General features: G+C 72.6%; 85 protein-coding genes and 1 pseudogene. 41 read left to right on the forward strand and 45 right to left on the reverse strand.

The genetic code is table 11. The features are described 5' to 3' along the window. Nucleotides 1–91: 91 nt before the first annotated feature. Genes ACFVXH_RS36965 through ACFVXH_RS36975 form a run of 3 tightly spaced genes read right to left on the reverse strand, consistent with a single transcriptional unit; the run spans nucleotide 92 to nucleotide 3,003 of the window. Nucleotides 92–1,306, reverse strand: coding sequence for a dipeptidase (locus tag ACFVXH_RS36965; protein WP_387830517.1), 1,215 nt, complete (start codon nucleotides 1,304–1,306; stop codon nucleotides 92–94). Nucleotides 1,307–1,342: 36 nt separating this feature from the next. Beyond that, complete coding sequence (gene purE / locus ACFVXH_RS36970; protein WP_049650019.1) at nucleotides 1,343–1,867, reverse strand: 5-(carboxyamino)imidazole ribonucleotide mutase; 525 nt, start codon at nucleotides 1,865–1,867, stop codon at nucleotides 1,343–1,345. After that, complete coding sequence (locus tag ACFVXH_RS36975) at nucleotides 1,864–3,003, reverse strand: 5-(carboxyamino)imidazole ribonucleotide synthase (protein ID WP_049650020.1); 1,140 nt, start codon at nucleotides 3,001–3,003, stop codon at nucleotides 1,864–1,866. The genes purE and ACFVXH_RS36975 overlap by 4 nt, the downstream gene beginning before the upstream one ends. A 259-nt stretch (nucleotides 3,004–3,262) precedes the next feature. Here ACFVXH_RS36975 and ACFVXH_RS36980 point away from each other — a divergent pair, with 259 nt between their 5' ends. Then, on the forward strand, nucleotides 3,263–3,823 hold the full coding sequence (locus tag ACFVXH_RS36980; protein WP_049650021.1) for a GtrA family protein: 561 nt from the start codon (nucleotides 3,263–3,265) through the stop codon (nucleotides 3,821–3,823). 144 nt (nucleotides 3,824–3,967) lie between these two features. On the opposite strand, the gene ACFVXH_RS36985 is transcribed toward ACFVXH_RS36980, so the two are convergent. Both ACFVXH_RS36985 and ACFVXH_RS36990 read right to left on the reverse strand, forming a co-directional pair. After that, nucleotides 3,968–5,212 (reverse strand): ATP-binding protein, encoded by a 1,245-nt coding sequence (locus ACFVXH_RS36985; protein ID WP_049650022.1) that lies wholly within the window; start codon nucleotides 5,210–5,212, stop codon nucleotides 3,968–3,970. A gap of 58 nt (nucleotides 5,213–5,270) precedes the next feature. Then, entirely contained in the window at nucleotides 5,271–5,945 is a 675-nt protein-coding gene (locus tag ACFVXH_RS36990; protein WP_030058577.1) for a response regulator transcription factor, read from the reverse strand. A 330-nt stretch (nucleotides 5,946–6,275) separates the two neighbouring features. Here ACFVXH_RS36990 and ACFVXH_RS36995 point away from each other — a divergent pair, with 330 nt between their 5' ends. The 3 genes from ACFVXH_RS36995 to ACFVXH_RS37005 all read left to right on the forward strand — a co-directional run bounded on the left by ACFVXH_RS36995 (nucleotide 6,276) and on the right by ACFVXH_RS37005 (nucleotide 10,518). Continuing rightward, a complete protein-coding gene (locus ACFVXH_RS36995) occupies nucleotides 6,276–7,799 on the forward strand; it encodes a peptide MFS transporter (RefSeq protein WP_074003878.1) in 1,524 nt (507 codons plus the stop codon). Nucleotides 7,800–7,908: 109 nt separating this feature from the next. After that, nucleotides 7,909–9,936, forward strand: coding sequence for a prolyl oligopeptidase family serine peptidase (locus ACFVXH_RS37000; RefSeq protein WP_387830520.1), 2,028 nt, complete (start codon nucleotides 7,909–7,911; stop codon nucleotides 9,934–9,936). Between the two features lie 66 nt (nucleotides 9,937–10,002). Beyond that, nucleotides 10,003–10,518, forward strand: a complete 516-nt coding sequence (locus ACFVXH_RS37005) for a DUF6879 family protein (RefSeq protein WP_387830522.1) — start codon at nucleotides 10,003–10,005, stop codon at nucleotides 10,516–10,518. 150 nt (nucleotides 10,519–10,668) lie between these two features. Here ACFVXH_RS37005 and ACFVXH_RS37010 read toward each other — a convergent pair whose 3' ends face one another. Together ACFVXH_RS37010 and ACFVXH_RS37015 are read right to left on the reverse strand one after the other, a co-directional pair. Beyond that, nucleotides 10,669–10,887 (reverse strand): hypothetical protein, encoded by a 219-nt coding sequence (locus tag ACFVXH_RS37010; RefSeq protein WP_387830524.1) that lies wholly within the window; start codon nucleotides 10,885–10,887, stop codon nucleotides 10,669–10,671. Between the two features lie 32 nt (nucleotides 10,888–10,919). Beyond that, nucleotides 10,920–11,285, reverse strand: coding sequence for an ATP-binding protein (locus ACFVXH_RS37015; protein ID WP_074003885.1), 366 nt, complete (start codon nucleotides 11,283–11,285; stop codon nucleotides 10,920–10,922). Nucleotides 11,286–11,578: 293 nt separating this feature from the next. Here ACFVXH_RS37015 and ACFVXH_RS37020 point away from each other — a divergent pair, with 293 nt between their 5' ends. Together ACFVXH_RS37020 and ACFVXH_RS37025 are read left to right on the forward strand one after the other, a co-directional pair. Then, entirely contained in the window at nucleotides 11,579–12,439 is an 861-nt protein-coding gene (locus ACFVXH_RS37020; RefSeq protein WP_387830526.1) for a helix-turn-helix domain-containing protein, read from the forward strand. Then, complete coding sequence (locus tag ACFVXH_RS37025) at nucleotides 12,432–12,632, forward strand: DUF397 domain-containing protein (protein WP_049650029.1); 201 nt, start codon at nucleotides 12,432–12,434, stop codon at nucleotides 12,630–12,632. Before ACFVXH_RS37020 ends, ACFVXH_RS37025 begins: the two co-directional genes overlap by 8 nt. Before the next feature lie 302 nt (nucleotides 12,633–12,934). Here ACFVXH_RS37025 and ACFVXH_RS37030 read toward each other — a convergent pair whose 3' ends face one another. The 5 genes from ACFVXH_RS37030 to ACFVXH_RS37050 form a co-directional block, all read right to left on the reverse strand. After that, complete coding sequence (locus tag ACFVXH_RS37030; RefSeq protein WP_387830528.1) at nucleotides 12,935–13,888, reverse strand: hypothetical protein; 954 nt, start codon at nucleotides 13,886–13,888, stop codon at nucleotides 12,935–12,937. A 77-nt stretch (nucleotides 13,889–13,965) separates the two neighbouring features. Beyond that, nucleotides 13,966–14,418 (reverse strand): NUDIX domain-containing protein, encoded by a 453-nt coding sequence (locus tag ACFVXH_RS37035; protein ID WP_117488127.1) that lies wholly within the window; start codon nucleotides 14,416–14,418, stop codon nucleotides 13,966–13,968. A 211-nt stretch (nucleotides 14,419–14,629) separates the two neighbouring features. After that, entirely contained in the window at nucleotides 14,630–15,469 is an 840-nt protein-coding gene (locus ACFVXH_RS37040) for a helix-turn-helix domain-containing protein (RefSeq protein ID WP_387830530.1), read from the reverse strand. Beyond that, nucleotides 15,460–15,984 carry a DUF6879 family protein gene (locus ACFVXH_RS37045; RefSeq protein WP_387830532.1) on the reverse strand — a complete coding sequence of 175 codons (525 nt, stop codon included), beginning with the start codon at nucleotides 15,982–15,984 and terminating at the stop codon, nucleotides 15,460–15,462. Before ACFVXH_RS37045 ends, ACFVXH_RS37040 begins: the two co-directional genes overlap by 10 nt. Next, a complete protein-coding gene (locus tag ACFVXH_RS37050; RefSeq protein WP_117488133.1) occupies nucleotides 15,968–16,165 on the reverse strand; it encodes a hypothetical protein in 198 nt (65 codons plus the stop codon). The genes ACFVXH_RS37045 and ACFVXH_RS37050 overlap by 17 nt, the downstream gene beginning before the upstream one ends. A 136-nt stretch (nucleotides 16,166–16,301) precedes the next feature. Between ACFVXH_RS37050 and ACFVXH_RS37055 the strand changes: the two genes are divergently transcribed. Further along, nucleotides 16,302–16,457, forward strand: a complete 156-nt coding sequence (locus tag ACFVXH_RS37055) for a hypothetical protein (RefSeq protein ID WP_387830534.1) — start codon at nucleotides 16,302–16,304, stop codon at nucleotides 16,455–16,457. A 54-nt stretch (nucleotides 16,458–16,511) separates the two neighbouring features. On the opposite strand, the gene hutI is transcribed toward ACFVXH_RS37055, so the two are convergent. Genes hutI through hutU form a run of 4 tightly spaced genes read right to left on the reverse strand, consistent with a single transcriptional unit; the run spans nucleotide 16,512 to nucleotide 21,950 of the window. Next, the gene (gene hutI, locus ACFVXH_RS37060; RefSeq protein WP_387830535.1) at nucleotides 16,512–17,687 is read right to left on the reverse strand and encodes an imidazolonepropionase; all 1,176 of its coding nucleotides are present in this window, start codon (nucleotides 17,685–17,687) and stop codon (nucleotides 16,512–16,514) included. A gap of 32 nt (nucleotides 17,688–17,719) precedes the next feature. After that, nucleotides 17,720–19,087: a formimidoylglutamate deiminase gene (locus tag ACFVXH_RS37065; RefSeq protein ID WP_387830536.1), complete on the reverse strand. Its 1,368-nt coding sequence runs from the start codon at nucleotides 19,085–19,087 to the stop codon at nucleotides 17,720–17,722. Then, a complete protein-coding gene (locus ACFVXH_RS37070) occupies nucleotides 19,078–20,259 on the reverse strand; it encodes an allantoate amidohydrolase (protein WP_079272389.1) in 1,182 nt (393 codons plus the stop codon). Before ACFVXH_RS37070 ends, ACFVXH_RS37065 begins: the two co-directional genes overlap by 10 nt. A gap of 20 nt (nucleotides 20,260–20,279) precedes the next feature. After that, the gene (hutU, locus tag ACFVXH_RS37075; protein ID WP_387830538.1) at nucleotides 20,280–21,950 is read right to left on the reverse strand and encodes a urocanate hydratase; all 1,671 of its coding nucleotides are present in this window, start codon (nucleotides 21,948–21,950) and stop codon (nucleotides 20,280–20,282) included. A 182-nt stretch (nucleotides 21,951–22,132) separates the two neighbouring features. On the opposite strand from hutU, the gene ACFVXH_RS37080 reads away from it, so the two are divergent. Continuing rightward, entirely contained in the window at nucleotides 22,133–22,705 is a 573-nt protein-coding gene (locus tag ACFVXH_RS37080) for a Uma2 family endonuclease (protein ID WP_074003891.1), read from the forward strand. A gap of 1 nt (nucleotide 22,706) precedes the next feature. On the opposite strand, the gene ACFVXH_RS37085 is transcribed toward ACFVXH_RS37080, so the two are convergent. Further along, nucleotides 22,707–23,024: a hypothetical protein gene (locus ACFVXH_RS37085; protein WP_380740736.1), complete on the reverse strand. Its 318-nt coding sequence runs from the start codon at nucleotides 23,022–23,024 to the stop codon at nucleotides 22,707–22,709. A gap of 69 nt (nucleotides 23,025–23,093) precedes the next feature. Then, a complete protein-coding gene (locus tag ACFVXH_RS37090) occupies nucleotides 23,094–23,963 on the reverse strand; it encodes a MurR/RpiR family transcriptional regulator (RefSeq protein ID WP_074003893.1) in 870 nt (289 codons plus the stop codon). A gap of 278 nt (nucleotides 23,964–24,241) precedes the next feature. On the opposite strand from ACFVXH_RS37090, the gene ACFVXH_RS37095 reads away from it, so the two are divergent. Beyond that, a complete protein-coding gene (locus tag ACFVXH_RS37095; RefSeq protein WP_387830541.1) occupies nucleotides 24,242–24,667 on the forward strand; it encodes a hypothetical protein in 426 nt (141 codons plus the stop codon). Between the two features lie 46 nt (nucleotides 24,668–24,713). Here the strand turns inward: ACFVXH_RS37095 and hutH are convergent, their stop codons facing one another. Both hutH and ACFVXH_RS37105 read right to left on the reverse strand, forming a co-directional pair. Beyond that, on the reverse strand, nucleotides 24,714–26,291 hold the full coding sequence (gene hutH / locus ACFVXH_RS37100; protein ID WP_387830543.1) for a histidine ammonia-lyase: 1,578 nt from the start codon (nucleotides 26,289–26,291) through the stop codon (nucleotides 24,714–24,716). Between the two features lie 132 nt (nucleotides 26,292–26,423). Further along, on the reverse strand, nucleotides 26,424–27,593 hold the full coding sequence (locus tag ACFVXH_RS37105) for a macrolide family glycosyltransferase (protein ID WP_387830584.1): 1,170 nt from the start codon (nucleotides 27,591–27,593) through the stop codon (nucleotides 26,424–26,426). Between the two features lie 128 nt (nucleotides 27,594–27,721). On the opposite strand from ACFVXH_RS37105, the gene ACFVXH_RS37110 reads away from it, so the two are divergent. Beyond that, a complete protein-coding gene (locus ACFVXH_RS37110; RefSeq protein ID WP_380740740.1) occupies nucleotides 27,722–28,342 on the forward strand; it encodes a TetR/AcrR family transcriptional regulator in 621 nt (206 codons plus the stop codon). Nucleotides 28,343–28,965: 623 nt separating this feature from the next. Here ACFVXH_RS37110 and ACFVXH_RS37115 read toward each other — a convergent pair. The 3 genes and pseudogenes from ACFVXH_RS37115 to ACFVXH_RS37125 all read right to left on the reverse strand — a co-directional run. Next, nucleotides 28,966–30,192: pseudogene (locus ACFVXH_RS37115) on the reverse strand (diguanylate cyclase domain-containing protein); the annotation flags it as partial. Nucleotides 30,193–30,551: 359 nt separating this feature from the next. Further along, nucleotides 30,552–31,676 carry an adenylate/guanylate cyclase domain-containing protein gene (locus tag ACFVXH_RS37120; RefSeq protein WP_049655773.1) on the reverse strand — a complete coding sequence of 375 codons (1,125 nt, stop codon included), beginning with the start codon at nucleotides 31,674–31,676 and terminating at the stop codon, nucleotides 30,552–30,554. Nucleotides 31,677–31,849: 173 nt separating this feature from the next. After that, a complete protein-coding gene (locus ACFVXH_RS37125) occupies nucleotides 31,850–32,743 on the reverse strand; it encodes a biotin--[acetyl-CoA-carboxylase] ligase (RefSeq protein ID WP_074003897.1) in 894 nt (297 codons plus the stop codon). A gap of 233 nt (nucleotides 32,744–32,976) precedes the next feature. On the opposite strand from ACFVXH_RS37125, the gene ACFVXH_RS37130 reads away from it, so the two are divergent. From ACFVXH_RS37130 to ACFVXH_RS37155, 6 genes are all read left to right on the forward strand, one after another. Next, nucleotides 32,977–34,566, forward strand: a complete 1,590-nt coding sequence (locus tag ACFVXH_RS37130; protein ID WP_387830546.1) for an acyl-CoA carboxylase subunit beta — start codon at nucleotides 32,977–32,979, stop codon at nucleotides 34,564–34,566. 29 nt (nucleotides 34,567–34,595) lie between these two features. After that, nucleotides 34,596–34,814 carry an acyl-CoA carboxylase epsilon subunit gene (locus ACFVXH_RS37135; RefSeq protein WP_049655770.1) on the forward strand — a complete coding sequence of 73 codons (219 nt, stop codon included), beginning with the start codon at nucleotides 34,596–34,598 and terminating at the stop codon, nucleotides 34,812–34,814. A gap of 138 nt (nucleotides 34,815–34,952) precedes the next feature. Continuing rightward, on the forward strand, nucleotides 34,953–35,093 hold the full coding sequence (mmpB, locus tag ACFVXH_RS37140; RefSeq protein WP_181970605.1) for a morphogenic membrane protein MmpB: 141 nt from the start codon (nucleotides 34,953–34,955) through the stop codon (nucleotides 35,091–35,093). 47 nt (nucleotides 35,094–35,140) lie between these two features. Continuing rightward, nucleotides 35,141–35,743, forward strand: coding sequence for a nucleoside triphosphate pyrophosphatase (locus ACFVXH_RS37145; RefSeq protein ID WP_074003898.1), 603 nt, complete (start codon nucleotides 35,141–35,143; stop codon nucleotides 35,741–35,743). Nucleotides 35,744–35,810: 67 nt separating this feature from the next. Next, a complete protein-coding gene (locus ACFVXH_RS37150) occupies nucleotides 35,811–36,545 on the forward strand; it encodes a hypothetical protein (protein WP_049655766.1) in 735 nt (244 codons plus the stop codon). 236 nt (nucleotides 36,546–36,781) lie between these two features. Further along, entirely contained in the window at nucleotides 36,782–38,557 is a 1,776-nt protein-coding gene (locus ACFVXH_RS37155; RefSeq protein WP_049655764.1) for a biotin carboxylase N-terminal domain-containing protein, read from the forward strand. Nucleotides 38,558–38,636: 79 nt separating this feature from the next. On the opposite strand, the gene ACFVXH_RS37160 is transcribed toward ACFVXH_RS37155, so the two are convergent. After that, nucleotides 38,637–39,593 (reverse strand): DeoR/GlpR family DNA-binding transcription regulator, encoded by a 957-nt coding sequence (locus ACFVXH_RS37160; protein ID WP_241853005.1) that lies wholly within the window; start codon nucleotides 39,591–39,593, stop codon nucleotides 38,637–38,639. Between the two features lie 236 nt (nucleotides 39,594–39,829). Continuing rightward, entirely contained in the window at nucleotides 39,830–41,284 is a 1,455-nt protein-coding gene (locus ACFVXH_RS37165; protein ID WP_049660024.1) for an NAD(P)H-quinone dehydrogenase, read from the reverse strand. 99 nt (nucleotides 41,285–41,383) lie between these two features. On the opposite strand from ACFVXH_RS37165, the gene ACFVXH_RS37170 reads away from it, so the two are divergent. Beyond that, on the forward strand, nucleotides 41,384–41,821 hold the full coding sequence (locus ACFVXH_RS37170; protein ID WP_049660023.1) for a gamma-glutamylcyclotransferase: 438 nt from the start codon (nucleotides 41,384–41,386) through the stop codon (nucleotides 41,819–41,821). Here ACFVXH_RS37170 and ACFVXH_RS37175 read toward each other — a convergent pair. Next, nucleotides 41,788–42,705: a hypothetical protein gene (locus ACFVXH_RS37175; protein ID WP_387830549.1), complete on the reverse strand. Its 918-nt coding sequence runs from the start codon at nucleotides 42,703–42,705 to the stop codon at nucleotides 41,788–41,790. The genes ACFVXH_RS37170 and ACFVXH_RS37175 overlap by 34 nt on opposite strands. Before the next feature lie 328 nt (nucleotides 42,706–43,033). On the opposite strand from ACFVXH_RS37175, the gene ACFVXH_RS37180 reads away from it, so the two are divergent. Next, the gene (locus tag ACFVXH_RS37180; RefSeq protein ID WP_049654087.1) at nucleotides 43,034–43,855 is read left to right on the forward strand and encodes a purine-nucleoside phosphorylase; all 822 of its coding nucleotides are present in this window, start codon (nucleotides 43,034–43,036) and stop codon (nucleotides 43,853–43,855) included. A 190-nt stretch (nucleotides 43,856–44,045) separates the two neighbouring features. Continuing rightward, nucleotides 44,046–45,770 (forward strand): phospho-sugar mutase, encoded by a 1,725-nt coding sequence (locus ACFVXH_RS37185; protein ID WP_049654088.1) that lies wholly within the window; start codon nucleotides 44,046–44,048, stop codon nucleotides 45,768–45,770. Between the two features lie 68 nt (nucleotides 45,771–45,838). Here ACFVXH_RS37185 and ACFVXH_RS37190 read toward each other — a convergent pair whose 3' ends face one another. Next, nucleotides 45,839–46,519: a PH domain-containing protein gene (locus tag ACFVXH_RS37190; RefSeq protein ID WP_375876650.1), complete on the reverse strand. Its 681-nt coding sequence runs from the start codon at nucleotides 46,517–46,519 to the stop codon at nucleotides 45,839–45,841. A gap of 106 nt (nucleotides 46,520–46,625) precedes the next feature. Between ACFVXH_RS37190 and deoC the strand changes: the two genes are divergently transcribed. From deoC to ACFVXH_RS37215, 5 genes are all read left to right on the forward strand, one after another. Further along, on the forward strand, nucleotides 46,626–47,612 hold the full coding sequence (gene deoC, locus ACFVXH_RS37195) for a deoxyribose-phosphate aldolase (RefSeq protein ID WP_079272367.1): 987 nt from the start codon (nucleotides 46,626–46,628) through the stop codon (nucleotides 47,610–47,612). Between the two features lie 5 nt (nucleotides 47,613–47,617). Next, the gene (locus ACFVXH_RS37200; RefSeq protein WP_074003903.1) at nucleotides 47,618–49,114 is read left to right on the forward strand and encodes an aldehyde dehydrogenase family protein; all 1,497 of its coding nucleotides are present in this window, start codon (nucleotides 47,618–47,620) and stop codon (nucleotides 49,112–49,114) included. Further along, nucleotides 49,107–50,009 carry an aldehyde dehydrogenase family protein gene (locus tag ACFVXH_RS37205; RefSeq protein ID WP_074003904.1) on the forward strand — a complete coding sequence of 301 codons (903 nt, stop codon included), beginning with the start codon at nucleotides 49,107–49,109 and terminating at the stop codon, nucleotides 50,007–50,009. The genes ACFVXH_RS37200 and ACFVXH_RS37205 overlap by 8 nt, the downstream gene beginning before the upstream one ends. Before the next feature lie 261 nt (nucleotides 50,010–50,270). Further along, nucleotides 50,271–50,681, forward strand: coding sequence for a hypothetical protein (locus ACFVXH_RS37210; protein ID WP_117488159.1), 411 nt, complete (start codon nucleotides 50,271–50,273; stop codon nucleotides 50,679–50,681). 56 nt (nucleotides 50,682–50,737) lie between these two features. After that, the gene (locus ACFVXH_RS37215) at nucleotides 50,738–51,376 is read left to right on the forward strand and encodes an ATP-binding protein (protein ID WP_375876652.1); all 639 of its coding nucleotides are present in this window, start codon (nucleotides 50,738–50,740) and stop codon (nucleotides 51,374–51,376) included. Nucleotides 51,377–51,561: 185 nt separating this feature from the next. Here ACFVXH_RS37215 and ACFVXH_RS37220 read toward each other — a convergent pair whose 3' ends face one another. Then, nucleotides 51,562–52,545 (reverse strand): SigE family RNA polymerase sigma factor, encoded by a 984-nt coding sequence (locus ACFVXH_RS37220; protein WP_369808315.1) that lies wholly within the window; start codon nucleotides 52,543–52,545, stop codon nucleotides 51,562–51,564. 269 nt (nucleotides 52,546–52,814) lie between these two features. Between ACFVXH_RS37220 and ACFVXH_RS37225 the strand changes: the two genes are divergently transcribed. The 4 genes from ACFVXH_RS37225 to ACFVXH_RS37240 all read left to right on the forward strand — a co-directional run bounded on the left by ACFVXH_RS37225 (nucleotide 52,815) and on the right by ACFVXH_RS37240 (nucleotide 56,241). Beyond that, nucleotides 52,815–53,492: a response regulator transcription factor gene (locus tag ACFVXH_RS37225; RefSeq protein ID WP_049654100.1), complete on the forward strand. Its 678-nt coding sequence runs from the start codon at nucleotides 52,815–52,817 to the stop codon at nucleotides 53,490–53,492. 63 nt (nucleotides 53,493–53,555) lie between these two features. Continuing rightward, a complete protein-coding gene (locus tag ACFVXH_RS37230; protein ID WP_049654103.1) occupies nucleotides 53,556–55,100 on the forward strand; it encodes a HAMP domain-containing sensor histidine kinase in 1,545 nt (514 codons plus the stop codon). Then, nucleotides 55,097–55,429: a hypothetical protein gene (locus ACFVXH_RS37235; protein WP_074003907.1), complete on the forward strand. Its 333-nt coding sequence runs from the start codon at nucleotides 55,097–55,099 to the stop codon at nucleotides 55,427–55,429. The genes ACFVXH_RS37230 and ACFVXH_RS37235 overlap by 4 nt, the downstream gene beginning before the upstream one ends. A gap of 173 nt (nucleotides 55,430–55,602) precedes the next feature. Beyond that, nucleotides 55,603–56,241, forward strand: a complete 639-nt coding sequence (locus ACFVXH_RS37240) for a VanZ family protein (RefSeq protein WP_158077740.1) — start codon at nucleotides 55,603–55,605, stop codon at nucleotides 56,239–56,241. Here ACFVXH_RS37240 and ACFVXH_RS37245 read toward each other — a convergent pair. Beyond that, entirely contained in the window at nucleotides 56,211–56,891 is a 681-nt protein-coding gene (locus tag ACFVXH_RS37245; protein ID WP_380740756.1) for a PhzF family phenazine biosynthesis protein, read from the reverse strand. The genes ACFVXH_RS37240 and ACFVXH_RS37245 overlap by 31 nt on opposite strands. A 149-nt stretch (nucleotides 56,892–57,040) precedes the next feature. Between ACFVXH_RS37245 and ACFVXH_RS37250 the strand changes: the two genes are divergently transcribed. Continuing rightward, nucleotides 57,041–57,652, forward strand: a complete 612-nt coding sequence (locus ACFVXH_RS37250; protein ID WP_387830555.1) for a hypothetical protein — start codon at nucleotides 57,041–57,043, stop codon at nucleotides 57,650–57,652. Nucleotides 57,653–57,749: 97 nt separating this feature from the next. Here ACFVXH_RS37250 and ACFVXH_RS37255 read toward each other — a convergent pair whose 3' ends face one another. Continuing rightward, complete coding sequence (locus tag ACFVXH_RS37255; RefSeq protein WP_387830557.1) at nucleotides 57,750–59,147, reverse strand: hypothetical protein; 1,398 nt, start codon at nucleotides 59,145–59,147, stop codon at nucleotides 57,750–57,752. A 335-nt stretch (nucleotides 59,148–59,482) separates the two neighbouring features. Here ACFVXH_RS37255 and ACFVXH_RS37260 point away from each other — a divergent pair, with 335 nt between their 5' ends. After that, nucleotides 59,483–59,668 (forward strand): PspC domain-containing protein, encoded by a 186-nt coding sequence (locus ACFVXH_RS37260; RefSeq protein WP_049649198.1) that lies wholly within the window; start codon nucleotides 59,483–59,485, stop codon nucleotides 59,666–59,668. 127 nt (nucleotides 59,669–59,795) lie between these two features. On the opposite strand, the gene ACFVXH_RS37265 is transcribed toward ACFVXH_RS37260, so the two are convergent. The 3 genes from ACFVXH_RS37265 to ACFVXH_RS37275 form a co-directional block, all read right to left on the reverse strand. Next, nucleotides 59,796–60,182, reverse strand: a complete 387-nt coding sequence (locus tag ACFVXH_RS37265; protein ID WP_049649197.1) for a hypothetical protein — start codon at nucleotides 60,180–60,182, stop codon at nucleotides 59,796–59,798. Between the two features lie 230 nt (nucleotides 60,183–60,412). Further along, nucleotides 60,413–61,570 (reverse strand): adenosine deaminase, encoded by a 1,158-nt coding sequence (locus ACFVXH_RS37270; protein WP_380782244.1) that lies wholly within the window; start codon nucleotides 61,568–61,570, stop codon nucleotides 60,413–60,415. A 202-nt stretch (nucleotides 61,571–61,772) separates the two neighbouring features. Then, nucleotides 61,773–62,741 carry a LysR family transcriptional regulator gene (locus tag ACFVXH_RS37275; protein WP_082345153.1) on the reverse strand — a complete coding sequence of 323 codons (969 nt, stop codon included), beginning with the start codon at nucleotides 62,739–62,741 and terminating at the stop codon, nucleotides 61,773–61,775. Between the two features lie 92 nt (nucleotides 62,742–62,833). Here ACFVXH_RS37275 and ACFVXH_RS37280 point away from each other — a divergent pair, with 92 nt between their 5' ends. The 3 genes from ACFVXH_RS37280 to ACFVXH_RS37290 are packed head-to-tail and all read left to right on the forward strand — an operon-like array spanning nucleotide 62,834 to nucleotide 64,778. Beyond that, nucleotides 62,834–64,135 carry an MFS transporter gene (locus tag ACFVXH_RS37280; RefSeq protein WP_387830560.1) on the forward strand — a complete coding sequence of 434 codons (1,302 nt, stop codon included), beginning with the start codon at nucleotides 62,834–62,836 and terminating at the stop codon, nucleotides 64,133–64,135. 9 nt (nucleotides 64,136–64,144) lie between these two features. Next, a complete protein-coding gene (locus tag ACFVXH_RS37285; protein WP_380745525.1) occupies nucleotides 64,145–64,498 on the forward strand; it encodes an AbrB/MazE/SpoVT family DNA-binding domain-containing protein in 354 nt (117 codons plus the stop codon). Continuing rightward, nucleotides 64,485–64,778, forward strand: coding sequence for a hypothetical protein (locus ACFVXH_RS37290; protein ID WP_387830562.1), 294 nt, complete (start codon nucleotides 64,485–64,487; stop codon nucleotides 64,776–64,778). The genes ACFVXH_RS37285 and ACFVXH_RS37290 overlap by 14 nt, the downstream gene beginning before the upstream one ends. A 61-nt stretch (nucleotides 64,779–64,839) precedes the next feature. Here the strand turns inward: ACFVXH_RS37290 and ACFVXH_RS37295 are convergent, their stop codons facing one another. The 8 genes from ACFVXH_RS37295 to ACFVXH_RS37330 all read right to left on the reverse strand — a co-directional run bounded on the left by ACFVXH_RS37295 (nucleotide 64,840) and on the right by ACFVXH_RS37330 (nucleotide 75,321). Then, nucleotides 64,840–66,117, reverse strand: a complete 1,278-nt coding sequence (locus tag ACFVXH_RS37295; protein ID WP_387830564.1) for a thymidine phosphorylase — start codon at nucleotides 66,115–66,117, stop codon at nucleotides 64,840–64,842. Between the two features lie 96 nt (nucleotides 66,118–66,213). After that, nucleotides 66,214–66,624, reverse strand: coding sequence for a cytidine deaminase (locus ACFVXH_RS37300; RefSeq protein WP_049649192.1), 411 nt, complete (start codon nucleotides 66,622–66,624; stop codon nucleotides 66,214–66,216). After that, a complete protein-coding gene (locus ACFVXH_RS37305) occupies nucleotides 66,621–67,886 on the reverse strand; it encodes an ABC transporter permease (RefSeq protein WP_074003914.1) in 1,266 nt (421 codons plus the stop codon). The genes ACFVXH_RS37300 and ACFVXH_RS37305 overlap by 4 nt, the downstream gene beginning before the upstream one ends. Beyond that, nucleotides 67,883–69,043 carry an ABC transporter permease gene (locus ACFVXH_RS37310; protein ID WP_387830567.1) on the reverse strand — a complete coding sequence of 387 codons (1,161 nt, stop codon included), beginning with the start codon at nucleotides 69,041–69,043 and terminating at the stop codon, nucleotides 67,883–67,885. The genes ACFVXH_RS37305 and ACFVXH_RS37310 overlap by 4 nt, the downstream gene beginning before the upstream one ends. Before the next feature lie 3 nt (nucleotides 69,044–69,046). After that, on the reverse strand, nucleotides 69,047–70,573 hold the full coding sequence (locus ACFVXH_RS37315) for an ABC transporter ATP-binding protein (protein ID WP_117491764.1): 1,527 nt from the start codon (nucleotides 70,571–70,573) through the stop codon (nucleotides 69,047–69,049). A gap of 350 nt (nucleotides 70,574–70,923) precedes the next feature. Further along, nucleotides 70,924–71,988 carry a BMP family protein gene (locus tag ACFVXH_RS37320; protein ID WP_074003916.1) on the reverse strand — a complete coding sequence of 355 codons (1,065 nt, stop codon included), beginning with the start codon at nucleotides 71,986–71,988 and terminating at the stop codon, nucleotides 70,924–70,926. Nucleotides 71,989–72,264: 276 nt separating this feature from the next. Next, nucleotides 72,265–73,518, reverse strand: a complete 1,254-nt coding sequence (locus ACFVXH_RS37325) for an amidohydrolase (protein ID WP_079272373.1) — start codon at nucleotides 73,516–73,518, stop codon at nucleotides 72,265–72,267. Between the two features lie 213 nt (nucleotides 73,519–73,731). Further along, the gene (locus tag ACFVXH_RS37330) at nucleotides 73,732–75,321 is read right to left on the reverse strand and encodes a methylmalonyl-CoA mutase (RefSeq protein WP_387830569.1); all 1,590 of its coding nucleotides are present in this window, start codon (nucleotides 75,319–75,321) and stop codon (nucleotides 73,732–73,734) included. A gap of 136 nt (nucleotides 75,322–75,457) precedes the next feature. Between ACFVXH_RS37330 and ACFVXH_RS37335 the strand changes: the two genes are divergently transcribed. From ACFVXH_RS37335 to ACFVXH_RS37360, 6 genes are all read left to right on the forward strand, one after another. Continuing rightward, nucleotides 75,458–76,213, forward strand: a complete 756-nt coding sequence (locus tag ACFVXH_RS37335) for an SDR family oxidoreductase (RefSeq protein WP_387830571.1) — start codon at nucleotides 75,458–75,460, stop codon at nucleotides 76,211–76,213. A 328-nt stretch (nucleotides 76,214–76,541) separates the two neighbouring features. Beyond that, nucleotides 76,542–76,979 (forward strand): 2-oxo-4-hydroxy-4-carboxy-5-ureidoimidazoline decarboxylase, encoded by a 438-nt coding sequence (locus tag ACFVXH_RS37340; RefSeq protein ID WP_369808249.1) that lies wholly within the window; start codon nucleotides 76,542–76,544, stop codon nucleotides 76,977–76,979. 327 nt (nucleotides 76,980–77,306) lie between these two features. Further along, nucleotides 77,307–77,687: a succinate dehydrogenase, cytochrome b556 subunit gene (sdhC, locus tag ACFVXH_RS37345; RefSeq protein WP_074003919.1), complete on the forward strand. Its 381-nt coding sequence runs from the start codon at nucleotides 77,307–77,309 to the stop codon at nucleotides 77,685–77,687. A gap of 8 nt (nucleotides 77,688–77,695) precedes the next feature. Further along, nucleotides 77,696–78,187 carry a succinate dehydrogenase, hydrophobic membrane anchor protein gene (sdhD, locus tag ACFVXH_RS37350; protein ID WP_049649183.1) on the forward strand — a complete coding sequence of 164 codons (492 nt, stop codon included), beginning with the start codon at nucleotides 77,696–77,698 and terminating at the stop codon, nucleotides 78,185–78,187. 51 nt (nucleotides 78,188–78,238) lie between these two features. Beyond that, nucleotides 78,239–79,981, forward strand: a complete 1,743-nt coding sequence (gene sdhA / locus ACFVXH_RS37355) for a succinate dehydrogenase flavoprotein subunit (RefSeq protein WP_049649182.1) — start codon at nucleotides 78,239–78,241, stop codon at nucleotides 79,979–79,981. Next, the gene (locus ACFVXH_RS37360) at nucleotides 79,981–80,754 is read left to right on the forward strand and encodes a succinate dehydrogenase iron-sulfur subunit (RefSeq protein WP_049649181.1); all 774 of its coding nucleotides are present in this window, start codon (nucleotides 79,981–79,983) and stop codon (nucleotides 80,752–80,754) included. Before sdhA ends, ACFVXH_RS37360 begins: the two co-directional genes overlap by 1 nt. Nucleotides 80,755–80,829: 75 nt before the next feature. On the opposite strand, the gene ACFVXH_RS37365 is transcribed toward ACFVXH_RS37360, so the two are convergent. Together ACFVXH_RS37365 and ACFVXH_RS37370 are read right to left on the reverse strand one after the other, a co-directional pair. Beyond that, nucleotides 80,830–82,440: a hypothetical protein gene (locus ACFVXH_RS37365; protein WP_143204608.1), complete on the reverse strand. Its 1,611-nt coding sequence runs from the start codon at nucleotides 82,438–82,440 to the stop codon at nucleotides 80,830–80,832. A 90-nt stretch (nucleotides 82,441–82,530) separates the two neighbouring features. Continuing rightward, nucleotides 82,531–82,788 carry an SCO4848 family membrane protein gene (locus tag ACFVXH_RS37370; protein WP_049649180.1) on the reverse strand — a complete coding sequence of 86 codons (258 nt, stop codon included), beginning with the start codon at nucleotides 82,786–82,788 and terminating at the stop codon, nucleotides 82,531–82,533. Between the two features lie 136 nt (nucleotides 82,789–82,924). Here ACFVXH_RS37370 and ACFVXH_RS37375 point away from each other — a divergent pair, with 136 nt between their 5' ends. Continuing rightward, the gene (locus ACFVXH_RS37375; RefSeq protein ID WP_387830575.1) at nucleotides 82,925–84,112 is read left to right on the forward strand and encodes a D-alanyl-D-alanine carboxypeptidase family protein; all 1,188 of its coding nucleotides are present in this window, start codon (nucleotides 82,925–82,927) and stop codon (nucleotides 84,110–84,112) included. A 27-nt stretch (nucleotides 84,113–84,139) separates the two neighbouring features. On the opposite strand, the gene ACFVXH_RS37380 is transcribed toward ACFVXH_RS37375, so the two are convergent. Both ACFVXH_RS37380 and ACFVXH_RS37385 read right to left on the reverse strand, forming a co-directional pair. Further along, nucleotides 84,140–85,165: a YihY/virulence factor BrkB family protein gene (locus ACFVXH_RS37380; protein WP_387830577.1), complete on the reverse strand. Its 1,026-nt coding sequence runs from the start codon at nucleotides 85,163–85,165 to the stop codon at nucleotides 84,140–84,142. A 47-nt stretch (nucleotides 85,166–85,212) separates the two neighbouring features. Beyond that, nucleotides 85,213–86,211 carry a glycosyltransferase family 2 protein gene (locus tag ACFVXH_RS37385; protein ID WP_117488177.1) on the reverse strand — a complete coding sequence of 333 codons (999 nt, stop codon included), beginning with the start codon at nucleotides 86,209–86,211 and terminating at the stop codon, nucleotides 85,213–85,215. A 134-nt stretch (nucleotides 86,212–86,345) separates the two neighbouring features. Here ACFVXH_RS37385 and ACFVXH_RS37390 point away from each other — a divergent pair, with 134 nt between their 5' ends. Next, the gene (locus ACFVXH_RS37390; protein ID WP_387830579.1) at nucleotides 86,346–89,918 is read left to right on the forward strand and encodes a CDP-glycerol glycerophosphotransferase family protein; all 3,573 of its coding nucleotides are present in this window, start codon (nucleotides 86,346–86,348) and stop codon (nucleotides 89,916–89,918) included. Nucleotides 89,919–90,018 lie beyond the last annotated feature (100 nt).

The following is a 90,018-nucleotide window of genomic DNA, read 5'->3' on the forward strand; positions in this document are numbered from 1 at the left end:
AGCTACCTCGCAGGCCTCCACCTCCGCGCCTCAATGATCTGGATAGACGACCTCGTGCGACCACCCAACTGATCACAACATCACACAGGCCCTAGGCCGAGGGGCCGTCCAGCTGCGCGATGGTGGCGATGGAGGGGCGGCGGCCCGCCCGCAGCCCGGCGGCCGCCGACTCGGCGTCGCGCAGGACGCGGACGGCGTTGTGCCAGGTGAGCTTGGCCAGGTCGGCCTCCGACCAGTGGCGGTCGAGGAGTTCGGCGACCAGGTTGGGGTAGCCGGCCACCGAGTCCAGGCCGTCCGGCAGGAAGGCGGTGCCGTCGAAGTCGCCGCCGATGCCGATGTGGTCGATGCCGGCCACCTCGCGCATGTGGTCGAGGTGGTCGGCGACGGTGGCCGGGGTGGCGATCGGGCGCGGGTTGGCGGCCTCGAAGGCGCGCTGGCGCTCCATGGCCGGCGGGGTGGTGTCCAGCGGGTGGAAGCCGTGGGCGCGCATGTTCCCGTCGGCGGCGACGGTCCACTCGATGGCGGCGGGCAGGATGAACTTCGGCACGAAGGTCGCCATCGCCACGCCGCCGTTGGCGGGCAGCTGGGCGAGCACGTCGTCCGGGATGTTGCGCGGGTGGTCGCAGACCGCGCGCGAGGAGGAGTGGGAGAAGACCACCGGCGCCTCGCTCACCCGCAGCGCGTCGCGCATGGTGTCGGCGGAGACGTGCGAGAGGTCGACCAGCATGCCGAGCCGGTTCATCTCCCGGACGACCTCCTCGCCGAACCGGGTCAGCCCGCCGGCCGCCGGCTTGTCGGTCGCGGAGTCCGCCCACGGCACGTTGTCGTTGTGGGTGAGCGTCAGGTACCGGACGCCCAGCTCGTACAGGGCGCGCAGGGTGGCCAGCGAGCAGTCGATGGAGTGGCCGCCCTCGGCGCCCATCAGGGAGGCGATCCGGCCCTCGGCGCGGGCGGCCTCCATGTCGGCGGCGGTACGGGCCAGGCGCAGCCGGTCCGGGTAGCGCTCCACCAGGGCGTGGACGAAGTCGATCTGCTCCAGGGTGGCGCTCACGGCGTGGTCGCCGGCCAGCGAGGAGGGGACGTAGACGGACCAGAACTGGGCGCCGACGCCGCCCTCCGCGAGGCGGGCGAGGTCGGTGTGCAGCCGGTCGCTCTGGTCGGCGGCGAGGTCGAGCGCGCCGAGGTCGTACCCGGCCTGCTCGCGCATCGCCCAGGGGAGGTCGTTGTGGCCGTCCACCACGGGGGCGGTGCGCAGCAGGGCGCGGGCGCGGTCCAGCGGGGTGGGGGAGTCCAGGTCAGCGGTCATGCGTGCTGTTCTACCCCACGCCCGCGGGTGGCCGAACTACTTGCCGAAGCCGAAGGACGCGGAACCGGCCACCTTGGCGCGCAGCTTCCTGCCCTTCTCGGTGGCCTGGTTGTTCAGCTCGGCCTGGAAGTCGGTCATCTTCTCGGTGAGCTCGGGGTCGAAGGCGGCGAGCATCCGCACCGCGAGCAGGCCGGCGTTGCGCGCGCCGGCCACCGAGACGGTCGCCACCGGCACGCCGGCCGGCATCTGGACGATCGACAGCAGGCTGTCCATGCCGTCCAGGTACCGCAGCGGCACCGGCACGCCGATGACGGGCAGCGGGGTGACCGAGGCGAGCATGCCCGGCAGGTGGGCCGCGCCACCGGCGCCCGCGATGATCGCCTTCAGGCCGCGCCCGTGGGCCTGCTCGCCGTACGCGACCATCTCGCGGGGCATCCGGTGGGCGGAGACGACGTCCACCTCGTACGGGACCTCGAACTCGTCCAGGGCCTGGGCGGCGGCCTCCATGACCGGCCAGTCGGAGTCCGAGCCCATCACGATGCCGATGAGGGGGTTGGTCATTCGGTGATCGTTCCTCGCAGGTAGGCGGCCGCGTGGCGGGCGCGCTCGCGGACGTCTTCGAGGTCGTCCCCGAAGACGTTGACGTGGCCGACCTTGCGGCCGGGCTTCACGTCCTTCCCGTACATGTGGATCCGCAGCCCGGGGTCGCGGGCCATGCAGTGCAGGAAGGGGTGGTACATGTCCGGGTAGTCGCCGCCGAGGACGTTGACCATGACGGTCCACCTGGCGCGCGGGCGGGGGTCGCCCAGCGGGAGGTCGAGGACGGCCCGCAGGTGGTTCTCGAACTGCGAGGTGACGGCGCCGTCCTGGGTCCAGTGCCCGGAGTTGTGCGGGCGCATGGCCAGCTCGTTGACGAGGATGCGGCCGTCACGGGTCTGGAACAGCTCGACGGCGAGGTGGCCGACGATGCCGAGGTCCCCGGCGATCCGCAGGGCGAGCTGCTGGGCCTCGTCGGACAGGGCCGGGTCGAGGTCCGGCGCGGGGGCGGTGACCTCGGCGCAGACGCCGTTCTCCTGGACGCTCTCCACCACCGGGTAGGCGACGGCCTGGCCGCTGGGCGAGCGGACGACGTTGGCGGCCAGCTCGCGGACGAAGTCGACCTTCTCCTCGGCCAGCACCGCGACGCCGGCCAGGAACGGGGCGTGCGCCTGCTCCTCGTCGTCGACGACCCAGACGCCCTTGCCGTCGTAGCCGCCGCGGACGGTCTTCAGGACGACCGGGTAGCCGGTGCCCTCGTTCGCGAAGGCGGTCACGTCGGCCGGGTCGGCGACGAGCCGGTGCCGGGGGCAGGGCACGTCGATGGAGTCCAGCTTGGCCCGCATCACGCCCTTGTCCTGGGCGTTGACCAGCGCCTCCGGGCCGGGGCGGACGGCGATGCCGTCGGCCTCCAGGGCCCGCAGGTGCTCGGTGGGGACGTGTTCGTGGTCGAAGGTGATCACGTCGCAGCCGGCGGCGAAGGCGCGCAGGGTGTCGAGGTCGCGGTAGTCACCGAGGACGACGTCGGAGACCACCTGTGCGGCGGAGTCCTGGGGCGTGTCGGCGAGGAGTTTGAACCTGACCCCGAGCGGGATGCCCGCCTGGTGTGCCATGCGGGCCAGCTGCCCGCCACCGATCATGCCCACCACTGGAAAATTCACATTGCCCGGGGAAGTCACGCGGCCCAGGATATCCGGGCCGGTCGGGGGCGGTGGAGCCGCAGGTGGGGCCGCTGGAGCGGACGCGCGTAGATGTCAACCTGGCGCCCTGGGGGCTGAGCCGTTCGATGGAAGCGGGTAGCCTGGACGGCTAGGTCCTGGTCTGCGCGGTCCGATCATGTGCGTGCACGCAGGGCTCAAGGGGCGGCCGCGCGACCGCGACCGGCCCTTTCGACCAGCAGGCACATGGAGGCACTCCGGTATGGCGACGAACGCGGCTTCGGAACCCTCACTCGCGCAGAAGCTGCGTGGGCTCAAGGGCGAAGTGGTGAAGTTCGGCATCGTCGGCCTGAGCGGCGTGGTGGTCAACTTCGCCGTGTTCTGGGTCTGCCTCAACGGCATGGGCCTGGCCTCGGTGCGGTCGAACATCGTCGCGACGGTGATCGCGATCGCGACCAACTACCTGGGCTACCGCTACTGGCTCTACCGGGACCGCGACGCCGCCTCCCGCAAGCGCGAGATCACGCTCTTCCTGGTCTACAGCGGCATCGGCATGCTGATCGAGACCGGCGTCCTCGGCTTCTCGGTGTACGTGCTCGACCTGCGCTCGCACTACGAGCAGATCGGCGCCAAGGTGATCGGCCTCGCCGTGGCCACCGTGTTCCGCTTCGTCTCGTACCGCACCTGGGTGTTCAAGGCCGTGCCGGAGACCGTCGAGCTGCCCGCCCAGCAGTCGGTGGGCGCCGCCGCCGGCCAGGAGCTGGCCGCGCAGGCCGAGCTGATGCTGGCCACCGAGCGGATCCGGCTCGCCAAGGCCGAGTAGGCCCCGCGGTCCTCGCACCGCCCTCGTACCCCGCGCAGCCCCGGCTCGCCGAACCCGGCCGCCGGGGCTCGCCGCATCCCCGGCCGTGTCCCCCCACCGGATCCCCCTGCCGGATCCTGCCGTGTCCCGGCCGGCCCCAGGCCCTCAGTCCTGGTGGCTGCGCCCGAGGAAGAGCGCGAACACCGCCGGCTTCAGCGAGAGCAGTTCGAGCCGCCCGCCGTCCGCCTCCGCGAGGTCGCGGGCGACGGCCAGCCCGATGCCGGTGGAGTTGCGCCCGCTGACCGCGCGCTCGAACACCCGGTTGCCGAGGTCCGGCGGCACGCCGGCGCCCTGGTCCTGGACCTCGACCACCACCGAGGTGCCGGAGGGCCGGATCCGCAGGGTGATCGTCCCGGCGCCGTGCATCAGCGAGTTCTCGATCAGGGTGGCCAGCACCTGGGCGACCGTCCCCGGGGTGCCGACCGCGGTGACCCCGTGCAGCCCCTCCAGGGAGAGCACCCGGCCCTGCTCCCGCAGCGTCGGGCCCCACTCCTCCACCTGCTGCTTGATCACCTCGTCCAGGTCGAAGGCGACGGCGGTGGGGCTGCGCGGGTCGCGCTGGGTGGTGAGCAGCCGCTGGACCACGTCGGTGAGCCGCTCGACCTGCTGGAGGGCGATGGTCGCCTCCTCCTTGACCGTCTCCGGCTCCTCGGCGAGGGCGGTGATCTCCTCCAGCCGCATGGAGAGCGCGGTGAGCGGGGTGCGCAGCTGGTGCGAGGCGTCGGCGGCGAGCCGGCGCTCGGCGGTGAGCATCCGGGCGATCCGCTCGGCGCTGGTGTCCAGCACCTCGGCGACCCGGTCGAGCTCGGGCACCCCGTAGCGGCGGTCGCGCGGGCGCGGGTCGCCGGAGCCGAGCCGCTCGGCGGTCTCGGCGAGGTCGGTGAGCGGCCGGGCGAGCCGCTTGGCCTGCCAGACGGCGAGCGCCACCGCGGCCTGGACGGCCAGCAGGGCGACCACGCCGAGCAGCAGCAGGTTGTTGGCGATCTCGTGGTCGACGTCCTCGCGGGACTGCTCGACGGTGACGGTCTCGCCGCTGTTGCCGCGCTCGACGGCCTTCAGCAGGTGGTTCCCGGCCGGGCGCTCGCCGGCGGAGACCACCGGCTGGCCGGGCACCTGCACCTCGACGTAGCTGCCCTCGGTGACCTGGCTCTCGAAGGCCCGCCCGGTGACCGGCTCGCCCGCGGCGAGCCGGCTCTCGACCAGGGCGAGCACCCGGACGGCGGCGGCGTCCACCCGGTCCTGGGCCGAGTTGACGATGGTCCGCTTCTCGACCAGGGCGAGCGGCACGCAGAACACCACGACGACCACCAGGACGACGCCCAGCAGCGAGTTGATCATCCTGCGCTTCACGCTGCCGCTCCCCGGGGTGTTCCGCCGCCGCGGGCCGAGGGCCCGGTCTCCGTCAGGGTCAATTCTTCTCGAACCGGAACCCCACGCCGCGCACGGTGGCGATGTAGCGCGGGTTGGCCGCGTCGTCGCCGAGCTTCTTGCGGAGCCAGGAGATGTGCATGTCCAGGGTCTTGGTGGAGGTCCACCACGTGGTGTCCCAGACCTGCCGCATGATCTCCTCGCGGGTGACCACCCGGCCGGCGTCCCGGACCAGGACGCGCAGCAGCTCGAACTCCTTGGCGGAGAGGGTGAGCTCCTCGTCGCCGAGCCAGGCGCGGTGGGACTCGATGTCGATCTTCACCCCGTGCGCGCCGGTGGTGAGCTGGTCGACGTTGCCGCGCCGAAGCAGGGCCCGGACGCGGGCGAGCAGTTCGGCCAGGCGGAAGGGCTTGGTGACGTAGTCGTCGGCACCGGCGTCCAGGCCGACCACGGTGTCCACCTCGTCCGCGCGGGCGGTGAGCACCAGGACGGGGCAGCTCTTGCCGTCGGCACGCAGGCGGCGGCAGACCTCCAGGCCGTCCATCTCGGGCAGGCCGAGGTCCAGGACGACGAGGTCGACCTCCTCGGTGAGGCCGGCGGCGAGTGCGGTCGGACCGTCCTCGCGGACGAGCACCTCATAGCCCTCGCGTCGCAGGGCCCGGGCGAGCGGTTCGGAGATCGCCGGATCGTCCTCGGCGAGCAGCACACAGGTCATGTGGTGATGGTAGTCCGCCGGGGTATCCCCGTACGCCCTGTGAGGTAGTTCACAGAGCGTGATCGTTATACAAGGCCGCAATCGGGCTCAACAGGGCGCAACAGACCGGCCCTTCGGTGAAGAATCGCCTGTTGGATCTTGAAACCGAAGGAAGACACGCCCATCTACCATCGATAGATCGGGCAGATTTGTCGCCAACTTTGCCATTCACATACCTGATTCAAGACTTTTGTCATCTGATAGAGCCAAATGTCGCCACGTAGAGTGGTTTGGTCCACGTCCGCCGCCCACCCCCCTACGCGGACGCTGTCAGGCAAGGAACCACTACTCATGGCGTCTAAGACCCTGGACACCGACGCGACGTCGGCATCTCCCAGCGGCAAGACCTTCCTCGGGCATCCCCGAGGTCTCGCCACGCTGTTCATGACCGAGATGTGGGAGCGCTTCTCCTACTACGGCATGCGCGCCCTGCTCATCTACTACCTGGTCTCCGGTGGCGCCGACGCCGCCGTCGGCAGCCAGGGCGGCGGCCTCGCCATGAAGGCGACGACGGCGACGGCCATCTACTCCGTCTACGTCTCGATGGTCTACCTCATGGCCTACCCGGGCGGCTGGTTCGGCGACCGGGTCTGGGGCGCCCGCAAGACCGTCGCCATCGCCGGGTTCGTGATCATGTCCGGCCACATCGCGCTGGCCGTCCCGGGCCAGGCGGCGTTCTTCCTCGGCCTGCTCCTGGTCGCGCTCGGTTCCGGGCTGCTGAAGGCCAACATCTCCACGATGGTCGGCCAGCTCTACAACGGCCCCGAGGACCCGCGCCGCGACGGTGGGTTCACCGTCTTCTACATGAGCATCAACCTCGGTGCCTTCGTCGCCCCGTTCGTCATCGGGACGATCGGCAAGGAGTACAACTGGCACCTGGGCTTCGGTCTGGCCGCGATCGGCATGGCCCTCGGCCTGACCCAGTTCCTGCTCGGCAGCCGCCACCTGAACCCGGTGAGCAGCGAGGTCCCCAACCCGCTGCTGCCCGAGGAGCGCAAGCGCCTGCTGAAGAAGGCCGGCCTGACGGTGCTCGGCGTCGCCGCCTTCTACGGCGTCGTGGCCGGCCTGGGCGTCTACACGCTGAACTGGGCCCTCGTCCCGCTGACCATCGCCGGTCTGCTGATCCCGATCACCGTGCTGACCCGGATCAAGCGCGACAAGGACCTGACCTCCGACGAACAGTCCAAGATGTCCGCGTACATCTGGTTCTTCGCCGCGGCCGCGATCTTCTGGATGATCTACGACCAGGGCGGGTCGACGCTCTCCCTGTTCGCGGACAAGAAGACCGCGGACTCCCTGTTCGGCCTCGGCTTCTCGGCCACCTGGTACCAGTCGCTGAACCCGCTGTTCGTGATGGCGTTCGCGCCGGTCTTCGCCTGGCTGTGGCTCTGGCTGTCCCGCCGGGACAAGGAGCCGAACACCATCGTGAAGTTCTCGATCGGCCTGCTCCTGGTCGGCGTCTCGTTCTTCGTCTTCATCATCCCGATGACCATGGCGGACAACGGCACCCTGGTCTCCCCGCTCTGGCTCGTCTCGATCTACCTGATCCAGACCATCGGTGAGCTCTGCCTCTCCCCGGTCGGCCTCTCGGTCACCACCAAGATGGCACCGCGCAAGTACGCCTCCCAGATGATGGGCGTCTGGTTCCTCGCCGTCACCGCCGGTGACTGCACCACCAGCCTGCTCTCGCTGGCCGGCGTCAGCCTCAACGGCACCGGGATCATCGCGATGCAGGCGTCGCTCGCGGCCCTCGCCGGGTTCGCCATCTTCACCTACCGCAAGAAGGTCCAGGCCCTCATGGGCGACGTGCACTGACGCCCGTCCCCGCCCGCTCCGGGGCCGCCGTGGATTCCAGGATCCGCGGCGGCCCCGAGTGCTTTTCCCGCTCGACAGGAGCCCGTCGGCCGTGCCTATGGTGCCCGGCATGACGACCCCCTCCTTACCCCGCCAGCTGGCCCGCACCCGGCGCTTCACCCTGGGCGTCCCCACCCGGCCCGAGCCCTCGGCGGACGGCGCCACCGTGCTCTTCCTGCGCGGCCGCTCCGGCACCGACCCGCTCGCCTGCCTCTGGGCCCTGGACACCGCCACCGGCGAGGAGCGGCTGCTCGCCGACCCGGCCGCGCTGGGCGCCGACGAGGGCATCGCCGCCTACAGCACCGACGCCGCCGGCACGCTCGCCGCCTTCGCCCTGGACGGCGCCCTGTGGCTGGCCGACACCGCCGCCGGCACCGTCCGCGCCGTCCCCGTCCCCGGCCCGCCGCAGGACCCCAGGCTCGACCCGACCGGGCGCCGGATCGCCTACGTCCGCGGCGGCGCCCTGCGGGTGGTCGGCGTCGACGGCACCGACGACCGCCCGCTCGCCGAACCCGAGGCCGAGGACGTCTCCTACGGGCTCGCCGAGTACGTCGCCGCCGAGGAGATGCACCGCGACCGCGGCCACTGGTGGTCCCCCGACGGCACCGCGCTGCTGGTCGCCCGGGTCGACGACCGCCCGCTCGCCCGGCTCTTCCCGGCCGACCCCGCCGACCCGCACCGCCCGCCGCGCGCCGTCCGCTACCCGCTCGCCGGCACCGCCAACGCCGAGGTCTCACTGCGGCTGCTCGGCCTCGACGGCAGCGACACCGAGGTCCGCTGGGACCGCACCGCCTTCGAGTACCTGACCGCCGCCGGCTGGGACGGCCACGGCCCGTACGCCGCCGTGCAGAGCCGCGACCAGCGCACCGTCCTTGTGGTGGCCGTCGAGCCGGACGGCACCACCCGGCCGCTCGCCGAGCGCCGGGACGCCCACTGGGTCGAGCTGCTGCCCGGCCTGCCCGCCCGCACCGCGGGCGGCGCCCTGGTGGACACCGCCGACCTCGGCGACACCCGGCACCTGACCATCGACGGCGAACCGGTCACCCCGCCCGGGCTCCAGCTGCGCGCGGTGCTCGGCACGGAGGGCGAGCAGGTGCTGTTCACCGCCTCCGAGGAGCCCACCGAGACCCACCTCTGGACGTACGGGCCGGACGGCGGCATCCGTCGGCTGAGCGACGGCCCCGGCCTACACACCGGCGTGCGGCGCGGCGGCACGCTGGTGCTCACCACCCGGACCCCGGGACACCCCGGCGGCCGCTCCACCGTCCTGCGCGAGGGCCGCCCGGCGCTCCCGCTCACCTCGTACGCCGAACCGCCCGTCGTCACTGCCGCGCCCGAGCTGCTCAGGCTCGGCCCACACGCCCTGCGCGCCGCACTCTTCCTCCCCGCCGGCCACCGCCCCGGGGACGGCCCGCTGCCCGTCCTGCTCGACCCGTACGGCGGGCCCGCGACGCAGAAGGCCACCACCGGCGGCCTCTGGTGGGACCAGGTCTCCCAGTGGTTCGCCGACCAGGGCTTCGCGGTCCTCGTGGTGGACGGCCGGGGCACCCCCGGCCGCGGGCCCCGGTGGGAGAAGGCCGTGTACGGCGACAAGGCGACGCTCCCGCTGGCGGACCAGGTCGAGGGCCTGCGGGCGGCCGCCCGGCTGCGGCCCGGGCTGCTCGACCTCGACCGGGTCGGCATCCGCGGCTGGTCCTACGGCGGCTACCTCGCCGCCCTCGCCGTACTGAGGCGCCCGGACGTCTTCCACGCCGCCTCCGCCGGAGCCGCCCCCACCGACTGGCGGTTCTACGACACCCACTGGCAGGAGCGCTTCCTCGGCCACCCCGACGAGCACCCCGAGCACTACGACAGCGGCTCGCTGATCGCCGAGGCGCCGAAGCTGAGCCGCCCGCTGCTGCTGATCCAGGGCCTCGCCGACGACAACGTCTACCCGGCCCACACCCTGCGGCTCTCCGCCGCCCTCCTCGCCGCCGGCCGCCCGCACGAGGTCCTCCCCCTACGCGCCACCGGCCACCGGCCGACGGACGAGGCGGTGGTGGAAAACCTGCTGCACCACGAACTGCACTTCCTGCGCCGCTCGTTGGGCCTGGAGTGATCAGCGCCGCGCCACCGAACGCCTGCCCAGCGAACGGGCCGGTGCCCATGATCAGGGAGGCGTGTGATGCCGTCGAGCGTGCCCAGCTTCGCTGAGCTGCTTGAGCAGTGCCGGCGGTCCGCCGTCCATCTGGAGCTGCGAGACTCGTACGCTCCGACGGATCGGTTCGAGGCCTGGCAGCGCGGTGAGCGGATCAACTGGGAGGACCAGGCGTCCTGGTGGCATCCCTATGACCAGTTGATCACGGACGCCGTGGCGCGGGACGTGGTCATTCGCCGAGCCCGGGTGGTCTCCGAGCCCGTGTCCGAGTACATCCGGTGGGAGCACTACGTCACCCACGCCAACGTCACGGCCGGCGAGCAGGTCCGCTGGCTGCCACGGCGGCAGGCAACGAGCATCCCCCTGCCCGGGAACGACTTCTGGCTGTTCGACGGCGCGCTGCTTCGAGTGCACCACTTCTCCGGGGACGGCACCGTGGTCGAGGACGAGATCACGACAGAGCCGGACGCCGTGACGCTGTGCACCACCGCGTTCGAAGCAGTCTGGGAGCGAGCGCTCCCGCACCATCTGTACGAGATCTGACGAAGACCGGCTCCATGCCCGCGAGGCCCTCGCCCTGGGTGGGCGAGGGCCTTCGCGTGTTTCAGTACTGCTCGTCGCGCGCTTCGGGGCGGGGCATCCTGAGGGTCGCGAGGACGCCGAGGGCGAGGAGGCCTGCGCCGACGAAGAACCTCACGGCTGCCCTCCCTCGTCGTCATCGTCCAGTTCGCGGAGCAGGCGGAGGAGGTTGAGCAAAGTGCTCACCGGAGCGTTCCCGAAGTCGATCAGGATGCGTCCGTCGATGGTGGTCTCGCCCGGCGAGGCGGACCCCCAGAGGAGCCCGTGCGGCAGGCCGCGCCTGTGCAACTCGCCCAGAAGGGCCATGAGGTGGGGTTTGGTGTAGTCGCGCATCCGGGGGTCCTCCGGCAGGACGGGGTAGCCGGTCACGCGCGGCAGTCCAGCTCGTACCAGATGGATTTGCCGCGCTTCTGCGGGTCGACGCCCCAGCGGTGGGTGAGGCCCTCCACGAGTTGGAGGCCCCGGCCGGACTCGGCGGAGTCGGCGGGGGTTCGCCGCCGGGGGAGGGCGTCGCTCTCGTCGGAGACGGTGACCCGGAGGGTGCGGCCGAGGACGGAGAACCAGACGACGGGCGCGGGGGTGTCGCCGTGCCGCCAGGCGTTGACGACGAGCTCCATCAGGGCGAGTTCGGCGTTGAAGATGCTGTCGGCGTCCCAGCCGCCGCTACGGGTCATCGCGTCCCGCAGGGCCTGGCGGGAGAGGGTGAGCGAGGGGGTGTTACGGGTGCACACGGGAACCTCCGTGAGGCTGTGGTGTGGGGAGGGGGATGACGGTCGTCGCCGTGAGCCAGGCCGGGGCGGCGGTTGCTCTTCGGCGTGCGGGCAGCAGGCGCCTACTGCCTTGGATGCAGGCATTACTGACGATCCGTCGGATCAAGCTGTGAACGACGATAGCGCATCCGCTCTTTAATTAAATTCGAACGAGAGAAGTGTCCTCCCATCGGGGGACGCGCTTCGCCGAGCCCGGATGGATCCACCGGCAACCGGCGCGGCACACTGGCCTCTGCACCTGTTGAGAGGACGCCATGGCCCTTCGAGTCCCCACCCTCCGTCAGCGGCGCCTCGGCGCCGAACTGCGGAGGATGAGAGAGCAAGCCGGCTTCGGCGGCAGCCACCTTGCCCGTCTGCTTGGGGTGACTGCTGCCTTGGTGAGTCAGATGGAGAATGGGAAGTCGGCTGTCAGCGAGGAACGTCTGCGTGAGATCGCGGCGGCCTGCGCGTGTGGCAACGAGCCCCTGATCGCCGCGCTCGCTGACATGACCCGGGAGCGAGAAACTGGCTGGTGGGAGGAGTACAGCCCGAGTCTGACCAGCGACCTGCTCGATGTGGCGGCGATCGAGGCCCATGCCCGGCGGATCGCCACCTACTCGATCACCTTCCTGCCCGGACTGCTTCAAACTCCGGCCTACGCCGCTTCGGTGTTCGCCCGTGCGATCCCGCCATTGCCGCAGGCTGACGTCAATCTCCGCCTCGCCTTCCGCCTGCGGAGGCAGCAGATCATCCGCAACGACGCTACGCCCTACACTGCGTTCATCCATGAAGCCGCACTGCGGATGCAGTTCAGCGGGCCAGAGGCACTTGCCGAGCAACTCGGCGCCCTCATTGACCATTCCGAGAGCCCTGGCATCTCAGTTCGGGTCGTGCCGTTTAAGATCGAATCGCTGCCCGGCCCCAGCGAGAACTTCGTCTATATCGCCGGTCCGGTGCCCGAGTTGGACACAGTGCAGATCGACATCAGCTTCGGGTGTCCGCTCTTCGATGCACCCTCCGACCTTGCAAGCTACCGCGAGATCCTCGATCGAATGGCGTCCGTAGCCCTCTCCGAAGATGACTCGCGCGACTTCATCCGATCCATCAAGAAGGAGATAGAGGGCAATCATGAGTAGCCCCGCATGGCAGAAGTCCAGTTACTCCGGCTCCAGCAACGCATGCGTTGAGGTCCGGGCTGCCGACGGGGTAGTTGAGCTCCGGGAGTCCGATGAGGGAGACGTCATCGTCCGCACCACGTCCCTCAAGTTCGCCACGTTCCTCCAGGGCGCCAAGGCCGGCGAGTTCGACCACCTCACCGCCACCCCCTGAGCAGCACGTCGCCCCGTCGAGCCGGTGCTCGACGGGGCGACGCGAACCCACCGTTCAGACCTCCCGAACGCCCGGCCGGTAGGCCAGGTGGACGTGCGACGGCGCGTCCAGCGCGGCTGTTCTCGTAGTCGAAGTGATGGTCGCTTGCAGCACCTGAACGCGCAGGAAATCGGCCCACCCGACCTCCTGCGCGAGGCGAACGGTTCGGTCCGGTTGTGGGCGGGCCCACCCCAGCGGACCTGCCGGTCGCGCTTGCCGGCCGACTCGAAGAGTCAGGGCACGAGACGGCTGAGCACGAAGGATCAGGCACGACGTGCCGTGGTCGTCCATTCATCGGGGTCAGGCCCCGAGTAGGCAGACGAGCGGAAGGTGCGACGGAAAGCCTCGGGGCCGTGCCGCTGATCGAGCCAGCTCGAAAGGCCGAACAGATTGCCGCTGATCACCGCCGCGATGATCAGCGCATGCAGCGTGTCCGCCTCCGGGCCGCCCATGTCGGCGAGGAAGCGCCGGTAGCGAGCGCCTACGCCGTGCTCATATCCGGCCATGGCCAGGTGGAAGCGGGTGGCAACACCAGGCTCTGCGTGGTCGAAATCGCTCGGCTTCAGCCGTCCCGTGGTGTCGCGGAACGCCAGGCGATCGGCTGCCGCGATGCGTTCGGCCAGGCCGAGACGGTCGGCCACCGCAGCGGAGATCATCCGGGCCTCCCGATCCGTGGCCCCCTCCATCACGATGCCGAGATTCCGCGTCGAGGAAGCATCGCTCCTGTCCTGGGACGAGTACGTCCGGCCGTGCTGGTCGCGGCGGTTGATGCCGTAACGGCTCCGGATCACTTGCTCGCCTTGGAGCCGGTACTCCCGGAACGACCCCCAGTGCAGGCAGTCGTGCGCGTAGCTACGGAGGAGGTCGAGCGCCACCAGTTCCGGTGACGCCGGTCGGGGATCGTTCAGCCGCCCGTACCTCGTGACCACGGACGCCAGTTGCACATGCCGGTACCCCTGGTTCGGATGGTGGAAGCCGCCGAACGCGTCGGGCCGGGTCGAGCGCACCCCTACCCACACCCGGTCAGTCGGCAGCAGTCGACTCAGCCCCAATTCCCCGTAGCGGTCGGCCAGAAGGGCGGCACCCTGCCGGAAGACTTCGCGGGCCGGCTCGTCGGACGATGTGTCGACCACCCAGTGCAACAGTGAGAACGTGATGTGCGGATGGGCCCGGTCGAGCGCCGCCGTCGCCCGTCGCGCGGCCAGCAGGTGAGCCAACTCGGCCCGCTCGGCGGGGTCTCCGGACAGGTGCTCGTTCGGCGCCAGGCAGGAGGGGGTGAGTGATCGACCAAGGGTCAGTACGGCCGACGACTGATCAGTCGCCGATGTGATTCCTGCACTCCCCCGGGGAGTTCGTCCGGCGAGAACCATCGAGCCTCCAGGATCTCGAACGAAGCCGCCCTGACCTGCCCAGTGACGTACAGGGCCTCGTAGGCGACTTCGACACGCAGTTTGTAGCCGCTCTTCAGGTGCGCCAGCTCGCACACCTTCACCGTGAGTCCGGTTTCCTCCCGGACCTCACGCACGATCGTGTCCTCGAAGCTCTCGCCCTTGTCGGCGTAGCCGGTCGGCAGACCCCACTGCCGGCCCTCCGGCCACATCCGGTGCTTCAGCAGCAGCACACGGCCGTCCTGGTCGCGGACGATGCCCGTCACCCCGACCATGAACTTCGAGTGCCACAGCCACAGCACGCGCCACTGCATCGGGCCGCGGATGATCCGCCAGAGCTTCGCAGCGATCTTCTTCATGGGTTCGCCCTTTCGTTGACGGGGTCCCGCGCGCCGCTCGCGCGGGCCCACGATCCCGCAACCGGCACCGCCGACACCAAATCCGCGATTATCAGACCGATCGGGATGATGTCAGCGGAGACGCTGGTACCGCACGGGAGAGCAGCCGCAAGGCGAGGAGTCCACAGTAAGGGGACCGAAAGGGGAGGAAGGCGATTATTCCCGTGCGCGACTAAAGACCGCCGAGGAAGAGGGCCGACCACTCAGCCAGCTTCTCTCGGGCTTCCTCACCGAACAGTGCGTAACCTTCGTACATGGCGAACGCGTCCCGGTACGCCTTGATGTCCCGCCGGTCCCGGAGCGTGATGATTCCGGTCTCCGTCTCGACCGTGGCAAGGCTGCTGTCGTACACCGTGAAGGTGTTCAGCGGGCTCTCCGGGATGTGCTTCCCGAGTGGAATCACGCCGAGCCGGACGTTCGGGAGCCTGGAAACGGAGACGAGTCGTTCGATCTGCATGACCATGGCCCGAGGCGGCAGGAGCGCCCACCGGGCAGCCTGCTCGGTGAGTACGAAGGTGAAGGCCTTCGACTCGTCGTACAGGACGGTCTGGCGCTCCAGTTTCTTCATGGCGGCCCTGCTGGTGTCTCCCGGCACATGGGCGAGGCTCGCCCGCACGTACTCGGGCGAGGCGAGCAGCGTGTTGAGCATCGAGATCAGGAAGTAGCGGATCTCGTTGGAGGACTGGTCGAGCGCCGCGAGCTCGGCTTGCTTCCTCTCCAGGCCCTTCTTCCTCAGAGCGCGGATGTCCTGCCACTCGGTATTCGCCACACGGGCCAGGTCGAACACCTGTCGCGCCAACTCGGCCGGCACTTCGAGGGCCCGCAGGATCAGCTCCACGTCCACCAGGGACGGCACGGTCCTGCCTGTTTCGATCTTGCTGATCTTCGACTGCGTCATGCCGCAACGCCGAGCAAGCCGGTCTCCTGCGAGACCGGCTTGAACCCGTAGTTCCCTCAATGCCTTTGCCAGGTCACTTCTACTGTGCCCCAGCTCTTCCGGGTCTATTGCCACCCGTGCTCTTCCACATAGTCCACGAAGGGCACCGACTCGGCCACAGCGATCCGCCGCCATTCCCGGTACTTCTCGACGTCGTCCTCGACAAGCACGCGGTTGATCTGCGTTCCGTCGGGCTCGTAGTTCATCAGGACCACGGTCGAATCGTCGAAGGCCCAGAAGTCCTGAGCCGGAAGGCCCGGGTTCGGCCTGTCGGTCAGGTCGAGAATGTAGATGTCCTCACCGGCCCTGGCATGCGGTGCGTAGTACATGAACTCGTACCGCAGGTAGTCACTCAGCGGCCGGGTAACGATGTGCACGCGCTGAACCGTGCGACCGGCCGCGGTATGAGCCCTGAGCTTGTCAGTCCAGCCGGACGTGTAGGTACCGGGGTCGATCCGGTACCCGTTCAGGAACTCCTCGACCTCTTCCGCCTCCCCCGCGACCTTGTAAGCGGGCAGGGTCTCAAGCCGGAACGCCGACCGCGAGAAACCGTGCAGAAGCCTCTGCCAGTCCTCACCATCCAAGAACACGAATGGCCTCCTTCACGACATGCTCGGGCAGCTCCACGGCGCCTTCGTGTACCGGCACCGCCAGCTCCGCGTACTGATCCCCCTGGAAGACGAGGGTGCCCCGGTCGGTGCGGTAGACGTTCGGGCAGTCTCCTTCCTTGCAGTCTCCGACACCGACACCCGTGAGCCGCTGGTGAGCCATGCCAACCCCCTTCAGCTCGGCCCGGATTGGACCGCCTGGGCGAGACGCTATGGACTGGCCGCGCGTCCTGTCCACATGGTTCGGGCAGTATTCCCGTCCTGGACTAATGATCACGGCCCCGCTCGGAAGCGCTGCCGTGCCCCGGCCGAGGAGCCCGCCCGCCCTGGCGACCGCGGACGGACACGTCGGCACGTGTACCGGCCCCCGCCACGTGATCGCCCGTTCGGACCGCGAAGTCCGTGAGGCCCCCGCCAAGGCCGGCGAGTTCGACCACCTCACCGTCACCCCCTGAACAGCACGTCGCCCCGTCGAGCAGCTGCTCGACGGGGCGACGCGAACCCACCGCTCAGACCTCCCGGACGCCCGCGCGCCAGACCGCCGCCGTCAGCGGCACGCCCGGGCGGTAGGCCAGGTGGACGTACGAGGGGGCGTCCAGCAGGAGCAGGTCCGCGCGGGCGCCGGGGGCGATCACCCCCACGTCGCTGCGCCGCAGGGCGCGGGCGCCGCCCGCGGTGGCCGCCCAGACGGCCTCGTCCGGGGTCATGCCCATCTCCCGCACCGCCACGGCAATACAGAACGCCATCGAACTGGTGAAGCTGGAGCCCGGGTTGCAGTCCGTCGACAGGGCCACCACCGCGCCCGCGTCCAGCAGTCGGCGCCCACTCGGGTACTCGGCCCGCGTCGAGAACTCCGCCCCCGGCAGCAGCGTCGCGACCGTCGCCGAGCCGGCCAGCGCCGCCACGTCCTCGTCCGTCAGGTGGGTGCAGTGGTCCGCCGAGGCGGCCCCCAGCTCCACCGCGAGCTGCACGCCCGGCCCGTACGTGAGCTGGTTGGCGTGCACCCGCGGCGTGAGGCCCTTCTCGATCCCCGCCGTCAGGACAGCCCGCGCCTGGTCCCCGTCGAAGGCGCCCTTCTCGCAGAACACGTCCACCCAACGGGCGTGCGGGGCACAGGCGTCCAGCATCTCGCCGGTCACCAGCTCCACGTACCCGGCCGGGTCCTCCGCGTACTCGGGCGCCACCACGTGCGCGCCCAGGTACGTCGTCTCCGGGGTGTACCCGGCGGCGATCCGCAGCGCCCGGGCCTCGTCCTCGACCGTCAGCCCGTAGCCGGACTTGCACTCGATGGTGGTGGTGCCCTGCCGCACCGCCTCCCGGACGAACCGGGCCAGGTTGGCCTCCAGTTCGGCATCCGAAGCGGCCCGCGTGGCCGCCACCGTGGTCCGGATGCCGCCCGCCGAGTACGCCTGCCCGGACATCCGGGCGTTGAACTCGGCCGTACGGTCCCCCGCGAACACCAGGTGGGCGTGCGAGTCGACGAAGCCGGGCAGCAGCGCCCGGCCCCCGGCGTCGAAGCGCTCGTCCGCCGCCGGGGCCTGCGTGGCCGGGCCGACCCAGGCGACGGTGCCGCCGTCGACCACCACGGCCGCGTCGGTGAGCAGGCCGAGCGGCCCGGCGCCCTGCCCGGGGTCGTTGGTGACCAGGCTGCCGATGCCCGTGATCAGGGTGGTCGTGGTGCTCAAGACAACGCCTTCCGAAGGGGGTTGAACGGGGGTCAGTAGTCCAGCGCGCGGATCGCTGAGCGCAGCGCACCCGGCACGTCGTCCACCAGCAGGTGCACGCCGTCCCGGACGACGTGCCGGCCGCCGACCACCAGGTGCCACACGTCCGCCGCCGAGGCCGCGAAGACGGCGATCTCGGCGCCCAGCCGGGGCGGCGGGCCCGCCGTACGGACGGTGTCCAGCGCGATCACCGTGAAGTCGGCGAGCGCCCCGGCCTCGATCCGTCCGGCCTCCGGCCAGCCGAGCGAGGCGTGCCCGTCCTCGGTGCCGGCCCGCAGCAGCGCGTTCGCCGTCCAGTGGCCGCGCGTCCGCGTCCGCAGCCGCTCGTCCAGCTCCAGCGCGCGGGCCTCCTCGAACGGGTCGATCACCGCGTGGCTGTCGCTGCCCAGGGTGATCGGGGAGCCCGCCGAGGCGAGCCGGCGGGCCGGGCCGATGCCGTCCGCGAGGTCCCGCTCGGTGGTGGGGCACATGCAGACCGTGGTGGAGGAGTCGGTGAGGAGCCTGACGTCCTCGTCGGTCAGGTGGGTGGCGTGCACGGCCGAGGTGCGCGGGCCGAGCACGCCGTGGTCGGCGAGCAGCCGGGTCGGGGTGACGCCGTGCGCGGCCAGGCAGGCGTCGTTCTCCGCGGTCTGCTCGGACAGGTGGACGTGCAGCGGCGCCCCGCGCAGCGCCGACCAGTGCGCGACGGTGTCCAGCTGCTCGGCCGGGACGGCCCGCACCGAGTGGACGGCGGCGCCGATCCGGGCGTGCTCGCGCGGCTTGAGCGCGTCCGCCCGGGCGGCCCAGGCCTCGGCGTCGCCGTCGCTGAACCGCAGCTGGGGGTGGGTCGGCTCGGCCCCGAAACCGGAGGACAGGTAGCAGGTGTCCAGCAGGGTGATCCGGATGCCGGCCCGGGCGGCGGCCTCGATCAGCGCCTCGCCCATCGCGTTCGGGTCGGTGTACCGGGCGCCGCCGGGCGCGTGGTGCAGGTAGTGGAACTCGCCGACGGCGGTGACGCCGGCCAGCGCCATCTCGGCGTAGACGGCGGTGGCGAGCGCCAGGTAGCGGTCCGGGTCCAGCGCGCCGGCGAACCGGTACATGGTGTCGCGCCAGGTCCAGAAGGTGCCGGAGCCGACCTGGACGTGCCCGCGCAGCGCCCGGTGGAAGGCGTGCGAGTGGGCGTTCGCCTGGCCGGGCAGCAGCAGCCCGTCGAGCCGGACGGCGCCGGGCGGGCAGGGGCCGCTGTCCGGGACGACGGCGGCGATCGTCCCGCCGGGGCCGGTGGTGATCAGCACGTCCGGCTCGACCACCGGCCCGTTGTCGTGCGGCAGCCAGGCGTACTGGGCCCAGTACGCCACGGGGCTCGACGGGGTCACTGACACGCCAGGTCCTCCAGTACGTCGGCGAGGGCCGCGACCCCGGCCAGGCAGTCGGCCTGCTCGGCGTGCTCGGCCGGGGAGTGGGAGACGCCGGTGGGGTTGCGCACGAACAGCATGGCGGTCGGGATCGCCGAAGCCAGGATGCCGGCGTCGTGTCCCGCGCCGGTGGGCAGCACCGGGGCGTCCAGCAGCTTGGCCAGCCGGTCGCGCAGCGGCCCGTCGAAGTCCACCACCGGGGTGTAGGACTCGCGGGTCAGCTCGACCCGGACGCCGTCGCGCTCGCCGCGCTCGGCGGCGGCCCGCTCGATCGCCTCGACCAGCTCGGTGAGGGTGCGCTCGTCGGCCGCCCGGGAGTCCAGCCAGCCGCGCACCAGCGAGGCGATCGCGTTGGTGCCGTTGGGCTCGACCGCGACCTTGCCGAAGGTGGCCCGCGCGCCCGCCTGCTTCGCCTTCTTGCGGGCCGCCAGCACGGTGTTGGCGTAGGTCAGCATCGGGTCGCGGCGGTCCTCGATCCGGGTGGTGCCGGCGTGGTTGGCCTCGCCGTGGAAGTCGAACCGCCAGCGGCCGTGCGGCCAGATCGCCCCGGCCACACCGACCGGCTGCCCCTCGGCGAGGCAGCGGCCCTGTTCGACGTGCAGCTCGACGAAGGCGCCGATCCGGGCCAGCCGGTCCTCGTCCGCGCCGATCGCGGTGGGGTCGTAGCCGGCCTTCTCCATCGCGTCGGGCAGCCGGACGCCGTCGGCGTCGCGCAGCCCGTACGCCTGCTCCGGGGAGAGCACCCCGGCGGTCAGCCGGGAGCCGATGCAGGCCACGCCGAACCGGGCGCCCTCCTCGTCGCCGAAGTTGACGATCGCCAGGGGCCTGGTGAACTCCGCGCCGCGGGAGCGCAGTTCGTCCAGTGCGGCGAAGGAGGAGACCACGCCGAGCGGGCCGTCGAAGGCGCCGCCGTCCGGGACGGAGTCCAGGTGCGAGCCGGTGACGACCGCGCCGCCGGCGGTCGGATCGCCCAGCCAGGCCCACTGGTTGCCGTTGCGGTCCAGCTCGTACGCCAGGCCGCGGCCGCGGGCCTGCTGCTCGAACCAGGCGCGGCACTCGGCGTCGGCGGAGTTCCAGGCGAAGCGGCGGTAGCCGCCGGAGGCGGCGGAGCGGCCCACGGGGAGCAGCTCCGCCCACATCTCTTCGAACGACGGAACCGTCACAGCTCGCCCATCGGGACGCGGACACCGCGCTCGGCGGCGACCTCGGTGGCCCGGTCGTAGCCGGCGTCCACGTGCCGGATGACGCCCATGCCCGGGTCGTTGGTGAGCACCCGGCGGATCTTCTCCCCGGCCAGCGCGGTGCCGTCGGCGACGGTGACCTGGCCGGCGTGGATCGAGCGGCCGATGCCGACGCCGCCGCCGTGGTGGATGGAGACCCAGGAGGCGCCCGAGGCGACGTTGACCATGGCGTTGAGCAGCGGCCAGTCGGCGATCGCGTCGGAGCCGTCCAGCATCGCCTCGGTCTCCCGGTACGGGGAGGCCACCGAGCCGCAGTCCAGGTGGTCGCGGCCGATCACGATCGGGGCGGACAGCTCACCGGAGGCGACCATGTCGTTGAAGCGCTCGCCGGCCTTGTCGCGCTCGCCGTAGCCGAGCCAGCAGATGCGCGCCGGCAGGCCCTGGAAGTGCACCTTCTCCTGGGCCAGCTTGATCCAGCGGGCCAGCGACTCGTTCTCCGGGAAGAGGTCGAGGACGGCCTTGTCGGTCTTGTGGATGTCCTGCGGGTCGCCGGACAGCGCCGCCCAGCGGAACGGGCCCTTGCCCTCGCAGAACAGCGGGCGGATGTACGCCGGGACGAAGCCGGGGAAGGCGAACGCGCGGTCGTACCCGGCCAGTTGGGCCTCGCCGCGGATCGAGTTGCCGTAGTCGAAGACCTCGGCGCCGCGGTCCAGGAAGCCGACCATCGCCTCGACGTGCGCGGCCATCGACTCGCGGGCCCGCTGGGTGAACTCGGCGGGCTTGGCGGCCGCGTAGTCCGCCATGTCCTCGAAGGCGACGCCGACCGGCAGGTAGGCCAGCGGGTCGTGGGCGCTGGTCTGGTCGGTGACGATGTCGATCGGCGCGTCCATCGCGAGCAGCTGCGGGACCAGCTCGGCGGCGTTGCCCAGCACGCCGATGGAGAGCGGCTGCCTCTTGTCGCGGGCGGCGGTGGCCAGCTCCAGCGCGTGGGAGAGGTCCTTGGCCTCGACGTCCAGGTAGCGGTGCTCGATCCGGCGGGCGATCCGGGACGGGTCGCAGTCGATACAGATCGCCACGCCGCCGTTCATGGTGACGGCCAGCGGCTGGGCGCCGCCCATCCCGCCGAGGCCGGCGGTGAGGGTGATGGTGCCCTCCAGCGAGCCGTTGTAGCGCTTGCCGGCGACGGCCGCGAAGGTCTCGTAGGTGCCCTGGAGGATGCCCTGGGTGCCGATGTAGATCCACGAGCCGGCGGTCATCTGCCCGTACATGGTGAGCCCGAGGCTCTCCAGCCGGCGGAACTCCTCCCAGTTGGCCCAGTCGCCGACCAGGTTGGAGTTGGCGATCAGCACCCGCGGCGCCCACTCGTGGGTCTGCATCACGCCGACCGGCCGCCCGGACTGGACCAGCATGGTCTCGTCCTGCTTCAGCCCCTCCAGCGTCCGCACCATGGCGTCGAAGGACCGCCAGTCCCGCGCCGCCTTGCCCGTCCCGCCGTACACCACCAGCTTCGACGGGTGCTCGGCCACCTCCGGGTCGAGGTTGTTCATCAGCATCCGCAGGGCGGCCTCCTGCTGCCACCCCTGCGCCGTCAGCCCCGTCCCCCGCGCCGCGCGCACCTCTCGCGGCCCGCTCGCCTGCTGCTGCACCATAGTCACGGCCTCCCTGCGGATGGATTCATTCAAGCTGTGTTCGATTGAATATAACTAAACAGCCAGCTTTCGACCAGACCCCGAAGGCATCCGATCAGCCCCGGCACCGGCCCACTTGGCGCGCTAGCCTGAACCCGGCGGACACCAGCCACTCGGCCCAGCACCAGAGAGCGGAGGACACGATGACGGCCATCACCGTGCGGCCCGGCAGACTCCGGGATGCGGCGGAGGAGATCGAGGAGAGCACGGGACTTCGCGTCCAGATCATCGGAGGAACCCTGGTGATGTCCCCGACCCCTCGCGGCAAGCACGCGGGAACCGTCCGACGGCTGCGCATCCAGCTGGACCCCCGACTGCCCGCCGACCTGGGCGCCTACGAGGTGTCGTCCATCTACATGCCGGGCAACGACGAGGACTACGCCACGCCCGACCTGATCGTCCTCCCCGTCGACTGGGAGAACGACGACCGGTGGCTCGCCGACCCCCACGAGGCGGCCCTCGTCGTCGAGGTGATCTCCAACTCGGAGGGTGTGAAGGCCGTCTCCACCAAGACGGACTGGTACGCGAGCGCCGGCGCCCCGGCCCTGCTCGCACTCGACCCTCGCAACGGCACCTGGGCGCTCCACACCCACCCCCGCGACGGGGCGTACCAGGGCATCCTGCTCGGCAAGTACGGCGAGCCCGTCCCGCTGCCCGCACCGCTGCCCGCCGAGCTGGACACCTCCGGCCTTCCGCTGTACGCGCCGCGCGCCTGAGTCACGCCGCGGCGTCGCCGCCGTCCCAGTCGATGCCGATCTCGGCGAGCCAGCGGCGGTCGTCGGCGTCGGGGGTGGGCGGGGAGGGCGGGCGGGGGATGTTCTGGACGGGGCCGAGGCCGTACTTCTCGGCGGCGGCGCGGGCGTCGGGTTCGATGACGCCGACGTGGACGGCGGACTCGTCGCCCGGGTCGAGGACGGTCAGTTCGGGTTCGGGCAGGCGCCGCAGGGTGACGCGGCGTCCGCAGGTGGGGCAGGACCATTCGTCGGCACCCGAGGAGAGGCGGGCGACGAACTTCATCTCGTGGATCACGCGCATGGGCGGCACCCCCTGCAGGGGGGATGCCCGGGTTCGTGGCGGCTACTCCCCCGCCGCCGCGGGCCGCGGTTATTCCAGGAAGAGTCCGCGCGCCGCCGCCGACTGCTCGATCGCCTCCAACCGGGCCTCCGCGCCCGGGAGTTCGTCGCACATGGACTGCAGCAGCACCCGGCCGAGCATCATCGGCGCGCACGCGGTGTCGAAGACCAGCCCGGTGCCGACGGCGGCCGGCAGCATCAGGTCGGACAGCTTGGCGACCGGCGCGAAGGCGCTGTCGGCGACGGTCAGCACCGTCAGCCCGCACTCGCGGGCCACCGTCAGCGCGTCCATCAGCTCCCGCGGGTAGCGCGGCAGCGCGAAGCAGAGCAGCGCGCTGGCACCGGCCGCCCGGGCCTGCTCCAGCCGGTCGGCGAGCATGCTGCCGCCCTCGTCCAGCAGCCGGATGTCCGGGTGCACCTTGGACGCGAAGTAGGCGAAGCCGCGCGCCTGCGCCGAGGCGGCCCGCAGGCCGAGCACCGGCAGCGGGCGGGAGGCGGCGAGCAGCCGGGCGGCCCGGATGATCGGCTCCGGGTCGGCGAGGAGTTCGGCGAGGTGGCGCAGGTGGGCGATCTCGGCGAGGACGGCCTGCTGGTGCTCGTTGCGCACCGCGTCGTCCGGGGTCTCCGGCGCGGCCGGTTCGCCGCCGCCGAGTTCGCGCAGCTGTTTGCGCAGCGCCGGGTAGCCGTCGTAGCCGAGCGCGACCGCGAAGCGGGTGACGGACGGCTGGCTGACGCCCGCGAGTTCGGCGACCTCCACGCTGGACAGGAACGGCGCCTCGGTGGCGTGCCGCACCAGCGAGTGGGCGATCCGGCGCTGGGTCGGCGTCAGCCGGTGCCCCTCGAAGAGCTGGAGCAGCCGGGCGGAGGGGCCGACGCTGCCGGCCTCGTCGGTGGCGGTCATCAGCGGTACCTCCGGGTGCGTGCGGTTCGGACGACGACTGTGCAGGAGCGGACGGCGCCTGGCAAAGACGTCTCGTACGGCGGGACGTCCGGTGGGACGCCCCGCGGGTCGGACGGCCCGGCGGTGGTCCGGGCCGGGTGGGCCGGGGTCGGACAGACCTGAGCCGGGGTCGGGCAAACCCGGGCCGGGGCGGGGCAACCCTGATTTCTCCCTGAGCCCGCCCGGATTCCTCCCGCGAACGGATGGACCGGACGCCCCCGCGGCCCCACTCTGGTCCTATGGACACTCGTCAGGACGAACTGCGGCGCGACCTCGACGCCACCCTCCAGGCCCGCAAGGAGCTCGGCAAGGAGTACGAGGACGAACTCGTCGACTCCTTCATGAGGCGGCTCGACGCCCGTCTGGACGCCCGGGTCGAGCGCTCGGTGGCCAAGCGGCTGGACGACGAGCCGCGCTCCGAGCACCGGGGCCACCCCCGCCGTTCGGGCTTCGGCAAGCGCTCCAACACCGGGCTCGCGGTGACCTCGCTGGTCATCGGCGTCCCGCTGACGGCGATCGCGGGCAGTCCGGAGAGCGGCGGCTTCGCCGGCCTGGTGGTCTGCTGGGCGGGCATCGTCGGGGTCAACCTGGCCGCCGCCCTGGGCGAGCTGCGCAACCGCGGGGGCCGCGGGGAGCGCGCGCCGCGGAGCGACGACTGGGACTGAGTCCCCGTCACCCCGCGGCGGCGCCATCGGCCCGGTCGGACGGACGTCAGGCCAGCGGACCGGTGACCCGCTCGACCGCGCGCACCAGCTCGCCGGAGGCGACCAGTTCGGCGGCGGCCTCCAGGTCCGGCGAGAGGAAGCGGTCGCGGCCGGCGCCGCCGACCCCCGCCTCGCGGGCGGCGGCCAGCGCGGCCGCGGTGGCCGGGGCGAGCCCGCCGGCCCCGTCGGCCTGCCGGCGGATCTCCAGCGCGCGGGCGGAGGCGGTGAGTTCGACGGCCAGGATGCGGCCGAGGTTGGCCACCGCCTGGCGCAGCTTGCGCGCGGCCGACCAGCCCATCGACACGTGGTCCTCCTGCATCGCGGAGGACGGGATCGAGTCGACCGAGGCCGGGACGGCGAGCCGCTTGTTCTCGCTGACCAGCGCCGCCTGGGTGTACTGGGCGATCATCAGGCCGGAGTCCACGCCCGGGTCGTCGGCCAGGAAGGCCGGCAGGCCGTGCGAGCGGGCCTTGTCGAGCAGCCGGTCGGTGCGGCGCTCGGAGATCGAGCCGAGGTCGGCGGCGGCGATGGCGAGGAAGTCCAGCACGTACGCGACCGGGGCGCCGTGGAAGTTGCCGTTGGACTCCACCCGGCCGTCCGGCAGCACCACCGGGTTGTCGACCGAGGCGGCCAGCTCGCGCGCGGCGACCAGCTGGGCGTGCGCCAGGGTGTCCCGGCCGGCGCCGGCCACCTGCGGGGCGCAGCGGATCGAGTAGGCGTCCTGGACCCGCGGGGCGTCGTCCTGGTGGTGGCCGGTGAGGCCGGAGTCCTTGAGGACGGCGAGCATGTTGGCGGCGCTCAGCGCCTGGCCCGGGTGCGGGCGGATCGGGGCGTGCAGTTCGGGGGCGAGCACCTTGTCGGTGCCGAGCAGCGCCTCCAGGCTCATCGCGGCGGTGATGTCGGCGGTGGTGAACAGCCGCTGGAGGTCGGCGATGGCCATCACCAGCATGCCGAGCATGCCGTCGGTGCCGTTGATGAGGGCGAGGCCCTCCTTCTCCAGCAGCTCGACGGGCTCGATGCCGGCGGCGGCGAGCAGCTCGGCGGCGGGCTTCTCCACGCCGTCCGGGCCGGTGGCGGTGCCCTCGCCCATCAGGACCAGCGCGCAGTGCGAGAGCGGCGCGAGGTCGCCGGAGCAGCCGAGCGAGCCGAACTCCCGCACCACCGGGGTGATGCCCGCGTTGAGCAGGGCGGCCATGGTCTGCGCGACCAGCGGCCGGACGCCGGTGCGGCCGGAGGCCAGCGTCTTCATCCGCAGGAACACCAGCGCGCGGACCACCTCGCGCTCGACCACCGGCCCCATGCCGGCGGCGTGCGAGCGCACCAGCGACCGCTGCAGCTGGGCGCGCAGCTCGGGGCTGATGTGGCGCACGGCGAGCGCGCCGAAGCCGGTCGACACGCCGTAGACGGGGCGCGGCTCGGCCGCGAGGGCGTCGATCCGCGCACGGGCGGCCGCCATCTCGGCCAGCGCGTCGGGACCGATCTCGACCCGGGCGTTCCCCCGGGCGACGGCCAGGACGTCCTCGGCACCGACGTCGGCCTTGCCGACCAGGACCAGCGGAGCGTCGGGGGCCACAGCACTGTGCATATCCATATACACCATCTCATCAGGTGAATGAAGATATGACAACAGGTGCTCGCCATCCGGATTCTCCGCCCTCCGGATCGGCGCCGCACACCGCGGCCCCCTATCGCTCCCCGCATCACGGCACGGGCGGCGTCACGACACGCGCAGCTCGGCCTCGATCAGGTCCGCGGCCCGGGTGGTGCCGCCCTCGGCCCGGCCGGCGGCGGACAGCTCGGCCAGCCGCTCGGCCACCGCCGGGTCGCCGGTCAGCTCCAGCAGGGCGGCGCGCAGCGCCTCCGCGGTGGCCTGCTCGGTGTCCAGCCGGCGGGCGACGCCGAGGCCGACCAGGGCGTCCGCGTTGGCGAACTGGTCAGCGGCCTGCGGCACCGCGATCATCGGCACGGCGTGGAACAGCCCCTCGCTGGAGCCGCCCATGCCCGCGTGGGTGACGAAGGCGTCCGCCTGGGAGAGCACCGACAGCTGGGGCACCCACCGGTGCACCTCGACGGTGTCCGGCACCTCGCCGAGCTCGGCCAGGTCGGTGTGCTTGCCGACCTGGAGCACGGTGTGCCAGCCCGGCAGGTCGCCGAAGGCCTCCACGCAGGCCCGGTAGAAGGCGGGCTGGTGGGTGAAGGCCGAGCCGAGCGAGACCAGCAGCACCTTCTCGGCGCCTTCCGGCCGCTGCCACTCGCCCTGGTGGGCGCGGTCGCCGAAACAGGGCCCGACGAAGCTGATCCGCTGCTCGTCGACCCGGTCGACGTTGGGCTGGAGGGCGCGCGGGACGAGCGCCACGCACCGCTCGGGGCGGTTCTTGAAGCCCTCCACGTCGCGCTGCACCGCGCCCGCCTCGACCAGCCAGTCGGCGTACCGGCGGTAGTGCTCGGGGCCGCCCGGGCCGTTGCGCATCGGCTCGAACATCGCCACGAGGTCCTCCTCGAAGCCCTCCCAGCCGACGAAGGCGGGCGACAGCTGCACCACCGGCACGCCCAGCCGCTCGCCGAGCGCCCGCCCGGCGAAGCCGCCGATGTCGTAGAGCACCACGTCGGGGCGGTCGTCCTCGAAGGCCTCCAGCAGGACGGGCCACATCGACAGCGTGTCGTCCAGGAACACCTCCTGGATCGCCACCAGGTCCGACGGCCAGCCGGCCGGGTCGTCGGTGAGCGGCAGCTTGGTCGGGTACGGGACGAAGGTCGCGCCGGTGGACTCGACGACCTCCCGGAAGGAGGGGTCGTTGACGTAGCTGACCCGGTGGCCCCGGGCGACCAGCTCGGTGATCACCGCGAGACTGGGATTGACATGCCCATGAGCGGGAATGGAGACCATCAGGATGTGTGCGGGGGGGCGGTTCACGGGCACCTCCGGGGAACGGGGGATGAGACGAGACGATCCGTCTCGCGATGGCATGGGAAGACAATACGTCTCGTCTCGTTGTTTCGCATAGAATTTTTTCCATGGCCTCCAGAACAGCTCCCGACCCCGCCCGACGCAGCGAGCGCGCGCACTCCGCCGTCCTCGCCGCCACCACCGAACTCGTCGCCGAGATCGGCTACGGCAGGCTGACCATCGAGGCGATCGCCGCCCGGGCCGGCGTCGGCAAGCAGACCATCTACCGGTGGTGGCCCTCCAAGGGCGCCGTGGTCTTCGACGCCTTCCTCGCCGCCGGCGAGCACGAGGGCGGCATCGCGCTCCCCGACACCGGCGACCTCGCCGCCGACCTCCGCGCCGTCCTGCGCCCCACCAGCGACGAGCTGGCCGACCCGGACACCGACCGCACCTACCGGGCGATCATGGCGGAGATCCTCAACGACCCGGCACTGCAGGCCGAGCACCGCACCCGCCTGCTGGACCCCCTGCTGGCCGTCACCCGCGACCGCCTCCGCAGCGCCCGCGAGGCCGGCCAGATCGCCCCCGACACCGACCTCGACCTGGCCGTCGAAATCGTCTACGGCCCGCTCTACTACCGCTGGCAGTACCGGCTCGGCCCGCTCACCCACGAGCACGCCGACCGCCTGGTCGACGCCGCCCTGCGGGCCCTCAACCCGCCGTCCGCCGGCGGCGGTTCCGGCGCCTGAACCAGCGGACGGCCACCACCGCGGCCGGTCCCTCAGACCACCGGCGGCGAGGCCGGCCCCGCCAGGGCGACCGAGACCAGGGCGCGCATGGCGGAGGCGGCCTGTCCCAGCGGCAGCGTCGCGTCGTCGGCGAAGAGCTCCACCAGCCAGCCGCCGGCCGGGTTCTGGCCGCCCGCGGCGACCATGCCCCGGTACCCGGAGACGACGAGCATCGCCTCCTCCGCCGGGTCGTTGCCGGCCGCGCCCGCCCGCAGCGCGAAGGAGCCGCCGCGGACGGCGCGGCGGGTCATCGGGTAGTGCCGGAGGTCGAAGACCGCGTCGGGGGCCTCGATCTGGGCCCGCTGGGTCTCCGCGCGGACGCTGCTGGGGCCGCTGGTCATCCGGTAGACGGCGTGCTGGGCGGTGCGCATGAGGTGGGAGCCGGGCGGGACGTACGAGACCCACCAGCCGACGGCGTCCAGCAGCCGGGCGGAGGCCTCGGCGACGACGACCAGCTTGCCGAGGGTGTCCGCGGGGTGGACGGCCCGGGCCGTGGCGGCCTGGTCGAGGGAGGCGAGCACGGCGGTGAGCAGCTGCCCGGGGTCGGCGCTGTGGGCGGCGCCGCGGAACCGCCGCCGGTCGCCCGCCCCGGCCCGGCCGTTCGGCCCGCGCCGCCCGTCCGCCCGGTGGTGCGGGTCGGCGGCGTCGGCGAGCAGCACGGTGGGGTCGGGCGAGAAGCCGGGGCCGTGGCTGCGCCCGGCGACGACGGGGTGGGCGGCCCGGGCGGCCTTGGCCCGGTACTGGGCGGCGTCGGCGAGCCGGAACAGCCGGTCGGGGGTGGTGACGGGCCCGATCGAGTCCCCGGTGGAGGCGACCCCGCAGGCCACGCCCTCGCCCTCGGAGAGCGCGAGCGCCCGGGCGCACAGCTCCTCGGCGACGGAGACCACCTCGTCGGCCTTCTGCCCCTCCACGAGCAGGCAGAACTCGTCGCCGCCGAGCCGGGCGGCGAGGCTGCCGGGGAGCTTGGCGGCGGCCAGCGAGAGCTGGTGGGCGAACCGCTCCAGCAGCCGGTCGCCCATCTCGTGGCCGAGCTGGTCGTTGACCCGCTTCAGTCCGTTGACGTCGCAGACCACCAGGGAGACCACGGTGTTGTCCCGGTTGTGCGCCTCCAGCGCGCTCTCCAGCCGGGCGTCGACGGCGCGCCGGTTGGCCAGGCCGGTGAGCGGGTCGGAGAAGGCGAGCCTGCGCAGGTCGGCGAGGCGCTCGGTCTGCGCCAGCCCGGCGGAGACCTGGGCGGCGAGCAGGGTCGCGTAGTCGGCGTCGGCCTCGGTGAACTCGGGCATCCCGGCCGACCGGGCGAGGTACAGCTCGCCCCAGGCCTGGCCGTGCAGCACGACCGGCGCGACCACGCAGCAGGCCCGCCCGCGCCGGCGCAGCGCCGCGGCGCGCTCCTGGCAGTACGCGCCGGCCGTCGGGTGGGCGTGCCCGGCGTGCTGCACGCTGTTCTCGGCGCTCTGCAGCCAGGCGCGCGGCAGCCGCCCGGTGGTCCAGCGCTCCTCCAGGTACGTGACGATCTCGGGGAAGTCGGCGACCGGGTACGACTCGTCCTCGGGCAGCTCCTCCTCGCCCGGGGCGAGGTCGCCGTGGTTGACCAGCACCCGCAGCCGGCCGGACTCGCGGTCCCAGACGGAGACGGCGGCCATGGTGGCGCCGAGCGCCTCGGTGGCCCGGGCGGCGGCGGCCCGGACGGCCTCCAGCGGGGTGAGCGCGGCGGCCATGTCCTGGGCCAGCTCGACCACGGACTGCAGTCTCAGGTCGGGCAGCGGGTCGGAGTGCCGCGAGCCGCCGCAGTCGCAGTCGCGGTCCGTCATGATCGCCTCACTGCTCACCGGCTCGCCTCGCTCCCTGTGCTCGGTCCTGCCGGACCCCCGTCGGCCGGCCGCACCCGACCGGCCGCTTGCACCAAGACTAGGGCGGTTTCGTTCGCTTATGCCCCGTTTGCCCGGGCGGACCCGCAGCAGAACGTACGGGTTTCAACCGTTCAGCACCCGCAACCGCCCGTCCGCCGTGGGGAAGCGTGCCCACGAACGCCGTCACCGCATGCGTCTGCCCGCGCACGGCCGAAGCGCGCGTCCCCGTACGTCCACCGGATGCGTCTTCCCCGCGCGGGCCCGCCGTACGCGCGCCACCCGCGTACGGCCACCACCGCATACAGCCCTGCGTGCGGGCGCTACTCGGCCTTCAGCCGCCGGGTGAGCAGCCACGGCTCGACCAGGCCGAGCCCCCGCACCGGCCGCCGCCACATCGGCTGCAGGTGGAACCGCGCCCCGGCGTCCGGGCCCGGGATCGGCAGCCCGGAGGCGGGCATCCCGGCCGCGGCCGACAGCGCCTCGGCCAGGCCGGGCCCCTCCGCGTCGGCCGGGGCGACGCTGCCGTTCTGCTCCAGCGCGGCGGCGAACTCGCCGTCGATCAGCACCGCGTCCTTGGGCGCGATCGAGGTGAGCCGGCTCGCCAGGTTGACGGTGGTGCCGAAGACGTCGCCCATCCGCGAGGTGACCGTGCCGAAGGCCATGCCGACCCGCAGCGGCGGGATGGTGTCGTCCCCGGCCAGCGCCTCGATCAGGCTCAGCGCGATCTCGGCGGCGGTCGCCGGGTCCTCGGAGACGTAGAGGATCTCGTCGCCGAGCGTCTTGATCACCCGGCCGCCCTGGCCGGCGATCAGGTCCGAGCAGGTGTTCTCGAAGGTCTCGACCAGCTCGCCGAGTTCCTCCTCCTCCAGCCGTCGCGACAGCCGGGTGAAGCCGACCAGGTCGGCGAAGCCGACGGCGAGCCGCCCGCTGGTGATCTCGTGGTCCTCGGCGGCCTGCACCACCCGGCCGGTGACGGCCGCCAGCTGGCGCCGCCAGACGTACACCAGGAACTGCTCCAGCTCCGGCAGCAGCAGTTCGACCAGCGGGTACGCGACGTCGGCGCGGGTCAGCCCGGGCTCGACGGCCTGGGTGAGGTTCTCCAGGAAGGTGTCCATCTGCCAGCCGGCCAGCCGGGCCGTGGTCTGGCCGGTGGAGCGGGCCACCTGGATCGCCATCGACTCGCTGAGCAGCCCGGACTCGACCAGGCCGGCCAGCCGCCGCAGCGCGATCACGTCGCCGTCGGTGAGCGCCCGGGACTGCCCGATGTCCGGGAAGCCCATGGCGCGCCAGAAGCGGGTGGCCAGCTCCATCGGGACGTCGGCGGCGCGCGCGGCCTGGTACGGGGTGTAGCGGCGCGGCGCGTCCAGGATCAGGCGCTCCAGTTCGAGCGCGACCGTGGGGTCGTTGCTGCCCGCCGTCGCGCCGCTGCTGCCGTCCTCTGCCACCGGTCCGTCCCCGTGCGATCGCCGCACTCGCCTCGTGTCCTACCTGTCCGGGCGCGCACTCCGCCACCCGGGCGGGCAGTGGCGCGCCTCACACCGCTGCCAGGTGGAATGTTCGCACGGAATCGTCGGATCCGGGGCATCAGCCCGGGTCAAGGAGAGGTGAAGAGTGCCGTTCAGCGGGGCTCGGGGCGTACGTGGACGACGTCGCCCGCGCCGACCGCCCGGCGTACGCCGTCGGGTGTGCGGACCACCAGCCGCCCGTCGCCGTCCACCGCGACGGCCTCGCCGACCAGCTCGCGGTCGCCCGGCAGGTGCACCTTCACCTGGCGGCCGAGCGTGGTGCAGCGGTCCACGTAGGCGCGCAGCAGGTCGCTGGCGTGCGGGTCGCCCGCGGCGGCCGTCCACTCCCGGTACAGCTCGGCGAGTTCGCGCAGCAGGGCGCGCAGCAGGGTGCCCCGGTCGGTGGTCGTGGCGCCGGCCAGCGCGAGCGAGGCGGCGGTGGGGACGGGCAGCTCCTCCGCGCGCAGCGAGACGTTGAGGCCCATGCCGACCACCACCGCGCCGCCGGCCAGCTCGGTGAGGACGCCGCCGAGCTTGCGCTCCGCGCCGTCGATCTCCGTCTGGAGGTCGTTGGGCCACTTCAGCCCGACCTCGACCCCGGCGACCCGGCCCAGCGTGCTGGCCGCGGCCACCCCGACCAGGATCGGCAGCCAGCCGTACCGCTCGACCGGCACCTCCTCGGGGCGCAGCAGCAGGGACAGGAACAGCCCGGAGCGGGGCGGGGCGGTCCACCGCCGGTCCAGCCGGCCGCGGGCGGCGCTCTGCGCCTCGGCCACCAGCACCGCGCCCTGCCCGGCGCCCGCCGCGGCCCGGGCGGCGAGGTCGCTGTTGGTGGAGCCGGTCTCGGCGACGACGTCCAGGGAGGTCCACAGGCCGCCCGGGACGAGCAGGTCGCGGCGCAGCGCCTCCTCGTCCAGCGGCGGACGGTCCAGGTCGGTCCAGGGCGACGGTCCGGCGTGGCCGAAGCCGCGCAGTCCGCTGCGGCGGGGGGTCTCGGGTGCGGTCATGGGAAAACCCTAGAGCGGGTCCGGGACGTAGGCCGCCCCATCGTCCCGCAGAACACCCGTCAACAGAACTGTGTCGATGGTCATGACGCCGGGACGTGCCGGATAGCCCTCCGCGCTGGCTACGCTACCCAGCGGTAGTTCGTAGCGCCGCCCTGCCCTCATGCGCGGGCCCACCACCCGGCCCCGCGCGCACTCGAAACAGGTCGCGGCCATGGATCAGGGAGAGCCACCGGATGACCGAGGCGCCGTACGACCCCCACACCACCGCCGGCAAGCTCGCCGACCTGCGGCGCAGGCTGGACGAGGCGGTGCACTCCGGCTCGTCCAAGGCCGTGGAGAAGCAGCACGCCAAGGGCAAGCTGACCGCCCGCGAACGGGTCGTGGAACTGCTGGACGAGGACTCCTTCGTGGAGTTCGACGAGTTCGCCCGGCACCGCTCGACCAACTTCGGCCAGGAGAGGAACCGGCCGTACGGCGACGGCGTGGTGACCGGCTACGGCACCGTGGACGGCCGCCAGGTCGCCGTGTTCGCCCAGGACTTCACCGTCTTCGGCGGCTCGCTCGGCGAGGTCTTCGGCGAGAAGATCGTCAAGGTGATGGACTTCGCGCTGAAGACCGGCTGCCCGGTCATCGGCATCAACGACTCCGGCGGCGCCCGGATCCAGGAGGGCGTGGTCTCGCTCGGCCTGTACGGCGAGATCTTCCGCCGCAACGTGCACGCCTCCGGCGTCATCCCGCAGATCTCGCTGATCATGGGCCCCTGCGCGGGCGGCGCGGTGTACTCCCCCGCGATCACCGACTTCGTGGTGATGGCCGACCGGACCTCGCACATGTTCATCACCGGCCCCGACGTGATCAAGACCGTCACCGGCGAGGACGTCGCGATGGAGGAGCTGGGCGGCGCGCGCACCCACAACACCAAGTCGGGCAACGCCCACTACCTGGCCGCGGACGAGAAGGAGGCGATCGAGTACGTCAAGAGCCTGCTCTCGTACCTGCCCTCCAACAACCTGAGCGACCCGCCGTCCTACCCCGAGCAGGCCGACCTCACCGTCACAGCGCTGGACCTCGAACTCGACACCATCGTGCCGGACTCGGCGAACCAGCCGTACGACATGCGCAAGGTGATCGAGCACATCGTCGACGACGGCGAGTTCCTGGAGACCCAGCCGCTGTTCGCGGGCAACATCATCACCGGCTTCGGCCGGGTCGAGGGCCAGTCCGTCGGCATCGTCGGCAGCCAGCCGATGGACCTGGCCGGCTGCCTGGACATCAACGCCAGCGAGAAGGCCGCCCGCTTCATCCGCACCTGCGACTCCTTCAACGTCCCGGTGCTGACCTTCGTGGACGTGCCCGGCTTCCTGCCCGGCACCGAGCAGGAGTGGGACGGCATCATCCGGCGCGGCGCCAAGCTGATCTACGCCTACGCCGAGGCCACCGTCCCGCTGATCACCGTGATCACCCGCAAGGCCTTCGGCGGCGCCTACGACGTCATGGGCTCCAAGCACCTGGGCGCCGACCTCAACCTGGCCTGGCCGACCGCGCAGATCGCCGTGATGGGCGCGCAGGGCGCGGTCAACATCCTGCACCGCCGGGAGATCGCCGAGGCCGAGGCGGCCGGCACCGCCGAGGAGAAGCGGGCCGAGCTGATCGCCTCGTACGAGGAAACCCTGCTGAACCCCTACCTGGCCGCCGAACGCGGCTACGTGGACGCGGTGATCGCGCCGAGCGAGACCCGCCGGCACATCGTCCGCGGCCTGCGGGCGCTGCGCGGCAAGCGCGAGGTGCTGCCGCCGAAGAAGCACGGCAACATCCCCCTGTAGGCCCCGTCCCTGTCGGGAGAGAACCAGCCATGTCGATCCACGTGCTGCACGGGCAGCCGACCCCCGAGGAGCTGGCCACCGTCCTGGCGGTGGTCCAGGCCCGGGCCGCCGCCGCACAGGCCGCCGCCGAGGCGGCCCGCAGGGCCGGCGCCGGCCCGGACTCCCCCTGGGGCGACCGCGCCCGCCGGCTCCGTCTCGCCGCCCGTCCGGGCCCGAACGCCTGGCGGACCTCGGGCTGGGCGCACTGAACTCCGCGGCGTGGAGGGGGAGGACGGCCCCGCCGCCCTCCCCCTCCGTGCCGTACCGGGCGCCCGGCGCCCGCTTTGCCCGAAACCTGAGTACGGATACTCAGGCGCCCGCACCCCCGCGCGGCGCACTCTGGACGGGTGCTCTGGTCAGACCCCCGTGACGAGCCCTCGCCCGAGGCCCGTCGGATGCAGGAGCGGATGCAGCGGGCCGGCAAGGTGCTCGCCGCCCTCGTGCTGGTCGGCGCCGTGCTGATCATGATCTCCCGCTCCTTCACCTGAGCCGTTCACTCGAACGGCGGACACCGGCACCCCCTACGCTGGTGGACATGACCGACCAGCGCCCCCTCGTCCTCGCCTCCGCCTCCCCCGCCCGCCTCGGGCTGCTGCGCCAGGCGGGCCTCGACCCGCGCGTGGTGGTCAGCGGCGTCGACGAGGACGCGATCACCGCCGCCACCCCCGCCGAGCTCGCCCTCGTCCTGGCCGAGGCCAAGGCCAAGGCCGTCGCCGCCGAACTCGCCGACGGCGAGCTGGTGATCGGCTGCGACTCCGTCCTGGAACTGGACGGCCGGGCCCTCGGCAAGCCCGCGGACGCCACCGAGGCGCTGGCCCGCTGGCAGTCGATGCGCGGACGTTCCGGCGTGCTGCGCACCGGCCACTGCGTGATCGACACCGCGACCGGCCGGCAGTCCTCGGCCACCGCCTCCACCACCGTCCGCTTCGGCACCCCGGACGACGCCGAGATCGCCGCGTACGTGGCCTCCGGCGAACCGCTGTACGTGGCCGGGGCGTTCACCCTGGACGGCCGCTCCGCGCCCTTCATCGACGGCATCGACGGCGACCCGGGCAACGTCATCGGCCTCTCCCTGCCGCTGCTGCGCCGGCTGCTCGCCGACCTCGACGTGCGCATCACGGATCTGTGGGCGAACTGACCTCCCGAACACCGCGGCGGTGCCCCTAAGCTGACCGGCGTTCGAACGGGGGGAGGGGACGCGGCAGATGACCGACAGCGTGCTCAATGTGGTGCTCGGCCTGGTGGCCAGCGCGATCAGCGCCGGCCTCGGCTGGCTCGCCCAGGCGCTGCGGCGGCGCCGCAGGGTCGAACGGGTGCGGGCGTTCTTCGGGCTGCCGGGCGGCAGCGAGTGCCTGATCGTGGTGCCGCGCAGCATCGGGACGGGCTCGCACGCCCACACCGTGACCCGGCGCGACGCGTACGCGCTGATGTGGCTGGCCGGGCTGGTCGAGGAGTGCGGGGCGCGGCCCGAGCTGGTGGCCCACGACGCCGCGCACCGCGGCCTGGGCGCCAAGACCGAGCTGTGCCTGGGCGGTCCGGTCAGCAACGAGCGGATGGCCGCGCACCTGGCCTGGGGCCTGCCGGGCGTGCTGATCACCTCGGGGCCGGGCCCGGGCAGCAACGTCCTCGTGGTGGGCGAGCGGGACTTCACCGCCGGCCCGGACGAGACGCACGTCCTGCTCGCCCGGATCGCCACCCCGGACGGCGGCCGCCCGGTGTTCCTGGTCTCCGGCCAGACCGGCACCGCCAACCAGGCCGGGGTGCGCTACCTGGTCGCCCACCACCGCGAACTCGCCCGGAGGCACGGGCAGGACGGCACCTTCGCGCTCGTCCTGCGGGTGGTCAACCCGGAGGCGTACGGGCCGGACATGGTCGAGGTGGCGGCCGACGTGACGGCCGAGGCGCTGCGGCGGCCCGCCGCCCGCTCCGGCGCCGCTTGAGCGGCCCGCGCGAGACTGTGGCCCATGCCACCCTCCCGCCGCGCCGCGGGCCGGTCACCCGCTGTGGCCCCCGCCGATCCGGGCGGACCGGCGCCGACCTGCGACGTCGTCCACGGGGCCGCCAGCGGGCCCGGAAAACCCATCACCGAGCGTGTGGGATAGTTCACAACCCGGGGCTACTCGCCGGTACTGCCCAGGAATCCATAAACTCAACGAGGTTCAAGAAGGGAGCCACAGTGCGCAAGGTGCTCATCGCCAACCGCGGGGAAATCGCTGTCCGCGTCGCCCGTGCCTGCTCGGACGCCGGTATCGCCAGCGTCGCCGTCTACGCCGAGCCGGACCGGGATGCGCTGCACGTCCGCGCGGCCGACGAGGCTTACGCGCTGGGCGGTGACACCCCCGCTACCAGCTACCTGGACATCGCCAAGGTCCTCAAGGCGGCCGCCGACTCCGGTGCGGACGCCGTCCACCCCGGCTACGGGTTCCTGTCGGAGAACGCCGACTTCGCCCAGGCCGTCCTCGACGCGGGTCTGATCTGGATCGGCCCGCCGCCGCAGGCCATCCGCGACCTCGGCGACAAGGTGACCGCCCGGCACGTCGCCCAGCGGGCCGGTGCCCCGCTGGTGGCCGGCACGCCGGACCCGGTCTCGGGCGCCGACGAGGTCGTCGTCTTCGCCCGGGAGCACGGCCTGCCGGTCGCCATCAAGGCGGCCTTCGGCGGCGGCGGACGCGGCCTCAAGGTCGCCCGCACGCTGGAGGAGATCCCCGAGCTGTACGAGTCCGCGGTGCGCGAGGCCGTCGCCGCCTTCGGCCGCGGCGAGTGCTTCGTCGAGCGCTACCTGGACAACCCGCGGCACGTGGAGACCCAGTGCCTGGCCGACAAGCACGGCAACGTGGTGGTCGTCTCCACCCGTGACTGCTCGCTCCAGCGCCGCCACCAGAAGCTGGTCGAGGAGGCGCCCGCGCCGTTCCTGACCGCCGAGCAGAACGCCGAGCTGTACCGGGCGTCCAAGGCCATCCTGAAGGAGGCCGGCTACGAGGGCGCCGGGACCTGCGAGTTCCTGGTCGCGCTGGACGGCACGATCTCCTTCCTGGAGGTCAACACCCGTCTCCAGGTGGAGCACCCGGTCACCGAGGAGGTCACCGGCCTCGACCTGGTCCGCGAGATGTTCCGGATCGCCGACGGCGAGGAGCTCGGCTACGGCGACCCCGAGGTGCGCGGCCACTCCTTCGAGTTCCGCATCAACGGCGAGGACCCGGGCCGGAACTTCCTGCCCGCGCCCGGCACCGTGACGCTGTTCGCCCCGCCGTCCGGCCCGGGCGTGCGCCTGGACTCGGGCGTGGAGACCGGCTCGGTCATCGGCCCGGCCTGGGACTCGCTGCTGGCCAAGCTGGTCGTCAGCGGCCGCGACCGCAAGCAGGCCCTGGAGCGGGCCCGCCGCGCGCTGGCCGAGTTCAAGGTGGAGGGCATGGCCACCGCCATCCCGTTCCACCGGGCGGTCGTCACCGACCCGGCGTTCGCGCCCGAGGTGCACGGCGGCGACGGGCCGTTCACGGTCTTCACCCGGTGGATCGAGACCGAGTTCGACAACACCATCCCGCCGTTCGCCGGCGCGGCCGGTGACGGCGAGGAGGCCGAGACCCGGGAGACCGTGGTGGTCGAGGTCGGCGGCAAGCGGATCGAGGTCTCGCTGCCGTCCTCGCTGGGCGTCACGGCGGCCCCGGCGGCCGGTGCGGCGGGCTCCGCCAAGGCCAAGCGCCGGGTGGGCGCCAAGAAGGCCGGCTCGGCCGTCAGCGGCGACACCCTGGCCTCGCCGATGCAGGGCACCATCGTCAAGGTCGCCGTGGAGGAGGGCCAGGTCGTCGCCGAGGGCGAGCTGATCGTGGTCCTGGAGGCGATGAAGATGGAGCAGCCGCTAAACGCCCACAAGGCGGGCACCGTCACCGGCCTCAAGGCCGAGGTCGGCGCGAGCGTCAGCAGCGGCGCCGCGCTCTGCGAGATCAAGGACTGACACCGTCCCTGACCCCGGACCGGTCCGTACGCCCCTCGGGGGTGTGCGGACCGGTCCCGTTTCCGCGGACCGTACGGGCTCAGCGCCCGCGCGGCAGGCCCAGTTCGGCCAGCCTGGCCGGCATGCCGCCCGGGGCGACGGGCCCGCCGTGCGCGCCGGGGCGGCGCTGGCCGGGCAGCGGGGCGCCGCCGGGGGGCGGGCCGCCGCGGCGGGCCATCGGGCCGGGCTGGGGCTGGTGCATCGGGCCGCTGCCGGTGCCGTGCACCGGGGCGTCACCGCCCGGGCCGGCGCCCAGCGGGGCCAGGTCGACCTGCACCCCGCAGTCGGCGAGCGCGTCCAGCTCGCGGACGGTGCTGTCGTCCGCGGTGGCCTGCTCGTCGGTGACCAGGCGGGTGATGGTCTCGGTGGCGACGGTCTGGAACATGCCGGCCGCGCCGAGCTTGGTGTGGTCGGCGAGGACGATCACCTCGGCGGCCGCCAGCACCATGGCCCGGTCCACGCTCGCGGACAGCATGTTCGCCGTCGACAGCCCGCGCTCGGCCGTCAGACCGCTGCCGGAGATGAAGGCCTTGTTGACCCTCAACCCCTGCAGGGACTGCTCCGCGCCGCTGCCCACCAGCGCGTAGTTGGAGCCGCGCAGGGTGCCGCCGGTCATCACCACCTCGACCCGGTTGGCGTGCGCCAGGGCCTGGGCGACCAGCAGCGAGTTGGTGACCACCGTCAGCCCGGGCACCCGGGCCAGCCGGCGGGCCAGCTCCTGGGTGGTGGTGCCGGCGCCGACCACCACCGCGTCCCCCTCCTCCACCAGGCCGGCGGCGAAGTCCGCGATGGCGCTCTTCTCCGCCGCGGACAGGTGGGTCTTCTGCGGGTATCCGGGTTCGCGGCTGAAGCCGCCGGGGAGCACCGCGCCGCCGTGCCGGCGGTCGAGGAGCCCTTCTGCCTCCAGCGCCCGCACGTCACGGCGCACGGTCACTTCGGAGGTCTGGACGACGCGGGCCAACTCCCGGAGCGAGACGGCTCCGTTGGCGCGCACCATTTCGAGGATCAACTGGCGACGTTCTGCTGCAAACACAGAACCGACGGTAACCTGCGTGACCGTCTGCTTTCAGGCGTTTGCAGCTAGTAGCGGGAATTGCTCACGCACGAGCGGCGCGTGACCGTAGAATACGCGCCGTCAATGGCCCGGAACTGCGCCCGCCGTCCGGGTGACGGCCATGCCCGCGCGAAGGGCGGTCGCCGATCGGCAACCGCCCTCAACTGTGCGCCGGACGCTCAGGATTCGCCGTCGACCCGCTTGCGGATGTGCAGCTGCCGGGCGGCCTCGGCGGTCGAGCCGGAGACGGACGGGTAGACGGTGAAGGCGCTGGCCACCTGTTCGACCGTCAGATTGGCGTCCACCGCGAGCGAGATCGGGTGGATCAGCTCGCTGGCCCGCGGGGCGACGACCACACCGCCGACCACGATGCCGGTGCCCGGGCGGCAGAACAGCTTCACGAAGCCGTCCCGGATGCCCTGCATCTTCGCCCGCGGGTTGCCGCGCAGCGGGAGCTTGACCACGACGGCGTCCATCTTGCCGCACTCCACGTCGGCCGCCGTGTAGCCGACGGTGGCGATCTCCGGGTCGGTGAAGACGTTGGAGGCCACGGTCTTGAGGTTCAGCGGCTGCACCGCGTCGCCGAGCGCGTGGTACATCGCGATCCGGCCCTGCATGGCCGCCACCGAGGCGAGCATGAAGACGCCGGTGCAGTCGCCCGCCGCGTACACGCCGGGGGCGGTGGTGCGGGAGACCCGGTCGACCTGGATCTGGCCCCAGTCGTTGAGCTTGACCCCGGCCTCCTCCAGGCCCATCTCGGAGGTGTTGGGGACGGAGCCGACCGCCATCAGGCAGTGGGTGCCCTCGATCACCTTGCCGTCGGCCAGCATGACCTCGACCCGGTCGCCGATCCGCTTGACGCTCTCGGCGCGCGAGCGGCCCATGACGTTCATGCCGCGGCGGCGGAAGACGTCCTCCAGCACCTCGGCGGCGTCCGGGTCCTCGCCCGGCAGCACCCGGTCGCGGCTGGACACCAGGGTCACCTTGGAGCCGAGCGCCTGGTACGCGCCGGCGAACTCGGCGCCGGTCACACCGGAGCCGACCACGATCAGCTCGCGGGGCAGCTCCTCCAGGTCGTACACCTGGGTCCAGGTGAGGATCCGCTCGCCGTCCGGCTGGGCGTCCGGCAGCTCGCGCGGGTGGGCGCCGGTGGCGATCAGCACCGCGTCGGCGTGCAGCGACTGCACGGTGCCGTCGGGCGCGTCCACCAGCACCTCGCGGGAGCCGTCCACGGCCTGCCCGCCGGTGCCGAGCCGGCCGCGGCCGCGCAGCACGGTGACGCCGGCCCGGGTGACGGACTGGGTGATGTCGTGGGACTGCGCGATCGCCAGGCGCTTCACACGGCGGTTGACCTTGCCCAGGTCCACGCCGATCACCCGGGCCGCCTGCTCGACGGGCGGGGTGTCGTCCGCGACCAGGATGCCCAGCTCCTCGTACGAGCTGTCGAAGGTGGTCATCACCTCCGCGGTCGCGATCAGGGTCTTCGACGGAACGCAGTCCGTGAGCACCGCCGATCCGCCCAGACCGTCGGTGTCGACGACGGTCACCTCCGCGCCGAGCTGTGCGGCGACCAGGGCCGCCTCGTAGCCGCCGGGTCCGCCACCGATGATCACGATCCGAGTCACGTTCCCCATTGTCCCGCACGCCCGCGGCGCCGCCACGCCGGGGTCGGGGCTCCCGTACGTTCGTCCAGTCGCCCCGGCCCGCCCGCCGCCCGGGCTACCCTGGCCCCCATGCCCCTTTACGCCGCGTATGCCACCAACCTCGATGCCCGGCAGATGACCCGCCGAGCCCCGCACTCCCCGCTGCGCGGCACGGGGTGGCTAGCCGGATGGCGGCTCACCTTCGGTGGCGAGCAGCTGGGTTGGGAGGGCTCGCTGGCCACCGTGGTCGAGGACGAGAAGGACCAGGTCTTCGTCTCGCTGTACGACGTCGCGCCGATGGACGAGGAGGGCCTGGACCGCTGGGAGGGCGTCCAGCTCGGCATCTACCGCAAGATCAAGCTGCGCGCGCAGACCCTGGACGGGGACATCCCGGTCTGGACGTACGTGCTCAACGACTACGAGGGCGGCCTGCCCGCGGCCCGCTACCTCGGCCTGGTCGCCGACGCCGCGGAGAGCGCCGGCGCCCCGCACGACTACGTGATGGACCTGCGCCGCCGCCCCTGCTGATCCGCGTCCCAGCCGCGCACGGTCTCCGCGAGCACCCGCGCCACCGCCGCGCGCCGGGCCGGGTCGGCGCGCACCCCGTACGCCAGTTCGACGTGCAGCCACGGCACCCCGAGCCCGGCCGCGAACAGGCCGGCCACATTGGTGGCGCCGGCCAGCCGCGCACCCGGCTCCCGCCAGGCCCGGCGGACCACGAGGCCGGCCCCGCCGAGCCCCGCGGCGGTCAGCTCGGCGGCCGGGCCCGGCCGCCCGGCGCCGCTGGAGACCACCGCGTCCCGCCCGGGCAGACTGGCCGCGCCGAAGCCGTGCAGCTGGATGCCGGGCAGGCCGCGCAGGGTGAGCGCCTCGACCACGGCGGCGAAGACGGTGTCACTGCGGTGCGCGACGTCCGAGGAGCCGTCCGCCCCGGCCCGGCGGTGCGCCCCGGCGAGCACCAGCACGCCGCCCGGCACGGCCCGGAACAGCTCCACCCCGAGCGCCTCGGTGCGGACGTCCGAGGCCGGGTGGGGCACCTGTACGGACCAGGCGGGGCGGACCGAGCGGTCCAGGTAGACCCGGCCCCAGCCGCGGCCGTCCCCACTGCCGCCGTCATCGGCGGTCTCGCCCGTCTCGGCGATCTCGGTGACCGGGCGGCCGGTCACGGCCTCGGTGAACCCGGTGATCCGGTACCCGGCCCGGGCCAGCGCCCGTTCGGCCTCCCCGGTCCGGCCGTCCAGCGCGCCGAGCACGCCGTCGGCCACCGCCCGGCGCTGGGCCGCGCCCGGCACGGTGTACCGGCCGCTCGGGAAGAAGTCCGCGGTGAACGCGTCCACCCGGGCCGCCAGGTCCACCGGCGCGGGCCCGGGCGGCGCCGCGGGCGGCGGGTACCGGCTGTCCGTGTTCCCCATGGCGGTCGACCCCGTCCTGGCGCCCCGCCGGAGCCGCGGACCGGACCGGCGACGAAGGATCGGCCCCCTCGGCCCCTCGGGCCCCGACCGTCACCGTAACGCCGCCGACCCCGGACCGGCCCGCCGGGAAACGGGCCACGACGGCACGCGCACGAAGCGACCGCCCGGAGGGAAAGGCCCGGCGCGGCACCCGGGTTGTGTGCGATCCGACGGCCCGCTCACCCGAAAAGCGTCACCGAGCTGTGTTTTCGGGTCAACCGGGTAACGATCCGGCATGCCGCGGCTGAATTTCTACGCGCGTAGCCGAAACCCGTCTATCCTCTGACCCGTGAACGCTTCTCCTCAGTCGGTCGTCTCCGCCGACCCCTACGCCGCCGCCCAGGCCGCCGCCGAGCGCCTGCGCGAGCTGACCGGTGCCGAGCGGCACGACGTCGCCCTGGTGATGGGCTCCGGCTGGGTGCCGGCCGCCGACGCCCTGGGCGAGACCGTGGCCGAGTTCCCGGTCACCGAGCTCCCGGGCTTCCCCGCCCCCGCCGTCGCCGGCCACGCCGGCACGATCCGTTCGGTGAAGATCGGCGACAAGCGCGCCCTGATCTTCCTCGGCCGCAACCACTACTACGAGGGCCACGGCGTGGCCACCGTCGTCCACGGCGTGCGCACCGCCGCCGCGGCCGGCTGCGGCATCATCGTGCTGACCAACGGCTGTGGCGGCCTGCGCCAGGGCTGGACCCCGGGTCAGCCGGTCCTGATCAGCGACCACATCAACCTGACGGCGGACTCCCCGATCGTCGGCGCGAACTTCGTCGACCTCACCGACCTGTACTCCAAGCGCCTGCGCGAGCTCTGCCGCGAGATCGACCCGTCCCTGGACGAGGCCGTCTACGTCCAGTTCCGCGGCCCGCACTACGAGACCCCGGCCGAGGTCAACATGGCCCGGGTCATCGGCGGCGAGCTGGTCGGCATGTCCACCACCCTGGAGGCCATCGCCGCCCGCGAGGCCGGCAGCGAGGTGCTCGGCATCTCCCTGGTCACCAACCTGGCCGCCGGCATGACCGGCGAGCCGCTCAACCACGCCGAGGTGCTGGAGGCCGGCAAGGCCTCCGCCGAGCGCATGGGCGAGCTGCTGGCGAAGGTCCTTGAGCGGATCTGACGCCCGGCGGGCGCAGAATCATGACTGACGGGGCCCACGGGCGGCGTGATCCGCTGATCACGCCCTCCCGTGGGCCCCGTCCGCATGCGCGACCCCCTTCCTTGCGGAACCCTCCGGTCCCAGCGGAACCCTCCCGACCCACAGCGGAACCTCCGGCCGACACACCGACGCACGTCCCCATGGAGCTGGCATGACGCAGGCACCCACCACCGACCTCCTCGCCCGGGCCCGGACCTGGCTGGCCGAGGACCCCGACCCGCAGACCCGCGAGGAGCTCGCCGCCCTGCTGGCCCGGGCCGAGGCCCCGGAGGTCGAGACCGACGGCAAGCTCGCCTGGGCGGAGCTCGCCGAGCGCTTCTCCGACCGGCTCCAGTTCGGCACCGCCGGCCTGCGCGGCGAACTCGGTGCCGGTCCGATGCGGATGAACCGCGCCGTGGTGATCCGGGCCGCCGCCGGCCTGGTCGCGTACGTCAAGCAGCAGGGCCTGGGCGACCTGGTCGTCATCGGCTACGACGCCCGCCACAAGTCGTACGACTTCGCCCGCGACACCGCGGCCGTGGTGGTCGGCGCCGGCCTGCGCGCCGCGCTGCTGCCGCGCCCGCTGCCGACCCCGGTGCTCGCCTTCGCCGTCCGCCACCTGGGCGCGGCCGCCGGCGTCACCGTCACCGCCAGCCACAACCCGCCGCAGGACAACGGCTACAAGGTCTACCTGGGCGACGGCTCGCAGATCGTCCCGCCGGCCGACGCCGGGATCGCCGCCAGGATCGACGCGATCGGCTCGCTGGACGACGTCCCGCGCGCCGCGTCGGGCTGGGAGGTGCTCGGCGAGGAGGTCGTCGAGGCCTACCTGGACCGGGCCGTCTCCATCGTCGACGAGCACGGCCCGCGCGACCTGGAGGTGGTCTACACCCCGATGCACGGCGTCGGCCGCGACACCCTGGTCGCCGCGTTCCGCCGGGCCGGCTTCCCCGCGCCCACCGTGGTCGCCGAGCAGGCCGAGCCCGACCCGGACTTCCCGACCGTGGCCTTCCCCAACCCGGAGGAGCCGGGGGCGATGGACCTCGCCTTCCGCACCGCCGCCACCGTCGGCCCGGACATCGTGATCGCCAACGACCCGGACGCCGACCGCTGCGCGGTGGCCGTCCCCGTCAACGGCAACGCGGCCGGCGCCGGCAACGGCACCTCCGGCTGGCGGATGCTGCGCGGCGACGAGGTCGGCGCGCTGCTCGGCTCGGCCCTGGTCGCGAAGAAGGCCGAGGGCACCTTCGCCACCACCATCGTCTCCGCCACCCTGCTCGGCCGGATCGCCGAGGCCGCGGGCCTGGGCTACGCCGAGACGCTGACCGGCTTCAAGTGGATCTCCCGCGCCCAGGGCCTGCGCTACGGCTACGAGGAGGCGCTCGGCTACTGCGTCGACCCGCAGGGCGTCCGGGACAAGGACGGCATCACCGCCGCCCTGCTGGTCGCCGAGCTGGCCGCCACCCTCAAGAAGTCCGGCCGCACCCTGTCCGACCTGCTGGACGACCTGGCGCTGGAGCACGGCCTGCACGCCACCGACCAGCTCTCCGTCCGGGTCCAGGACCTCTCGCTGATCGCCGACGCCATGCGCCGCCTGCGCGAGCAGCCGCCGACCGTGCTGGCCGGCCTCCGGGTGACCCGCGCCGACGACCTGTCGGCCGGCTCCGCCGAGCTGCCGCCCACCGACGGCCTGCGCTACTACCTGGCCGGCGAGGGCGTCCGCTCCGCCCGCATCGTGGTCCGTCCCTCCGGCACCGAGCCCAAGCTCAAGTGCTACCTGGAGGTCGTCCTCCCGGTCGCCTCGGCCGCCGACCTGGCCCCGGTCCGCGAGCGCGCCGCCGCCCTGCTCGCCACCGTCAAGCGGGACCTCGCCGACGCGGCGGGCATCACCGCCTGATCCCCGCGCACACGTGGAGGGGCCCGCCGGTCGTGACCGGCGGGCCCCTCCGTGACGTTTCCGCGGTGTCAGACCGCGATGACGGTGATCAGCGCGACCAGGCCGAGCAGGGTGGGGGCGATGACCCACCAGCACCAGCGGACCTCGACCGGGCCCGCGGCGGCGGGGCGGGCGGCGTTGCGCTCGGCCAGCTCCTGGAGGACGGCGGTGACCTGGTCGGACCAGGCGCGGGTGGGGTCGGGCGAGCCCTGGACGACCGGGTTGGTCCGCTTGGCCATCCCCAGCCCCAGACCGGTCCGGGAGGCGTGCTCGGCGGCGCTGGGGCTCTGCGCCCGGGTGGCCCGCTTGCGCTGCCGCAGCGACACCGGCACCGCCCAGACCTGGAACTTCTTCCCGCCCGCGAGCAGCTCGACCGAGTACCCCGCGCGCAGCGCGTCCACCGAGGCCCACGGCGCGACGACGGTCCGCCACGGGTTGCGCACCACCAGCCGGTCGCGGCCGGCCGTCACGGCCGGGCGCAGCGTGTACGCGATCACCGGGAAGGCGAACACCGGCACCGCGGCGAGCGAGACGTACGGCGTCTTGCCCGTCCCGCTCACCACCGCGTCGCCGATCAGCCAGGCGGCGACCACCAGCAGCAGCACTCCGGAGATCACACCGGGGACAGAGCGGTACACGCGGTCCGCGTACTCGGGCTCCCCGTCGGGGGCGGCGGGGCCCTGGCCGGGCTTGCCGTCGGAATCGGTCATGTCGACGATTCTGCCCCATGCCCCTCACCCTGAGGTCTCGGTCCGGCCACGAATGGCAGGTGCCCTGGCGGCCCACTACGCGCGTAGATATGCTGCTCTGGTGACTATGTCCACTGTTGCAGCCAATGCCCTCGGCGTTGCGGGCAGCGGCCTTCAGGACGTTGCTGCGTCCGAGGCCTCGCTCCGCCGGTTCCTGCACGGCCTGCCCGGCGTCGACCAGGTCGGCCTGGAGGCGCGTGCCGCCGCTCTCGGTACCCGCTCGATCAAGACCACGGCGAAGGCGTACGCCATCGACCTGGCGATCTCGATGATCGACCTGACCACGCTGGAGGGCGCGGACACGGTCGGCAAGGTGCGCGCACTGTGCGCCAAGGGCAGGACCCCCGACCCGACCGACCCGACCACCCCCCGCGTCGCCGCCATCTGCGTCTACCCGGACATGGTCGCCACCGCGAAGGCCGCCCTGGAGGGCACCGACATCCAGGTCGCCTCCGTGGCCACCGCCTTCCCGGCCGGCCGCGCCGCCCTCCCGGTCAAGCTCGCCGACACCGCCGACGCGGTGGCCGCGGGTGCCGACGAGATCGACATGGTGATCGACCGCGGTGCCTTCCTCTCCGGCCGCTACCTCGACGTCTTCAACGAGATCGTGGCCGTCAAGGAGGCGTGCAAGCGCCCCGACGGCAGCTCCGCCCACCTCAAGGTGATCTTCGAGACCGGCGAGCTCCAGACCTACGACAACGTCCGCCGGGTCTCCTGGCTGGCGATGCTGGCCGGCGCCGACTTCATCAAGACCTCCACCGGGAAGGTCGCCGTCAACGCGACCCCGCCGGTCACCCTGCTGATGCTGGAGGCGGTCCGCGACTTCCGCGCGGCCACCGGCGTCCAGGTCGGCGTCAAGCCCGCCGGCGGCATCCGCACCACCAAGGACGCCATGAAGTACCTGGTGATGGTCAACGAGACCCTCGGCGACGACTGGCTGACCCAGCACTGGTTCCGCTTCGGCGCCTCCAGCCTGCTCAACGACCTGCTGATGCAGCGCCAGAAGCTGGCCACCGGCCGCTACTCCGGCCCCGACTACGTGACGGTGGACTGATCACCATGGCCAAGAAGAAGAACACCGAGGAGCCCGTGGCCAAGCCCGCCGGCGGCCTCTTCGCCTACGCCCCGGCCCCCGAGTCGCCGGCCGCCGCGGGCGACATCGCCACCTCCTACGGCCACTTCATCGGCGGCGAGTTCGTCGACTCCTCCGGCAACGAGGCCCTGAAGACGGTCAACCCGGCCACCGAGCAGGTGCTCGCCGAGTTCGCCCAGGGCACCGAGGAGGACGTGGACCGCGCGGTCGCCGCCGCCCGCAAGGCCTTCGCCGACTGGTCGGCGCTGCCCGGCAGCGAGCGCGCCAAGTACCTGTTCCGGATCGCCCGGATCATCCAGGAGCGCAGCCGCGAGCTGGCCGTGCTGGAGTCGATCGACAACGGCAAGCCGATCCGCGAGACCCGCGACGTCGACCTGCCGCTGGTCGCCGCGCACTTCTTCTACTACGCGGGCTGGGCCGACAAGCTGGACTACGCCGGCTTCGGTCCCAACCCGAAGCCGCTGGGCGTGGCCGGCCAGGTCATCCCGTGGAACTTCCCGCTGCTGATGCTGGCGTGGAAGATCGCGCCCGCGCTGGCGACCGGCAACACGGTCGTCCTGAAGCCGGCCGAGACCACCCCGCTGACCGCGCTGCGCTTCGCCGAGATCTGCCGCCAGGCCGGTCTGCCGAAGGGCGTCGTCAACATCGTCACCGGCGACGGCCGCACCGGCGCCGCGCTGACCTCCCACCCGGACGTCAACAAGGTCGCGTTCACCGGCTCCACCCCGGTCGGCCGCGCCATCGCCAAGCAGCTGGCCGGCACCCGCAAGAAGCTCTCGCTGGAGCTGGGCGGCAAGGCCGCGAACATCGTCTTCGACGACGCGCCGATCGACCAGGCCGTCGAGGGCATCGTCAACGGCATCTTCTTCAACCAGGGCCACGTCTGCTGCGCCGGTTCGCGCCTGCTGGTCCAGGAGTCCGTCCAGGACGAGCTGCTGGACGCCCTGAAGCGCCGGATGGGCACCCTGCGGGTCGGCGACCCGCTGGACAAGAACACCGACATCGGCGCCATCAACTCCGCCGCGCAGCTGGCCCGGATCACCGCGCTGACCGACGCCGGCGAGGCCGAGGGCGCCGAGCGCTGGTCGCCGGAGTGCGAACTCCCGGGCACCGGCTTCTGGTTCAAGCCGACCCTGTTCACCGGCGTCAGCCAGGCCCACCGGATCGCCCAGGAGGAGATCTTCGGCCCGGTCCTGTCGGTGCTGACCTTCCGCACCCCCGCCGAGGCGGTCGAGAAGGCCAACAACACCCCGTACGGCCTCTCCGCCGGCATCTGGACGGAGAAGGGCTCGCGCATCCTCTGGATGGCGGACCGCCTCAGGGCCGGCGTGGTCTGGGCCAACACCTTCAACAAGTTCGACCCGACCTCGCCGTTCGGCGGCTACAAGGAGTCGGGCTACGGCCGCGAGGGTGGCCGCCACGGTCTGGAGCCCTACCTGAATGTCGAGGCCCTCGATGTCTGATGTCGCAACGCGTCTTGACGTCTTCAAGACCTACAAGCTGTACGTCGGCGGGAAGTTCCCGCGCTCCGAGAGCGGGCGGGTGTACGAGGTGACCGACTCCAAGGGCGAGTGGCTCGCCAACGCCCCGCTGGGCACCCGCAAGGACACCCGTGACGCCGTCCTGGCCGCCCGCAAGGCGGTCAAGGGCTGGGCCGGCACCACCGCGTACAACCGCGGCCAGGTGCTGTACCGGGTGGCCGAGATGCTCCAGGGCCGGCGCGAGCAGTTCGCCGCCGAGGTGGCCGTCTCCGAGGGCATCGGCCCGAAGAAGGCCGCCGCGCTGGTGGACGCCGCGATCGACCGCTGGGTCTGGTACGCGGGCTGGACCGACAAGGTCGCCCAGATCGCGGGCGGCGCCAACCCGGTCGCCGGTCCGTACTTCAACCTCTCGTCCCCGGAGCCGACCGGTGTGGTCGGGGTCGTCGCCCCGCAGGCCGGGTACGGGCACTCGCTGCTCGGCCTGGTCTCGGTGATCGCCCCGGCGATCGCCACCGGGAACACGGTCGTGGTCGCGGCCGCCGCGGACGCCCCGCTGCCCGCGCTGTCGCTGGGCGAGGTGCTGGCCACCTCGGACGTCCCGGGCGGCGTGGTCAACATCGTCTCGGGCCGGACCGCGGACATCGCCCCCACCCTGGCCTCGCACCAGGACGTCAACGCGCTGGACCTCACCGGGGCCATCGCCGCCGACGGTCCCGGCGCGGCGTACGCGCTGGAGGCGGCCGCCGCGGATACCCTGAAGAGGGTGGTCCGTCCGGCGCTGGACCCGTTCGCCCAGGACTGGACCAATGCGCCGGGTACAAAGCGGCTACTCTCGTTCCTGGAGACGAAGACGGTCTGGCACCCGAAGGGGATCTGACCTCCGGTACTCCGGGTAACAACTCCACAGACTGGCCGTCCCCAGTGCCCTCACCCCCCCAGGGCCCGGACGGTCACAGGACGGACCCGCGCCTCTCCCCCCCTGGCGCGGGTCCGTCGGCGTTCCCGGGGTGTTCCGGCCGTCGGCCCGTCGACTTTCGTCACCCGCGCCGCCAACTTTCGACGCTCCCGCCCGCCCCACCGGCCCGGCCAGAATCACCGGTGACGGAGACGACCGGGGGAACGACCGGGGGGGGGACGCATGGGCGAGTTCATCGGCGAGCTGACGGCACTGTTCGCGGACGGCTTCTACCGCACGTGGCACGTGGCCCGCACCAGGCGGCGGCTGGCCGCGGGCCGCCCGGTCAGGGTGCCCTGCTCGGCCCGGTCCGAGCGGCAGCCCGACTACGTCAACGGCAGCCTGCGCATCAGGCCCGGCACCGACACCGTGGCCCTGGTCACCCGCGACACCGGCCGGTGCGAACTGCCCGCCGGCGGGACCTTCCACGAGCCCGAGCCCGACACCTGGCACAGCCCGGACTGGGCCGCCACCGCCTACCGGCCGCCCGGCGCCGACGAACCGGTCTACCTCCAGGTGGACAGCCGCTACCTGCCGATGGTCCACGTCGCCCTCGCCGACCCGGCGTCACAGTCGAAGCCAGGGGCGCGGTAGAAGGTCCGCCCCGGCCGGTTTCGGCAACCGGCCGGGATGCGTCAGACTGGTGTCCCGTGAGTGACTCCCCCATGAACCCCGCACCGACCGGGCATGCCCGGGTGATCCTGCTCTCCGGGCCCTCCGGGTCGGGGAAGTCCTCGCTCGCCGAGCGCAGCGGCCTGCCGGTGCTCCAGCTCGACGACTTCTACAAGGACGGGGACGACCCGACCCTGCCGCGGCTGCCGGACGGCGCCGTCGACTGGGACTCCCCGCTGGCCTGGCACCGCGACCAGGCCGTCGCCGCGATCCGCGCCCTGCACGAGCACGGCCGCACGGACGTCCCGGTGTACTCGATCCCGGACAACGGCCGGATCGGCACCCGCGGCCTGGAGCTGGACGGGGCGGACGCGTTCATCGCGGAGGGCATCTTCGCCGCCGAGATCACCGCCGAGTGCGCCGACCAGGGCCTGCTCGGCGACGCCCTGTGCCTGCGCAACGGCGCGCTCACCACGGCCTGGCGCCGGCTGCGCCGGGACGTCCGGGAGGGCCGCAAGTCGCTGCCGGTACTGCTGCGCCGGGGCCTGCGGCTGATGCGGGCCGAGCGGTCCATCGTCGGACGGCAGGTCGCGCTCGGCTCGTACGCCTGCGCCGGGCCGGAGGCCGAGCGGCGGATCCGCGCCGCGACCCGGGCCGGCGAGCTCTCCGCCGCCTGAACCCCGTACGGCCGAGCCCGGTACGGCCGAACCCCCAGGGCATGACGAAGGGCCCGGTGCGTCTCCCCCGCACCGGGCCCTTCGCCTTCCCCGAACGGTCTTCGGCTCCCCCACGGGCGCGCTCCCCCGAGCCGCTGCCCCCGGACCGTGACCGTCCGCTTCCCGTCCCCCGACGGGAGTCCTCGTTACGCGACCAGCTCGCCGAACGCCCGGACGGTGTCGCCGGACTTGTTCAGGTGCTCGTCCTCGCGCAGCCGGCGCAGGGCGCGCCAGATGCTGCTCTTGACCGTGCCGACGCTGATCCCCAGCACGCCGGCGATCTCCGGGTCGGTCTTGCCCTCGTAGTACCGCAGCACCAGCATGGTGCGCTGGTTCTCCGGCAGCTTCGCCAGCGCCTGCCAGAGCACGGTGCGCAGCTCGGTGCCGCCCATCGCGTCGGTGTCGCCGGCCGTCTCCGGCAGCTCCTCGGTCGGGTACTCGTTGACCTTGCGGCGCCGCCAGGCGGAGATGTGCAGGTTGGTCATGGTGCGGCGGAGGTAGCCCCCGACCGCGGCCTTGTCGGTGATCCGGCCCCAGGCCCGGTAGGTGCTGAAGAGCGCGCTCTGCAGCAGGTCCTCGGCCTCGTAGCGGTCACCGGTCAGGTGGTAGGCCGTGGCGTACAGGGAGGCGCGGCGCTCGCGCACGTACGCGGTGAACTCCGTGATGTGGTCCTCCGCGACGGCCGGGTGCTCCCCCTGCGCGCCTCCCTGCCCGGCCTCGGTGGTGCGGGCCGCCGCGGGGTTCAGCCGCAGCAGCGTCGCACCGGCGGCCTCGCGACCGGTCGGCTCCCCCGAACCGACCGTCCGCAGACCGTTCCCCCCGGTCCCCCGGTTCCCCCCCGGGGCGTCCTTGCCCTCGACGCGGACGGGGAGGATCCCCCGCAGCGTGAGGGTGGTGGCGGAGTCGGCCGAACTCCCCAGACGGCCGATCCCGTACAGCTCCCCCGTCCTGCCGCCGCCGCTCACCCGACGGGCGACAGGGTTTCCACCGGTGCTGTGCGCGCACCCCCGCACGGTCACGGCACCGGAGTTCTCGTCGGTCCTGACCTCGTACCGGGTCCGGTGGGACGTGGCTGACGAACGCGCGGTGCGGACAGCCGGGTTGGTCCGGGTCTGAAGCGTGGCGTTCATCGTGCGCCCCCTGGGTCGGTACGAGCGGTTCCGGTAGCCGCCCTTCAGCCGGCCTTGCGGCCCGCTGTCCTGCGGCGACATGGAAAATCCTGCCCGCCGGTTGTGATGGCGCTGTCCGCCGACTGTCACAGGGGTGTCACAGGAGCCGTCCGAATGTCCCGGACCGCCCCCCTGTGAACCTGACGCCGGTGGCACGCGTTCCGGTTCCAGAAGGGACGGTGGGTGGTCCGGGGGGTGATTCGGCGCTGCCGGTGGGCCAAAATGGGGCCGTGCCTTTCCTCCTTCTGATCGAGGACGACGACGCCATCCGGACCGGCCTCGAACTCGCCCTCACCCGCCAGGGCCACCGCGTGGCCACCGCTGCCTCCGGTGAGGACGGTCTGCGTCTCTTCAAGGAGCAGCGGCCCGACCTGATCGTGCTCGACGTGATGCTGCCCGGCATCGACGGCTTCGAGGTGTGCCGCCGGATCCGCCGCACCGACCAGCTGCCGATCATCCTGCTGACCGCCCGCTCGGACGACATCGACGTGGTGGTGGGCCTGGAGTCCGGCGCGGACGACTACGTCGTGAAACCGGTGCAGCCGCGGGTGCTGGACGCCCGGATCCGGGCGGTGCTGCGGCGCGGCGAACGGGAGAGCTCGGACTCCTCGGCCTACGGCACCGTGGTGATCGACCGCGCGGCGATGACCGTCACCAAGGACGGACTCGACCTCCAGCTCACCCCGACCGAGCTGCGGCTGCTGCTGGAGCTCAGCCGCCGCCCCGGCCAGGCGCTCTCCCGCCAGCAGCTGCTGCGGCTGGTCTGGGAGCACGACTACCTCGGCGACTCCCGCCTGGTGGACGCGTGCGTGCAGCGGCTGCGGGCCAAGGTCGAGGACGTGCCGTCCGCGCCGACGCTGATCCGCACCGTCCGCGGGGTGGGCTACCGGCTGGACCCGCCGGCCTGACCCCGCGACCCGGCCGCCGGCCCCTCCCCCGACCTCTGAACTCCCGTACCACGACAGGCTCTTGTGACTGACCATCAGACGACTGCCCGGCGGTTCTCGACGGGCCGGTGGCGTCGGCTGCGCTCCCTGCGGGTGCGGCTGATCGCGGTGTTCGCGGCCGTCGCGCTGCTCGCCGCCGTCTCGGCCTCCGGCATCGCGTACTGGCTGAACCGCGACGCGGTGCTCAAGCGCGCCCAGAACACCGTGCTGAACGACTTCCGGGTCTCGCTCACCCGCAACGTCTCCGACCTGCCGCTGAACGCGACCTGCCAGGAGCTGGCCTCGCTGGCGTCCACCGTGGCCAGCTCCGGCCTGACCTACGACGTGGTGGTGGTCGACGCGGCGCACCCGGAGTGCCCGGCCTCCTCCGACCCCGCGCACTTCACCCTGGCCGACGTGCCGACCGCGTTGCAGTCCACCGTCGCCAAGCCGCGCGAGATCACCGAGAACAACCCGTACCCGTACCACCTGTACTGGCAGCGGCAGAACCTGGAGGGCCGGCCGTTCGTGATCGGCGGCACCAAGGTGGTGCCGAACGGCCCGACGGCGTACATGTTCAAGTCGCTGGAGAACGAGCGGGCCGACCTCAACACCCTGGGCTGGTCGCTGGCGATCGCCACGCTGTTCGCGCTGATCGGCTCGGCGCTGCTCGCCCAGGCCGCCTCGGCCACCGTGCTGCGGCCGGTCAAGCGGCTCGGCGACGCCGCCCGGCGGCTCGGCGAGGGGCACCTGGACACCCGGCTGGAGGTCGACGGCTCGGACGAGCTCGCCGACCTGGCGAGGACCTTCAACCGGACGGCGGAGCAGCTGCACGAGCAGGTCGAGGAGCTGAGCGCGCGCGAGGCGCAGAGCCGGCGGTTCGTCGCCGACATGTCGCACGAGCTGCGCACCCCGCTGACCGCGATGACCGCCGTGACGGACATCCTGGAGGACGAGGCCGAGTCGCTGGACCCGATGATCGAGCCGGCCGTCCGGCTCGTGGTCAGCGAGACCCGGCGGCTGTCCGACCTGGTGGAGAACCTGATGGAGGTGACCCGCTTCGACGCGGGTACCGCCAGGCTGGTCGCCGACGAGGTGGACATCGCCGACCTGATCATGTCCTGCATCGACGGGCGGGCCTGGTACGACGCGGTCGAACTGGACGCCCCGCGCGGCATCCTGGCCGTGGTCGACCCGCGCCGGCTCGACGTGGTCTTCGCCAACCTGATCGGCAACGCGCTGAAGCACGGCGGCTCGCCGGTGCGGGTCAAGGTCCGGCAGGACGGGGAGTCGGTCGTGGTCGAGGTCTCCGACAGCGGCCCGGGCATCCCGGAGGACGTGCTGCCGCACGTCTTCGACCGCTTCTACAAGGCGGACCGGGGGCGGGCCCGCTCGGAGGGCAGCGGCCTCGGCCTGTCGATCGCGATGGCCAACGCGCAGATACACGGGGGAACGATCACGGCGGCGAACGGGGAGGTCGGCGCGGTGTTCACCCTGACGCTGCCGCTGGCCCCGCCGCCTCCGCCGTCCGCGGGCGAGGCCGAGGGCGGCCCCGCCGGCGACGCCGCCGAGGACAAGGACGCCACGTGACCAGCCCCACCGACACCGTTGTCCCCCGCACCGTCCTGCGCCGCGGCGCCGGCGTGCTGCTGCTGGTCGCGCTGGCCTCCGGCTGCGGCATCCGGCCGACCGCCGTGCCGGTCGACGCCGGCGCGCCCGCCAGCCGGACGGCCTGCCCGACCTCCCCGCACATACCGGCGGCCCTGGCCACCCCGCCGGGCCCGGCCCCGACCGTGTCCCCGACCCGCGGCACCAAGGCGGGCGTGAGCCCGAGCCCGTCGCCCACCCCGGTGGCGCCGGGCAGCCCGCCGCCGGACAACGTGTTCAGCGCGGTGCCGACGGCCTCGCCCTGCCGGTAGCCCGCCCTGGGGGTGGGCCGCCCTGCAAGTGGCCCGCCCGGCGAGCGGGCCGCCCTGCGGGCAGGCCGCCGGCAAGGGGCGGGAGGGGGGCGGGAAGGGGGTTCGGGGGCGCGTTTGGGAATGTTCACGCCGGGTGTGGAACCGACGTGACGTCGGCCCACGTCCTTCCCCCCGTGCAGCGAGATGGCACCAGGACACGCGACGAGCGTTCCGGCGCGGGGACCGAGAGCAACCCGGCGGCGGCCGTCCACCGTCCCCTCCGGTTGGCCGGACTGGCGGGCCTCACCGGCCACCTGGCACTGGTGCTCTGGCTGGTGCTGAGACCGCTGCCGGTGGCCTGGGTGTACGACGCCAACCTGACGCCGTTCGCCTCGCTCCGCTCCTCCAGCGGCTGGCAGGTGGTCGGCGAACTCCTGCTGCTGGCCCCGCTCGGGGTCCTGCTGCCGCTGGCCGGCGGCCGGCTCCGGGCCCCCTGGCTGCCGTCCTTCCTGCGCACCACCGGCGCCTCCGCGCTGCTGGCGACCGCGCTGGAGTTCCTCTCCTCCTGGGCACCCGGGCACGTCCTCAACGTGGACCACATCCTGCTCGCCGTGGTCGGCGTGGCCGTCGTCCACCTCGCGCTCGTCCCGGGCCTGCGGCACCTGCTGCGGGACCGGCGGCCGCGGGTGCCCCGGATGACGGTGCTCTCGGTGCCGCCGGCCGTCGCCTCGGTCGCCGCCGCCACCTCGGCCGCGGCCGCCACCTCGGTCGCCGCCGTCACGCCCGCCGCCCGGCGGCGCGCCTACGCGGAGCCGACGCCCCCGGCCGGCTGAACCGGCCGCGGGTCCCGGACCACCCGGCCGCCGACCTCGACCAGCCCGCCCGGGCGCGGCCCGGCCAGCAGCCGCGAGCCCCGGCCCTGGGTGATGGTCAGCGCCCGGCCGAGGTGCGCGGCCAGCAGCAGGGCGGCCGCACCGGTCGCCTCGTCCTCGTCGATCCCGTCGCCCCGCCCGGGGAAGGCCCGGGCCCGGACGGTGCCGGCCGCCTCGTCCTGCCAGGCCCAGGCGTAGACCCACTCCCCCGGCGGCGGCACCTCCAGCGCCTCCACCTCGGCCGCCGAACCGTACGGCCGCAGCGTGCGCCCCGGGGCCCACTCGGGCCGGGCCTCGATCCGGATCAGCCCGCCCTCGCGCCGCACGGCCACCTCGCCGGCGGCCGTGACCAACCGGTCCACCCCGAGCAGCCAGGCGGCGCCCACGCACGGGTGGCCGGCGAACGGCAGGCGCACCGACGGGGTGTAGATGTCGATCTCCCCGCGCTCCGGGTCGTCGACGAACACCGTCTCGCTGAAGCCCAGTTCGCGCGCGACCCGCTGCCGGTCCGCGCGACCCGGCACGGCGGCGCCGTCGCGCACCACCCCGAGCGCGTTCCCGTGGCTCCCGTCGGGCCCGCAAAAGACCCGCAGCACCTCAAACCCCGTCATTTCCCCACCTCGTCTACTCCCGCTCCGGACCGGCGCAATGACACCGTGACACAAAGGCGGCGACGGATGTCGGCCGCCTCCAGTACTGTGCGCTGTCGTCCCCGAACGGTTCCCGCCGTTTTTCTCCTTCCCCTCCCAGGAAAGCCCCCGTGAACAATCTCGACTTCAGCGCCGAACCGCTCTTCTCCTGGTACGTCGTACTGCTGGCCCTCAGCGGCGCCATCATGGTGGCCCTCGGGGTCGCGGCCGGCGGACTGAAGGTCGGCCTGCGCATCCTCAACCTCGTCCTCGGCCTCGCGTTCCTGGGGTACGCCTACTACCTGGCGTTCGTCTTCGAGGGCGGCACGTACACCATCTTCTTCAAGGCGTTCATCCTGCCGGTCGGCATGATCGTCGCCTCGGTGAAGGCGCTGGTGGAGCGCAGCAACGCCAAGAAGCAGCCCGCGCAGGCGGCCGCCCCGTTCGCCCCGAACGCGCCGCAGGGGGCGTTCAACCCGAACGCGCCGTTCAACCCGAACGCCGCCCAGCAGGCGCCGTTCAACCCCAACGCGCCGTTCAACCCCAACGCGCCGTTCAACCCCAACGCCCCGCAGGCCCCGTACGCCGCGCAGCCGGGCGCGCCCGTCCCGCCGCCGGCCGGTGCCCCCGTGCCGCCCGCCCCGGCGCCGGGCGCCTCGCCGTACCAGCCGGGTGTCGCGCCGCAGCCGGTGGCGGACAACCCGTACGCGCAGCCGCAGCCGCCGCAGCACCCGGCCGGCTGATCGCGCCGAGCCGAGCCGTACCGCCGTACGAACGCCGGAAGGCCCGCCCGTCACCCGCTGCGAAGCGGCGACGGACGGGCCTTCCGGCGTGTCCGTCTCAGTTCCCGGTGCCGCCCCGCCCGCGGTTGCGGCGCCACGCCACCACCAGGGTGCCGAGGCCGAGGGCGATCGCGGTCGCCCCGGTGATCGCCATCGGCTCCGTGGCCCTGCCGCCGCCGGTGGAGGCCAGCCCGCCGTCCCCGGCCGGGGCGGCGGTGACCATCGGCGAGCCGGCCCCCGCCGGGCTCGGCGACGTGCCGGTGGCCCGCACGACCGGGAGGACCGGGGCGGCGGCCCGCTCCGGCACGTCCGGGTCCGGGGCGGAGTCCACGAAGGTCGGAGCGGGTGCGGCGGTGGCGCCCGTCGCGGCCACGGTGATGAAGTCGGCCGCCGGACCGGCCGCCTCGGCCGCGCTCTCGCCCCGCTCCGGCAGGGTGCGCGACACGGCCGTCAGGGACTCGAACAGGATCGGCGCGTCCTTGGTGAAGGCCAGCCGGAGGTCGACGGTGCGGCTCTCGCCCTTCGCCAGCGTGATGACGTCGGCGTCCCCGTCCCCGGTCCGCAGCGCGAAGTCGAGCCGGTTCGGGTGCTCCGGGCCGCGGCCCAAGGTGGCGCCCCGCCATTGCCCGTCGGCGCCACGGAACGCCAACTCGACCGTGTCCGAAGGAAGTTCGGCCGCCCCTTGGAACACGACCGCGGGCACGACCCGCAGCTCCCGGCCGCTCCGGTTGGTGAGGACCAGTGTGAACGGCTTCGCCTCGCCGCCCACCGTGAACACGACGGGCACCCCGTGGAGCCCGACCTCCGCGGTGGCCGCCGGGGCGGGCGGCGCCGTGGCCGGTGCGGTGGCCGGCGCGGTGGTCGGCGCCCCCGCCGGAACGATGACCAGCTCCGGGCGGCCGCTGCTCGCGTCGGTGGCGCGCTGCTCCGGCGGCAGGGCCGGGTCCGAGACCACGGAGTCGAAGCCCGGCGCCACCCGGCCGGCCGGGGCGTCGGCGGTGACGGTGAGCCGCAGCCGGTAGACGGCCTCGGCGCCGGCCGGCAGCGACAGCACGGCGGGCTGGTCGAGCGCCCAGACGGCGCCCGTGCCCGCGGGGTTCGCCCTGGCGTCCTGCCACCGGGTGCCGCCGGGCGCCCGGTACTCCAGCCGGAAGTGGCCCTGCCCCGCGCCGGCGCCGGCGTCCGCGACGACGAAGGCCGAGGACGGCACGTCCAGCCGGTGGTCGGCGGTGTTCCGGAGCGTCGCGGTGAACTCCACCGGCGCGCCCCCCGCCGTGACGGTGCCGGGAAGGCCGCCGAAGGCGATCGTGACCGGCGAGGGGCGGGTCCGGGCGCCCGGGGACAGCGCGACGGCCTCCGGCGCGGCGAAGACGGCCGCGACCCCGACGGCGGCCAGGCCGGAGGCCAGGGTGACGGCGGTGGTCGCGGTCAGGAAGCTGCGCTGCCGAATGTGCAATCCAACCTCACGGGAGAATGCGGGAGAGAACCCATCAGGACGTGAAATCGCTTGCACGGGAGATCGTTTCGCAACAGTGTCGGGCTTTCGTCCGCCCCCCGGCCGACCGCGATCGGCAGCATCCTACCGAGCCCCGTCCGGCGGTCCGGACCGAGGACCGCGCCCGGTTCCCCGGGACCACCCCGAGGGAACCCCGACATCCGGCTACGACTCCCCGGTGACCCTTCGGGTCCGGGAATCACCTGCCGGGCTGAGGCCCGGGGGCCGACGGCGGCGGAGGATGGAACCAGCCCACCGGACCTGCCGGACCGGGCCGCCACCACAGGGAGAGAATCATGAGTGCGCGCCTCGCCCGTCCTCGCCGCAACCGCGTCCTCGCCGGTGTCTGCGCCGGGATCGCCGAACGCTTCGGCCTGACCCCGTGGACCGTCCGCGTGATCTTCCTGCTCTCCTGCCTGCTGCCCGGCCCCCAGTTCCTGCTCTACCTGGCCCTCTGGGTGCTGCTCCCCCAGGAGCCGTAAGCCCGGCGGCGCGGGGCCCGTCCTCGGCCCGGCGGCCCGGGGCGACCGGGCCTCACGGCACGGCGACGGGCCGCCCGCCCCGGGGTCTCCGGGGTGGGCGGCCCGTCGCCGTGCCGTGGGCCGTGGCTCAGCCGGTCAGGCCGGGGATGGCCGGGAGGGTGCTGGTCAGCCCGCCGATCGGGGTCTTGTCCAGACCGGGGATGGTCGGGAGCGCGGCGCGCTGCTGGGCGGCGCGCTGCTCGGTGACGCCGGCCAGCGGGGTGTCCCCGGCGGGGACGGCCTTGCCGACGCTCGGGGCGAGGGTGCCCAGCGTCTCGGTCACCTTGCCGGCGGCGGGCAGCTTGGCGGCGGTGTCGGTGACCGCACCGGTCACCGCCGGGTTCGTCAACGCGCCGGTGGGCAGCCCGAGGCCGCCGGCCGCCTGGCCGTCGGCCGCGGAGGCGGCACCGGCGCCGACCGCCACGATGGCGATGCCGAGCGCCGCAGTACCGGCGGCCTTGAGAGCCTGCTTCATGGTTGGTCCCCTTTGGGTCCTCGTCGGTCGCCGACTTCGCGCACGGGACCGGCGGACGGGCGACCGCCGCCGCGACGTTTCGGCATGACTGGCACACCGTAGTGAGCAGGTCACGCGGGAGCCAAAGGGCGTTCACTCACCCGAGTGAGTAGTCGGATGAACACCAACCCCCTTGCAGGAGCCTGGAGTTCATCCGACCGGCGCGCGCCGGGGCGCCGCGCCCCGGAGGCTCAGTTGCCGCCGGTGCCCGCGCTGAACAGCCACTCCGCCTTCAGCTCGGCGTAGCCCGGCTTGATCACGTCGCTGATCATCGCCAGCCGCTCGTCGAAGGGCAGGAACGCGGACTTCATCGCGTTCACCGTGAACCACTCCAGGTCGCCCAGGGTGTAGCCGAAGGCGTCCACCACGTGGCCGAACTCCCGGCTCATGCTGGTGCCGCTCATCAGCCGGTTGTCGGTGTTCACGGTGACCCGGAACTTCAGCCGGCTGAGCAGCCCGATCGGGTGCTCGGCGTACGAGGCGGCGGCGCCGGTCTGGATGTTGGAGGTCGGGCACATCTCCAGCGGGATGCGCTTGTCGCGCACGTACGCGGCCAGCCGGCCGAGCTCGACCGTGCCGTCCTCGCCCACCGTGATGTCGTCGACGATCCGCACGCCGTGGCCGAGCCGGTCGGCGCCGCAGCACTGCAGGGCCTCCCAGATCGACGGCAGGCCGAAGGCCTCGCCCGCGTGGATGGTGAAGTGGTTGTTCTCGCCCTTGAGGTAGTCGAAGGCGGCCTGGTGGCGGGTGGGCGGGTAGCCGGCCTCGGCACCGGCGATGTCGAAGCCGACGACGCCCGAGTCCCGGTGGCGGTTGGCCAGTTCGGCGATCTCCTGCGAGCGGGCGGCGTGCCGCATCGCGGTGATCAGGGTGCCGACGCGGATCCGGTGGCCGGCCGCGCGGGCGTTGGCCTCGCCGAGGCGGAAGCCCTCCTGGACGGCCTCGACGACCTCGTCCAGGCTCAGTCCGGCTTCCAGGTGCTGCTCGGGGGCGTAGCGGACCTCGGCGTACACGACGCCGTCGGCGGCCAGGTCCTCGGCGCAGTCCGCGGCGACCTTGATCAGCGCCTCACGGGTCTGCATCACGGCGCAGGTGTGCGCGAAGGTCTCCAGGTAGCGGACCAGCGAGCCGGAGTCGGCGGCCTCGCGGAACCACTCGCCGAGCTCCTTGGGGTCGGCGGTGGGCAGGCCCTGGTAGCCGCAGGCGGCGGCCAGCTCGACCACGGTCTCCGGGCGCAGCCCGCCGTCCAGGTGGTCGTGCAGGAGGACCTTCGGCGCGCGGCGGATCTGGTCGGGAGTGGGGATGCGCGGGCCGGTGCCCGCGGTGGTGACGGGGATCTGCTGTTCCATTGCGGAAATATAGCCCCTACGCGCGTAGACCGACCACCGCGAACACCGCCGGATGGTCCAAACTCCACCCGGAATTCCACCGACCGGTCCATACGATCCACCAAAGCGTCAACCCGCCGCCGCGACGGGCCCGGTCGCGCCGCACCACGACGTCAGTCCTGTCGCACGACGGCATTCTCAGCCCTGCCGCACGACGGCGTTCTCAGTCGTGCTGCAGCAGCCGCCCGCGCCGGGACAGCACGAAGTCCCGGAACGCCCGCGCCGGCGGGGCCAACGGCCGCCCCGCCGCCCAGGCCAACCCGATCGCCCGCCGGGTCCGCGGCGCCGTCACCTCCAGCTCCACCACCCCCGGCCGCGGCACCAGGGCCGGCGGCAGCAGCGCCACCCCCAGCCCGGCCGCCACCAGCCCGCGCAGCGTCTCCGCCTCCTCCCCCTCGAACGCCAGCCGGGGGACGAACCCGGCCTCCGCGCAGAAGCCGTCCGTGATCGCGCGCAGCCCGTACCCCTGCTCCAGCCCGACGAACGGCTCCTCGGCCACCTCCGCCAGCCGGATCCGCCGCCGCCCGGCCAGCCGGTGGTCCGCCGGGACGACCAGGTGCAGCCGCTGCTCGTCCAGCGGCCGGGCGGCGAACGCCGGGTCCTCCGGCAGCGGCGCGACCAGGCAGAGGTCCAACTCCCCGGCCCGCAGCCGCTCCAGCATCGCCGCGCCGTAGTCCTGCACCAGCTGGAACCGCACCCGCGGGTGCTCCGCTCGGAAGCCGCGCAGCAGCGCCGGCACCGCGTCCGGGCCCATCGTGTGCAGGAACCCGAAGGCCACCAGGCCCACCGCCGGATCCGCCTCCGCCCGGGCCGCCTCCGCACCCCGCTCCAGCTCGGCCAGCGCCCGCTCCACCGAGGCCAGCAGCAGCCGGCCCGCCCTGGTCAGCCGGACCGTACGGCCCTGGCGGGCCAGCAGGTCCACCCCCAGCTCCTCCTCCAGCCCGGCCACCGCGCGCGACAGCGTCGGCTGCGGCACCCCGAGCAGCGCGGCCGCCTGGGTCACGTGCTCCAGCCGGGCCACCGCCGCGAACCGGGCCAGCCGGGGCGCCAGCAGCACGGCCGGCTCCTCCGGCCCCAACTCGGCCACCCGGTACCGCTGTTCCCCGCCGTCCACCGATTCCGGACCGGACATCCCCGCACCACCTCGACTGATACGCCAGTGCATCAATCATCCACACTTCATGCATTGGACGCATCAACGCCGACAGGCCTACGGTCGACGACATGCAGCCCGCCGATACCGGGGCATCCGTGACCACCCCGGATGCCCCCGCCACCGCCCCCACCACCCTCACCGCCGACGACCGCCACCGCCCCGGCCAGCGCGCCTTTCGCCGCGCCAACCTCGCCCTGTTCGCCGCCGGGGTCGCGACCTTCGTCCTGCTCTACTCCACCCAGGGCCTGCTGCCGATCCTCTCGGCCGACCTCGACCTCACCCCCGGCCAGGCCAGCTGGACGGCCTCCGCCGCCACCCTCGGCCTCGCCCTCGGGCTGCTCCCGGCCAGCGCGCTCTCCGACCGGTACGGCCGCACCGCGGTGATGACGGCCTCCACCCTCGCCGCCTCCGCGTTCGCCCTCGCCCTGCCCTTCGCGCCGGACCTCACCACCCTCGTCGTCCTGCGGGTCCTCCAGGGCGCCGTCCTCGCCGGGCTCCCCGCCACCGCCATGGCCTACCTCGCCGAGGAGGTCCACCCCAGCGCCCTGCCCTCCGCGATGGGCCTGTACGTGGCCGGCAACAGCATCGGCGGCATGGGCGGCCGACTGCTCTCCGGCTGGACCGCCGCCGGACTCGGCTGGCGCTGGGGCCTCGCCGCCTCCGCCGTCCTCGCCCTGCTCGCCACCCTCGCCTTCCGGCTGCTGATCCCCGCCGCCCGGCACTTCACCCCGGCCCCGGTGGACGCCCGCGCGCTCACCCGCACCGTCGGACGGCACCTGCGCAACCCGCTGCTGCTACGGCTGTACCTGCTCGGCATGCTGTTCATGGCGGTGTTCGGCGCGGTCTACAACACCGTCGGCTACCGGCTGATCGCCGCGCCCTTCCACCTGCCGGAGTCGATCGCCGCCTCGATCTTCGTGGTCTACCTGGTCGGCACCGGCACCTCCGCCGCGGCCGGCCGGCTCGCCGGCCGCCTCGGCCGGCGCGGCGCCCTCTACGTCTCCATCGGCGTGACCGCGGCCGGCCTGCTGCTCTCCCTCGCCGAATCCCTCACCTGCGCCCTGCTCGGCCTGGTCCTGATCACCGCCGGCTTCTTCGCCGGCCACGCCACCGCCTCCTCCTCCGTCGGCCGCACCGCCACCGAGGGCCGCGCCCAGGCCTCCGCCCTCTACCTGATCGCCTACTACCTCGGCAACAGCCTCGGCGGCACCCTCGGCGCCGACGCCTACCACGCCACCGGCTGGCCCGGCGCCGCCACCGTCGGCCTCACCGCCATGGCCCTCGCCGCCGCCGTCACCCTCTACGCCACCCGCCAGGCCCACACCACCGCCCGGCGTTCGAGGCAGCCGGGCAGACTTTCCGCCAGGTAGACTTTCCCCATGGCAGACCTCAAGCGCCGCCGTCGCCCCCACCTGGTGTCCACGCCCGTGCGGAAGAAGGGCGTGGTCACCATCCCGCAGGAGATAAGAGAGCAGCTGGACCTCCAGGAGGGCGACCAGTTGGTGGTCGCGGTGGAGGACGGCCGCATCGTCCTGACCCCCGCCTCCGTCATCCCGGACGACCAGGCGTGGTTCTGGAGCGGCGCCTGGCAGGAGAAGGAGCAGGAGGTCGACGAGGCGCTCGCCGCGGGCGAGCGGGGCGAGATGTTCCAGGACGGGGACTCCTTCCTGCAGTCGCTCGCCGACGAGGCCGGCCTCGACCTGGGGGAGATCAAGCGCCGTGCCGACGTATGAGTCACTGGCCCACTTCCTGCGCGACTGGAAGGGCCTGACCGCTGCCCAGAAGACCGCGTTCCTGGTCGCGGTGGCCCAGTTCGTCGCCGACCTCCGGGCCGGCCAGGGCTTCCGCCGCGGCCTGCGGGTGAAGAGGATGCAGGGCCACCCGGACATCTGGGAGATGACCTGGGCCCCGGACGGCCGGGCGACCTTCAGCTACGGAACCCCGCCCCAGCACGGCGAGCCCCACATCGTCTGGCGCCGGATCGGCACCCACGACATCTTCGGCCGCCCCTGACCGGTGAGAAACGTCGAGCCGCCCGCCGGTGCACCGGCGGGCGGCTCGTTCACGACCGCGCTCAGGCGATGCGGTCGAGGACGATCGGGTTCGGGGTGAAGGCCGTGCCCGCCGGGGCGACCTCGATGCCGTCGGCCAGGGCCTCGACGGCGTAGTCGAAGCGCTCGGGGGTGTCGGTGTGCAGGGTCAGCAGGGGCTGGCCGGCCACCACGGTGTCGCCGGGCTTGGCGTGCATCTCGATGCCGGCGCCGGCCTGCACCGGGTCCTCCTTGCGGGCGCGGCCGGCGCCCAGGCGCCAGGCGCTGACGCCGATCGCGTAGGCGTCCAGCGTGGTGAGCACGCCGGAGGCGGGGGCCGGGATGACGTGCTGCTCGCGGGCGACCGGGAGCGGGGCGTCGACGTCGCCGCCCTGGGCGGCGATCATGCGGCGCCAGTGGTCCATCGCGGTGCCGTCGCGCAGCGCGTCCGCCGGGTCCTTGCCGTGGACGCCGGCCGCGGCGAGCATCTCGCGGGCGAGCGCGAGGGTGAGCTCGACGACGTCGGCCGGGCCGCCGCCGGCGAGCACCTCGACGGACTCGCGGACCTCCAGCGCGTTGCCCGCGGTGAGGCCGAGCGGGGTGGACATGTCGGTGAGCAGGGCGACGGTGTTGACCCCGGCGGTGGTGCCCAGGCCGACCATGGTGCGGGCGAGTTCGCGGGCGTCGTCCAGGTTCTTCATGAACGCCCCGGAGCCGACCTTGACGTCCAGGACCAGCGCGCCGGTGCCCTCGGCGATCTTCTTCGACATGATCGAGGAGGCGATCAGCGGGATGGCCTCGACGGTGCCGGTGACGTCGCGCAGCGCGTACAGCTTCTTGTCGGCGGGCGCGAGGCCGTCGCCGGCCGCGCAGATCACCGCGCCGACGGAGCCCAGCACGTCCATCATCTCCTCGTTGGAGAGCAGGGCGCGCCAGCCGGGGATGGACTCCAGCTTGTCCAGGGTGCCGCCGGTGTGGCCGAGACCGCGGCCGGAGAGCTGCGGGACGGCGGCGCCGCAGGCGGCGACCAGCGGGGCGAGCGGCAGGGTGATCTTGTCGCCGACGCCGCCGGTGGAGTGCTTGTCGCTGGTGGGCAGCGGCAGCGAGGAGAAGTCCATCCGGACGCCGGAGCGGATCATGGCGTCGGTCCAGCGGCTGATCTCGTGCGGCTTCATGCCGTTCAGCAGGATCGCCATCGCCAGTGCGGACATCTGCTCGTCGGCGACCTCGCCGCGGGTGTAGGCGTCGATGACCCAGTCGATCTGAGCGTCGCTCAGTTCTCCGCGATCGCGCTTGGTCCTGATGACGGAGATGGCGTCCATGCGTGCTCCAAGAGGGGTTTCAAAAGCGAAGAGTGTCGCGAGATGACCGGGTTCCGGCCCACTCGCGACACTCTACGCGCGTAACAGAAAGGGAGGCTAGAGCCGTTCCGGCCCGAACGCGTCGGGCAGGACCTCGCTCATCGGCTTGATGCCCGAGGCCAGTTCGATCAGCAGCCCCGGCCCGCCGTGCTCGTAGAGCAGCTGGCGGCAGCGCCCGCACGGCATCAGCAGTTCGCCGGCGCCGTCCACACAGGTGAAGGCGACCAGCCGGCCGCCGCCGGAGGAGTGCAGCGCGGACACCAGCCCGCACTCGGCGCACAGCCCCAGCCCGTACGAGGCGTTCTCGACGTTGCAGCCCGTGACCACCCGGCCGTCGTCCACCAGCGCGGCCGCGCCGACCGGGAACCTGCTGTACGGCGCGTACGCGCGGCCCATGGCCTCGCGCGCCGCCGAACGCAGCAGCTCCCAGTCGATCGCGGGCGGCGCCGCGGGCCCGTCGGCGGTCACTTGCCCTGGCCCTTGCGGTAGATCTGGCCGTCCGCCTTCGGCATCCGCAGTCGTTGCGCGGCCAGCGAGAGCACCACCAGGGTGATCAGGTACGGCGTGGCGACGATCAGCGGGCGCTGCACCTCGTCGGTGAACGAGTACCAGGCGATCAGGCCGGCCGCCACCACGAAGGAGGCCACCGTCGCGGTGTACTTGCGGCGGTACAGGTGCCAGAGCGCGAGCAGGACCATCGCGATGCCCACGATCAGGATCATCACGTGCACCGACTCCGGGTCGCGCAGTTGGAGGCTGTCGGTGAAGCCGAACAGGCCGGCGCCCATGGCGAGGCCGCCCGGCATCCAGTTGCCGAAGATCATCGCGGCGAGGCCGATGAAGCCGCGGCCGAGGGTCTGGCCGTCCTTGTAGAAGTGCGCCGCGACCAGCGAGAGGTACGCCCCGCCGAGGCCGGCGAAGGCACCGGAGGCGATGACCGCGAGGTACTTGTACTTGTAGACGTTGACGCCCAGCGACTCGGCGGCGGTCGGGTTCTCGCCGCAGGAGCGCAGCCGCAGGCCGAACACCGTGCGCCAGAGCGCGAAGTAGCTGACCACGATCAGCGCGCCGGCCACCAGCACGACCACCGAGATGTTGGTGACCAGGCCGCCGAGCACGCCCGCGACGTCCGAGACCAGGAACCAGTGGTGGTTCTCGATGCTCTTCAGCCCGGAGGACAGGCCCGGGACGGTGATGTACGGCAGCGGGTCCGCCGGCGGGGACTGGTTCTGGCCGGCACCGGCCGAGACGTAGTCCTTGTAGTAGATCCGGTTGACGTACGCGCAGATGCCGGGGATCAGCAGGTTGATGCCGACGCCGGAGACGATGTGGTCGACGCCGAAGGTGACGGTGACGACCGCGTGCAGCAGGCCGCCGAGCGCCCCGCCCAGCATGCCGGCCAGCAGGCCGACCCACGGGTTGACCAGGTAGCCCGCCCAGGCACCGCAGAAGGTGCCGGCGACCATCATGCCTTCGAGACCGATGTTGACCACGCCGGCCCGCTCGGACCAGAGACCGCCCAGACCGGCCATGCCGATCGGCACGGCCGCGCCGAGCGCGGCGGTGATCTGCCCGGAGGAGGTCAGCGAGTGGTTGCCGGTGGCCATGCCCACGGCGGAGAACAGCACCAGGGCGCCCGCGATCAGCAGCAGGACGACCGGCCAGGACAGCTTGCGCTTCTTCGCGGGTGCGCCCGGCGCCTTCGCACGCGCAGCGGTAGCCGTGCTCATGCGGACACCTCCTTCTTCTCACTGGTCGCGGCGGCCTGGGCGGCGAGCTGGGCGCCGACCTTCTGCTGCTGGCGCTTCAGGCCGTAGCGGCGCACCAGCTCGTACGCGACGACGACGCAGATGACGATGGTGCCCTTCATGACGTCGACGATCTCGAAGGGGAAGCCGCCCTGGAGCGGCAGCACCGAGCCGGTGACGTCCAGGAAGGCGAACAGCAGCGCCGCGAAGGCGATGCCGATCGGGCTGTTCCGGCCGAGCAGGGCGATCGAGATGCCCAGGAAGCCCAGGCCGGGCTGGAAGCTCTGGCCGAAGTAGTGCGAGTTCTGCAGGAGCTCCGGCAGGCCGATCAGACCGGCGATGGCGCCGGAGACGACCATCGAGATGACCACCATGCGCTTGACGTTCACGCCGGAGGCGGTCGCGGCGGACTCCGAGCGGCCGGTGGCGCGCAGGTCGAAGCCGAAGCGGGTGCGGGTCAGCACGAACTGGAAGACCACGCCGACCAGGGCGGCGACGAAGATGAAGCCCCAGAGCGTCCCGCCGGCCGTCTCCATCGCGAAGAAGTGGCTGGACTGCGAGATCGGCTCGGTCTGGATCGAGTTGGTGGTGCCGCTGGTCTTCGGCGCGAAGATGCCGGGGACGAGCAGCAGACCGATGATCGCGGTCGCGATCGAGTTCAGCATGATGGTCGAGATGACCTCGCTGACGCCGCGGTAGACCTTCAGCAGACCGGCGACGCTCGCGTACAGGCCGCCGACCAGCATGGCGGTGACCAGCAGCAGCGGGATCTGGACGAAGGCCGGCAGGTCCACCTTGGCGCCGACGAAGGCCGCGAACAGCGCCGCGACCTTGTACTGGCCCTCGACGCCGATGTTGAACAGGTTCATCCGGAACCCGAACGCGGCGGCCGCGGCGGCCAGGTAGTAGGTGGTGGACCGGTTGAGGATGCCCACCTGGCCGTCCGACTTGCTGGCGTACGTGAGCATCACGTTCCAGGCGTCGAACGGGTTCTTGCCCGAGGTCGCCAGCAGGACGGAACAGATCGCCACGGAGAGCAGGACCGCGAGCACCGGCGCCGCCAGCGCGAGCACGATCCGCTCACCGCTGAACCGCTGGGCCAGGCCGGGCTTCGCGGCTGCGGGATTGGGACTGGTCATGGGTTACTCCCCCGCCTGCGGGTCGTCGGCGGTGTCGGTGGGCTGGTGCCCGGCCTCGGCCCCGGTGCCCTCGGCCGCGACGGCCTGCGCCTCGGCGACGGCCTCCGGCTCGGACTCCAGGTGGCCGCTGGCGGCACCGGTCATCGCGGTACCGAGGTCCTCGGCGGTGACGGTGGCCGGGTCGGCGTCGGCGACCAGGCGGCCGCGGTAGATGACCCGGATGGTGTCGGACAGGCCGATCAGCTCGTCCAGGTCCGCGGAGATCAGCAGGACGGCCAGGCCGGCCCGCTGGGCGACCCGGATGTGCTCCCAGATCTGCGCCTGCGCGCCGACGTCCACGCCACGGGTGGGGTGGGCGGCGATCAGGAGCTTGGGCTGGTGGCTCATCTCGCGGCCGATGATCAGCTTCTGCTGGTTGCCGCCGGAGAGCGAGGCCGCGGTGACCTCGATGCCGGGGGTGCGGACGTCGTACTCCTCGACGATCCGCCAGGTGTCCGTCCGGGCGGCGGCCGGGTCCAGCAGCAGGCCCTTGGAGTTGGGCGCCTCGGTGACGTGGCCGAGGATGCGGTTCTCCCAGAGCGGGGCCTCCAGCAGCAGGCCGTGCTTGTGGCGGTCCTCGGGGATGTAGCCGATGCCGGCCTCGCGGCGGGCCCGGGTCAGGGTGCCGGAGAGGTCCTTGCCGTCCAGGGTGACGGTGCCGGCGTTCAGCGTCAGCATGCCCATGACGGCCTCGACCAGCTCGGCCTGGCCGTTGCCCTCGACACCGGCGATGCCGAGGATCTCGCCCTTGCGGATGCGCAGCGAGATGTCGTCCAGGACGACGCGCTCGATGCCCTCGGCGTCGGTCTTGGCGATCCGCAGGCCCTCGACGTCGAGCATCACGGTGTCGGTGACGGTCGACTCGCGGCTCTCCGGGGAGGGCAGCTCGGCGCCGACCATCAGCTCGGCGAGCTGGCGGGCGGTGACGGCCTTCGGGTCGGCGTCGCCGACCGTGGTGCCGCGCCGGATGACGCTGATCGCGTCGGCCACCGCGAGCACCTCGTGCAGCTTGTGCGAGATGAAGATGACGGTGACGCCCTCGGACTTGAGGTCCCGCAGGTTGTCGAACAGCGCGTCGACCTCCTGCGGGACGAGCACGGCCGTGGGCTCGTCCAGGATCAGGATCTTGGCGCCGCGGTACAGCACCTTGAGGATCTCGACGCGCTGGCGGTCGGCGACGCCGAGGTCCTCGACCAGGGCGTCCGGGCGCACGCCCAGGCCGTACTGGTCGGAGATCTCCTTGATCTTCGCCTTCGCCTTGGCGCCGATGCCGTGGAGCTTCTCGCCGCCGAGGACGACGTTCTCCCACACCGTGAGGTTGTCGGCGAGCATGAAGTGCTGGTGCACCATGCCGATGCCGCGGGAGATGGCGTCGCCGGGGGTGTGGAACTCGCACAGCTCGCCGTTGATCGCGATGGTGCCCTCGTCCGGCTTCTGCATGCCGTAGAGGATCTTCATCAGCGTCGACTTGCCGGCGCCGTTCTCACCCATCAGGGCGTGCACGGTGCCGGTGCGGACGGTCAGGTTGATGTCGTGGTTGGCCACGACACCCGGGAAGCGCTTGGTGATGCCGCGCAGCTCGACGGCCGGTGTCGCCGTCCCCGCGCTGGGGGTGCCGTCCTCGCGCGGGGGGACGGGGTCGGATGCGGTGATGGCGATCTCCTGGTGGTCTGGAGGCGCGTCGTTGCGCTGGGAGGGCCAAGGGGGAACATGGGGAGACGGAACAGGGCCCGGGGGTACGCGTTGAGCGCACCCTGCCGGGCCCCTCCCGTGAACTGTGTCGTGTTGCGTCGCGCTGCCGGGCAGGCGGCAGGCGCTGCGGCGTCCGGGACGCGCGGGCCTTACTGGCCGGCCGGCGCGGTCGGGATCGTGGTGGCGCCGGACTTGATCGCGTCGGCGGCGGCCTTCAGCTTGTCCTGGATGTCGTCGATCTTGCCGCCGGTGGTGGCGAGCGAGACACCGTCGGCCTTCAGGTCGAACAGCTTGATGCCGGTCGGGGTCTGGCCCTGCTTGACCGACTGGACGTACGAGAACACCGCGGTGTCGACGTTCTTGACCATCGAGGTCAGGATGCTGTTCTTGTACTTCGCCAGGGCCGGCTGGCTGGCCTGGTCGGAGTCGACACCGATGGCCCAGGCACCCTGCTTGTTGGCGACGGCCTCGATGGCGCCGTTGCCGGAGGAGCCGGCGGCGGTGTAGATGACGTCCGCGCCCTTGTCGAGCTGGCCCTGGGCGGACTCCTTGCCCTTGTCGGGCGAGGCGAAGCCGGTGAAGTCCGGCGGGGTGCTCAGGTAGGTGGTCTCGACCGTGATGTTCGGGTCGACGGACTTCACACCCGCCTTGTAGCCGGCCTCGAACTTCTTGATCAGCTCGGACTGCACACCGCCGATGAAGCCGACGTGCTTGGCCTTCGACTTGTTCGCGGCGGCGACACCGGCCAGGTACGAACCCTCCTGCTCGGCGAAGAGCAGCGAGGTGACGTTGGCCGGCTGGTCCTTGTCGTTCGAGTCGATGATCGCGAACTTCACGTTCGGGTTGTCCTTGGCGACCTTGTTGACGGCCGGCTGGTAGACGAAGCCGACCGCGACGATCGTCTTGTAGCCCGCGTCGATCAGGTTCTTGAGACGGGTCTCCTTGTCGGCCTCGGCCTCGCCCTGCTTGGCCTCGGCCTCGGTCACGGAGACGCCCAGCTCGGACTTGGCCTTGTCGAGGCCACGGGCGGCGGAGTCGTTGAACGACTGGTCGCCGCGGCCGCCGATGTCGTAGGCCATGCCGACCTTGAGCGAACCGTCGCCCGAGCCGGCGGAGGAGGAGTTGTCGGTGCTCTTTGCGCCGCAAGCGGCGAGCGAGGCCATGCCCAGGGAACCCGAGAGCACAACCGCGGCGAGCTTCATTGAACGGCGCAAGGGGATATCTCCTTCTACACGCAACCGTTTGGCGTGGTCGGTCGCCACCGTAACGCGCGTAGAACACGGTTGTGTTACGGGGTGCCAGAGCGTTCGGGTTGTTATCAAACCGTGGTCTGATGTTCTTCCTGAGGCTCTATCCCATGCGCGGACGGTGATCCGAGGTCGGTGCGGCCCAGTTTACGGAACCGTTCCGGACCCCCCGGATCCGACCGTTCCGCTTCACCCGCGCCGCCCCCGGAACCGTCACCCCGCTCCGCCGCGCCCAGCCCGCCGTCAGCTGCCGTCCGCCTCCAGGGCCAGCGCCGAGAACAGCTCCACCCCGATGCCGATCGCCCGCTCGTCCACGTCGAACCGGCCCTGGTGGAGGTCCCGGACGGTGGCGTCGCCGGGCGCCCGGACACCGAGCCGGGCCAGCGCGCCCGGGGCGTGCTCCAGGTACCAGGAGAAGTCCTCGCCGCCCAGGCTCTGCTCGGTTCCCTCGACCACCTGGGCCCCGTCCGCGCCGAAGCGGGCGTTCATCGCCTCGTCCAACCGCGCGACCGAGACCGCCTCGTTGACCACCGGCGGCACCCCGCGGTGGTAGTCCAGCGTCCACTTGGCCCGGTAGGTCTCGGACACCTTGGCGATCAGCTCGTGCAGCAGGTCCGGCGCCTCGCGCCAGCCGTCCAGCTCCAGGCAGCGGACGGTGCCCTCCAGTTCGGCGTGCTGCGGGATGACGTTGGGCGCGGAGCCGGAGGCGATCCGCCCCCAGACCAGGCTGACGCCCCAGCGCGGGTCCATCCGGCGGGCCAGCGCGCCCGGGAGGTCGGCGGCCATCCTGGCGACCGCGGTGACCAGATCGGTGGTCAGGTGCGGACGGGCGGTGTGCCCGCCGGGGCCGTCCAGGTGGAGCACCAGGCGGTCGCAGGCCGAGGTGATCGCCCCGACCCGCAGCGCGATCCGGCCGACCTCCACCTTGGGGTCGCAGTGCACCGCGAAGATCCGCCCGACGCCCGCCATCCCGCCGGCCTTGATCACGTCCAGCGCACCGCCCGGCATGACCTCCTCGGCGGGCTGGAACACCAGCCGGACGGGCCGGCGCAGCTCGCCGGTGCGGACGGCCTCCGCCAGCACCAGGCCGGTGCCGAGCACCACCGAGGTGTGCACGTCGTGGCCGCAGGCGTGGGCCCGGCCGGGGACGGTGGAGCGGTACGGCACATCGGTCTTGGCGTCGTCGATCGGCAGCGCGTCGATGTCGGCGCGGAAGGCCAGGAACTCCGTCCCCGGCGTGGTGCCGGGCGGGACGATGTCGACGAGCATGCCGGTGCCGCCGGGCAGCACCCGGGGTTCGAGGCCGGCGGCCACCAGACGGTCGCGCAGCAGCCCGGTGGTTCGGAACTCCTGGCGGCCCAGCTCCGGGTGCCGGTGCAGATCACGACGGAAGGCGATCAGCTCGGGCTCCAGCGCCCGGACCCGGTCGCGCAGATCGGCGGCGGGGCGTACGGCGGCCAGAGTGGCGCCCGACTGAGCGGGCTCAGGACGGTTCATCTCGCCAATCGTAGGCCTGTTGGGGGGATTTGGCCCGACTTCCGGAAAACTAGTCCCCGGATGGGCGCATACCGGCCGGACACGTGGGTATGACATCTTGTTTCAGCCGCCTTCCCCGGGTTGCGTGCCCTGTGCAACGATCCCCCGGGCCGGCGGTCACGGCCGCCAACCCCCCTGACGGCACCGGCGGGTTGACGGCAGTTCAGCTGGCGGTCAGAAGCGCTCCACCGGGGCGTACGTCCCCCACACCCCGCGCAGCGCGTCGCACACCTCGCCGACGGTGGCCCGGGCGGCCAGCGCCTCCTTCATCGGGTACAGCACGTTCCCCGTCCCCTCGGCGGTGCGGCGCAGCCCGTCCAGCGCCCGGGTGACGGCGCCGGCCGAGCGCCCGGCCCGCAGCCGGGCCAGCCGCCGCGCCTGCCGCTCCTCGATCGCCGGGTCCACCCGCAGCGGCTGGTACGGCTCCTCCGTGTCCGACCGGAAGCGGTTGACCCCGACCACGGTCCGCTCCCCGGAGTCGGTCTCCTGCTGGAGCCGGTAGGCGGTGCGCTCGATCTCGCCCTTCTGGTAGCCGCGTTCGATCGCGGCCACCGCGCCGCCCTGCTCCTCGATCCGGTCCATCAGCGCCCGCGCGGCGGCCTCCACCCCGTCGGTGAGCGACTCGACGGCGTAGGAGCCGGCGAACGGGTCGACGGTGGCCGTCACGTCGGTCTCGTACGCGAGCACCTGCTGGGTGCGCAGGGCGAGCCGGGCGGCCTTCTCGGTGGGCAGCGCGATCGCCTCGTCGAAGCCGTTGGTGTGCAGCGACTGGGTGCCGCCGAGCACCGCGGCGAGCGCCTGGACGGTGACCCTGGCCAGGTTGACCTCGGGCTGCTGGGCGGTGAGCTGCACCCCCGCGGTCTGGGTGTGGAAGCGCAGCATCTGCGAGCGCGGGTCCCTGGCGCCGAATCCGTCCCGCATGATTCTGGCCCAAATCCTGCGTGCGGCGCGGAACTTGGCCACTTCCTCCAACAGGGTCGTGCGGGCCACGAAGAAGAACGAGAGCCGGGGGGCGAAGTCGTCCACGGCCATCCCGGCGGCGAGCGCGGTACGGACGTAGGCGATGCCGTTGGCCAGGGTGAAGGCGACCTCCTGCGCGGGATCGGCCCCGGCCTCGGCCATGTGGTAGCCGGAGATCGAGATGGTGTTCCAGCGCGGGACCTCGGCCCGGCAGTAGCGGAACACGTCGGCGGCCAGCCGCAGCGAGGGCTCCGGCGGGAAGATGTAGGTGCCGCGGGCGATGTACTCCTTCAGCACGTCGTTCTGGACCGTCCCGGTGAGCGCCGACGGCGCCACCCCCTGGGCCTCGCCGACCAGTTGGTAGAGGAGCAGGAGCAGCGCGGCGGGCGCGTTGACGGTCATCGAGGTGGACACCCCGCCGAGCGGGATGCCGTCGAACAGCACCGCCATGTCCTCGACGCTGTCCACGGCGACGCCCACCCGGCCGACCTCCCCGGCGGCGAGCGGCGCGTCCGAGTCGTAGCCCATCTGGGTGGGCAGGTCGAAGGCGACCGAGAGGCCGGTGCCGCCGCCCGCGATCAGCTGCCGGTAGCGGGCGTTGGACTCGGCGGCGGTGCCGAAGCCCGCGTACTGGCGCATCGTCCACGGGCGGCCGGTGTACATCGTCGGGTAGACGCCCCGGGTGAAGGGGTACTCCCCCGGCCGGCCCAGCCGGGCTTCGGCGTCCCAGCCGGCCGGCGACCCGGGGCCGTACACCGGCTCGATCTCGAAGCCGGACTCGGCGCGGCGCGGCTCGGCTGCCATGGGGGCCCTCCGGGGCTGGGGGAACGGGGTCCTCGCACTATCGGGCTCCCCGCCGTGCGGGAGGCGACCGGCCCGCCGGAGCGCCGGCGCGGTTGAGATGATCGGGTGAACGACCGACGAGCCCCAGGGAGTGGCAATGACCGAGCAGAAGGTGGCCGTGGTCACCGGTGCCAGCAGCGGAATCGGCGCGGCGACCGCCCGCCGGCTGGCCGCCGAGGGCTTCGACGTGGTGCTGACCGCCCGCCGCACCGAGCGCGTCGAGGCGCTGGCCAAGGAGATCGCCGACCGGGGCGGCTCCGCCCGGGCCGTCACCCTGGACGTCACCGACCGGGCCGCGGTGGACGCCTTCGCGGCCGCCGTCGGCCGGGTGGACGTCCTGGTGAACAACGCCGGCGGCGCGATCGGCGCCGAGACCGTCGAGCACGGCGACCCGGCCGACTGGCGGGCCATGTACGAGGTGAACGTGCTCGGCGTGCTGCAGGTGACCCAGGCCCTGCTGCCGGCCCTGCGGGCGACCGGCGACGGCACGGTCCTGGTGCTCTCCTCGACCGCCGCGCTGGCCGCGTACGAGGGCGGCGGCGGGTACGTCGCCGCCAAGCACGCCGCGCACACCATCGCCGCCACGCTGCGGCTGGAGCTGTGCGGGGAGCCGATCCGGGTGATCGAGATCGCCCCCGGCATGGTGAAGTCCGAGGGCTTCGCGGTCACCCGCTTCCGCGGCGACGAGGAGAAGGCCGCCGCGGTGTACGCGGGCGTGGCCGAACCGCTCACCTCGGAGGACATCGCGGACACCGTGGCGTGGGCGGTCACCCGGCCCTCGCACGTGAACATCGACCTGCTGGTGGTCCGGCCGAGGGCGCAGGCCGCCAACCACAAGGTCCACCGCGACTGAGCCCGGGAACGGGCGGGGAGGGCGCTGACGTGCAGGTGTCAACGTCACAACTTGATAGCTCGTCCGGATGAATTCGGCGCGCGCCCTCCCCAACTGATGACCGCTCAACTACCTTTGAGGCGCTGAACGACCGGCGCTCGCGCGCCCCTCGGCAGCCCCCATCCCACCTGCGCACCACCCCGTTCCACCGGCACCTTCCCGCCCTCACGAGGAGGACCCGCTGGCCAGCGACATCCCGTCACAGCGGCTCGACGTCAGAACAGAGCCGACCCTCCTCGGGCTGCACCGCTTCAACGAAGCCGACGCCGGCGCCGCCGAGGAGGCCCTCCTGGCCTGCTGCGGCAGCCACCGCTGGGCCCTGCGCCTGACCGCGCACCGGCCCTACCCCGACATCGAGTCCCTGCTGGCCGCCGCCAGCGAGGCCTCCTACGACCTCCGACCGGCCGACCTCACCGAGGCCCTGGCGGACGAGAGCTGGATGCCGCAGCCCCTGCTCGGCATGCGGGCTCCCGGCAGCCAGGCCGCCCACACCGCGCTGCGGGCGGCGCACGCCGCGTACGAGGCCCGGTTCGGCCACGTCTTCGTGGTCTGCCTGGAAGGGGTCGCCCCGGAGGAGATGCTCGACACCGTGCTCTCCTCGATCCGCACCCGCCTCGCCAACGACCCGGACGAGGAGCGGCTGATCGCGTCCGACGAACTCCGCCGGATCGCCCTCACCCGACTGGAGCACCTGGTCGCCACCCACCCGGAGACCGCGGCGCGCTGAGCCCGCATCACGCCCCCTCTTCACCCTGCCGGGTGACAACGATCACGAAACCGCCCGGACGAGTGAACCGACCCCGCCACCGGATCCGACCGCCGCGCCCCGCGCCCACCGACGCGGGGCGCGAGCATGCCGTCACCCATCGTGATGACTCCGGGTTTGGTTCCCGCCCCACTAGGCCAGAAGTGCCTGATTGATCACACCTGGGGCCCCCGGAGGCGGTTCACGACAAGGCGTCGATAGGATGCTGGCGGCCGGTGGACCGTACCCGGCCGGGCTGACCGACACCGAAGCCGGCCGAGCCCCCAATCGCTTCCGGAGGGTTTTTCCGTGCCGGCTGGAACGCTGTACCGCGGCCGGGAAGGCATGTGGAGCTGGGTGGCTCATCGAGTCACCGGCGTCCTCATCTTCTTCTTCCTGTTCGCCCACGTCCTCGACACCGCCCTCGTGCGAGTGTCGCCGGAGTCCTACGACACCGTCATCCAGACGTACAAGACTCCGCTCGTGAACCTGATGGAGTACGGCCTGGTGGCCGCCATCCTGTTCCACGCCCTGAACGGCCTGCGCGTCGTCGCAGTGGACTTCTGGTCGAAGGGCCCGAAGTACCAGAAGCAGATGCTCTGGAGCGTCGTCGGCGTCTGGGTCGTCCTGATGGCCGGTTCCTTCTACGGGATCCTCCAGCACACGCTGATCTCCTGGTTCGGGAAGTGAGCCGAGACATGTCCACGGAATACTCCGACGCCATCGTCGTCCCCTCGAAGCAGGCGCACACCGGCAAGGGACTGGGCACCGGCAACCCGGCCGACGCGTTCGTCATCGAGCCTCCGCGCAAGCGGACCACGAAGACCCCGCGTCGCACCCGCACCAACTTCGAGATGCTGGCCTGGCTCTTCATGCGCCTGTCCGGTGTCGTTCTGGTCGTGCTGATCCTCGGCCACCTGCTGATCATGCTGGTGCTCGACGGCGGCGTCTCCAAGATCGGCTTCGCCTTCGTGGCCGGCCGCTGGGCCTCGCCGTTCTGGCAGGGCTGGGACCTCCTGATGCTCTGGCTCGCCATGCTGCACGGCGCCAACGGCATGCGTCAGGTCATCAACGACTATGCCGAGAAGGACTCGACCCGGCTCTGGCTCAAGGGGCTCATGGGTACCGCCACGGTCTTCACCGTGCTGCTCGGCACCCTGGTGATCTTCACCTTCGACCCCAACATCTGAGCCGCGAGCACCATCGACCATCGGCAGAGGCCAGAGGCGAGTTAACCCCCCATGCAGATTCACCAGTACGACACCGTCATCGTCGGCGCCGGCGGCGCCGGCATGCGCGCGGCCATCGAGTCGACGCAGCGCAGCCGCACCGCCGTCCTGACCAAGCTCTACCCGACCCGGTCCCACACCGGCGCGGCCCAGGGCGGCATGTGCGCCGCCCTGGCCAACGTCGAGGAGGACAACTGGGAGTGGCACACCTTCGACACGGTCAAGGGTGGTGACTACCTGGTCGACCAGGACGCCGCCGAGATCATGTGCAAGGAGGCCATCGACGCCGTCCTCGACCTGGAGAAGATGGGCCTTCCCTTCTCCCGCACCGAGCAGGGCCGGATCGACCAGCGCCGCTTCGGCGGCCACTCCCGCAACCACGGCGAGGCCCCGGTCCGCCGCTCGTGCTACGCGGCCGACCGCACCGGCCACATGATCCTCCAGACGCTGTTCCAGAACTGCGTCAAGCACGGCGTCGAGTTCTTCAACGAGTACTACGTCCTCGACCTGCTGATCAACGAGGGCAAGACGGCCGGCGTCGTCGCGTACGAGCTGGCCACCGGCGAGATCCACGTCTTCCAGGCCAAGTCGGTCGTGTTCGCCTCCGGCGGCACCGGCAAGTTCTTCAAGGTCTCCTCCAACGCCCACACCCTCACCGGTGACGGCCAGGCCCTGGTCTACCGCCGCGGCCTGCCGCTGGAGGACATGGAGTTCTTCCAGTTCCACCCGACGGGCATCTGGCGCATGGGCATCCTGCTCACCGAGGGCGCCCGCGGCGAGGGCGGCATCCTGCGCAACAAGGACGGCGAGCGCTTCATGGAGCGCTACGCCCCCGTCATGAAGGACCTCGCGTCCCGTGACGTCTGCTCCCGCGCGATCTACACCGAGATCCGCGAAGGCCGCGGCTGCGGTCCGGACGGCGACCACGTCTACCTGGACCTGACCCACCTGCCGCCGGAGCAGCTGGACGCCAAGCTGCCGGACATCACCGAGTTCGCGCGCACCTACCTCGGCATCGAGCCCTACACGGACCCGATCCCGATCCAGCCCACCGCGCACTACGCCATGGGCGGCATCCCGACCAACGTCGAGGGTGAGGTCCTGCGCAACAACACCGACATCGTCCCGGGCCTGTACGCGGCCGGCGAGGTCGCCTGCGTGTCCGTGCACGGCGCCAACCGCCTGGGCACCAACTCGCTGCTGGACATCAACGTGTTCGGCCGCCGCGCGGGCATCGCCGCCGCCGACTACGCCAACGCGAACGGCTTCGTCGAGCTGCCCGAGAACCCGGCCGAGAAGGTCCAGGCCCTGGTCGACGGCCTGCGCGAGGGCACCGGCACCGAGTCCGTGGGGCAGATCCGCAAGGAGCTGCAGGAGACCATGGACACCAACGCCATGGTGTACCGCACCGGCGCCACCCTGAAGCAGGCGGTCGAGGACATCGCCGCGCTGAAGGAGCGCTACAAGAACGTCTCCATCCAGGACAAGGGCTTCCGCTACAACACGGACCTCCTGGAGGCCGTCGAGCTGGGCAACCTGCTCGACCTGGCCGAGGTGCTGGCCGTCTCCGCGCTGGCCCGCGAGGAGTCCCGCGGCGGCCACTACCGCGAGGACTTCCCGACCCGTGACGACGTGAAGTTCATGCAGCACACCATGGCGTACCAGGAGGTCGCCGCCGACGGCAGCACCTCCATCCGCCTCGACTACAAGCCGGTCGTCACGACCCGCTACCAGCCGATGGAGCGTAAGTACTGATGAGCACTCCGACCGTGGAGAAGCACTCGGCCGCTCTGGACGCGGTCGAAGCCGGTGCCGTCCAGCCGATCACCGTCACCGTCCGGATCCGCCGGTTCAACCCGGAGGAGCACCCGGACCCGGTGTGGGTCGACTACCAGCTGACGATGGACCCGAAGGAGCGCATCCTCGACGCGCTCAACAAGATCAAGTGGGAGCAGGACGGCACCCTCACCTACCGCCGTTCCTGCGCCCACGGCATCTGCGGCTCCGACGCCATGCGGATCAACGGCCGCAACCGGCTGGCGTGCAAGACCCTGATCAAGGACGTCAACCCGGAGAAGCCGATCACGATCGAGGCCATCAAGGGCCTCACGGTCCTCAAGGACCTGGTCGTGGACATGGACCCGTTCTTCCAGGCGTACAAGGACGTCATGCCGTTCCTCATCACCAAGGGGAACGAGCCGACCCGCGAGCGCCTGCAGTCCGCCGAGGACCGCGAGCGCTTCGACGACACCACCAAGTGCATCCTGTGCGCCGCGTGCACGTCGTCCTGCCCGGTGTTCTGGAACGACGGCCAGTACTTCGGCCCGGCCGCCATCGTCAACGCGCACCGCTTCATCTTCGACTCGCGCGACGAGGGTGCCGAGCAGCGCCTGGAGATCCTCAACGACCGTGAGGGCGTGTGGCGCTGCCGCACCACCTTCAACTGCTCGGAGGCCTGCCCGCGCGGCATCGAGGTCACCAAGGCGATCCAGGAAGTGAAGCGGGCCCTGGTGACCCGCCGCTTCTGATCCCACCCGCCACACCGGAGGCCCCCGCCCGATCCTCGGATCGGGCGGGGGCCTTCGCCGTTCCGTCGTGCCGGGTCAGCGCAGGGCGCCGAGGTCCTTCGGCGCGGACCAGCCGCTGAAGGTCACCAGGTGCCGGTCGGGGGTGACGGCCCACAGGTCGGGCTTGCCGTCCCCGTCACCGTCGCCCGAGCTGCCGAGCGTCGGGTAGGCGGCGGTGGTGAAGCCGGTGGCCACGACGTCCGCCTTCGGGTCGGCGAGGGCGGAGTAGTCGAAGCTGCCGTCGGCCTGCTTCGGGACCGGGTACGCGTGCAGCTCGCCGGTGGCCCGGTCGCGCGCCCAGAGGGCGAGGTTCCCGGCCGCGTCCGGACCGGGGGCGATCAGGTCGTAGCCGGCCCAGTCGCCGGTGGTGGTGAGCTTGCGGGCCTTCGCCCAGCCGTACGCGAAGTCGCCTCCGGCGTGCAGCCAGAGGTTGCCGTCCTCCAGCGTCACCAGCGACGGACCGAAGCCGCCGGCCGCCGGGCCGAACGCGACGATCTGCTCCGCCTTCGACCAGTCGTCGGCGAAGTCCGCCGGGCACGCCGTCTGCGCGCCCGCCCCGTCTACGCAGGTGCTCGGACGCCTGGCGCCGATCATGCTCCCGGAGAACGATCCGTAGTCGGAGTTCCGGTACAGGTAGAGGTAGTCCGACCCGGGCTGGTAGAGGAAGAGGTCGTCCGAGGACGGCGCGTGGTCGTTCGACCAGCCGCGGTGGATGACCTGGTACGACGCCCAGCCGTTGTGATCGGGCGAGGCGAGCGCCCGGATCGTCGCGTTGGGAGTGGTGTCGGACGCGTTCACGCCGATGTACTGCAGATTGCCCTGCGCGTCGGGCAGCAGGATGTCCGCAACACCGTCCCCGTCGACGTCGCCGAAGGTCTTCGGCGGGTTGGGGTTCGAGGGGGCGTAGAAGGTGAAGGACGCGTTGGCGACGTTGCTCACGTTGTCCAGCACCTGGACGTTGAGCGTGTTGGTGCCCCACCTCAGGACCTTGAGGTCGAGCGTCACCGTCCCGTCGGCGGCCGGCTTGACCGCGTTCCGCGAGTCGCAGCCGCCCACGCCGAGGTAGTCGAAGCCGTACCGGACACAGGCGACGCCGGAGCCCGCGCCACCGGTCGGGGCCTGGTCGGCGGTCTTGATGACGAAGGTCGCCTTCTGGCCCGCGTACTTGGTGGCTGGACCGCCGTCCGGGAAGTCCGGCGAGGAGACCGTGGCGGTCGGCGGGGTGGTGTCCAGCGTGAAGCGGCAGTCCGCCGACGGGGCGGAGGCCTGCTGACCCTGGAGGGCCCAGGCGTGCCAGGCGTAGCTGTGCCCGTCCACCAGACCGCGGACCACGGTCTTGGCCTGCTGGGCGTAGGCCTGGGCCTCGTCGGTGAACACCGGGTCGGTGCCCGTGGTCTCGTCCCTGACGGCGAACCGGGCGCCGGTGCCGGCGACGTTCGCGGTGAGCGTCGGGCCGTAGTTGGTCCAGCCGACCCAGCCCGGAGCGGTGGTCGAGTCGCAGGCCTCGCTGCGGTAGTCGCCACCCTGGCTGGTGCCGAGGACGGCCGGCGCCGTGTCGGCCACGGCCGCCGTGGGCGTGGTCAGCAGACCCGCGGCCACGGCGGCCGCGGCCACCCCGCCGAGTCTGCGCACGTACGTGTTCCTCATCGAATCCCCACCCCTGGTGTCGTCCTGTAGCTCTTCTGTGCGAGCCGTGAGGATCTTGCCAGTGGGGTCCGACCGAGGCAACGGGGATTTTCAGTCGGTGGCCGGGGTGCGGCGGGTGGCGCGCAGGCCGCGCAGGCCGATGGCGCCGACCGCGATGCCGAGGGCGAAGGAGGTGACGGCGAGGAGGAGGTGGACCCAGAAGAAGGCGGTGGGCTGGGAGTGGTCGCCGTTGGTGAAGGCCTGGCCGCCGGAGTCCTTCCAGAGGTTCTTCACGAAGGTCGTCCAGATGATGATCGACCAGACCCCGAAGGCGGTCAGGAACCAGGAGGTGCGACGGCTGAGCTTCATGGGGGTCCTCGGCTTGTGAAGGCGGTGTGCGTCCCCAGTATGCGCGGGCCGCCGATCGGCGTACGGCGGGCCCCTCCTGCGGAGGACGGGCTCCGGGGGGAGGGCAGCGGGAGCCCCGAGTGGGTACGGTCAGCTGGTGCCCACACCCCGACTCACGTTCGCGCGCCTGTGCGCCGCGGTCACCGCGGCCCTCCCGGTCCTGCTCGCCGCCCCGGCGGGCGCGACCCCGCAGCAGCCGCCCCCGTCGGCCGCGGTCGGCGGCGAGCGGCTCGGGCTCCCCGGGGTCCAGGTCGCCCCGATGGCGGGTGCCCCGCCGCTGCCCTCCGACCTCACCGGCCAGTCCTGGATAGTCTCCGACGCGGCGTCGGGCGACGTGCTGGCGGCCAGCAACCCGCACCTGCGGCTGCCCCCGGCGAGCACCCTGAAGATCCTCTTCGCGGACACCGTGCTGCCCAAGTTCGACCGCAACGCGGTGCACCGGGTGGCCGACGAGGAGATCCAGGGGATCGGCCCCGGCAGCAGCCTGGTCGGCATCAAGGAGAACCTGGACTACCGGGTCGAGGACCTGTGGCGCGGGGTGTTCCTGAGCTCCGGCAACGACGCGGTGCACGTCCTGTCGCACATGAACGGCGGCGTCCAGCAGACCGTCACCGAGATGCAGGCGCGCGCCGACGCGCTCCAGGCCCGGGACACCAGGGTGATCTCCCCGGACGGCTACGACATGGACGGCCAGGTCTCCTCGGCCTACGACCTGTCGCTGTTCGCCCGGGCCGGCCTGCGCAACGCGGACTTCCGGACGTACTGCGCCACCCGGGACGCGATGTTCCCGGGCGCCGTCGACCGGAACACCGGCCAGCGCGGCAGCTTCGGGATCGCCAACACCGACCGGCTGCTGGGCAAGTACCCCGGCCTGATCGGGGTGAAGAACGGCACCACCACCAACGCCGGCTCGACCTTCGTCGGCGCCGCCGAGCGCGACGGCCGCACCCTCCTGGTGACGGTGATGCACCCGGCCAGCTACCAGCGGGTGTACGACGAGACGGCCGCCCTGCTGGACTGGGGCTTCGCCGCGGCCGGCAAGGTCCAGCCGGTCGGCAGGCTGGTCGACGAGCTCCCGCCCGCCGGCGCCGAGCCGACCGGCCAGGCCGGCGGCGCCGAGGGCACGCCCGCACCGCCGCCGCACCCCGCGCCCACCACCGCCCCGACGGCGGCGATGGGCACGCGCGGCGGGCTCGGCCTCGGCGGCTGGTCGGCCGTGGTGCTGGCCGGGGCCGCGGCCGGGTACGGCTCGCTGGTGCTGCTGCGGCGCCGCTCCGCCGGCTGACCCGCCGACGGGTGGGAGGGCTCGGCCTCAGTCCCGGGGCCGGGCCCTCTCCTCGCCCTCGTCCTCGCCCTCCCCGTTCTCCTTCTCCTTCTCCTTCTTCCGCTGCTCGGCCCGGGCGGCCCGCTCCGCCGCGTCCGCCTCCGCCGCCGCCTCCGCCTCGTCGGCCGCCTCCAGCAGCGCCCGCCCGTGCGCCCTGGTCCGGTCCCGGGCGGCCACCGGGTCGGCCGTCGCCGTCCAGGCCACGCAGTACATCAGCAGCCGGGAGACGAAGTTGATCCACAGCAGCAGCGCCACCGGGGTGGCGAACGCCCCGTACAGGCTCCGTCCGGCGACCGAGCCCAGGTAGGAGGCGAGCAGCAGCTTCAGCAGTTCGAAGCCGACCGAGCCGATCAGCGCGGCCTGCACCAGGTCCCGCCGGCGCTGGTCGGTGATCCCGGGGAAGGGCGCCAGCAGGTAGGCGAAGAGCAGCATGTCGCACGCTATGGCGATCAGCACGCCGACCGCGGTCAGCAGGTACCCGCTGTTGAGGCCGATCGCGTCGGCGATCCGGCCGGCGAGCGTGGTGCCGGCGGCGGAGGTGGCCAGCGAGAACAGCGACACCAGGCCGAGGCCGGCCAGCACCGCCACGTCCCACCCCTTGCGCAGGACCGGGTTGCCCTCCTCCTGGGGCAGCTGCCACAGGTCGCGGATCGAGGTGCGCATGGTGTCCACCCAGCCGAGGCCGGAGACCAGCAGCAGCGCCCCGCCGACCAGCCCGACGGTGCCCGCGTTGGCCACCAGGGCGGGCAGGTTGAGCGCGTCCGAGAGCCCCGGCAGCTGGTCGGAGATGTGCTCCTGCAGCTCGTGGACTCGGCTGTCGCTCAGCGTCGCGGCGGCGACCGCCAGGCCCACCGTGAGCAGCGGGAAGAGCGCGAGGAAGCCGAAGAAGGTGACGGCGCCGGCCAGCCGGTTGCCCCGGGCGGCGGAGAAGTACTCGTACACCCGGTACGGGCGGCTGCGCAGCACCCGGGCCACGAGCGGGCCGACGACCGGCAGGCGGGTCAGGAAGTCCACCTACCGGTTATAGCCGGTCCGTCCCCCGAACGGGCGTCAGTTCGCGCTCAGCGCTTGACGAGTCGCCGGGCCTTGGCGAGGGCCCGGACGGCCTGGTAGGCCCCGTAGCGGCCGTGGCTGAGCAGCTCGGTGCGCACGCCGTCCACGCCGGCCGGCGGCCGGTAGCCGGCCGGCCGCAGCCGGGCGCAGTGCTCGGCGGCCCGGCGGAAGTACTCGCGGCGGTCGCCGGGCGGGACCCGGCCGGGCTTGGAGACCACGGTGTTGAGGTGGTGCAGCATCCGGCCGTAGACGACCGGGCGCCAGCGGTCCAGGTCGGGGCGGCCGTCGAGGAAGGCGAAGACCAGGTCGTACTGGGCGAACACGTCGAAGTGCTTGCGGCTGGCGGTGGCCAGGATGTTGCCGCCCTCCTGGCGCTGGCGGTAGTGCACGCCGACCTGGTCGAGCAGGGTGATCCGGGCGGCGGCGAGCAGCGCCGGGTACGTCCAGGGGGTGTCCTCGTAGTAGCCGGCCGGGAAGACCAGCCGCTGCTCGGTGATGAAATCACGGCGGTAGGCCTTGTTCCAGACGACCTGGAGCAGGTCGAGCAGGTCGGGGCGGGCGTCGAGGTCGAAGACGTCCGGGGAGGCGGCGCCGAAGACGTGCGCGGAGGCGGCCCGGGTGATCCGGCCGTCGGCGTAGGTGCGGGCGTAGTCGTAAACCAGGATGTCCGGGTCACCCGTGGCGGTGAGCCGCTCGTCGATGCTCTTCAGCAATCCGGGGGTCAGCGTGTCGTCGCTGTCGAGGAAGACCACGTAGTCCCCGGTGGCGACCTCCAGGCCGGCGTTGCGGGCCCGGCCGAGGCCGACGTTCTCCGGCAGGTGCAGCACCCGGACCCGGGCGTCGGCGGCGGCGGCCCCGTCCAGGATCGCGCCGCAGCCGTCCGGGGAGCGGTCGTCCACCGCGATCAGTTCGACGTCCGGGCCGTCCTGGCCGAGCACCGAATCGAGGCACTCGGCGAGGTAGTCCTGGACCTGGTACACGGGGACGATCACGCTGAAACGGGACACGGACCCAGCGTAGTGGTCCCCGGGTGGGCGAGGTCCCCGGAGGTAGGATCGGGGGCGCACGTACGCACCGATCCAAGTGCGGTCAGACCCCGTACGGGCTGCCACGCTCCTCCAGAGAAAGGCCTGCGTAGCCGATGGCTCCCCGCCTCTCCATCGTCGTCCCGATCTACAACGTCGAGCGCTACCTCGTCGAATGCCTCGACTCGATCGCCGCCCAGACCTTCACGGACTTCGAGTGCGTCATGGTCGACGACGGTTCGAAGGACGGCAGCGCGGCGCTCGCCGAGGCGTACGCGGCCCAGGACTCCCGGTTCCGGCTGGTCCGGCAGGTGAACAAGGGCCTCGGCGCGGCCCGCAACACCGGCATCCGGCACATCGACCCGGACTCCGAGTTCCTGTGCTTCGTGGACAGCGACGACTCGATGCCGCCGAGCGCGTACGAGCTGATGATCAACACGCTGGACGAGACCGGCTCGGACTTCTGCACCGGCAACGTGCTGCGCTTCCGCGCCGTGGGCTACTACCAGTCCGGCGGCCACCTGAAGCCGTTCAAGGAGACCAGGCTCAAGACCCACATCACCGAGATCCCGGCGCTGGTCACCGACCGCACCGCGTGGAACAAGGTGTACCGCCGCTCGTTCTTCGACGCGGCCGGCCTGCTCTACCCCGAGGGCATCCTCTACGAGGACGCGCCGGTCAGCGTGCCGCACCACTACCTGGCCAAGAGCGTGGACGTGCTCTCCGAGCCGATCTACCACTGGCGCGAGCGCGAGGTCGGCGAGATGTCGATCACGCAGATGCGCACCAACCCCAGGGGCCTGATCGACCGGGTCGCCTCGGTCGAGCTGGTCCGCGCCTGGCTGACGAAGCAGACCGAGCCGCGCTTCGCCGAGTACCTGCGCTCCTACGACGAGAACACCCTCGTCGAGGAGATCCCGATGTTCTTCTCGTCCCTCGTCGAAGGGGACAAGGAGTACCGGGACGCCTACCTCCAGCACGTCGGCCGGCTGCTCCGGTCGATCGGCGCCGAGCACGTCGCCCGGCTGCGCGCACCGCTGCGGCTGAAGTACCACCTGACCCTGTCCGGCCGGATGGACGAGCTGGTCGAGCAGATCACGTACGAGCGCGAGAGCGGCGGCGGCGTCCAGGCCCGCGGCCTGCTGCGCCCGTACGCCGACTACCCGTTCCTGCGCGGCGGGCGCAAGAGCGTGCCGGCCGGGGTGCTCAAGCTGGACAACTCGCTGGTGATCCGCAGCCGGCTGTACCGCAGCACCTGGGAGGACGGGAAGCTCCGGCTGACCGGGCACGCGTACCCGGAGCAACTGGGCGCGGCCGGCAAGCACGACATGGTCCGCACCCTGGTGCTGCGCGAGGCCAAGGGCCGCCGGGTCATCGCGGTGCCGATGCGGACGACGTACAGTCCCGAGGCCACCGCGAGCTGCCACCACGACCTGTACAGCTGCGACTGGTCCGGCTTCACCGTGGCCATAGACCCGAAGAAGCTGAAGCACCGCGGCCAGTGGAAGGACGGCAACTGGCGTCTCCTGGTGGCCGGCGCGGGCAAGGGCGGGGTCTACAAGGGCCGGATCTCGGCCGGGTGGAGCGACAGCGCGCTGTACCTCCCGTCGCACTGGGTCGAGCCGGACGTGCGGATCGTGCCGTGGATCCGGGACAACTTCGTCTACCTCCGGGTGGAGACGGTCAAGGCCCGGGTGACCGGCCTGGCCGCCCACGGCGACCGGCTGGAGGTCTCGGGCGCGGCCCGCTCCGGCCCGAGCTTCGCCGGGGCGCGGCTGCGGCTCACCCACACCGAGTCGGACCGCCACCTGACCTTCCCGCTGGAGCTGGGCGCTCCGGTCGGCTCGCTCCAGCCGTTCACCGCGGCCTTCCCGATCGCCGAGCTGACCGCCGTCCGCGAGGCCTGGGCCGAGCTGGACCCGGTGGCCGCCGAGCGCAGCCGCGACCACTGGGACGGCGCGCTGCTGCTGGCCGACGGCAGCACCGTCCAGCTGGCCTGGGACGACCGCAACGCGCCCGAGCAGCTGCACCTGGCGCTGAACCCGCAGGCCCCGGTCGCCGAGCGCCGGGCGCTCTACTCCAAGCCCTCCCCCCACGGGCACCTCCAGTTCACCGACCAGGTGCTCCAGCCGCTGGTGGACGAGGTGTCCTCGCGCGGCGCCGACGGCTTCCTGCTGAGCGGCTCGTTCCCGCTGCCCGGCGCGCACCGCTGGGAGCTGGTGGTCCGTCACGAGTGGCGCGAGGAGGAGCACGCCTACCCGGTGGAGATCTCCGACGGCCGCTTCCGCACCGCGCTGCCCGCCGTGCCGACGGCCTCCTTCGCCGGCCGGGTGCCGCTCTCCCGGGGCACCTGGAACGTCGTCTTCCGCCCGGTCGGCGTGCCGGTGCCCGAACTGCCGGACGCCGCCGCGCTGGTGACCCCGGACTGCTTCGACGTCCTGCCGGTCGAGGTGGAGTCCCGCGGCAAGCGGATACTGCTGGAGCGCCGCGACCACGACGCCCTGTCGTTGGAGTCGCACTCGGTGCTGCTGCCCGAGGAGGGGGCCCGCTACCGCCAGCGCCAGCTGCAGAGCGTGGACTACCCGGCCGCCCGCCGGCTGCCGGTGCGCGACACGGTGCTGTACCACACCGGCAAGTACGGCACGTACTCCGGTTCGCCCCGGGCGGTGCACGAGGAGCTGGTCCGCCGCGGCCTGCCGCTGGAGCACCTGTGGGGCAACGACGACATGCAGGCCGAGCTGCCGCAGAGCGCGACCGCGCTCCGGTACCGCAGCCCGGAGTGGTACGAGGCGCTGGCCACCGCCAAGTACGTCGTGGCCAGCACCCACCTGCCCGACTTCTTCGTCCGCCGCCCCGACCAGGTGGTCGTCCAGACCTGGCACGGCACTCCGCTGAAGCAGATCGGCTTCGACTTCGAGAAGGTCTGGTTCACCGACTCCAAGTACCTCAGGAGCCTGGCCCGGGAAGTCCCGAACTGGAGCCTGCTGGTGGCCGGCAACCGCTGGTCGGCCCCGGTGCTGCGGCGCGCCTTCGACTTCAAGGGCGAGATCCTGGAGAGCGGTTCGCCCCGCAACGACCTGCTGTTCGCGACCGACCGGGAGAAGACCGCCGAGCAGGTCCGGGAGCGGCTCGGCCTGCCCGAGGGCAAGAAGGTCGTGCTCTACGCGCCGACCTGGCGCGAGGACCGGCGCCGGCCGCAGGACGGCTACCAGATCGACCTGCGGATCGACCTGGCGGCGGCCAAGGCCGCGCTCGGCGACGACCAGGTGCTGCTGGTGCGCCGGCACCACCTGATGTGCGGCCAGATCCCGGGCGCCGGCAACGGCTACATCTGGGACGTCGGCACCTACCCCGACATGGCGGAGCTGCTGCTGATCGCCGACGTCCTGGTGACCGACTACTCGGCGAGCGCGTTCGACTTCGCGTCGACCGGCAAGCCGATCGTGTTCTTCACCTACGACCTGGAGCACTACCGCGACAACCTGCGCGGCTTCAGCCTGAACTTCGAGGCCGAGGCGCCCGGCCCGATGCCGGCCACCTCCGAGGAGCTCCTCTCCGTGCTCGGCCGGGTGGACGAGGTCGCGGCCGAGTACGCGGACCGGGCCGCCGCGTTCCGCGAGGCGTACTGCGACCTGGACGACGGCAAGGCCTCCATCCGGGTGGTCGACGCGATGCTCCGCAAGGAGTAGCCCCCTCGCACGATCCGGCGGGGGGGGGCGGCCCCCCGGGGGGGGGGGGCCCCCCCCCCCGCCGGCGGGCGGGCCCGCCCACCCCCCCCACAACGAATGA

The sequence above is a fragment of the Kitasatospora sp. NPDC058184 genome (assembly GCF_042883725.1).
In the GTDB taxonomy this organism is placed as follows: Bacteria; Actinomycetota; Actinomycetes; order Streptomycetales; family Streptomycetaceae; genus Kitasatospora.

Excerpts from the sequence above, each read along its gene's own strand:
- ACFVXH_RS36965 (WP_387830517.1), bottom strand. The coding sequence starts at position 1,306 with ATGACCGCTGACCTGGACTCCCCCACCCCGCTGGACCGCGCCCGCGCC.
- purE (WP_049650019.1), bottom strand. The coding sequence starts at position 1,867 with ATGACCAACCCCCTCATCGGCATCGTGATGGGCTCGGACTCCGACTGG.
- ACFVXH_RS36980 (WP_049650021.1), top strand. The coding sequence starts at position 3,263 with ATGGCGACGAACGCGGCTTCGGAACCCTCACTCGCGCAGAAGCTGCGT.
- ACFVXH_RS36990 (WP_030058577.1), bottom strand. The coding sequence starts at position 5,945 with ATGACCTGTGTGCTGCTCGCCGAGGACGATCCGGCGATCTCCGAACCG.
- ACFVXH_RS36995 (WP_074003878.1), top strand. The coding sequence starts at position 6,276 with ATGGCGTCTAAGACCCTGGACACCGACGCGACGTCGGCATCTCCCAGC.
- ACFVXH_RS37000 (WP_387830520.1), top strand. The coding sequence starts at position 7,909 with ATGACGACCCCCTCCTTACCCCGCCAGCTGGCCCGCACCCGGCGCTTC.
- ACFVXH_RS37005 (WP_387830522.1), top strand. The coding sequence starts at position 10,003 with ATGCCGTCGAGCGTGCCCAGCTTCGCTGAGCTGCTTGAGCAGTGCCGG.
- ACFVXH_RS37010 (WP_387830524.1), bottom strand. The coding sequence starts at position 10,887 with ATGCGCGACTACACCAAACCCCACCTCATGGCCCTTCTGGGCGAGTTG.
- ACFVXH_RS37020 (WP_387830526.1), top strand. The coding sequence starts at position 11,579 with ATGGCCCTTCGAGTCCCCACCCTCCGTCAGCGGCGCCTCGGCGCCGAA.
- ACFVXH_RS37025 (WP_049650029.1), top strand. The coding sequence starts at position 12,432 with ATGAGTAGCCCCGCATGGCAGAAGTCCAGTTACTCCGGCTCCAGCAAC.
- ACFVXH_RS37035 (WP_117488127.1), bottom strand. The coding sequence starts at position 14,418 with ATGAAGAAGATCGCTGCGAAGCTCTGGCGGATCATCCGCGGCCCGATG.
- ACFVXH_RS37050 (WP_117488133.1), bottom strand. The coding sequence starts at position 16,165 with ATGGCTCACCAGCGGCTCACGGGTGTCGGTGTCGGAGACTGCAAGGAA.
- ACFVXH_RS37070 (WP_079272389.1), bottom strand. The coding sequence starts at position 20,259 with ATGTGGGCGGAGCTGCTCCCCGTGGGCCGCTCCGCCGCCTCCGGCGGC.
- hutU (WP_387830538.1), bottom strand. The coding sequence starts at position 21,950 with ATGGTGCAGCAGCAGGCGAGCGGGCCGCGAGAGGTGCGCGCGGCGCGG.
- ACFVXH_RS37080 (WP_074003891.1), top strand. The coding sequence starts at position 22,133 with ATGACGGCCATCACCGTGCGGCCCGGCAGACTCCGGGATGCGGCGGAG.
- ACFVXH_RS37085 (WP_380740736.1), bottom strand. The coding sequence starts at position 23,024 with ATGCGCGTGATCCACGAGATGAAGTTCGTCGCCCGCCTCTCCTCGGGT.
- ACFVXH_RS37090 (WP_074003893.1), bottom strand. The coding sequence starts at position 23,963 with ATGACCGCCACCGACGAGGCCGGCAGCGTCGGCCCCTCCGCCCGGCTG.
- ACFVXH_RS37095 (WP_387830541.1), top strand. The coding sequence starts at position 24,242 with ATGGACACTCGTCAGGACGAACTGCGGCGCGACCTCGACGCCACCCTC.
- hutH (WP_387830543.1), bottom strand. The coding sequence starts at position 26,291 with ATGCACAGTGCTGTGGCCCCCGACGCTCCGCTGGTCCTGGTCGGCAAG.
- ACFVXH_RS37105 (WP_387830584.1), bottom strand. The coding sequence starts at position 27,593 with ATGGTCTCCATTCCCGCTCATGGGCATGTCAATCCCAGTCTCGCGGTG.
- ACFVXH_RS37110 (WP_380740740.1), top strand. The coding sequence starts at position 27,722 with ATGGCCTCCAGAACAGCTCCCGACCCCGCCCGACGCAGCGAGCGCGCG.
- ACFVXH_RS37125 (WP_074003897.1), bottom strand. The coding sequence starts at position 32,743 with ATGACCGCACCCGAGACCCCCCGCCGCAGCGGACTGCGCGGCTTCGGC.
- ACFVXH_RS37130 (WP_387830546.1), top strand. The coding sequence starts at position 32,977 with ATGACCGAGGCGCCGTACGACCCCCACACCACCGCCGGCAAGCTCGCC.
- ACFVXH_RS37135 (WP_049655770.1), top strand. The coding sequence starts at position 34,596 with ATGTCGATCCACGTGCTGCACGGGCAGCCGACCCCCGAGGAGCTGGCC.
- ACFVXH_RS37145 (WP_074003898.1), top strand. The coding sequence starts at position 35,141 with ATGACCGACCAGCGCCCCCTCGTCCTCGCCTCCGCCTCCCCCGCCCGC.
- ACFVXH_RS37150 (WP_049655766.1), top strand. The coding sequence starts at position 35,811 with ATGACCGACAGCGTGCTCAATGTGGTGCTCGGCCTGGTGGCCAGCGCG.
- ACFVXH_RS37160 (WP_241853005.1), bottom strand. The coding sequence starts at position 39,593 with ATGGTGCGCGCCAACGGAGCCGTCTCGCTCCGGGAGTTGGCCCGCGTC.
- ACFVXH_RS37165 (WP_049660024.1), bottom strand. The coding sequence starts at position 41,284 with ATGGGGAACGTGACTCGGATCGTGATCATCGGTGGCGGACCCGGCGGC.
- ACFVXH_RS37170 (WP_049660023.1), top strand. The coding sequence starts at position 41,384 with ATGCCCCTTTACGCCGCGTATGCCACCAACCTCGATGCCCGGCAGATG.
- ACFVXH_RS37175 (WP_387830549.1), bottom strand. The coding sequence starts at position 42,705 with ATGGGGAACACGGACAGCCGGTACCCGCCGCCCGCGGCGCCGCCCGGG.
- ACFVXH_RS37185 (WP_049654088.1), top strand. The coding sequence starts at position 44,046 with ATGACGCAGGCACCCACCACCGACCTCCTCGCCCGGGCCCGGACCTGG.
- ACFVXH_RS37190 (WP_375876650.1), bottom strand. The coding sequence starts at position 46,519 with ATGACCGATTCCGACGGCAAGCCCGGCCAGGGCCCCGCCGCCCCCGAC.
- deoC (WP_079272367.1), top strand. The coding sequence starts at position 46,626 with ATGTCCACTGTTGCAGCCAATGCCCTCGGCGTTGCGGGCAGCGGCCTT.
- ACFVXH_RS37200 (WP_074003903.1), top strand. The coding sequence starts at position 47,618 with ATGGCCAAGAAGAAGAACACCGAGGAGCCCGTGGCCAAGCCCGCCGGC.
- ACFVXH_RS37205 (WP_074003904.1), top strand. The coding sequence starts at position 49,107 with ATGTCTGATGTCGCAACGCGTCTTGACGTCTTCAAGACCTACAAGCTG.
- ACFVXH_RS37210 (WP_117488159.1), top strand. The coding sequence starts at position 50,271 with ATGGGCGAGTTCATCGGCGAGCTGACGGCACTGTTCGCGGACGGCTTC.
- ACFVXH_RS37220 (WP_369808315.1), bottom strand. The coding sequence starts at position 52,545 with ATGAACGCCACGCTTCAGACCCGGACCAACCCGGCTGTCCGCACCGCG.
- ACFVXH_RS37245 (WP_380740756.1), bottom strand. The coding sequence starts at position 56,891 with ATGACGGGGTTTGAGGTGCTGCGGGTCTTTTGCGGGCCCGACGGGAGC.
- ACFVXH_RS37260 (WP_049649198.1), top strand. The coding sequence starts at position 59,483 with ATGAGTGCGCGCCTCGCCCGTCCTCGCCGCAACCGCGTCCTCGCCGGT.
- ACFVXH_RS37265 (WP_049649197.1), bottom strand. The coding sequence starts at position 60,182 with ATGAAGCAGGCTCTCAAGGCCGCCGGTACTGCGGCGCTCGGCATCGCC.
- ACFVXH_RS37270 (WP_380782244.1), bottom strand. The coding sequence starts at position 61,570 with ATGGAACAGCAGATCCCCGTCACCACCGCGGGCACCGGCCCGCGCATC.
- ACFVXH_RS37275 (WP_082345153.1), bottom strand. The coding sequence starts at position 62,741 with ATGTCCGGTCCGGAATCGGTGGACGGCGGGGAACAGCGGTACCGGGTG.
- ACFVXH_RS37280 (WP_387830560.1), top strand. The coding sequence starts at position 62,834 with ATGCAGCCCGCCGATACCGGGGCATCCGTGACCACCCCGGATGCCCCC.
- ACFVXH_RS37285 (WP_380745525.1), top strand. The coding sequence starts at position 64,145 with ATGGCAGACCTCAAGCGCCGCCGTCGCCCCCACCTGGTGTCCACGCCC.
- ACFVXH_RS37295 (WP_387830564.1), bottom strand. The coding sequence starts at position 66,117 with ATGGACGCCATCTCCGTCATCAGGACCAAGCGCGATCGCGGAGAACTG.
- ACFVXH_RS37305 (WP_074003914.1), bottom strand. The coding sequence starts at position 67,886 with ATGAGCACGGCTACCGCTGCGCGTGCGAAGGCGCCGGGCGCACCCGCG.
- ACFVXH_RS37310 (WP_387830567.1), bottom strand. The coding sequence starts at position 69,043 with ATGACCAGTCCCAATCCCGCAGCCGCGAAGCCCGGCCTGGCCCAGCGG.
- ACFVXH_RS37315 (WP_117491764.1), bottom strand. The coding sequence starts at position 70,573 with ATGGGTGAGAACGGCGCCGGCAAGTCGACGCTGATGAAGATCCTCTAC.
- ACFVXH_RS37325 (WP_079272373.1), bottom strand. The coding sequence starts at position 73,518 with ATGAACCGTCCTGAGCCCGCTCAGTCGGGCGCCACTCTGGCCGCCGTA.
- ACFVXH_RS37330 (WP_387830569.1), bottom strand. The coding sequence starts at position 75,321 with ATGGCAGCCGAGCCGCGCCGCGCCGAGTCCGGCTTCGAGATCGAGCCG.
- ACFVXH_RS37335 (WP_387830571.1), top strand. The coding sequence starts at position 75,458 with ATGACCGAGCAGAAGGTGGCCGTGGTCACCGGTGCCAGCAGCGGAATC.
- sdhD (WP_049649183.1), top strand. The coding sequence starts at position 77,696 with ATGTCCACGGAATACTCCGACGCCATCGTCGTCCCCTCGAAGCAGGCG.
- sdhA (WP_049649182.1), top strand. The coding sequence starts at position 78,239 with ATGCAGATTCACCAGTACGACACCGTCATCGTCGGCGCCGGCGGCGCC.
- ACFVXH_RS37360 (WP_049649181.1), top strand. The coding sequence starts at position 79,981 with ATGAGCACTCCGACCGTGGAGAAGCACTCGGCCGCTCTGGACGCGGTC.
- ACFVXH_RS37365 (WP_143204608.1), bottom strand. The coding sequence starts at position 82,440 with ATGAGGAACACGTACGTGCGCAGACTCGGCGGGGTGGCCGCGGCCGCC.
- ACFVXH_RS37370 (WP_049649180.1), bottom strand. The coding sequence starts at position 82,788 with ATGAAGCTCAGCCGTCGCACCTCCTGGTTCCTGACCGCCTTCGGGGTC.
- ACFVXH_RS37390 (WP_387830579.1), top strand. The coding sequence starts at position 86,346 with ATGGCTCCCCGCCTCTCCATCGTCGTCCCGATCTACAACGTCGAGCGC.